Source organism: Janthinobacterium sp. KBS0711 (assembly GCF_000988085.1).
Classification (GTDB): Bacteria; Pseudomonadota; Gammaproteobacteria; order Burkholderiales; family Burkholderiaceae_D; genus Janthinobacterium; species Janthinobacterium lividum_E.
Genome location: NZ_LBCO01000024.1, coordinates 907,042 through 1,021,095, shown reverse-complemented (window position 1 = coordinate 1,021,095; position 114,054 = coordinate 907,042). Strand labels below are relative to the sequence as shown.

Genomic DNA, 114,054 nt, shown 5'->3' with positions numbered 1-114,054 from the left:
CCGAGCCTGCACCTGCTGCCGAACCTACCAAATAAGCTGTTGTAAGAGAATAAAATGACTGAACTGAAAATTGCCATCGCTGGCGCCAGCGGCCGCATGGGCCATATCCTGATCGAAGCGGTCAGCAACGCGCCCGACGCCGTGCTCGCTGGCGCGCTCGACCGCGCAGGCTCGCCGTCCGTCGGCCAGGATGCCGCCGCTTTCCTGGGCAAGCCTGCCGGCGTGCTGATCGAGTCCGACCTGGCCGCCGGCCTGGCCGGCGCCGATTACCTGATCGACTTCACGCGCCCGGAAGGCACTTTGCAGCACCTGGCGTATTGCGCCGAGCACGGCGTCAAGATGATCATCGGCACCACCGGTTTCGATGACGCGGGCAAGGCAGCCATTGCCGCCGCTGCCGAAAAGACGGCCATCATGTTCGCGCCGAACATGAGCGTGGGTGTGAATGTCACCATGAAGCTGCTGGAACTGGCCGCGAAAAGCCTGTCCGAAGGCTACGATATCGAGATCATCGAAGCCCATCACCGCTTCAAGGTCGATGCGCCATCGGGCACGGCCCTGCAAATGGGTGAAGTGGTGGCCGGTGCCCTGGGCCGCGACTTGAAGGAATGCGCCGTGTACGGCCGCGAAGGCGTGACGGGCGAACGCGACCCGTCGACCATCGGCTTTGCCACCATCCGCGGCGGCGATATCGTCGGCGACCATACGGTGCTGTTTGCCGGCATCGGCGAGCGCATCGAGATCAGCCACAAGTCGAGCAGCCGCGTCACCTACGCCCACGGCGCCCTGCGCGCGGCGCGTTTCCTGGCCGACAAGCCGACCGGCCTGTTCGACATGCAGGATGTGCTGTCGCTGAAGAACTGAGGAAGACCATGGCCACTGCCATCCTGAATGGAAAAGACATCACCGACGAAGCGAGCTTTCACGCGCAATGCGTGCAAGCCTTCGGTTTCCCCGAGTTCTACGGCAACAGCATGGATGCCTGGGTCGATTGCCTCAGCTATTTGCGCGACGACGAAAACATGACGCAGTTCCGTTTGAAACCGAACGAAGTGCTGGAAATCGTCGTGCAGGACGCGGAAAGCATGAAGGCGCAGGTGCCTGATTTACTGGAAGAAATCACCTTCTGTATCGCCGGCATCAATGAGCGCTATGACGATTATGGCGAAAAGCCGGCGTTGAAGCTGGTACTCAAGTAAATAGAATCGTAGGTCGGATTAGGCCCTGCGGGCCGTAATCCGACAACATTGTTGGCTGTCCAAGTCGGATTACGCGCAAGCGCTAATCCGACCAACGTCCAGACGACCAACGTTTACACCACCTTGCGCTCGCGCAAGCCGTCAATTTCCGCACTGTCCAATCCCAGCCACTGCTGCAGCACTTCCTGCGTATGCTGCCCCAGCAATGGCGGCGGCAAGCGGTACTGCACTGGCGAGCTTGAGAGGCGCACGGGATTGGCCACCAGCGCCACCGTGCCCGCCGTCGGATGCGGCATCTCCACTTTCAAGCCACGCGCCACCACTTGCGGGTCGGCAAAGACCTGGTCGATGCGGTTGACGGGACCGCAGGGCACGGCTTGCGCCTCGAACGCGCTGATCCACTCGGCCGTCGTGCGCATGACCGTGGTCTGGCGCATCAAGGGAATCAGGATCGCCCGGTGCGTCACGCGCTGCGGATTGGTGGCGAAGCGTTCATCCTGCGCCCATTCCGGGTGGCCGGCGACGGCGCAGAAGCGCGAAAACTGGCCATCGTTGCCGATGGCCAGAATCATGTCGCCATCGGCCGTGGGAAAGTCTTGATATGGAACAATGTTCGGATGCGCATTGCCCATGCGCTGGGGCACCTTGCCGCCGCACAGGTAGTTGGCGGCCTGGTTGCCCAGCGCCGCCACTTGCACGTCGAGCAAGGCCAGGTCGATATGCTGGCCCAGGCCCGAGCGTTCCCGTTCGGCCAGCGCCGCCTGCACGGCGATGGTGGCGTACAGGCCCGTCAGGATGTCCGTCTGCGCCACGCCTACTTTTTGCGGTCCGGCGCCCGGCTGGCCATCGGGCACGCCAGTGATGCTCATCAAGCCGCCCATGCCCTGGATCAGGAAGTCATAGCCGGCGCGCGCCGCATACGGTCCATCCTGGCCGAAGCCCGTGATGGAGCAGTAGACGAGGCGAGGATTGAGCGCCAGCAAGCTGGCCGCGTCTAAACCATATTGCTTCAATCCATCCAGCTTGAAATTTTCCAGCAGCACGTCCGATTCGGCAGCCAGCTTGCGCACCAGGGCTTGCCCTTCGGGGGCGGCCAGGTCGATGCACAGGGAGCGCTTGTTGCGGTTGGCGCACTGGAAGTAGGCGGCTTCGGCCGTGTCGCGGCCGTCTTCATCCTTCAGATACGGCGGGCCCCAGGAGCGCGTGTCGTCGCCGCGGCCAGGCTGTTCAACCTTGACGACGTCGGCGCCCAGGTCGGCCAGCATTTGCCCGGCCCACGGGCCGGCCAGCACGCGCGACAGGTCCAGCACGCGCAAGCCGGTCAGCGGCGCGGGCCGCAGGGTGGAAGCCAAGGCGTCCATTAGTTGAAGGCGGCGATGCCGGTGATGGCGCGGCCGATGATCAGCGCGTGCACGTCGTGCGTACCTTCATAGGTGTTGACCACTTCCAGGTTGACCAGGTGGCGGATAACGCCGAACTCGTCGGAAATGCCGTTGCCACCCATCATGTCGCGCGCCACGCGGGCAATATCGAGCGCCTTGCCGCAGCTGTTGCGTTTCATGATGGAGGTGATTTCCACGGCCGGCGAACCTTCATCCTTCATGCGGCCCAGGCGCAAGCAGCCTTGCAAGCCCATGGTGATTTCCGTCAACATGTCGGCCAGTTTCTTTTGCACCAGCTGGTTGGCTGCCAATGGGCGGCCGAATTGCTGGCGGTCCATCGTGTACTGGCGTGCCTTCAGGTAGCAGTCTTCGGCCGCGCCCAGCGCGCCCCAGGCGATGCCGTAGCGGGCGCTGTTCAGGCAAGTGAACGGGCCCTTCAAGCCGCGCACGTCCGGGAAGGCGTTTTCTTCCGGGCAGAACACTTCATCCATGACAATTTCACCGGTGATGCTGGTGCGCAAGCCGACCTTGCCGTGGATTTCCGGCGCCGACAGGCCTTTCCAGCCTTTTTCCAGCACGAAGCCGCGGATCGCGCCTTCATCGTCCTTGGCCCAGACGACGAACACATCGGCAATCGGGCTGTTGGTGATCCACATCTTCGCACCGGACAAGCTATAGCCGCCCGGCACTTTACGGGCGCGCGTGACCATGCTGCCAGGGTCGGAACCGTGGTTCGGTTCCGTCAGGCCGAAGCAGCCGATGTATTCGCCCGTCGCCAGTTTCGGCAGGTATTTTTGTTTGGTTTCTTCATTGCCGAAGGCGTTGATCGGCACCATCACCAGCGACGATTGCACGCTCATCATCGAACGGTAGCCCGAATCGACGCGCTCGACTTCGCGCGCGGCCAGGCCGTAGCAGACATAGTTCAGGCCGGCGCCGCCGTATTCTTCGGGAATGGTGGTGCCCAGCAAGCCCAGCTCGCCCATTTCGCGGAAGATGGCCGCATCCGTGCGGCCATGGCGGAACGATTCGAGTACGCGTGGCACCAGGCTGCCCTGGCAATAGTCGCGGGCCGCTTCCAGCACGGCGCGTTCGTCGCCTGTCAGTTGTTCTTCCAGCAGCAGGGGGGAATTCCAGTCGAATACGGTTTTGCTCATCACAGGCCTCGCAGGTGAGCGCCGGTGATCGGCGCAAGATTGAATATGGCTCATGGTAGGTTTTTGCCTAGCCTTGCGCAAACGATTTTTTCGCACCCAGACATGCGTGTTACGCATATCTTGCGGCATACTAGGAGCCTTTCACCGGCCGGATACCCCATGTCACGCAAAATTCCCATGCTGCAAGCCCTGAACTGCTTCGAGGCGGCTGCGCGGCACCAGAGCTACACGCATGCGGCGCGCGAGCTGTCGCTGACGCAAAGCGCCGTGTCGCGCCAGATATCCTCGCTGGAAAGCTTTCTCGGCGTGCAACTGTTCCAGCGCACGCGCCATGGTGTGCTGCTGACCAGCGCCGGCGCCGCGTATGCGCGGCAGATCGCGGCCCGCCTCGACGGCCTGGAACGCGACACGCTCGACACCATGGCTCGCCAGGGTGGTGGCGGGGCCTTGCAGCTGGCTTCGGTCCCCACGTTTGCCACGCGCTGGCTGATGCCGCGGCTGTCGTCGCTGGCGGGCTTGCATCCCGACATCGTCGTGCATATCGATGCGTATACAAAGCCGTTCATGTTTGCCGATACGGAATACGACGGCGCCCTGTACGCGGGCACGCCCGAGCAGCTGGCGCGCTGGCCCGGCACGCGCGCCACCTTGCTCATGCATGAAGAAATCGTGCCCGTCGCCAGTCCGCGCCTGCTGGCCGCGCGCAGCGCCTGGCAGCCGCAGGATTTATTGGAACTGACTTTGTTGCAGCAAAGTACGCGCCCGGGCGCCTGGCGCCAGTGGTTCGACGCCATGCAGGTCGATGGGGAGCTGGCGCGCTACGGCGCCCGCTATGAACTGTTTTCCATGCTGGCCATGGCGGCCGTGCAGGGGCAGGGCGTGGTCTTGCTGCCCCGTATGCTGGTCGAAGCGGAACTGGCGCGGGGCGAGTTGCGCATCGTGTGCGAGCGCCCACTGCGTGGCCAGCGCGCGTATTACCTGATCACGCCCGAAGCGGCGCATGAAAAACTGGCCTTGCAGCAGTTCCGCGTCTGGCTGCAGGGTGAAGCCGCTTAGACGACTTTGCTGGTATCGAAGTGGGGATTGTCGATGAGGCCGATCTGGTTGCCGAACGGGTCGAGCAACTCCACCGTGCGGATGCCGTCGCCCACGTCCGTGATCGGATGGTGCAGGCTGCCGCCCAGCGCAACGATGCGCTCGACTTCCTGCTCGATGCCGTCCACGCCCCAGTACGTCACGCTGCCCTGCGTGCCAGGCTGGCCGTCCGGCAGCAAGCCCAGCTCGAAGCCGCCGATGGCAAAGCCGACGTAGAAGGGCTGGTCGAAATACGGCGCCGTGCCGAATACCTGGCTGTACCAGGCCTTGGCCTTGTCCAGGTCGGGGACGGGATAGGTGACGGTGCGCAAACCCTTGATCATGTGCTACTCCTGATGAATGAAGAGAAGGTCATCATGCCACCGGCGCGCGGCGCGTGATTGGAAAAATGGAAGGTATTCAAGTGCGCCGGCCCGCCAGCCACGCTTCGGGCGAACTGCGGGCGAAATCCTGGAAGTCGTGGATCAAGTGCGACTGGTCGAAATAGCCATATTGCAAGGCCACTTGCGCCCAATCCTGTTGTCCCGCCAGGCTTGTCAGCCCCTGGCTGGCCGCGCGAAAGCGGCAGATGCGGGCAAACAGCTTCGGGCTGATGCCCACTTGCTGGCGAAATTGCAGCGCCAGGTGCTGGCGCGACACGCCCAGCTGCCGCGCCAGGCCATCCACGCGCACCTGGCCCGATGCCGCCTCGATGGCCGCGATGGCATGTTCGGCCGCGCCGGCCTGGCGCCGTGGCGGCGCGGCGCGCAGGCGCAGCAGCAGATATTCTTGCAAAATAGAAACTCGTTGCGTATTGCTCAAGGGCTCGCTCCATAGCGCATCACCGAGGCGCGCCGCCAGCTCGCGGCCCCACAGCTGTTGCAATCCCGTGCGGCCATCGTTGAGTTCGCACAAGGGCAACTGGAAGAAGCGGGCGGCTGCGCCCGGCTTGAAGCGGGCCGCCACCGTCTGCACGAGGCCCTGGCTGACGACGGCAATCGGCGCTGTCATCATGCCGACGGCAAAGCTGGCGTCCTGCTGGTCCTGGCACAGGATGTCGATGCAATTGTCGGGCAAGACCTGGTGCGTGAAGGGCGTGGCGCCCGTCTGCACGCGGCACGTCCAGACGCAGTCCAGCCAGGGCCGCAGGGCGGGGAGGGGCGGATATTCCTGGTAGACGATCATGGCCGGCTTTGATGCAAAGAACAAGATTGTGCATATATTACACAGCATAATTGTGCGCCGGCCAAAATATGCGAGTCCGGGCCGCCAGCGCGCCGCGCTATCGGGCGGCGACAACCAGTATAATGCTCGGTTCATATCCACTATTGGCCGGGCCACGCTGGTCGCACATCATCATGCAAGATAAATATAGTCCCGCCGACGTCGAACAAGCCGCCCAATCGCACTGGAAGGCGATCGACGCCTATAAAGCCGTCGAACACGACCCGCGTTTCCCAAAAGGCAAGTATTTTGCCTGCTCGATGCTGCCTTACCCTTCGGGCAAGCTGCACATGGGTCACGTGCGCAACTATACGATCAATGACGTGATGTACCGCTACCTGCGCATGAACGGCTACAACGTGCTCATGCCGATGGGCTGGGATGCGTTCGGCATGCCGGCGGAAAACGCGGCCATGGCCAACAACGTGCCGCCTGCGCAGTGGACGTATTCGAACATCGCCCACATGAAGCAGCAGATGGAATCGATGGGCCTGGCCATCGACTGGTCGCGCGAAATGACCGCCTGCAAGCCCGAATACTACAAATGGAACCAGTGGATGTTCCTCAAGATGCTGGAAAAAGGCATCATCTACAAAAAGACCGGTACCGTGAACTGGGATCCGATCGACCAGACCGTGCTGGCCAACGAGCAGGTCGTCGATGGCAAGGGCTGGCGTTCTGGCGCGCTGATCGAAAAGCGCGAAATCCCCATGTACTACGCGCGCATCACCGATTACGCGGAAGAGCTGCTGGCCTATGTGGACGACAAGCTGCCGGGCTGGCCCGAGCGCGTGCGCATCATGCAGACCAACTGGATCGGCAAGTCGACGGGCGTGCGTTTCGCCTTCCCGCACACAATCGTGGATGCCGAAGGCGCCCTGATCGGCGACGGCAAGCTGTATGTGTTTACCACGCGTCCTGACACCGTCATGGGCGTGACTTTCTGCGCCGTGGCCGCCGAGCATCCGCTGGCCATCCACGCCGCGCAAAGCAATCCTGCGCTGGCGGCGTTCAACGCCGAATGCAAGCTCGGTTCCGTGATCGAAGCGGACATGGCAACGATGGAGAAGAAGGGCATGCCGACCGGCCTGTTCGTCACCCATCCTTTGACGGGCGCGCAAGTGGAAGTCTGGGTCGGCAACTACGTGCTGATCACCTACGGCGATGGCGCCGTGATGGGCGTGCCGGCGCACGACGAGCGCGATTTCGGCTTTGCCAAGAAATACAATCTGCCGATCAAGCAAGTGATCGAAGTCAAGGGCCAGGAATTTTCGACGGACGCCTGGCAGGAATCGTATGGCAGCAAGGATGGCGTCTGCGTCGCTTCCGGCAAATACGACGGCCTGCATTTCGCTTCCGCCGTCGATGCGGTAGCGGCCGACCTGGCCGAACTGGGCCTGGGCGAAAAGAAAACCACGTTCCGCCTGCGCGACTGGGGCATTTCGCGCCAGCGCTACTGGGGCACGCCGATCCCGATGATCCATTGCGCCGATTGCGGCGTGGTGCCGGTGCCGGAAAAAGATCTGCCGGTGGTGCTGCCGGAAGATTGCGTGCCGGACGGCACGGGCAATCCGCTGAACAAATACGAAGCCTTTTTGCAGTGCGACTGCCCGCAGTGCGGCAAGCCGGCGCGCCGCGAGACGGACACCATGGATACTTTCGTCGATTCGTCGTGGTACTACATGCGCTATACCTCGCCAGGCTCGAACGACGCCATGGTCGACGCGCGCAACGATTACTGGATGCCGATGGACCAGTACATCGGCGGCATCGAACACGCCGTCATGCACTTGCTGTACGCGCGCTTCTGGACCAAGATCATGCGCGACTTCGGCCTGGTCAAGTTCGACGAGCCATTCGTCAACCTGCTGACGCAAGGCATGGTGCTCAATGAAACCTACTTCCGCAAGGACGCGGCGGGCAAGACCACCTGGTTCAACCCGGACGACGTGCGCCTGTCCCTCGATGACAAGGGCCGTCCGCAAAGCGCCGTCCTGGTGGCCGACGGCCAGCCGGTGGAAATCGGCGGCACGGAAAAAATGTCGAAGTCGAAGAACAACGGCATCGACCCGCAAGCGCAGATCGAGCAGTACGGCGCCGACACGGCCCGCCTGTTCACCATGTTCGCCTCGCCGCCGGAACAGACCCTGGAATGGTCGGGCAGCGGCGTCGAAGGCGCGAACCGCTTCCTGCGCCGCGTGTGGAACTTCGGTTACGCGCAGTCGGCCACGATCCAGGCCGCACTGGCTGGCGGTGCCGCGCCGGCCACGGGCGACGCGCAGAAAAACCTGCGCCGCGAATTGCACAAGCTGCTGCAGCAAGCCGATTACGACTTGAAGCGCATCCAGTACAACACCGTCGTGTCGGCCTGCATGAAGATGCTCAACACCCTGGAATCGGCCAAGCTGGACGATAGCGCGCAGTCGAAGGCGCTGATCGCCGAAGGCTTCTCCATCTTCCTGCGCCTGCTGAATCCTGTCGCGCCGCACATCACCCACGTGCTGTGGCAGGAACTCGGTTACGCTGGCGTGCACGGCGACCTGCTCAACGTGGCATGGCCGCAAGTCGACCCGGCCGCATTGGAACAGTCCGAGATCGAGATGATGATCCAGGTGAACGGCAAGCTGCGCGGCTCGATCACGGTGGCCAAGGATGCGGACAAGGCCAGCATCGAAGCGGCCGCGCTGGCGTGCGAAAGTGTGCAGAAGTACGTCGAGACCACGCCGAAGAAGATCATCGTCGTGCCAGGCAAGTTAATCAGCATCGTGGTGTAATCATGACGACTTCCTCTCAAGTATCGCTGTTGGGCCGCCGCGCCGTGCTGGCGTTGGGCCTGACCGTCCTGCTGTCGGCCTGCGGCTTTCACTTGCGCGGTTCGAACGGCAGTTTCATGCTGCCGTTCGCGACGATGTACATCGGCTTGCCCGATTCGTCGCCGCTGGCGATCGGCCTGAAACGCTATATCCGCGCCATTGGCAGCACGGAGGTGGTCAATACCAAGGATGGCGCCGACGCCGTCCTCGAGGTGCTCACCGATCCGGAGAGGAATCGTACCAAGACCATTCTGTCCCTGAACACCAGCGGCCGCGTACAAGAGTACCAACTTGGCTATGCGATCAATTTCCGCGTATTGGACAAGGCCGGTAACCAGTTGCTGGCGCCGACCACCATCAGCCTGGTGCGTCCTATCACCTTCGACGACAGGCAGGTGCTGGCCAAGGAAACCGAGGAAGCGGCGCTGTACCGCGACATGCGCAACGACCTGGTGCAGCAGATCATGCGCCGCCTGGCCGCCATCAAGCCGGTGCTGCCGGCCATGTCGGTGGCGCCAGTGGCGCCCGTGACGCCGGTCGCGCCGGCAGCCCCGCAGCAGTAACGGGGACGCCATGCAATTGCGGATAGACGCGCTCGATGGGCATGTGGCCAAGCCGCTGGCGCAGCTGTATGTGATCACCAGCGACGAACACCTGCTGGCGCTGGAAGCTGCCGACAAGATTCGCCGTGCGGCGCGCGCGCAGGGCTACTCCGAGCGCGACGTGCTGACGGTGGAGCGCAGCTTCAAGTGGGGCGAGCTGCTGGCGGCGAACCAGGAGCTGTCGCTGTTCGGCGATAAAAAACTGATCGAGCTGCGCATCCCCACCGGCAAGCCGGGCAAGGATGGCGGCGCGGCGCTGCAAAGCTACGCCAAAAACCTCAGTCCCGACAATCTCACCCTGATCACTTTGCCCAAGCTGGACTGGGCCACGCAAAAGGCGGCCTGGGTCGCCAGCCTGCAGCAGGCCGCCGTATATATCGACATTCCGAATGTGGAACGGGCGCAGTTGCCGGCATGGATATCACAGCGCCTGGCCGCGCAGGGGCAAAGCGCCGAACGGGCCAGCATCGAATTCATCGCCGAACGGGTGGAAGGCAACTTGCTGGCGGCGCACCAGGAAATCCAGAAACTGGGCTTGCTGCATGCCGCAGGCAAGCTGACGTACGAACAAGTGCAGGACGCGGTGCTGAACGTAGCCCGCTACGATGTCTTCAAGCTGTCCGAAGCCATGCTGGCCGGCGATCCGGCGCGCCTGGTGCGCATGCTCGAAGGCTTGAAAGGCGAGGGCGAGGCGCTGCCGCTGGTCTTGTGGGCCGTCTCCGAGGAAATCCGCACGCTGTTAAAATTGAAGGCCGGCATGGCGCAAGGGCGTCCATTGGGCGCGCTGCTGAAGGAGTACCGCATCTGGGGTCCGCGCGAGCGGATGATGGAACCGGCCCTGCGGCGCATTTCGCTGCCCGTGCTGGAAGCGGCGCTGCAGCAGGCGGCGCAGGTGGACAAGATGATCAAGGGCTTGCGCGCCAAGGGCTACGCGGGCGACGCCTGGGACGCCATGCTGCAGCTGGGCCTGAAGATCGCCCGAGGTTAACTTTTATGGATACGAGCATGGACATCACAGAATATATGCAGGACGTGGGCACGCGCGCGCGCGCCGCTTCGCGCGCCATGGCGCGTGCCGACAGCGCCACGCGCAACCGCGCCTTGAGCCTGATCGCCGCCGCCATCGTGCGCGATGCCGATCTGCTGCGCGCCGCCAACCAGCGCGACCTCGATGCGGCCGCTGCCGCCGGCCTGGCGCCGGCCATGCTCGACCGCCTGACCCTGTCCGATGCGGCGATTGCCACCATGGTCGAAGGCTTGACGCAGATCGTCTCGCTGGCCGATCCGATCGGTGAAATCTCGAACATGAAGTTCCGCCCGACGGGCATCCAGGTGGGCCAGATGCGCGTGCCGCTGGGCGTCATTGGCATCATCTATGAAGCGCGTCCGAACGTGACGGTGGACGCGGCCGGCCTGTGCATCAAGAGCGGCAACGCGACGATTCTGCGCGGCGGCTCGGAAGCGATACACTGCAACCGCGCGCTGGCCAAGCTGGTGGCCGAGGGCTTGCAGGGAGCAGGCTTGCCGGCCGATGCCGTGCAAGTGATCGACACCACCGACCGCGCCGCCGTCGGCGCCCTGATCACCATGCCGCAATACGTGGACGTCATCGTGCCGCGCGGCGGCAAGGGCCTGATCGCGCGCCTGATGGAAGAGGCCACCGTGCCGATGATCAAGCACCTCGACGGCATCTGCCACGTCTATATCGACGCCAAGGCCGATATCAGGAAGGCGATCGATATCGGCTTCAATGCGAAGTGCCACCGCTACGGCACCTGCAACACCATGGAAACCCTGCTGGTGTCGCGCGCCATCGCCGCCACCGTGCTGCCGCAGCTGGCCGAACTGTACCTGACCAAGCAGGTGGAACTGCGCGCCGATCCGGAAAGCCATGCGATCCTGGCCGCCGCCGCGTATCCGCACCTGGTGCCCGCCACCGAAGAAGACTGGTCCACCGAATACCTGGCGGCCATTCTGTCGGTGAAGGTGGTCGACGGCATCGACGAAGCGATGGATCACATCAACCAGTATTCATCGAAGCACACGGAATCGATCATCACGGAAGACTACAGCGATGCGCTGCGCTTCCTGCGCGAAGTCGATTCCGCCTCGGTGATGGTGAACGCGTCGACGCGTTTCGCCGACGGCTTCGAATATGGCCTGGGCGCCGAGATCGGCATCTCGAACGACAAGCTGCACGCGCGCGGCCCGGTGGGACTGGAAGGCCTGACCTCGCTCAAGTACGTGGTATTCGGCCACGGCGAAGTCCGCAAGTAGTCTTTTCGCGGGCGGCCCACAAGGCGGCCCGCGCTTTGTTTTTCTCCACCTCCGACACTGGGAACCCCATGCTCTTTCTCTGGACCAAAGCCTTCCACATCATCTTCGTCATGTCCTGGTTCGCCGGCCTGTTTTATTTGCCGCGCATCTTCGTGAACCTGGCGATGGAGACGGAAACGGTGGCCACCGAGCGCCTGCTGCTGATGGCGCGCAAGCTGTACCGCTTCATGTCGCTGCTGGCGCTGCCGGCCATGGTGCTGGGGCTGGCGCTGATGTGGATGCTGTACGGCGGGGGCGAAGGCCGCATGAAGATGCCTGGCTGGATGCATGCCAAGTTGACGTTCGTGGTGCTGCTGCTCGGCTATCACCACGCCTGCGGCTCCATCCTGCGCAAGTTTGAAAAAGGTCTCAACAAGCGCAGCCACACCTGGTTCCGCTGGTTTAATGAAGTGCCGGTGGTGATGCTGCTGGCCGTCGTCGTGCTGGTCGTGGTCAAGCCTTTCTAAGGGAGTCGAGATGAGTGCAAGCCAGAGCAAAGTCGTGCAGTATTTCTTCGCGCCTCACTCGCCATGGACCTACCTCGGTCACGCGCGCCTGATGGCCATCGCCGCAAAGACGGGCGCACAGATCGACGTGCGTCCCTTCGACCTGGGCAAGGTCTTCAGCGTCTCGGGCGGCTTGCCACTGGCCAAGCGCGCACCGCAGCGCCAGGCGTACCGCCTGGCCGAACTGGCGCGCTGGTCGGCCTTTCTGCAAGTGCCATTGACCTTGCAGCCGAAGTTCTTCCCCGTGTCGCCGGAAGCGTCGGCCAAGCTGATCATCGCCACGCGCCTGGCGCACGGCGTGGAAGCATCGCTGAACCTGGCGCACGCCATCATGCGTGGCCTGTGGGCCGAAGAGCGCAACATCGGCGACGAAGAGACGCTGGTGCAGATCGCCGTTGATGCCGGTTTCGATGGCCGCCAGTTGCTGAAAACGTCGGAAACGGCCAGCGTGCAGGCGGAATACGACGCCAATACGGAAGCGGCCACCGCCGCCAATATCTTCGGCTCGCCGTGGTACATCGTCGATGGCGAAGGCTACTGGGGCCAGGACCGTCTCGATTTCGTCGAGCGCGCGCTGTTAGTAAAGTAATTAGATGTAGGTCGGATTAGCGCCCCGCGCGTGATCCGACAAGCTCAGTCGGCAGCGCACGTCGGCTTACACCTTGGCGGGCTAAGCCGACCTACGGGACAGGCGCGGTTTTGTCTCATGGTATGAGGATGTAGCTCGGATTAGCGGGGCAAGGCCGCGCGTAATCGATAAGCTCAGCCAGCAGCACATGTCGGCTGGCGAGGTGGCAAATTAAAAGCAGTGTTAACAAAGTGGTTTTTTTAATGCAGTAAAAGTAACGATACCCGCAGGCACCGTCGCGAGCGGATCGCCGCTTGTCCGAGAAGCGCAGCCGTACGAAGGTACGGCGAGCATCGCCGGGCGAGCGCCGTACCGCGCAGCAGGTGCCTGCGGGTGTTCACTACAACGGATAAAAGGTACACCATGGCTTCATATTTTTGCCCATGCCCGCGCGGCATGGAAGCGGCGCTGGCCGAGGAACTGGGCGAGATCGCCCAGGATAGTGCGACCATGAAGGTCCACAACCAGGTGCCGGGCGGCGTACACTGCTCGGGCGACCTGCTCGATTCCTACCGCATCAACCTGCATTCGCGCATCGCTTCGCGCGTGCTGATGCGCATGGCCCATTCCGGCTACAAGACGGAAAACGATATTTATGACCTGACCCTGGCGCAATCCTGGGAAGACTGGTTCGGCGTGCACCACACGATCCGCGTCGACGTCACGGCAGTCAAGTCGCCGTTGCGCAGCCTGGAATTCACGACATTGAAAATCAAGGATGCGATCTGCGACCGCTTCCGCGACCAGTTCAACGAGCGTCCATCGGTCAACACCAAGACGCCGGACATGCGCATCGTCGGCTTCCTCGACGCGCACACGTTCACCGTCTACCTCGACACCTCGGGCGAAGCCCTGTTCAAGCGCGGCTGGCGCGAAGAGACGGGCGACGCGCCGCTGCGCGAAAACCTGGCCGCCGGCCTGCTGCGCGTGTCGGGCTGGAAGCCCGGCATGGTGCTGTTCGACCCGATGTGCGGTTCCGGCACCATCCTGGCCGAAGCGGCGCAGATGCTGCAGGGGATTCCACCGGGCGCGTCGCGCCAGTTTGCGTTTGAAAACTTCCACGATTTCGATCCGGCGCCGTGGAATGCCATGAAAAATGCCATCAAGGTCAATCCGCTGCCGGCCGAACCGACGATTTTCGGCAGCGACATCTCGGGCGACATGGTGGCCATGACGCGCCATAACCTGCGTTGCGCCGGCGTGCGCTTCGACGTGCCGCTGAAACAGATCGAGGCGCAGGAAGTCAAGCCGCCAAGCGACGTGCCGGGCATCATGCTGACCAATCCGCCGTACGGCGAACGTATCGGCGTGCGCGGCGACAGCACCATCCCGGAAGACGAGCTGTCGACGTCCTTCTACTCGGCCATGGGCACGACCCTGAAGCAGCGTTTCGCCGGCTGGACCGTGTTCCTGTTCACGGCCGACCTGGGCTTGCCCAAGCTGCTGCGCCTGAAAGAAGCGCGCAAGACGCCATTCTTCAACGGCGCGCTGGAATGCCGTCTGTTCCGCTTCGATATGGTCGCAGGCTATAACCGCCGCGAAGAAGCCAAGCCCAAGCCACAGCAGTAAGCGTTCACCGTAAGTAATACACCCGCAGTAACCCCGCGCGCGGACCAATGCAGGTCCGCGCGCCACTTTGGATCCGCCATGTTTCCCACTCCTCCGGCCGACGTGCCGCCCGACCCGGTTACTCCCGTTCCGCCTCCCACGCCGAGCCACATGGCGCCGCTGAGCCGCGGTGCGCTGGCGATGATGCTGGCCGGGCTGTCGATGCTGGGCCCTTTGTCGATCGACACGTATCTGCCCGCGTTTGGCGCGATCCAGGGTTCGCTGCAGGCCTCGCCGCTGGAAGTGCAGCAGTCGCTGACGTTCTACATGCTGGCCTTTGCCGGCATGGTGCTGTGGCATGGCGCGATTTCGGATACTTTCGGCCGGCGCAATGTCATCCTCGTGTCCCTGCTGATGTTTGCCATCGGCTCGCTCGGTTGCGCTTCGGCGCACACGGTGCACTATCTGTGGTTCTTCCGCATCATGCAGGGCGTCTCGGCCGGCGCCGGCGTGGTGATCAGCCGCGCCATCATCCGCGACCTGTATGCCGATGCGGCGGCGGCGCGGCTGCTGTCGCTGGTGACGATGATCTTTTCCATCGCTCCGGCCGTGGCGCCGATTCTCGGCGGCTGGATCGTCATCTGGTTCGACTGGCGCTCGATCTTCCTGTTCCTTGCCTTTTACACGGTGGTGTTGCTGGCGTTCTGCTACTGGCGCCTGCCCGAAACCCTGCCTTTGGCCAAGCGCCAGCCGTTCAATCCCCGTTTCCTCGCGTCGAGCTATGGCCAGATCCTGCGTTCGCCCCTGTTCCACATCAAGGCGGGCATCGTCGCCCTCAATTTTGCGGGCCTGTTCCTGTTCATCACGGCCGCGCCGGAAATGCTGCCCAAGCAGCTGGGCCTGGGGCCATCGCAATTCGCCTGGCTGTTCATTCCCTGCGTGAGCGGCATCTTCATGGGCGCCGCGGCGGCCAACCGCATCGCGGGCAAGGTCACGTTCGCGCGCCAGATCGGCATCGGCTTCGCCTTCCTGCTGTGCGCCGCCAGCGTCAATGTCGTGTATCACCTGTTCCTGCCGCCATCGTTGCCCTGGTCGGTGCTGCCCCTGTTCTTCTACACCTTCGGCATGTCGCTGGTGGGGCCGGGCGCGACCCTGCTGGCGCTCGACCTGTTCCCGCATATCCGCGGCACGGTGGCCTCGTGCCAGTCGTTTGCCAGCACCCTGCTGGGCGCCGTGGTGGCCGGCGTGATCTCGCCGCTGCTGTCCGGTTCCGTGCTGTGGCTGGCCTCGGGCCAGCTGGCGTTTACGGGCCTGGCGCTGGCCCTGTGGCTGATATCGCGGCGCTTCCGCCACCGTTTGCTGGGTTCCTTCAAGGCATAAGTTTCCACTGTAGAACGCTGGATTTATTTCAACTTAATTTTCTATATTGCAAGTAATATCCGGCGCTTATGATAAGATGACTGCTTTCCCGGCATCCTCTCAGGCAACACATTTTTTGCTCAAAGGAGTGGAGGATTCCTCTGAACGTGGCCGCGCTTCGCTGCTGAGCGCTCATCCTTTTCGAACCGGCAATGCCTGATACGATGCATCAATCTGATCAAGATATTCGCAATCGCCTGCTGATTGCCCGCCTGCCGGCCATGCCGCAGATCCTCCTCAAGCTGATCGCCCACCTGCAGGCGGACGACGCCGGCATGCCGGAGCTGGCCGCCCTGATCGCCAAGGATGCGGGCATGACCAGCAAGATACTCGGCGTGGCCAACAGCTCGGCTTACCATCGCCAGAGCAAGGTGGTCAGCCTGGAGCAATCGCTCGTCTCGCTGGGCACGGACATGATCAAGACCCTGGTTATCAGCGAATCCGTGTTCCAGACCTTCAACAGCTTCCCCCATTCCGGCAGCACGGATTTGCGCGCCTTCTGGAAAAGTTCGCTGTCGGCCGCCGTCATGGCGCGCGCGCTGGCCAAGGCCATGGGCTATCCGCACGCCGAGGAAGCGTATCTGGCAGGCTTGCTGCACAACGTGGGCCGCCTGGCCTTGCTGGCCACGGCGCCGAAGGAATACGCCTTCAATTTCACGGCGCGCGACGATGCCGCCCTGTGCGCGGTGGAGCAGCGCACCTTGCAGATCACGCATGCCGAAGCGGGCGCCTGGCTGATCGAGCGCTGGCACCTCGATTCCTTCCTGGCCGACAGCGTGCTGTATCACCATGAACCGCTGGCGCGCCTGGAAGCGAGCCATCCCCTGATCCGCATCGTGCGCCTGGCGCACCTGCTGTGCTGCCATGCCGGCGATGCGGACGAGGCCGAGTCCATCACGCAGGCGGCAAGCCTGTGCGCGCTGGACGTCAAGACACTGGAAGACCTGGCCGGCAGCGTCGCGCGCCAGGTGGAGCAGGCCGCGCAGCACCTGGGCATCGACCTGGCCGGCGCGGACGATATCGCCACGCCGCCCGCGTATGCGCCGCCCGCCCCCGATCCGGTGCAGCAGCGCCTGTCCGACGAAGTGCGCAATATGGTGCTGGTGTCCGAAGTGGGGCAGACCTTCGCCCGCCAGCAGGGCGAGAGCAGCCTGCTTGAAGCCATCACGCGCTCGGCGCGCATCCTTTTCGATTTCGACACCGCCGTCATCCTGCTGCAAAACGCCACCGGCCATGCGCTGGTCGGCGTGGCGGCGGGCGAACATCAGCAGCGCCTGGCCGGCTTCTCGATCCCGCTGGCCAAGGGCGGACCCCTGGCCGCCTCGGCGCTCGAGTCCCAGCTGGCCTTTTTAAAGCGCGACATGCCGGCGCTGGGCATCGTCGAGGAGCAGCTGTTCCGCATTCTCGGCACGGACAGCCTGGTGTGCGTGCCTTTGGCGTCGGGCCAGCGCAGCCTCGGCGTGCTCATTGGCGGCGTGGCGGCGTGGCAGATTCCCGCTTGCCAGAAGCGCGAAGGTTTCCTGCGCGCGTATGCCAACCAGGCCGCCACGGCGCTGGAAACGGCCATCAGCGCGCGCGGCCTGGCGCGGCGCCAGCTCGATCACGTGACCGAGGAATACCGCGCCGCGTCGCGCCGCGTCGTGCATGAAGTGAACAATCCGCTGTCCATCATCAAGAACTACCTGAGCGTGCTCGATCACAAGCTGGAGAAGCAGGAGCCGGTGTCGGGCGAAATGGCGATCCTGAATGAGGAAATCGACAGGGTCGGCCAGCTGATCGGCGGCCTGGCCGATCTGCAGCCGGCAGCGGCCAATGGCGTGACCGACTGCGCGCGCGTCGTCGACGACGTGCTGCGCCTGTTCCGCGCCACCGATTTCCTGCCGCCGAAGATCGAGGTGGTCACGCGCATGCAGGATGCGCCATGCGAGGTGGAGGCCGATGCCGACATGCTCAAGCAAATCCTGCTCAACCTGCTGAAGAACGCCGTCGAAGCCTTGCCCGATGGCGGGCGCATCGAAGTGGCGAACCGTGGCCACGTCAACCGCGACCGCCGCCTGTACCTGGAGCTGTGCGTCAGCGACAATGGCGCGGGCCTGGCGCCGGAAGTGCTGGCCAATCTGTTTTCCCCTGTGCGCAGCAGCAAGGAAGGCGCGCATCACGGCCTGGGCCTGTCTATCGTGCATGACCTGGTCACGCGCCTGCATGGCGTGATCGGCTGCCGCAGCAGCAAGTCCGGCACCTCGTTTGAAATTTTATTGCCCATTCCTTTGCCGACGAGCGCTGCAGCCGCGCTGCCCGCACCCGGCAATACCGCCTTGTCCTCGTAACGTCCATGAACTCCTCCGCCATTCCGTTTGACCTGGAAAACAGCCCGCGCATCCTGCTGGTCGACGACGAGCCCCGTCTGCTCGCCTCCCTCCACGAACTGCTGAAGGACCGCGGCTACCAGCTGCATACGGCCACCTGCGGCAGCGAGGCGCTGGCGCAGTTGTCGAAACTGCGCTTCGACCTGATCCTGCTCGACTTGCGCCTGCCCGACATGAGCGGCCATGAAATCATGGACCACATCAACCGGCGCGGCATCGAGGGCGACGTGATCGTCATGAGCGGCGACGTCGGCATCGAGGCGGCCATCGGCGCCTTGAAGCGTGGCGCCTACGATTATCTGCGCAAGCCCTACAGCCGGGAAGAACTGCTCAAGACGGTGGAGAACGCGCTGCAAAAGCGCAAGCTGGCGCTGGAGAACGAGCGCATCGCGCTGCAGCTGGAAAACTCGGAAAAGATGTACCGCTACCTGGTTGACAGCTCGCCCGACATCATCTATACCCTGAATCACGAAGGCCGCATCACCTTCATCAACGACAGGGTGCACCAGTTGCTGGGCTTTAGCCGCGAAGAGCTGATCGGCAGCCATTATTCCATCCTCGTGCACGATGAAGACCAGGAGCGGGCGCGCTATGCCTTCAATGAGCGCCGCCTCGACGAGCGCGCCTCGCGCAATGTGGAACTGCGCCTGAAGTGCCATAGCGGCACTGGCAGCGACCGCACCTTCAACAACACCTTGATGACGATCCCGCTCAATTCGATCGGCATGCACAGCCACGATCACGAAGCGAAAAAGCAGGAGTACTTCGGCACCTACGGCGTGGCGCGCGACATCACCGACCGCAAGCGCGCCGAGGAAGTCATCTCTTACCAGGCTTACCACGACATCCTGACGGACCTGCCGAACCGCATGCTGTTCAAGGACCGCCTGGGACTGGCCGTGATCCAGGCGCGGCGCAAGCTGACGGAACTGGCCGTGATGTTCATCGACCTCGATCGCTTCAAGCTGGTCAACGATACCCTGGGCCACGTGAAGGGCGACGAGTTGCTGCAGCAGGTGGCGCTGCGCCTGAAGGATTGTTTGCGCCGCGGCGATACGTTGGCGCGCCAGGGCGGCGACGAATTCACCATCGTGCTGCCGGAATTGCGCGACCGCCAGGATGCGCGCCTGATCGCCGACAAGTTCCTCGAATGCCTGCACCAGCCCTTCGACCTCGATGGCAACCAGGTGCATATCTCGGCCTCGATCGGCATCGCCATCTATCCGGGCGACGGCGAGACCATCGACGAGCTGCTGCGCCACGCCGACATCGCCATGTACCAGGTCAAGGCGCTGGGCAAGAATGGCCACAGTTTTTATCACGAGTCCATGCTCGACGTGTCGCACCAGAAGATCGCGCTCGAGCAAAGCTTGCGCAAGGCGCTGGAACTGAACCAGCTGGAGATGTATTACCAGCCGCAGGTGGACGTGATGACGGGCCGCATCGTCGGCGCCGAAGGCCTGATGCGCTGGAACCACCCGCAGCGGGGCTTGCTGACGGCCGGTGAATTCCTGCCGTTTGCCGAGGAAAACGGCTTGATGCTGCCGATCTCGGACTGGATGCTGGGCGCCCTGTGCCGCGACCTGGTGCAGTGGAACGCGGCCGGCGGCGAAGCCGTGCGCCTGTCACTCAATTTGTCGCCGCAATACCTGGACCGTGGCGACTTTTTCGAGAAGATGCGCGGCGCGCTGACGCGCTACGGCATCGCGCCGGAAAAGATCGAAGTGGAGATCACGGAAAACATCTGCATCCGCAATCCGCAGTATGCGATCGAGCAGTTGAACAAGCTGTGCCAGCTGGGCGTGTCGGTCGCCATCGACGATTTCGGCACAGGCTATTCCTCGCTCTCGTACCTGCACCGCTTCCCCATCCACACGATCAAGATCGACCAGTCGTTTGTGAAGGAAATCCACGACGAGCACGGGCACTATCCCGTCATCCTGGCCATCATCTCGATCGCGCGCGGCCTGGGCCTGCACCTGATCGCCGAAGGCGTGGAGACGGAAGGGCAAGCGCGCTATCTGCAGGACAAGGGTTGCACCACGATGCAAGGCTATCTGTACCATCGGCCCATTTCGCTGGGCAGCTTTATTGGCGTGCTGCAGGAGCAGAACCGTCTGATCGCCAATGCCGCCCCCGCGCCGTCCCAGACGCTGGCCATCGAGGCTTGACCGTGTCGCTTGCCGATCCCCGCTACACAGCTGATTACCTGCGCCTGAAAGGACTGGCCGAGAAGGGCAATGCGAACGCCCAGCACAGCCTGGGCTTCATGTATTTCAATGGCCAGGGCATCGAGCAAAGCTATGCGCTGGCGCTGCACTGGTACGGCCTGGCTGCCGCGCAGGGGCTCGAGCACGCGCAATACAACCTGGGCGTGATGTGCCAGAAGGGCCAGGGCGTGCCACAGGATTTTGCGCAGGCGGCGCATTGGTACCAGCAGGCGGCCGAGCAAGGCTACGCGGCGGCGCAGTACAACCTGGGCTGGCTGTATGCCAAGGGCCAGGGACTCGCGCAAGATAGCGGGCAAGCCATGCTGTGGTTCAGCCGCGCGGCCGAACAGGGCGACGCGGGCGCGCAGAATAATCTGGGCATGATGTATGACAATGGCAAGGGCGTGCCGCAGGATTTCGTGCAAGCCATCGCCTGGTACCGCAAGGCCGCCGAACAGGGCTATGCGCGAGCGCAGTTCAACCTGGGCCTGCGCTACGACAATGGCCAGGGCGTGCGCCAGGACCGCCAGCAGGCGACGGCCTGGATGCGCAAGGCGGCCGAGCAAGGCTATGCGCCGGCCCAGTTCAACCTGGCGCTGCGCTATGAAAATGGCGACGTGCTGCCGCAGGACAGCCGGCAGGCGATCGCCTGGTACCGGCGCGCGGCCGAGCAGGGGCACGCTAGCTCGCAGTTCAACCTGGGCCTAATCTACGACAATGGCCAGGGCGTGCCCTGCGATAAGCAGGCGGCCCTCGAGTGGTACGTGAAGGCGGCTGGCCAGGGGCACGCGGCGGCCCAGCACAACCTGGGCCTGCACCATGAACACGCCGCGCACGATTACACGCAGGCGCAGGCGTTCTACCGCCAGGCGGCGGGGCAGGGCTTTCCCGCCGCGCAGTATCAGCTGGGACTGTTGCATGAGCATGGACAGGGCATGCCCGCCGATGCACAGGAAGCCATCTTCTGGTACCGCAAGGCGGCCGACCAGGGGCACGTGCGGGCGCAGTTCGACCTGGGCCTGCGTTACGAACATGGCCAGGGCGTGCCGCAGGATCTGTCGCTTGCGCTGGAATGGTACCGCCGCGCCGCGGATCAGGATTACGCGCCGGCGCAATACATGCAGGGTGTCTTGCACGACCGCGACGATGGCCCGGCGCCCGACAGCCAGCAGGCCTGCGCCTGTTACTGCCGCGCCGCCGCGCAGGGGCACAGCCTGGCCCAGTTTGCCCTGGGCCTGCGGCATGACAATGGCCAGGACGTGCCGCAGGACTATGCCGCCGCCTGGGACTGGTACGCGCTGGCCGCGCGCCAGGGCCATGCGCGGGCGCAGATGAACCTGGGCTTGATGGCGGCCAGCGGCCAGGGCAGCCCGCTCGATTTGCAGCAGGCGTATATCTGGCTGTCGATGGCCGTGGCGGCAGGCGTGGCCGGCGCTGAAAAATCCTTGCGCCAGACGGAGGCGCGCATGCGCGAGACGGATCTGGCGCGGGTGCGTGAACAGCTGGCGGCAATAGCAGGCTGAGCCTATCCCGGTATTCATCCACTGGCATAGGCTTGCCCGCATTAGCGTGCGCGAATACAACAGCAGGTGCTGTATAGTCCCCTTCCTCCGCCATCTGCGGCCCCCTTGTTTTTCCCAGGCGCAAAAAAATGCTGCGGTATTGGCAGTTTTGATGTGCTAAGGTTCCAGCAGAAGGTGGTCTGTCTATTCTTTAGAAAAGGAAAACCATGCGCCTGAACCCTTTCCCTGGCCGTCCGTCCGCCATCCTGTGTGCGCTGGCGTTGCTGTCGTTTGGCGCCGCCGCCGGTCCCCTGGATGCTCTCAGCAACCAGGATGCCAGCAATGGCTTGAAAGCGGCGCTGGAAGCCGGTTCCGCTGCCGCCGTATCGAAATTGGGTGTCGAGAATGGTTTCCTGAACAACGACAAGGTCAAGATCAAGCTGCCCGGCATCCTGGAGCAAGCCAAGCCCTTGCTGAAAATGACGGGCCGCGGCCAGCAGCTGGACGATCTGGTGGTGTCGATGAACCGTGCCGCCGAGTCGGCCGTACCCATGGCCAAGCCCTTGCTGCTCGACGCGGTCAAGTCGATGAGCGTGAGCGATGCGAAAAATATCCTGTCCGGTGGCGACACATCGGTGACGGACTTCTTCCGCCAGAAAACATCCGCGCCCCTGGCCGTCAAATTCCTGCCCATCGTGAAATCCGTCACTGACCGTTCCGGCCTGGCCAGCAAATACAACAGCACCATGAGCCAGATCGGCAAGACGGGACTCGTGCCGCAGCAGCAATCGACGGTGGAAGGCTACGTCACGGACCGTGCGCTTGACGGCCTGTACCTGATGATCGGCGAGGAAGAAAAAGCCATCCGCAGCAATCCGCTTGGGTATGGGAGCAAGATTATCGGCAAGGTATTTGGCAGTTTGAAGTAAGTTGAAATATGGAAAAGACATGGTTTTCCCATCTAGCGCCTATGCTGGATAGGCTACTGTGGTGTTAGGGAAACAAGTTAAGCATTTGCTACAAGAAAACAGTGTTAAAATTCTGCGACATACATTCCTGAGGCATGATTAAGCAACGATCAATTGCCCGGGAGTGCCCAGTTTTAGTGGCGAACTGATGCGCGGCATTGCAAGATGCCCGTCGGTTGGCCTTTTTTCGTTTTATTCACGTTTCCCCAAGCTCATTGATTTTCTGAACACATTGTCAGGAATTCCAGGTGCAGGATATTTTAGGTAGCCGGATTTGTTAAGCGTACTCAGAAAATCAATTAAATATACCTGGTGTGGCTGTCTGGTGCTTGGCGCGCCTTCGGCGATTGCCGCCACGCCGAATCATGGTGGTCAATCCGGCTATATCAATATGCCCAGCGCAGTGGTGGAAACGGACGGCACCTTCAGCGTCGGCTATAGCTACGACAGCCCGTATGGCCAGTTATGGGCCACGGCGAATATTCTGCCTTTCCTGCAAATGACGGGGCGCTACGTGTCGATTACCGGCATACCCGGATTTAGTGGCGTGCCGGGAGAGTATGGCAGCGAATATGGTCGATACAAAGATAAAGTGGTCGACAGCAAATTGCGTCTTTGGTCGGAAACGGCCTGGATTCCTTCGGTGGCTGTAGGTATGACCGATCTTTTTGGTACCGAACTGTTCAAAGGACAGTATCTCGTGGCGACCAAGACCTTCGGCGCCAATAAAAATATTGAAGCGAGCCTGGGTTACGCCCATCGGCGTCCGGACGGCGTATTTGCTGGCGCGCGCTGGACGCCGGCCAGTTTGCCACGCTGGTCTGTGGTGGCCGAGTACGATACCACCAACTATCAGCGTGATTTTGCCGCAGATCGTACTCAGGCAGGAAAGCGCCGCAAGGGCGCGTCTGTCGGTCTGGAATATCGCTGGGGCTGGCTTGCCCTGCAGGCGGCCCGCAATCGTGAGCAGTTCAGTGTCAATGCCTTTATCAGCATCCCGTTTGGCGAACGCGAGTTCATACCTAAAGTCTACGAACCCGCGTATTTTGTGGACGACAAGAATCCTCCACCCTTGCCAACCAAGGAAGAGTGGCATCGCGATGCTGGCTATGGTGCCGATCTGGTGAAAGCACTCGTGAAACAGGACTATAAGAATGTTCGCGTTGGGCAGGAAGGAAATACCCTCAGTCTGAGTTTGACGAATAGCCGAATCTCAAATATGGGACGCGCTGTTGGCCGGGCGACGCGCACGGCGCTGGCTTTCATGCCGAAAGATGTAACGACCATTCGCATTACCTATACCAAGCTGGATCAGCCGATCGCCACGTATGAGTTTTTTGATCTGCCCAAGCTGAACGACTATTTGACTGGCAAGATTGATCGTAAGGCATTCCTTGAGGGGGTCTTGCTGCGTTATCCGGAAAAGCGCGACGTCATTCGTGATGAGCAGCAAGGCTGGTTGCAGGAGTTCCTGGATCAGCCAGCGTCAGCCAAAGCCGGTGCCGTCCCTGTGCCAGCCCAGCCTGTTGTCGCTACGGTAATGCCCGCCAATGCAGCCATGACAGCGGTGCCTGCCGACACCGTGGTTGCGGAACCTGTTCCTGCCGTGGTGAAAGCTGCCAATGCCGTCAAGAGCGACGGTAAGCTGGCGGTAGGCGTGGGTGTCGATGGCGATGTGATCCAGGTGAAATCGGTGGATCGTGAAGCCAACCGTTTCAAGGTTGCTCCGAAAGTCGGTTTCTTCTTCAATGATCCTAGCGGTGCCTTCCGCTATTCGATTTCCGCCGTCGCCAATTATGATCGCCGACTCGGTGACGGGCTGTACCTGAATGGTGCTGCCAGCCTGCAATTGCTGGAAACAGTCTCGGGTGTAAAGCAACCGTCCAACAGCAGCTTGCCGCATGTGCGCAGCGATGTGGCCGAATACCTGCGCGGCGGCCGTTTCTCTCTCAGCCGCATCCTGCTGAATAAGTATGATAATCCGGCCGAGCGCGTATATACGCGCATGTCGGCCGGGCTGTACGAGGATATGTTCCGGGGTGTGGGCGGTCAGGTGCTCTATTTGCCGAAGGACAGTCGCTGGGCGGCCGATTTGGCCGTTGATGCCTTGCAACAGCGCGGTTTCAAAGGACTGCTGGATTCACGCGACTATAAAACGGTCACGGCGATTGGTTCCCTGCATTATCGCTTGCCGCATGATATTACGGTGACAGCCCGCGCTGGCCGCTTCCTGGCAAAGGACACGGGAGTTCGCATGGAATTCAAGCGCCGCTTTCAGTCCGGCATCGAAGTGGGCGCCTGGTATACCCATACGAATGGCAACGATATCACCACCCCGGGTACGCCTGCCAAACCGTATCAGGACCGTGGTGTCTTTTTGTCCGTCCCGCTCAACAGTATGTTGCCGATGGACACGCAATCGACAGCCGGATTCGCGATTTCGCCATGGACGCGCGATGTGGGCCAAATGGTGGGCTCCCCTGGCGACCTGTACGATATGTTGGAACGTCCCCGTGCCGACATGCACAGCTATGATGGCCTGGGCAATTTTGCCGAGCGTCCTGACGAGCGGAACTTACCCGCCGTGAATCCACCGGACCGGCCGTTTGTCAGTCCATGGCCGGCAATGCGGGCGCGGCTGGAGCAATCCTCGTCTGCCTTGCCAGAGCCGGCCGAATGGGTCAAGGCTACCGCTCTTATCGGTGGTGTCGTGGTGGCTTCGGCACTGAGCGACAAGCCGGTTGATCGCTTCGTCAAGAAACATCAGGATTCCGCCTCGTTCCGGAATTGGGACAAATTGGGCAAGGCCATGCCTTTCGCTCTGGTGGGGGCCGCCGGTGCCGCTTTTGCACTGGGGGATGACCGCATGCAGAATACGGGCCTGATTTCCTTGCAATCGGTCGCGGCGGCAACTGGCTTGGCTGTGGCAGGCAAATATGCATTCGGGCGTGCTCGTCCTGAGGAAGATCGCGGTCCATGGTCCAGTGTTGGAGACGGCAAATCTCGATCGGACGCATCTTTCCCTTCTGGTCATTCGGCGATTGTTTTCGCTGCGGTAACTCCATTTGCCAAAGAATACGACGCGCCATGGTTATACAGCGTTGCGGCAGTTGGCTCGGCAGGCAGAGTGTTTGGCCGTAAGCACTGGGTTTCCGATACGGTTGCTGGCGGTATTCTCGGTTATGCGATGGGGAGCTGGCTCTGGCACGCTCAGCGTGATCAGAGTAAATCGGGCCTGTCGATCAATCCGGGGCCGAAGGAAATTAGCGTGACTTGGCAGACCAAATACTAAGCACCCATGCAGCGCCGTTTATTTCTCAAACATCATTTATTCAGATAAAGATACACATGAAAAAGCAATTTCTTACCCCTCAGTCTTATGTGAAGCAACTGATTGTTTCGGCTTGCCTGCTGGGAATGAGTACCTCCTTTGCTGGAGCACAGGAGGTTGCAACGCCAGGCAGCGATGGCAATCAAGCCTTGGCCACGGGCGATGCGATGCGACAGCCAGCTTCCGAGACAAGACTCGGCTTGCCATCCATCCGCAATAGTCGCAATGGCGAGCAACGTCAGGCACCGACGCCACCCACCAGCCGTCCGGCCAAGCGGGTCGCTGCGGAAGTTGGCGCGTTCGAGTCCTATGCGGAAGGGGTAACGGGACAAAAGTTGTCTGTGTTTGGCAAGGATCTGTTTAGTGACGTGCCATCGACGTTTGCGCCATTCGATAGCGTACAGGTCAATCAGGAATATGTGATCGGCACAGGCGACGAATTGCAGATCCGCGGCTGGGGGATGGTCGACATCGATGTCAATGCAACGGTGGACCGCGGTGGTGCTGTCTATATCCCGCGAGTGGGGTCAGTCAAGGTTTCCGGCGTCAAATACAAGGATTTGCAAGGCTATCTGAAAAAGGCTGTCGGCAAGCTTTTCACAAATTTCGACCTGACGGCCAGTATCGCTCAGACGCGCGCGGTGCAAGTGTATGTGGTGGGTCATGCCGTTCGTCCAGGTACCTATACCTTGAGCGCGATGAGTACCCTGCTGAATGCCTTGTTTACCTCGGGTGGTCCGGACAGCACCGGTAGCATGCGTAATATCCAACTGAAGCGCGGTTCGCAAACGGTCAGCACCTTTGACTTATACGATATCGTGGCCAAGGGGGATAAGACTCGTGACGTAACCTTGCAAGATGGCGATGTCATCTATATTCCGGAAGTAGGACCATTGGTCGCGCTTACTGGTAATGTGAAGCAAGCGGGTATCTTTGAATTGAAGGGCAAGTCCAACCTGTCCGAAGTCCTTTCATGGGCCGGTGGCTTTGATTCAGCCGCGGAAACCAAGCAAGTCGTCGTTGAGAAGAATGTCGATAATCAGTACACCGCAGTGGCGGATTTGATCGCGGATAAAACGCTGAACAATGCGCAACTGGCCAATGTTGTCGTCAATCCCACCGATATCTTGCGTGTATTCTCTCCAGGCGCGGTACCCGTTGAGGCACAGGTTCAGAGTGAATACGTGCGGATCGCTGGTGAGGCCAGAAAAAGCGGTATTTTCCTGCTGAAAAAAGGTGAAACTCTGCGCGAATTCATCGTGCGCGTGGGCGGCGCCAATGAGAATGGCTATCTGTATGCACTGCAATTAAACCGAGAATCGGTACGCCGCAATCAGCAAGCGAAACTCAATGAAGTGGCAGACCGCTTCGAGCGTGATATGGAGTCGAACGCGACCCAGAAAATGGCGGCGACGACAGATAAGGAAAATGCGGCGAAAACGGCCGCCGAAGTGGAACAGCAGCGTCGTATCGTGCAGCGGATGCGTTCGGTCAAGGCGGAAGGACGTATTGTTCTCGATCTGCCCGGTCTGGAGACGGAAGTGAAAAATCTGCCCGACGTTCCCCTGCAGAATGGCGATAGCATCTATATTCCGCGCCGCCCAGGTACGGTCGATGTACTGGGTTCTGTATTTCAACAAAACGCCTTTGTTTATCGTCCTCAGCGTACGGCCGCAGACTATCTGGAGCAGGCCGGTGGTTTGACTGCCAATGCGGATAAATCGGAAATGTACGTGATCCGTGCGGACGGAACGGCACGCAGTGGACGTAATAGCGGATTGTTCGGTAGTGTCGGCAGTACCGCAATCAACCCTGGCGATGCGATTGTGATACCGGAAAAAATTGACCGTAATTCCTTTGTACAGAATCTGAAAGAATGGACGGCGATCTTCTATCAATTCGGCCTGGGTGCTGCAGGACTGAAGGTGCTGAAGGATTAATGGTTTATTCACGGCCATCCTGCTCCGATCATCGCCCGTTGTGGGCGGTCGAACACGTTGCGGAGATGCCCGTCGTGCACAGCCATGCATCGCGAGAGTCAATGCATGGCGAGAAAAATATTCAGCTTATTTTTAAGAATTTCTTTCAATAGAAAAAAGAAAACAATGTCCATCCCTACTGCCACAAAAGATATCGACGACGGTGTGAATATTCAAGAATATATCTCTATAGTAATGCGTCGAAAGAAAATGATATTGGGTGTGTTCAGCGTCGTTGCGATCGCTGCGCTGGCAACCAGTCTGTTGTTACCCCCGACTTATTCTTCGAAAGCCACATTACTTCCACCACAACAGCAAAGTTCGAGTGTGTCTGCACTGATGGGGCAACTCGGTGGCTTGGCCGGGGCTGCCGGCAGTCTGGCTGGCCTGAAAAATCCCAACGACCTGTATGTCGGGATGCTGCAAAGCCGTACCGTCGCAGATAACATCATCGCGCGGTATAAGCTGGAAGAGCGTTACAAACAAGATTCAATGCAGGACACAAGAAAAGCGTTTGAGAAGAAACGCCGGATCACCAGTGGTAAAGATGGCATGATTTCGATTGAAGTGGATGACAAGGATCCCAAGGTTGCCGCTGACATTGCTAACGCACATGTTGATGAGTTAATGGTGTTGACCAAGACGTTTGCCATTACCGAAGCATCTCAACGGAGATTGTTTTTCGAGAAGCAGCTTAAATTGGCAAAAGAGGAATTGGCCAATGCGGAGTTGGCCTTGCGCAAGACGCAGGAAAATACCGGCATGCTGCAATTAAGTGGACAGGTGCAGGGTATTATCGCCAGCATGGCCCAACTGAAAGGCGTCATTGCCTCGAAAGAAGTTGAGGCGGCCTCCATGCGGACTTTTGCTACAGGCCAGAATCCGGCGCTGGTGCGTGTCAACGAGGAGTTGAGATCCCTGAGAGGCCAGCTTGAGAAATTACAGGCTAAGCAGGATGGGAAGGACGGCGGCTTGCTTACTTCGACGGGCAACATTCCGGAAGTGGGCTTGGAATATGTACGTAAATTAAGAGACGTTAAGTATTACGAAACAGTATTCGAATTGCTGGCGAAACAATTTGAAATGGCCAAAATTGACGAAGCCAAGGATACCTCGACCATTCAGCAACTGGATAAAGCCATTCCAGCGGATAAGAATTCTGGACCAAAACGTTTGATGATTGCTTTGGCAGGGCTTGCTGGAGGACTGTTATTGGGAATCATGATGGCGATTTTCTATGAAAAGTATCTCCCACGCAGAAATGTTTCTGTTGTAAGCAAGTAAACAAGTTCAACGACTAAAAGTAGATATATGACATATCTACTTTTTTCAATTGATATTCCCCCTTCTGTACCGCTAAAACCTGTTCGAGTCATATGGCGGAGAGATATGGTTTTAATTTTAATGAATGTACCGATGTGGCCAACCAGTGAGCCTGATATCAATGCTTGACCATACCAAAACCAATGGCGAGACTGCCATTAATTTTAAAAATATCAACCTATATCGGTTTATTCTTCTGATTTTCCCATTTTTGTTGATTTTGCAAAATCCGGGATTGAAGGATTACTTTGAAATAGAATCTGGTCCAAAGATCTATCACTATTTTTTGCCGTTTTTTATCGGGGCCTTCTTGTTAAGGTCCAGAGGCAAGAAAATGGGTTTAGTGTACCTGCTGACTTTCTTTGCTGTGATAAGCACCATCACTTCAGGGCAACTGCGTATGCAATTCCTGTCCTTTCTGCTTTTCGTATTTACCTGCATCGCTGCAAGTGGCGTTTCAGATGAAAATGATGAATGGTTTAGAAAGGGCTGTTTAATTGCCATCGGCGCGATATTTCTAAATATACTGCTGCATATTCCAGAAATCATCAGTTCTGGAGCTCAGAATGCGGAAGAGCGGGCGATTTATCCCACGTTGATGGCTGCAGGCGTCAACATTGAATTGTCGACGCTGGTTTTGCTTTTAATATATGCGATGCCGAAATCGATCGGGCTCATATCGATAGCAACGTTACTGTTGTATTATGTTTTCAAGACGAGAACGATAGTTATTATTTGGCTGATTTACATGGCATTTGTCTACCGGGATATCCTGAAGGCAGCGTTGATACGTCATGGAAGGTTGCTGGTATTTGCCGCTGTCGTTATCTCCATTGGTGGCCTGATCACTCTTATCGAAATGGAGATCATTTCGGTCGAACGACTTGTACAAATTGGCAGAGATCCGGGTTCCATCGGCCGCTTGATGTTGTACGAGGTTGCATTTACTTCATCAGAATGTTTTTCGACAGGTTGCGGAATTGGTAGCGCCCAGGAAATTATTCAGAATACCCGTGTGGCGGATTTTTTTGAAGATAATTTTCATAATGTCTATCTTCAAATTCTGGTCGAAATGGGAGTTTTGGGATTGTTTTCTTATGTCTTGTTAATGATCAATGCAATCAAGTCGGCCAAGAAAAAACATGATATTGGCCTGTATGTTTGTTTGCTGTCCATTGCGATGGTCAATTTTATTCAATTTACCGGTTTCGAAATTTTAACTGCCTATTTTATTGGAAGGGCATTACGTGATTCACCAAGCGCCATTAATTTCAATAATAGTCTGCATGAACAGTGACAACCCATTCATGGATGCTGCATTTGATTCCTTATCTGCGGCCTGTAAAGATATTCCTGTAGAGAAGATCCTTGTCACTAATGGTGGATATATTCCGCGACAAAGTATTGCGGACAATTTTGATAAGGTTATACATGCGGCATTGGGCGGCCTTGGGTATGCCCGTAATAGAGGTGTCGAGTCGGCAAGTGCTGAATTCATCACCTTCTTTGATTCTGATGACATTCTTGAGCGTTCGTATGTGCAGCGACTAATGGCTGAGATCTCCACCGGCATACTGCGCAAAGAAGTCTACGCCTATAGCGGCACCAAAAATATAGATGCCGAGGGTAATCCATTGCAGCCCAGTATGTCGGCACGCCTGTCCAAACAGCCGAACGCTGCACTCTGGTATAAGCATCCATATACGGGTGCAACGCTGGTAATACCGCGTGATAAATTCATTCAGGTCGGAGGCTATAAGTGGGGGGGGTATGCGGAAGACTACGAGCTAAGTATTCGCCTCAGAAGCACCTTTGGCGCTCCTGCTTTTTTTCAGGATAATTACTATATTTATCGCCTGCATGGTAATGCGATGAGTTCTGGAAAGAAAAATAAAATTCTCGGTGTGCTCGCCATTCAATCTTATGCATTCATTTCTGGCAAAGGCGCCGCATATGCTGTCGGCATGTTTGTCAGTACGATACGTTTCATGCTTTGCAAATTGCGACTGGCATAATTTTTTTAAGAATCACGTCGACTAAAAAGGCATTGCCATATTGATTATGGCAGTGCTCTTGGTGTATTTGGCAGTTCCGTCGCCGAAATCATCGAATGTCCGTTTCTACATCATCGCATATTTCAGATATACGACGTAGCAGAAATTTTCCGTTGATCCAGCGGGAAATTTCAGAAACTAGTTCTCCTGTGTCAAAATACATTGCCGATCGGCTATATTTTTGTTTTTTAGAAATTTTAACCGTGTGATAGGTCTTCCAGACCCTGCCGGTTTGTACAGTTGCCTTGGTTGATAAAATTTAAGTGTTTATGAATAGAACAGAAATTTTGCATGTTTCAGATTGTCTCGATGGAGGCGTTCCTGCTGTCATTGACACGTTGTTGAGCCGCGATGGATCGCAGGCGCTATTTTTGGGGGAGTTGCGTGCCGATTTGAATCAGCGCCATTTGTGCACCTGCATCCCTGATTATGAGAGAACATTTCATCCAATTAAATTTTTCAAGTTTCTTCTCGTATTAAGGGCCAGGATCAAGGAATTTGATCCCAAAATCATCCATTTGCATTCGTCATATGCAGGTCTGCTGGGCGTACTGGCGGCGCTCGGGCTCAAACTGCCGGTGATTTATTCTCCGCATGCTTCGCCGATGATGATGCCAGCTCCTGGCATGAAGTTGCGTATCATTCGACGACTGGAAAAAATCACCTCTATGCTTGCCCGTTGCGTGATTGCTTGCTCCAAAGATGAAGCGGCATATTTTGGCGGAAAAACTCGCGTGATCACTATTCCCAACGGAGTGCCGGATCGGGTTATCCGCGTCTTTGAGGAGCTGCTGCAAAAAAATGCTGGATTCACATACGACATCATTGGTATAGGACGCGACAGCGAACAGAAAGATCTGGAGCAGTTCTCCAATATCGCTGAACTTGTATTGCAACAACTACCCAATGCAAGGATCGCCTGGCTTGGTGCAGCAGGACGTGCAGGGCTGAGTGATAAAGTTACCTGGCTGGGATATGTGAGCGAACATGAAGTCGAGCAGGTATTGTCCCAAAGCCAGATATTTTTAGCGACCTCGCAATATGAGGGCTTTAGTGTCGCCTCCATCAAGGCGGGTATCGCCGGCTGCCAGCTGGTGTTGCGCAACACACCCGGTACACGAGCCTTGATACTCGATGGCACTCCTGGCGTACTGTTCCACCTGCCGGAAGAGTGCGCGGCCCGCATCGTGCCTCTGATCCGCGACGGCTTGCCTATCACAGCGCGTGTACATCAAGGCAGATTGACGGCACAAAATTATTCTCAGGACCTCCAGATTCGCAGAACTGAAATTCTTTATAAAGAGTTTCTGTAATGTATCCGTTAATATTTCGCGTTGTTGGTATCCTCAGACCGATACTATTACTGATTTCCATTCGATGGCTTAGCATGCCGGATGCTATCACGTATGTGATGGTATTGAGCCGTTATGTCATTTGTGTGGAAGTCTATAATGTCCTTTTTCCAACCGATGGGTTGTACAAAAAGGAGCAGAATTTTCAAGACGCCATAAAAGTCTCCGCCTCGCGATTACAGTTTTCATTGCCGGTGGCGGCGCTCACGATTCTGGTTTTATGCTTGATGAAGGCAGGTGTTGTTCAGTCAATTTTTATCGCGTTATCCGCCCTTCTTTCTGCCACGTTGATTCCATTTTATAGCCATTTCTTCCCGCGTCTAAAATTTTCTCAGTTGGCAAAAATTGAAATTTCGTTTCATCTGGCTGCGTTGGCGTCGGTATTTTTATGGCTTGCGACGAATAGTATTTTGTTTGTCCTGATTTTTTCCCTGCTTGAAATCCCATGCAAGGCACTGTGCATATTTTTCCTTCAGAAAATTGGTGTCGCGACGACTTTGCGCAGTATGAAGGAAGAAAACCGGACAAGCCATGCCGGTCGCAACTTCTTTAATGGCATAAAATTCGGCTACCCTATTACTTTTTCAAATTACTTCTTTAGATTGCCATTTGCTTTTCCATTTCCTTCCGGAGCAATCGACCCTATTTTTGTTCTTGCATCCCAATTGTCAAGCGCTGCTTATAATGTAATTCTGGTGATTCATTCAGACCGCCTGACGAAATTGATAAAATATGCGGCACTTTTCAGCACGGCGCTCGGTGTATTTCTTGTGCCATTAGTCGCGTATGGTTCTCCCAATATACCACTGCAGCTTTTTGTTGTCCTTTGCTTTACGCTGCCGTACTCTTTTTGGCTATCCTGTCTATCCGGTCTGAAAGGCTTGCTTAATAGCAGGGGATATAGATTGTTTCTGATATTGGGACTGAATAGCATTATGCTGCTGGCTGCTTTTGTTAAGATCGAGCTTATCTGGGCGGCATTCATATTTCCATTTTTCTACTTTATGTCATTGATTTGGGCAAAAAAAAATGCAAGAAGCTGATTACATGATTGTAGGTGCCGGACCTGCTGCATTTGCCGCCCTATGCGGGTTGAGCAAAGAGAAGACGGCATCCGTTATTCAGGTGTCAGGAGCGCTGCTCAGTAAACTTGGATCAGGCTCCTGGCTGGATGGAGGATTTGGATCCCCCAGCATTGCCGCAGAACTGGGTTTGCCGCAAGTTAGAGCATTTGGGGCCGGTGGTACGACCAAATTGTGGCATGGGGGACTTTTTGTGCCAAATCGTCACGATGAAATGCTTTGCCCGGAAGATGGCATTGAAAATGCCACGGATCTCTTACCGCATCTGGATCGTGTATTGACCGCGGCTTCGGGCCACTCCAATCAACTGTTCAGGGCCCTCTCTCATGTTGTCAAGGTCAGTGAGTCTAACCGCGACGTGCCGGAAAGTCCGTTGCGCCAGATTTATGTGCCAAGAAGCCGTTATGAGCTGACTGCTGATGATTTTTACGCGGTGGGCAAGCATTTCAAGCGTTATCAATTAGCGCCATATGCGGTGGTCGATATCCGGGAGATAAATGGCCGCCTTGAGGTCTTATGTGCAGGAGAGGCCGGTTTCAAAGTGTTCCACGTTGGCCGCCTGATACTAGCTGCCGGGGTATTAGGGTCAGGAATTCTGCTCAGGAAGTTGTTGAAACTGCCATCGCTGGCTTTCTCTGATCATTACCACGTATTTGCAGGGGTTGTGCCCTCCAAGCGGGTTGCCAATTTGTCCAATGAAGCCGTGAAATCGGATGGTGGAAAATATCATACGAGCATGAAATTTTCCGTAAAAATTAGCGATAGCAAAATGGCAGATGTCCTCTTCTCGTTCCGACGCGTCAGTAATCCGGATTTTCCCCGTTCAGGACGACGATTCGGAAAATTCATCGGCGTTAATGCTTTATCGCGTACAGATAAGCTTCTTCTCTTGGCAAAAAATCCGATGACAGGACTCGAAATGGTGGCGTACCTATGGGGTATTGAATTGCCACTTGAGCATAGTTTAGTGCATGCCACCGTATCATTGCGTTCACATGAAGGACGCATCTTGCCGGATAGAGTTGCCTTGAATACTCCGAGAGCCGATATCGTACGGGCGATCGAGCAAGCCTGGAGTGGTATGTGCAGCATCTTGGGCATGGATAGCGCTGTCCACGCTCCATTCGATCAGGCACAAATTAGCGATTCGGTCATTTCTGGCGCTCAGTTCGTGGGAACCGGATCGAATTTGAAGGACGATGAGCATGGGATACTCGACAAAATAATTATTGCAGACTGTTCCAGGTTTTCTTTTACCAGTGTGTATAACCAAGGGATTGTTTCTCTTGCCGCAGGTTATGCCGCGGTTGCTCGAAAATTATAAGGAAAGTCTATGAGTATCGAAGAACTTAAGATTGTTGGAGCCAATTCCAGGCTCGCATCCCTGGTCGCTTTAAATGCCCCAGGAGGCCATTTTACGTTGCGCCCCACCGGTAGCGGGAAGTTACCCGAGGTATTGGACGGAATGATAGTGATATTTTCTGATCCGCCTTCGATAGAGAATACTCGTTCTGCATTTATCGACTTGCTCTCGCGCATACCTCCGAACTCGAATACCAGAATTGTTCTGATTTCTTCCATTTCTGCGGCATTCCCGGAGTCGACAATTTTCCCCAGCCAAGGACCATATACTCAAAGGAAACGCCTCGCTGAACAGATTTTGCAGAGCCGGACGGATATTTTATCGGTAATTATTCGCTTGGGGAATATTCGTGAGTTTGGCGGATGGCATGATATTTTCAAAAATAGTAAGGCCGTTATTTTGCCTGCAGAGTGCAAAAAAATTGCGATAGGAAATGTTGATGAACTCCGGCAAAAAATAGTCGAGGGTGCTTCATCAAAATATAATAAAACGCTAGAGTGTTATGCACTGCAGGATATTGAGGATTATTTTCCTCGTGTGATACGCGTTCCCGGCCTGCTAGCACTGTATAAGAACAAGATGTCGCGGATTGCCTTGAAAATCATATCCAAGGTGCTCAGTAAGTTTTCAATATACTTGCCGAGTGCGGATGATTTGAATTGTTTTTTAATGGATAGAAAATAAATATGTGGTTTCCTGGACTTCATGTAATCCGAGGCATCGCGGCTTTGATGGTGGTGATTCTGCACGCCTACTGGACCTGGCCACTGGCGTTTAATCCTATTGTGCGCAATTTGTACCTGTGTGTCGATTTATTTTTCATCCTGTCAGGTTTTGTAATTTGCCTGCGATATGAGTCGTTTCTGAATAATATTTCCGATTTTTCCAGTTTTATCAAGAAGCGTTTTTTTCGGCTAGCCAAGGTATATTATTTATCTGGCGCAGTATGGTTAATTGCATTTTGTGTTTTTTATGCAGCCAAGAAGGATCCGATATCGCTGCATGACATCTCGCTATCATCGTTTCGCTATGTGTTTGCTCTGGATTTCTTGTACGAGGATGGTATATTTAAGGCAAATCCCATCGCTTGGAGCATCATGGTCGAAGTGTGGACATATTTCATATTCGCACTGTCGTTCCTTGCTGTGAAGAACCGTTACCTTCGAATTTTGATGGCAATGGCTATCTCTGGCGCCGCACTTATTACTTTCGAATCAAGTAACTCCTCGTTTAATGTGGTCTCGGGCATGGGAGCATTGGTGCGCTGTATTGCCGGCTTCTACACGGGAGTACTGATCTGCCTGGTACATCTGGCATATAAAGAAAAGGGCCTTGTCTGGCTGGCGGGATTCTTCGCACTGATGTTCGGTACAATGTTTTTCTTGCAATTTCAGACAGATATCAAAGTATTCCTGTTATTTTGCTTGATAATTGTATTTTTGGTCAGATTTAATTCATATATCACCGCTCCGCAGCGGGGTATGATGTTTCTTGGTGACATATCATATTCACTTTATCTGTGGCACTTTATTTTCTCGGTAATCTTTGCGAAGATACTGCATGCTGTTGTCGGGGCAAGTCAATTCATTCAACATGATGGCGAAAGCTTCCTTTCATTGCCCACATTCGCCGGCAGCATAGGTCTGCTTGCCTATATGGCAATCGCAATTCTCATTGCTAATCTTTCATATGAGAAACTGGAAAAGAAATAGCGGCAAGTTAAAGTTTACGCTGCCGGAATATCTCACTGCACGACTGCTGAAAAATGACCACCCTTCGTCATGGAGCGGCAGTTGGGCTGTTTCCCATGGCATGATTGTCGACGCAAAACGCTACATGATGGCGTGTCGTCGGTAGCTGTACTGAGTGCGGCATACTGCGCGTGGAGATACCGCGACCATAAGGGGGCTCTTCAAAGCGTGTCGATATGTTCGGGGATGGAAAGCGGGGCACGGGAAGCCGTCCCCTTGGATACAATGTGATGCGGTTGAACGTTGTACATCCACGTGCCGGGATTGGCTGCTCTTCGTCGAGTAGCTCGTGCAAGCCCCGTGTGCCCGGTTTGTGCCGGGGCTTTTGTAGAAGCTGGCCCGCGCTATCTGTATCCAGACAGCGTGGTGCTATATCAGTAATGCGGCACACTCTGGGAGCCAGTCTGGCCGGCTCCGTCAGTTACTGAGACCGATGATGCATCGGTTTAATACGCGCCATCTTTCTTGAAGATGACCTTAACCGTTTTCAGCAAGATTACGATGTCATTGAATAAAGACCAGTTCTTGACATACCATGCATCGAGATAAACGCGCGTATCGTAGCTGACATCGTTTCTGCCGCTGACTTGCCATAATCCTGTCACACCTGGTTTTGCTTCCAGATAGTAGTCGACCTGGTTGCCATAGCGTTCCAACTCGGCATCAACTACGGGGCGAGGACCAACCAAGCTCATTTCGCCTTTGAGCACATTCCACAATTGAGGCAATTCATCCAAGCTGGTTTTTCGCAGGAAATGACCGATTGGCGTGATGCGCGGGTCATTTTTTAGCTTGAAATCGCGATCCCATTCGGCGCGTGCTTCCGGATCGCGCTCCAGCAATTCTTTCAGCAGTACATCGGCATTCACTGCCATCGTGCGGAATTTGTAGCAAAGGAAATGCTTGCCATTTTGGCCGACGCGTTTGTGACCATAGAAAACGGGACGACCCGATGCCAGTACTTTCGCGGCTATCCAAAGCAAAATGGGGGAACCGATAATTATTACAGCGATTGATGCTGTCAGGTCAAAGCAGCGCTTAATAAATTGCAAGCCTGGCCGTGCCAAGTTATTGCGCATTGTCAACAACAAGACTTCATGTGTGAAGAAATGATTGACTTCCATGCCGTACAGGGGAAGCCCACGTACAGCAGGTACCACTTGCATGTTTTCTACGCGGCGGCTGATTTGTTGAATCATGCCCTGATAGGCATCAATACCACCCTGCTCGAGGGCAACGACGGCGTGCGGATCTCCCAGCATTTTGATCGTCTGTTCCGGATCTTCTCCCAATGCAATGCACGGTACGGCTTGGCGATTGCGATTGAGATAGCCATGTTCAAAACATTCCTGCCCCTGGGGAATCAGGAAAGCTATCAGACGATAACCCATCAGTGCTTCTTCATCGAAGGCACGGGCGGTCTGTAAGGCATTCTCGCCCCAGCCAATGATGACCATGGGACGTATCCATCCACCCACTTTCATCAGCAGATACTTGACGATTCCGCGCAGCAGCAAAACGCAGCAGGGCACGATCAACCAGGTAGCGAGAAGGGCTGCGCGCGAAGATTCACGTTTGCCCAGGAACACCAGTGCTGCATCGATCAAACCCATGACCATGACAACTTTCAGGACTTCCTTGATTTCGTTAGAATATGGCCGGCGTTTGACATGATGTCCCTTCAATTTGAAGATGCTCAAGGTAATCAGCGAGAGCAGGCAGTAACTGAGCAATCGTGATGTATCCAAGCCCCAATTATTGAGTCCGGAAGCGTCAAGTGTCCACAGGCTGGCAAACCAGAATGCGGCTAACAGTGCAAGTGCATCAGAAATAGTGAGAAAATACTTTTCCGCCTTGCTACCACAGTACCACTTTACCTCTTGTAGAAAAATTCCTTCGATAACTTTCATGATTACTTGCTAAACCTTATAAACTTCAGTGTGAACTGCTAAAAAAGAGATTTAAATTTCCTATTGCGCAGGATTGTCGGACCAAACCAAGTCCTCATAATTCTAGATAGAACGATTTCGTGTAAATTTTTTAACTTATTGGTAAATTAATTTAATAACCAAAAACATGGAAATGTATTAGGTTGTCAATGTAGTCTATCAAAATGGCGCTCGATCTCAAACCTTGTATCTTTTACGGCCATATTTCATGGCAGCGGAACAGGTCGTGTGGTAGCTGTCATTGTTTTATAAATTGTAATTAAGTTAAAAATTGTTTCCTTGCGGGAATTTTATTGAAAACAATTTTCAATCAATGCATCATGATTCAGTTGTCTCTTTATAATTTTCTTTATTGCTAATTCTTCTCAATTCGGTAGATTGTCTATTTTAATTTGTTCAGAGCATCTTTTCGCTTAATTCGAAAGATTTTCTACCAAAAAAGCAACAAATACGCATGTTGCACCGAAACTGAGGATGAGTACAGATCCCGCGGCGCAATCTTTGGCAACCTTTATGCTGGGATGCAACGTTGGATGCAGGTGATCGATCAGGTGCTCTAGTGCAGTGTTGAATAGTTCTGCCGCTAGTACCATGCCACAATTGAGTAGCAGCAGTGCCCACCACATCATGGCTGGTTTGCTCCATATCAGGATGATTAGCACTACCAGAGAGGCAATGCATTGCAGGCGAAAACTCGACTCCATACGAAATGCTGTGGCAATGCCTTGCAAGGCAAATCCCATACGTTTAAGAAAGGGCTGGTTCTTCATTGAACTTGGGCGGCTACCATGCTGGGCTGGAAGAGGTGTGAGGTGGTTTATGGCTGATGCCGCTAAGCCGGGCACGCAGTATCGGATGATGGAAGAGGGGGCTAGCCCACATTTTCAAATCCGTCAAATCCGCTCAAAAAAATAAAAGCCCGTTTCCAATGAGATAAGAAAGGGCTTTTATTGTGAAAGTTACACCATCGTTGGACAGTGTCATCTTTCGACGCGGCAGACCTGTCCTTGACTTGATGAACAAGTCAGGATTGAGCCTACGTATCGCTGCCTACGCAGCCAGGATATTAATGATGGGTAGCGGTTGCGTGATGCGTGGTGGTCGAATCCGAGCTTGCTGCACCGGCCACAACGGCAACTGCTGCGCCGATTGCGATCATTGTGCTGACGCTCAGGCCGGCAACGGTGGTGCCGGCAGCGGCGCCAGCTGCTGGTGCAGCTGCTACTGGTGCAGGAGCTGGTGCGGATTGAGCCATTGCTTGTGCGGAAGCGAAGCACAGGATTGCCGAGGCGATCAGAATTTTTTTCATGGGATATCCTTTTGAGTTGAACAGGGGGAAAAACATTAAGTCTTGCAAAACTGGTACGCGATTGTAGCAATATTTCCGGTATTAGTCTTTGCACACAAGAAATTTGCATGAAAATCGACAGTAATATGATTCTATGTTAAAGCATTTTTTGGATTTTATTCTTGTTGTGTTGTTCTAAGTTAACAGATTCTTTGTTTGGAATGGCTTTGCGTGCGATTTCCAGCATGCGGCGGCAGGTTCTTGCCGCCGCCGATTGACGGGTGAGCGTTTGCCAAGTGCTTGCCATCCCGCGTAAAATGCAGGCTTCGCGGGTGTAGCTCAATGGTAGAGCAGAAGCTTCCCAAGCTTACGACGAGGGTTCGATTCCCTTCACCCGCTCCATTTTTCGCTGGCGCCTGGCTTGGTGCGGCGCGGCTACTTATTTCTCCATTCCCATGTCTTCTGATACCCCAGCAAACGGCCCGGCGCGGCCGATGATGTACGATCCGACCGAACACCGCATCCGCAGTTTCGTGACCCGCGCGGGACGGTTGTCTGTCGCGCAGGCGCGCGCGCTTGAGACCTTGGGGCCGCAGTTCCTGTTGCCTTTCGCCAAGGAGTCCATGGACTTCGAGCAGGTGTTTGGACGCAAGGCCCCAGTGATCCTGGAAATCGGTTTTGGCATGGGGGCGACGACGGCGCATATCGCCCAAGCCATGCCGGAGAAGGATTTCATCGGCGTCGAAGTACATACGCCCGGTGTGGGCAGCCTGTTGAAGCTGATCGGCGAAGAGTCGCTGACGAATCTGCGCCTGCTGCAGCACGATGCAGTGGAAGTTCTCACGCACATGATTCCAGCCAATTCGCTGGCCGGTATCCACGTTTTCTTCCCCGATCCATGGCACAAGGCGCGCCACAACAAGCGCCGCCTGATTCAGTCGCCGTTCGTCAAGCAATTGACCGATCGCCTGGCGCCGGGCGGCTATCTGCATTGCGCCACTGATTGGGAAGATTACGCGGTACAAATGCTGGAAGTGCTGGGCGCCGAGCCGCAGCTGCGCAATAGCGCCGACGGTTATGCGCCGCAGCCGGCCTACCGTCCCCTGACCAAATTTGAAAACCGCGGCTTGAAGCTGGGCCATGGCGTGTGGGATCTTGTGTTCATTAAGAAATAAGCGTTCTACTGGGCCGGCGGCTCCACTTGCATCGATTGCACACAAGAGTAGCCTGCCACTATGTTGTTGTGGTGCCGTCCTGACTGCCATTTGACTCGTGTTCAAGCGTGTGCTCGCCTGGCAATGAGGGGCTAATTCGGGTAATCTTATATTTTTTGCATTGATTGATTATATGAACAAGAAAATACTCGTGACCGGCGCATCCGGTTTCATCGGTTCGCATACCTGTGTCGAATTGCTCGCTGCCGGCTTTGATGTCGTCGCGGTGGATAATTTGTGCAATAGCGCGCGCGAAGCGATGGTGCGCGTGGAGCGCATCTCCGGCAAAAGCGTGCCTTTCTACGAGGCTGACGTACGCGATCGCACGGCCATGGCCGCCGTCCTGCGCGAGCACGCCATCGATGCGGTGATCCATTTCGCGGGCTTGAAAGCCGTGGGCGAATCCGTGGCCCAGCCGCTGATGTACATGGACAACAATGTGACAGGCACCGTGGCCTTGCTGGAAGTGCTGGCGGCGGCGAACGTGAAGCATTTTGTCTTCAGCTCGTCTGCAACCGTGTATGGCGATCCGGAAGCCTTGCCGATCCTGGAAACGTCGCGCCTGTCCGTGACCAATCCATACGGCCGTTCGAAGCTGATGGTCGAGCAGATCCTGGCCGATCTCGTGCATGCCGATCCTCAATGGCAAGTGGGCGTGTTACGCTACTTTAATCCGGTCGGTGCGCATGCCAGCGGCCTGATCGGCGAAGATCCCGCCGGCATCCCGAACAACTTGATGCCTTTCATCGCCCAGGTGGCCGTGGGCCGCCGCGAACGCCTGGCCGTGTTCGGTAACGACTACGACACGCCGGATGGTACGGGCGTGCGCGATTACATCCACGTGGTCGACCTGGCACTGGGTCACGTGGCCGCGCTGAACCGCCTGTTCTCCACCGATGGCGGCTTTACCGTCAATCTGGGCACGGGCCACGGTTACAGCGTGCTCGATACCGTGCGCGCCTTCGAGGCCGCCAGCGGCCGCAAGGTTCCCTACGACATCGTGCCGCGCCGCCCCGGCGACATCGCCAGCTGCTACGCCTCGGCCGACAAGGCAAAGGAGTTGCTGGGCTGGCAAGCGCAAAAAAACATCGACGACATGTGCCGCGACCACTGGCGCTGGCAGAACCAGAATCCGCAAGGCTACGCGGCCTGAGGCTAGAGGCGGTTTCGCGACTTCGGTTGCCGGTGTTGAGGCAAAAGGAATAGCAATGATCGCGGCATTTTCAGTCCAGCATTGAGTCTTGACACAGCAGTAAGGCGTCTTGCCACTGCGGCAAGCCGCAGAACGTGTCGAGCAGGCGTTGTGACGACAGCCGCGAATTGGCGGGACGTTGTGCCGGCATGGGGTAGTCTCGTGCCAGTATCGCCCGCAAACGGGGCTTTTTCGTAATCGACGGGTGTGCCATGATCGCGTCGGCAAGGCCAAACCAAGTGGTTTGGCCTTGCGCCGTCAGATGATACAGCCCCGAGTGTTCATGCCACCATCTTTGCGGATCTGCCGCAGCCAAGTACTGGGACAGGATGTGAGCAGTGGTATCGGCGACCGTGCGGCTCCAGGTCGGCGCGCCATATTGGTCCGATACGATGGCCAGTTCCTCGCGCTCCTGTGCCAAGCGGCGCATGGTCAACAGGAAGTTTTTGCCATGCGTGCTGTAGACCCAGCTGGTGCGCAGGATCAGGTAAGGAATACCTGCTGCCTGGATCGCTGTTTCGCCGGCTAATTTGCTGCTGCCATAAACGTTGATCGGGCACGGCAGGTCGGTTTCCTCGTATGGCTCTTTTTTTGACCCATCGAATACATAGTCGGTGCTGTAATGTATGAGCGCCGCTCCCAGCTTGCCAGCTTCCTCTGCCATCACGGCCGGGGCTTCGCCATTGATGCGCAGCGCAATTGCCGGCTCACTTTCGGCCTGGTCTACGGCAGTGTATGCGGCCGGGTTGACGATCAGGGTCGGCTTGACGCGGCGAATCACATCGCGCACCTGGTCCAGATCGGCCAGATCCATTTGCTTGCGGTCCAGCGCGAAGATTTCCCCCAAACCTTGCAAACTACGTTCAAGTTCATAGCCGATCTGGCCGGTTTTTCCGGAAATTAAGATGCGGTTCATGCTATGTTCTCATTGAAAGATGACAACAGATACAGTCTTGCAGGCTGCATTCAAATAAAGACATCGGCGTTGGCCAGCAATGACCCAAGTCTGTCTTTGTTCGACAGCATAGGTTCGCCATCTAGCGGCCAGTCAATGCCGATCTGAGGATCGCTCCAAAGGATGCTGCGTTCAAATTCGGGAGCCCAGTAGCCCGTCGTCTTGTATTGGAATTCGGCGCTGTCGCTGGTAACCAGATAGCCGTGGGCAAAGCCTTCTGGTATCCATACCTGACGCTTGTTGGCAGCCGATAACTCGACACCGACCCACTGACCGAAGGTGGGTGAACTTTTGCGTAAATCGACACTGACATCGAATACCGTCCCCGCAGTGCAATGTACCAGCTTGCCTTGCGATTGCTGGATCTGGTAATGCAAGCCGCGGAGGACGCCTTTGCCGGATTTGGAGTGGTTATCCTGGACAAAGGTACGGTGAATGCCGGTCAGCTCCGTAAAGCGTTTCTGGTTGTAACTTTCATAGAAAAATCCACGCTCATCACCGAACACTGTGGGTTCGATAATCAGCACTTCCGGTATGTTGGTGGCCAAGATTTTCATGGTGGTGTTTTACTTAAAGAGGGAAAATGACACGTTAGAATACGGTGTCGTCGAGCAAGCGCAGCAGGTATTGTCCATAGGTATTCTTCTTCAAGGGCTGCGCCAGGTTTTCCAGCTTTGCCGCATCGATATAACCTTTGCGATAGGCGATTTCTTCCGGGCATGCCACTTTCAAGCCTTGGCGCTTTTCGATGGTCGAGATAAATTGCCCTGCTTCCAGCAAGGAATCATGCGTGCCGGTATCGAGCCAGGCCATGCCGCGGCACATTATTTCAACATTCAATTGATTGCGTTCAAGGTAAATACGATTGACGTCGGTAATCTCGAGCTCGCCACGCGCGGAGGGCGCGATTCCAGCGGCGATATCGCACACTTGATTATCGTAGAAATACAAGCCGGTTACGGCATAGTTTGATTTTGGGCTGAGAGGCTTTTCCTCGATGCTGACGGCGCGCCTTTGGGCATCGAACTCGACCACGCCGTAGCGCTCCGGCGATTGCACATGGTAGGCAAACACGGTCGAGCCGTTGGTGCGCGTCGAAGCAAGGTGTAATTGTGCTTCAAAGTTATTGCCGTAATAGATGTTATCTCCGAGAATTAGCGCTGACGGGGCGTCACCGAGAAATGCGCGGCCGATGATGAATGCCTGCGCCAAGCCATCCGGCGTAGCTTGCACGGCATAGCTCAATTCGATGCCCCATTGGCTGCCATCACCCAGTAACTCCACAAAACGTGGCGTATCTTGAGGGGTAGAAATGATCAGGATGTCGCGTATGCCCGCCAGCATCAGAGTGGTCAGTGGATAGTAAATCATCGGCTTGTCATATACCGGCAGCAACTGCTTCGATATCGACATGGTCACAGGGTACAGGCGGGTACCTGAGCCACCGGCGAGGATGATGCCTTTGCGTTCAAGCGGGGAGGTCATGCTATTATTTCCTTGGGACATTGCGTTCCACGTAGTTTTTTTGTAGCCAAGTCAGGTAGTCGCCAGACTGGATATCGCGTACCCAGGTCTGATTGTCGAGATACCAACGGACGGTCTTGCGGATGCCGGTGTCGAATGTTTCGGTTGGTTTCCAGCCCAGCTCGCGTTCGATCTTGTGTGCATCGATGGCGTAGCGGCGATCATGGCCGGGGCGATCCGGCACATAGATGATTTGTTCGCGATAGCTGCCGATGGCCTTGGGATCGAGGGCGTCAAGGATATCGCACAAGGTATGCACGACTTCCAGATTGGTCATTTCATTCCATCCTCCGACGTTATATACCTCACCTGGCTTGCCCGCCGCCAGCACGCGACGGATGGCCGAGCAGTGGTCGCCTACATACAGCCAATCGCGTACTTGCAGGCCATCACCATAAATAGGCAGGGCTTTGCCGGCACGGGCATTGCTGATGATCAGGGGAATCAGTTTTTCCGGAAAGTGGAAGGGACCATAATTGTTTGAACAATTCGTGGTCAGCACGGGCATGGCATAGGTATGAAAATAGGCTCGTACCAGATGGTCTGATGCAGCTTTTGACGCCGAATATGGACTATTTGGCGCGTAGGGCGTCGTTTCGGTAAAGGGCGGATCCTGCGGCTGCAAGCTACCGTATACCTCATCAGTTGAGATATGCAGGAAACGGAAGTCCTCTTTGGCATCGCCCGTGAGACCCGACCAATAGGCGCGTGCGGCTTCCAGCAGGCTGAAGGTGCCGTTGACGTTAGTCGAAATGAATTCGCCAGGGTTATGGATCGAGCGATCAACATGACTTTCAGCGGCAAAGTGCACGATGGCGCGTGGCTGATGCTCTGCCAGCAAGCATGTTAAGTGAGCTGTATCAAGGATATCGCCGCGCACAAAGAGATGCCGCGGATCGTGTTCAAGGCTGGCCAGATTGCTGAGATTGCCAGCGTAAGTCAGTTTGTCAAAGTTGACGATGAACTCATCGTTGAGCGCCAGCCAGTCGTTTACAAAATTGGAACCGATGAAGCCGGCTCCACCGGTCACTAAAATCATATTGCTATCCTATTTGTTGCATTCTTGATCAACCCAGTTATGGCTCCTGATGGAACTCTGTAGTTATATGGCGAATTTTCAGATATCTCATTATTATTCTTTTTTTTTCATTTTGGCTAGCGTTACTTATGCGGCTTTGTTGACCCGTATCGTTAGTCTAACGGCAGGCTCAAATTTCAAGGGCGGCATTAGATTGATTCGTAATATCGAGCCTGTGTGAAAGTGGCGTGAGGTGCTGAGTATAAACGACTGGTGGCGTGCGCAGGGGCAGCCTTGCTTTGACTGATGGTCGCCGCACGGTATCGTATGGATGAGGAAAAAATGGGAAACTGGCGAGATGCATGACGTCAGCGTAAAGCTTGCCTTGCGCAGCTCACAGCGAGAATGAGAGTGCCCCAGGACCACGGGCGAAAGGCGCCGATGGTTTATTGTGCTGGAATCAGCCGATGGTGCCTGCAACAGGGCATTGTTGAGCAACAATGCACGGATATGGGGGCGGTTATGTCTGGGAAAAGCCTAGGGCGCAACAAGCACGCCCTGGGCTTTTTCTCAGGCGACCATAGCCATTATGGGTAGAGACCGCGTACTTCGCGAGCCTGCAGCACGCGCGTGCACGCCAGGATGAAGGTGGCGGTACGCATCGACACTTTCTTCTCTTGCGACACTTGCCATACCGAATCGAACGCTTCGCGCATGATGCGGGTCAGGCGGCTGTTGATTTCTTCTTCCGTCCAGAAGAAGCTCGAGAAGTTCTGCGCCCACTCGAAGTAGCTGACGGTCACGCCGCCGGCGTTGGCCAGCACGTCCGGCACGATCAATACGCCGCGGTCGGTCAGGATGTCGTCCGCTGCCGGCAGGGTCGGGCCATTGGCGCCTTCCAGGATGATCTTGGCGCGGATGACTTGTGCGCGTTCGGCCGTGATCTGCTGTTCCAGCGCGGCCGGGATCAGGATGTCGCAATCGATGCCCCAGAAATCTTCGCGCGGCACGAATGCCTCGGCGCCCGGGAAGCCTTCGACGCTGCCCACTTCGGCCACGTGTGCCAGCAATTGCGGGATGTTCAAGCCGCCGGAATGGACGACGGTGGTCTTGTGGTCTTGTACCGCGACCACTTTCGAGCCGGCTTCAGCGAACATGCGTGCAGCGACGCCGCCCACGTTACCGAAACCTTGCACGATGACTTTCGCGCCTTCGAGCGACATGCCGACCTTGGCGGCCGCATCGCAACCGACGACGAACACGCCGCGGCCCGTCGCGTCGCGACGACCCAGGCTGCCGCCCAGCGAGATTGGCTTGCCGGTCACCACGCCGGTCGACATATTGCCGCCGATCATGGCGTAGCTGTCCATCATCCACGCCATGACTTGCTCATTCGTGTTGACGTCCGGCGCCGGGATATCCTTGTTCGGTCCGATGATCATGCTGATCTCGCTCGTGTAGCGGCGGGTCAGGCGTTGCAGTTCGTTGCGCGACAGGGTCTTCGGATCGACACGGATACCGCCTTTGGCGCCGCCGTATGGCACGTTGACCGCTGCATTCTTGACCGTCATCCAGGCCGACAGGGCCATCACTTCCGACAACGTCACGTCCTGGTGGAAGCGCACGCCGCCCTTGCCCGGGCCGCGCGACAGATTGTGCTGCACGCGGTAGCCTTCGTAGTGGGCAATGGTGCCGTCATCGCGCTCGATAGGCACGTCGACCGTCAGGATGCGCTTTGGACGCTTCAGCGTTTCCACCCAGCGCGACAGGTTGCCCAGGTATGGCGTAACGCGGTCGATCTGCTCGAGGTAGACGCCCCATGGGCCCAGGTCTTCAGGATTGAGGTAGGAAGGAAGTGCGTGCTTGCTGGTCATGCTTGATAAGCTCCTGACAATACGAATACGTTAGAGGCACAGCCGAGATGCAGCTGCGCGCAGCGGAACCGCATCGTAGGCGATAGCCTCATGCCCCGGCCAATGCTTTGTGCGCATCCGGTTATGCATTTATTGCATAGTTAGGAGATCAGGAGGGAGTTGCAGTGACGGTTGCGCGCCGGCGTTTTTTCCCGCTGCGCGCGGCGCTTTCCTGCGACTGCACCAGGTATTGCCACAGGCTTTCGACGATCTGTTTGCCTGGCCGCAGGCTGGACGGGCGCTCGCGATATAAACGGATTTCCAGCTCGATTTCCCAGCCTGGCGCGCCGCCGTCGGCACGCGCCAGGTGCTTGTACTTGACGTCGCGCATGACGGCCGATTCGGGCAGGAAGGCGATGCCGCGCCCTTCCAGCGCCATCATTTTGAGGCCTTCTGCCATGTCCGTTTCGTAGCAGGTTTCCAGGAACAGGGGCGCTTTGGCGTCGGCCAGCAGCAATTCCACCATGCGTCCCAGATAGGCGTTGCTGGTGTAGGAAAGGAAGGGCAGCGGCTCCTTGGCGCTGCCGGGCAGGACGAAGTCCGGCACCTTGTCCTGGCCGCAGCGCGCATACGCGCGCAGGGTTTCGCGGCCCATCACCAGCATGTCGTAGCGGCCCGGATCGAGCTGCACCGGCTGGCGCGGGTGGTGATAGCACAGCAGCAGGTCGCAGCCGCCGTCGACCAGCTGCAGCACGGCGTCGTGCACGTTCAGGGCCATCAGGCGGCTGTTGATCGGCGCAAAACCTTCTTCCAGCGCCGTCAGCCATTTCGGCATGAAGGTCAGCGACAGGGTATGCGGCACGGCGAAATCGACGCTCGTTTGCGTGGCCGCCCGCTTGCCGCGCAACAGCGCGCGCACGCCGTTGATCTGTCCCAGCATTTCCAGCGCCTGCTCGTAGAACACGGCGCCGGCCGGCGTCAATCGCGTGGGGTAGGAGGTGCGGTCGACCAGGTCGATGCCAAGCCAGTTTTCCAGCGACTGGATGCGCCGCGAAAAGGCCGGCTGGGTGACGTGGCGCAGGGCCGCGGAACGGCTGAAATTATGCGTTTCAGCGAGCGAGATGAAGTCTTCCAGCCATTTGGTTTCCATCGCGGGACCGTTCTCTTGTCAAGGGCAAACGCAAGGTGCAGTGCTCAGGGCGTATCAGCCGATGCCGCCGGCTGGTACAGGGCGGCGGGCAGGCCGAAGAAGGACGGCGGGCCCAGGGTCGTGCCATCGAGCGAGCCGCCCGCGTTCAAGGCCTTGTTGATGGCCGACAGCAGGGAGCTGCGGTCGGCCAGATTTTGTATCAGCGCGCGCGGGCCGTTGTGGAAGGTGTGCTGGGCGATATCGGCGGCGACGACAAAGATCGGCTCGCGGCGCAGGGGGAACTCCACCCATTCGCCGTCCTCGTCCTGCGCGCAGAACGTGTCGGGCAAGGTCATGTTTTCGGCGCCGGGAAGGTGCGACGCCAGCACCAGGCCGAACGCTTCCGGCACCACGTCGGCCAGGCGGCGCACGGTGAGGTCGTCCTGCACCAGGGCACGGACTTGCGCTTCCACCGCGTCGTCGGCATCGGGCTGGGCGCCGAGGATTTTCACGGCCTGATAAATCAGGTCGGACGAGAGTGCTTCCATCAAATCATCTCCAGAATCATGGCGACGATTTCGTCGCCGTACGAGGCCAGTTTTTTCTCGCCCACGCCGCTCACGCCGCGCATCTGCTCGAGCGACGTAGGCTTGGCTTTGGCGATTTCGCGCAGGGTGGCGTCGACGAAAATCACGTAGGCGGGCACATTGTGCGTGCGCGCCGTCTCCACGCGCCACCAGCGCAGCTTGTCGAAGATCGCCTGTTCGCTGGTGGACAAATCCGTCTCGACATAGCCTTTCGCCACGCTGGTGCTGCGCTTGCTGGTTTTCACCGGTTTCTGGTACTGGCGCAGCTGCACCTTCTGGCCGCCCTTGAGCACGGGACGCGAGGCGTCCGTCAGTTTCAGCGAACTGTATTGTTCATGGTCGACCGAGACGAGGCCCAGCGCGATGGCCTGGCGCAGGATCGATTTCCATTCCGCTTCGCCCAGGTCCGAGCCGATGCCAAACACCGACAAGGAATCGTGGTGCCAGGTCTTGATGCGTTCCGATTCCACGCCGCGCAGCACGTCGATCACGTGGCCGCCGGCGAAGCGCTGGTCGACGCGGTAGATGGCCGACAGCAGTTTTTGCACGGGCACCGTGCCGTCGAACGACACGGGCGGCACCAGACAGGTGTCGCAATTGCCGCACGGCGAAGCCGGTTCGCCGAAGTATTCGAGCAAGCGCATGCGGCGGCAGCTGAGCGTTTCGCACAGGCCCAGCATGGCGTCGAGTTTGACGCCCAGCACGCGCTTGAAGGTGTCGTCCGCTTCCGATTCGTCGATCATGCGCCGTTGCAGCACCACGTCCTGCAAGCCGTACGCCATCCAGGCGTTGGCGGCCATGCCGTCGCGGCCCGCGCGCCCCGTTTCCTGGTAATAGCCCTCGATGCTTTTCGGCAGATCCAGATGCGCCACGAAGCGCACGTCGGGTTTGTCGATGCCCATGCCGAAGGCGATTGTGGCCACCATGACGATGTTTTCTTCGCGCAGGAAACGCGCCTGGTTGGCGCTGCGCTTGGCGTACTCCATGCCGGCGTGATAGGGCAGGGCGCGGATGCCGCTCTGGTTCAGAAATTCCGCCGTCTCTTCGACCTTTTTGCGTGACAGGCAGTAGACGATGCCGCAGTCCCCCGCGTGTTCCGTGTTGATGAAGTCGAGCAGCTGCTTGCGGCCATTCGCCTTTTCCACAATCTGATAGCGGATGTTCGGGCGGTCGAACGACGAGACGAACTGGCGCGCGTCTTCCAGCTGCAAACGCAGGGCGATTTCGGCGCGCGTCTGCGGGTCGGCCGTGGCCGTGAGCGCGATGCGCGGCACGTCCGGGAACTGCTCGTGCAGCACCGATAGCTTGATGTATTCGGGACGGAAGTCGTGGCCCCACTGAGCCACGCAATGCGCCTCGTCGATGGCGAACAGGGAGATCTTCGAGGCCTGGAACAGGTCCAGGCAACGCTGCGTCATCAGGCGCTCGGGCGCCACGTAGACGACATCGATGCCGCCCGTGCGCACCAGGCGCTCGATGCGGCTCGCTTCTTCGTAGGTTTGCGTGGAATTGAGGAAGGCGGCGCGCACGCCGACTTCGGCCAAAGCGTCCACCTGGTCCTGCATCAGCGCGATCAGCGGCGAGACGACGACGCCGACACCGTCGCGCAGCAGCGCGGGAATCTGATAGCACAGCGACTTGCCGCCGCCCGTGGGCATCAGCACCAGCGCGTCGCCGCCATGGCTGACGTGGTCGACGATGTCGGCTTGCTGGCCGCGGAAGGCCGGGTAGCCGAAAACGGTTTGCAGCAGGTGCAGCGCGCGCTGGTTAAGATCTTGATTCATAGTGCCTTATTCTGCCCAAACAACCCAGCCGTAGTGGGCGCTGGCCAACACCAGCAAGCCGAACACAATGCGGTACCAGGCAAAAAACGTGAAGTCGTGCGAGCTGATATAGCGCAGCAGCCAGCGCACGCACAGGAAGGCGGAGATGAAGGCGGACACGGTACCCAGGCCGAACAGCGGCACGTCGGTGGCGGACAGGATGTCGCGCGCCTTGTACAGAGAATAGGCGGTGGCCGCCAGCAGGGTCGGGATGGCCAGGAAGAACGAGAATTCGGTGGCCGTCTTGCGCGACAGGCCCAACAGCATGCCGCCGATGATGGTCGAGCCGGAACGGCTGGTGCCGGGGATCAGCGCGAACGCCTGCGCGCAGCCCACTTTCAGGGCGTCGAATGGCGTCATTTCATCGACCGAGTTGACGCGTACGGTGACGGGATTGGTGCGCGCGCGGCGCTCCACCAGCAAAATCACGATGCCGCCGATGATGAAGGCCATGGCCACTGGCACGGGCTTGAACAGCGCATGCTTGATCATCTTGCCAATCGCCAGGCCGATGATGGCCAGCGGCAGGAAGGCGATGGCCACGTTGAGCACGAACTTGCGCGACTTCGCTTCGCTGCCGAAGGTGGTCAGCACGCTGCCGATGCGCTGGCGGTATTCCCAGCACACGGCCAGGATGGCGCCGGCCTGGATGGCGATCTCGAAGACATCCATGACTTCTTTCGAGACATCCTTGGTAAAGTCGAGCAGGCTGCCGGCCAGGATCAGATGTCCCGTGGACGAAATCGGCAAGAATTCGGTAAAACCTTCGACCAGCCCCATGATGATGGCTTTTAACGCAAGAATGAGATCCATAGATGTATAAAAGAGTATAGGTACGGGTATAAGTACGGGTATAAGTGACAGGATGGGGTGAGCGTGCTGCGCCCGCAAAGTGCGCGGGGTCGAAGCTTACCATGCCGGAGGCCCGTCGAGCCGATTTGGGCGCTGGCGGACAGCGGTTTTTTGCCGCTGCCAGCCAGGCAAGGGGAGGGGTCAGGAAGCCTGTTTTGCCGGCGCCACCAGGCGCGCGCTGGCCGCCACCAGCAGCAGGGCGGCGCCCAGCATGGCGAAGGCGATATTCAGGCTGGTGGCGTGCGCCACGAAGCCGATCACGGCCGGACCGGCCAGGATGCCCGCATAGCCGATGGTGGTGATGGCCGCAACCGCCAGGCTGGCCGGCATGGCATGTTGCTGGCCCGCCGCCGTAAACAGGATGGGCACGATGTTCGCCGCGCCCAGGCCGATCAGCACGAACCCAAGCATGGCCAGGCTGGCATGCGGCGCCAGCACGGCCAGGAAGAAGCCTGCCGCCGCGCACAGGCCGCCAAAAGTAAGCACCCGCTTGCCGCCAAAGCGGCTGACCACCTTGTCACCCGTCAAGCGTCCCACCGTCATGGCGATGGCGAAGGCGGCGTAACCGAGGCCGCCCCTGGCTTCTTCCACGCCGCGCGTGGTGGTGAGGAACAGGGCGCTCCAGTCGAGGATGGCGCCTTCGGCCAGGAAGACGATAAAGCACAGCAAGCCGATGAAGATGACGGCGCCATGCGGCATGACGAACAGCGGCGTCTTTTCGCCGGAAGCGGACGCCGTCGGCAGCAGATGGCCTTGCGCCGCGCCCAGCACGCCGCACAGCAGCAACATCACCACCACGCAGGACCAGGCCGGCGTCAGTCCCAGCCACAGCAGCAGGGCCATGCAGGCCGCGCCGGCAAAGCCGCCCACGCTGAACAGGGCATGAAAGCCCGACATCATGGCGCCGCCGTTGGCCTTTTCGATGATCACGGCCTGGATATTGATGGCCACGTCGAACGTGCCCATGGCCGCGCCGAACACCAGCAGCACCAGTCCCAGCTGCAGCGGCGTGGCGGCCAGTGCCAGGCCGGGTAGCACGGCGGTCAGCAGCAGGCCGGCTCCGACGATGACCTTGCGGCAGCCGAAGCGTGCCGTGAGCATGCCCGTAAACGGCATCGCGCACAGCGAACCGGCGCCCAGGCACAGCAGCAAAATGCCGAGGGTCGCTTCATCGAGGCCCAGGCGCGACTTGGCGTAGGGAACCAGCGGGGCCCAGGCGGCCATGCCGAGGCCGGCGGCGAAAAAGACCAGGCGCGTGGCGCGTTGTTGCAGGGTGCCGGTGAGATGCATTGGGGGCTTTTCAAGAGTCGGGTGGATAAAATCAGGCGTGGGCGCGCAACACTTGCACGCCCAGCCGTTCAAAGGCGGCCACATGGACCGCATCGGCATCGGCTTCCAGCACCAGGTGCTGCAGCAAGCCCGTGGCCAGCACGCCGAAGGGCGCGGCCGTGCCCAGCTTGTCGCTGGTGACGGCCACGACGACCGCCTTGCTGGCGCCGGCGATGCTGCGTTTGAACTCGGCCTCGTCGTAGTTGAACGCCGTCACGCCCGCGTCGGCATCGGCGCCGCAAGCACCGAGGAAACACAGGTCGGGATGCATGCGTTCGACAGTGCGCAGGGCCTGCGGCCCCAGGCTGGCACCGGCACGGCGGTCGACCCTGCCGCCAGCCATGATCAGTTCGATTTCCGGGCGTTCCATCAGCGCCATGGCGATCGATGGCGCGTTGGTGATGACAGTGAGCGCCAACTGTGGCAAGGCGCTGGCGATGGCCAGGTTGGTCGAGCCCGCATCAAGAAACAGCACCTGCCCTGCGCGCACGAGGGACACGGCCGCCTGCGCCAGGCGCGCCTTGCGCTCGGGCGCTTCCTGCTTGCGCTGCGTCAAGGTCCCGCCGTCGGGCGCCAGCGGCAGTGCGCCGCCATACACGCGCTGGCATAAACCGGCTGCCGCCATCTCGCGCAGGTCGCGGCGTATCGTATCTTCGGAAACGTCGAGCTGGCGCGCCAGGTCCAGCGCCAGCACGCGGCCATCGGCCTGCAATTGTTGCTGGATCAGCGCATGGCGTTGTTTGAGGAGCAGGGTGGCGGACATGTTGAACTTATAAACGTGCAGGAATGTGCATGAATATACGCAAACGTGCAAATGTGGTCAATCGTTATTTGTCAGCCGCCACCACGCCCTTCAGGGCGCCGTCATCCGTTCCAGCTCGTCCAGCCAGCGGATGGCGTGTTCCCGGCTGTCGCCGCACATGTCCTCGGATGGCTGCAAGCCGCCGCAAAACCCGGGCCGCTCCGGCTGGCCGAAGATCTTGCAACGGTTGTCGTCAGCCAGCTGCACGCAGCGCACGCCCGCAGGTTTTCCATCCGGCATGCCGGGAATCGGGCTGGTGATGGACGGTGCGGTGCAGCAGGCGCCGCACGAGGGACGGCATGCCAGGGTGGCGGATGGTGACATGGGATTTCAGGCGGGCGGGTGAGGAGCCGACAGTATAGCAAGCCTGCTCCCTTGCGTTGCCAGCGCCCGCTTAGCGCACGATGCTGACGCGCTTGCCCGACAGGGTGCGGCGGGCCGGATCGCCATGCACGGTGATGCGGCCGGAACCGCTGGCGCGGGCGTTGACTTCGTTCTGGACGGTGACATCGACGTCGCCGGAACCGTTGCTCGCCAGATAGGCAACGTCGCTGCGCAGGGCGGCCAGGTTGATATCGCCCGAGCCATTCACGTTGGCGTCGAGGCGTTGCACGGCGCCGCTGGCGCTGATGCTGCCCGAGCCGTTGACGGCCACGTTGATGCGTTCGCCGCGCACGTTGCCCAGCTGGATGTTGCCGGAACCGTTCTGCACCGCGTCCGTGTTGCCGCTGGCGAGGGCCGCCGCGTTGATGCTGCCGGAACCATTGTTGGCCACGTCGAAGCGTCCCACCGTGCCCGACAGTTCGCTTTTCATCGAACCGCGTTGTTCCAGGGTGAAATCTTCGCCATTGAAACCGCTGGCCACCAGGCGGCCCGAGCCGGAAATGTTGATCTTCTTCAATTGCGGCGTCGTATAGATGACGTGGATGCCATTGCTGCTGCGAATGTTCGTATCGCTCCAGATGCGCAGGGTATCGCCGCTCACTTCGCTATGGATGCGCGGCTGCAGATTGCTGTCCGCTTCGATCACCAGCGATGTCGCCGGCCCGACGCGCACGTCGATCTTGATGTCGATGCGTTTCATGCTGTCGATGTCGAGCACATTGATGTGACTGACCTGGCGCACGTCGCGGCTCACTTGCTCGTTGCCCTGGATGGCATTGCTGTTTGAATCCGCGTAGCGCACTTCGCCATCGTTGGGGTTGATGACGATGGCGCAACCGCCAAGGGCAACGGCACAGCACAGGGCCAGCAAGGTACGCATGGTGTTTCCTTTATGATTGTTTTAGTTTGGGAAAAGAAAAAGCCGGCTGCCGCGCCGCGGCTGCCGTGCTGTCGATGGCAAGGTAGCAAATCCGACACGCTTGCTGAGTGGAAATGCGATGAACTGCGCAAAATGGGGGCTGAAACGTATTCTGGTCCACCCGGCGCCGAAGGCCCGGCGCCGGCACGGAGGGTACAATGCCTGTGTTCGGCGTGCCGGGCGGTGCCCCGCGCTTGACCTTGGCGGTAGACAGGACTACTATTAATGACTCAAAAGTAAGTTACTTGGAAACATACATGCAAGCCCCGATTGATACCAAGCCCCGCTGGGAGCGGCGCAAGGATGCCCGCCCGCAGGAATTGCTCGCCGCCGCCCTCGACCTGTTTGTCGAACGGGGCTTCGCATCGACGCGCCTGGAGGATGTGGCCAAGCGGGCTGGCGTGTCGAAAGGCACCTTGTACCTGTACTTCGAGAATAAACAGGAGCTGTTCAAGGCAGTGGTGCGCGACAATATCGTGCAATCGATCGGCGAGGCGGAAGACAGCATGGCCGCGTCGGACAGCAGCAGTGCCGAGTTGTTGCGCAAGGTGATGATGCAGTGGTGGGAAGAATTCGGCGCCACCAAGCTGGCCGGTTTGACCAAGCTGATGCTGGCCGAAGCAAACAATTTCCCGGAACTGGCGCAGTTTTACAACGAAGAAGTCGTCACGCGCGGCAATGGACTGATCGTCAGTCTGCTGGAACGGGGCATGCAGCGCGGCGAATTCCGCCAAGTCGATCCCGTGCTGGTCAGCACCATCCTCAGCGCGCCCGTCACCATGCTCATGATGTGGACGCATTCCTTCCTGCCGTGCGAAGTCAAGAATATCGATCCGATCGCCTACATGGATGCGTTTATCGACATGAGTTTGCGCAGCCTGCAGGCGGAGACGCCCGGGAAAAGCTGACCCGCCGTGCTCGCTACTACCGTTCAGTTGCCCCTTTTCCAAGGTTCGCCCCCCCAAATCTGCAGATCGTCGCAAATTTCCTCCATTCCCCGCCTTTATGGTTAACATGTGCTTTCAGCCAGTTCAACGATAAAATGGCGGATTATTACTTCACTTACCGAGTCCAAAGATGAATATCGAACAAGCCCGCTTCAATATGATCGAACAGCAAATCCGTCCGTGGGACGTACTGGATATCGACGTGCTGGAGCTGTTGAACGTGGTCAAGCGTGAAGATTTCGTGCCGGCTGCCTATAAAAACCTGGCCTTCGTCGATACCGAAATTCCACTGGGCGGCGGCGAATGCATGTTGACGCCGAAGCTGGAAGCGCGCATTTTGCAAGACGTAGCCGTCAAGAAGCATGAAAATGTGCTGGAAATCGGTACCGGCAGCGGCTACATGGCCGCGTTGCTGGCGCACAAGGCGCGCCATGTGACGAGCGTGGAAATCGTTCCCCAATTGAAAACCCTGGCTGAGCAGAACCTGGCCGCCAACGGCGTGACGAACGTCACCGTGGAACTGGGCGACGGCGCCCAAGGCTGGAGCAAGGGTGCGCCGTACGACGTGATCGTGGTGTCCGGCGCCTTGGCCGTGCTGCCGGAAGCGCTGTTGCAACAAGTGAAAGTCGGCGGCCGCATCCTGGCCATCATCGGCGAAGCGCCGATCATGTCGGCGCACCTGATCACGCGCAGCTCGGACAAGGCTTACGACACGCGCAAGCTGTTTGAAACCAATGTCACGCCGCTGCAAGCTGTTGCACCGTCGCATTTCCAGTTCTGAGGCGACCGATTCGATGGAGCATTTGAGTGCACCGCAGCTGGCCGCCTGGCTGGCTGACCCTTCCCGACCGCGTCCGTTCCTGCTGGACGTGCGGGAACAGTGGGAGTTCGACCTGTGCCACCTCGACGGTGCCACCCTGATGCAGATGAACTCGATTCCTGCGCGCATCGATGACCTCGATGAAGACGCCGAGATCGTCTGCATCTGCCATCACGGCATGCGCAGCATGCAAGTGGCGGCCTTCCTGGAGCGCAATGGTTTTGGCAAGATCAGTAATTTGACGGGCGGCGTGCATGCCTGGGCGCTGCAAGTCGACAGCGCAATGCCTAAATACTAAGAGCCTATCCCAGTAGATGAATACATCTCCTGCTGGCGCCCCTCAGAAGCGGGGACTGCGTTGATCGTCGTTGCGTGGCTCTCCACGCGTCCTCCTCACGCCTTGTCCGCGCTCCTGATGAACTGCCAACAGAAGACGCTCCCTACTGGGATAGGTTCTAAGTTATTTTTTCAGTAGATGCACCCAGGCATGTTTTCCTGCATGCCTGCGGAGGCCTGTACCCCGCTCATCCGGCGGGCGCAAGGCAAGCGGTAGCAGATTTTTGATTCCATCAACTTTTGACGACTCCAACGGAGAAATGCAATGCGGAAACCCCTTATCGCCGTGCTGATGACCAGCGCCTTTGTCTCGATGACATGCTCGCTGCAAGCGCAGGCGGCCGATCTCATCCAAGTGTACCAGCAGGCGCTGGCCAATGACGCGCAGTATGCCAGCGCGCGCGCGGCCCTGTCGGCCGGGATGGAGCGGGTTCCGCAGGGGCTGGCAGGCTTGCTGCCGCAAGTGTCGGCTTCGGGCAGCAATACGCGCGGCAATCAGGAGCAGATCGCCCAGAACAATGGCGGCAACAAGATCACCTCGCCGTCCGTGAATGTGCGCACGAACAGCTATAACTTGACCCTGGCGCAACCGCTGTTCCGCTGGGACCGTTGGGAAACCTATCAGCAAAGCAAGCTGGCGCAAGCGATTGCCGAAGCGCAATTTGCGCAAGTCCAGCAAGACCTGATCACGCGCGTGGCGCAGGCGTATTTCGACGTGCTGAGCGCGCAGGACAACCTGGGCGCCACGCAGGCGCAAAAAGTGGCCACGACGGAGCAGCTGGCATCGGCCAAGCGCAACTTCGAAGTGGGCACGCAAACGATTACCGACACGCACGAAGCGCAAGCGGCGTACGATTTGGTGGTGGCGCAGGAATTTGCCGCCATCAATGACCTGGCCAACAAGCGCAGCGCCCTGCAAACCATCATCGGCGAGGCGCCAACGTCGTTGGCGCCGATGCGCACGGGCGTGGTCATCAGCGCGCCGGAACCGGCCGCCGTCGAACCATGGGTGAGCTCGGCGGAAGAGCAGAATTTCGGCGTCGTCACGGCCCAGTTCAACGTGGAATCGGCCAAGCGCGACATCGGCCGCAACCGCGCTGGCCACTATCCGACCTTGGATCTGATCGCCAACACGGGCCATAGCTACACCTCGGGTGGCGGCAATGGCAGCGGCAATAACAACAACGCCATCGGCGTGCAGTGGAGCATCCCGATCTTCAGCGGCTTTGCCGTCACCAGCAAGGTGCGCGAATCGATCGCGCTGGAAAACAAGGCCCGCAACGACCTGGAATCGGCACGCCGCGCGGCATCGCAAGGCGCGCGCCAGGCTTTCCTGGGCGTCAACAGCGGCCTGGCGCAAGTGAAGGCGCTGGAAGCGGCGGAAGTGTCGAGCAAGTCGGCCCTGGAGTCGAACCAGCTCGGTTATCAAGTGGGCGTGCGCATCAATATCGACGTCTTGAATGCACAGAAACAACTGTTCTCGACGCAAAAAGACCTGTCGAAAGCCCGCTACGACACCATCATGAACGGCTTGCGCCTGAAGGCGGCCGCCGGCACGTTGAAGGAAACGGATTTGATGCCCGTGAACGCCTTGCTCGATAAATAATCTTTTTCTGTAGATTCAAATGAAAACCAGCACCGGCGACGGCGCTGGTTTTTTTTCGTCCTGATCTGTTTTCACGCGGCGCGGCTGTTGGCTACTTGCGTGAGGATCACACCAGCGACCACCAGCCCCGCACCGGCCCAATGCAGCGGAGAAATATGCTTGACGGCAAAGCCCAGCAAACCGTAGCGGTCGATGGCCAGCGCGGCCAGCATCTGTCCGCCGATGACGGCCGCCATGAAGGGGCCGGAACCGATGCGCGGCGCCAGCATCAGCGCGGCTGTAATGTAAAACACACCGGCCGCGCCGCCCAGCCAGGACCAGCCCGGTCCCCGCATGGCGAGACTGACATCGGGCGCCGGCACCCGCCAGACCAGCATCACCAGCGACGCGAGCACGGCGCTGACGGCCAGCGAGGCGAGCGTGGCCCACAGCGGGTGGCCCAGGTTGCGGCCCAGCGCGGCATTCGCGCCGGCCTGGAACGGGACGACGGCGCCGGCCAGCATGGCCAGCGGGGCAAATACGGTAATCCATCCATGCATGTGCGACTCCATCACGTTGAGTTGATGGAGTCATCGTATTATGCTGTCATCATTAAATCCAATTCGTAGTTTGTCATTAAAATATGCGCCAAATGAATAATCTGCGGGCCGTTGATTTGAACTTGCTGGTGATCCTGGAAGCGCTGCTCAGCGAGCGCCACTTGTCGCGCGCGGCCGAGCGCTTGCACATGAGCCAGCCTGCCGTCAGCCATGCGCTGGCCCGCTTGCGCCATCTGCTCGGCGACCCGCTGCTGCTGCGTGGCAAGGGCGGCTTTCAGCCCACGGCGCGCGCTTTGGAGTTGGCGCGGCCGCTGGCCGAAGCCCTGCAAAGCGTGCGCTCCGTACTGGGCGGCGCCGTCTTCGAGGCGGCCACGGCGCAGCGCGTGTTTCGCCTGGCCATGTCGGATTACGGCGCGGCCTTGATCCTGCCCGCTTTGCTACGCCGTTTGCGCGTGGAAGCGCCCGGCATCGACCTGGCCGTCAGCTATGCCAGCCGACAGGCCGTGATCGCTGGCGTGCAGGATGGCGAGATCGACCTGGCGCTGGGCGTGTTCCCGCAACTGCCCGAGCACTTACATCGAGAAACCCTGTTCGAGGAAACATTCGTGTGCGCGCTCGATCCGGCCAGCCTGGCGGACGGCGCAACATGGAATCTGGACACCTATCTGGCGCGCCCGCACGTGCTGGTGGCGTCCAGCGAGGGCGGCATGGCGGCCGAAGTCGATGCGGCCCTGGCCCAGCTGGGCCAGGCGCGCCGCATCGCCGTGCGTGTGCCGTACTGGACGGTCGCACCGGAGGTCGTGAGGGGGACGGACTTGATCCTGACGGTGGCGCGGCGCGCCTTGCAGGGAAGCGTGGCGCAGGGGCTGGCGCTGTATGCCGCGCCATTTGCCATCGCGCCGTTTTCGTTTGAAACGATACGGCACCGCCGCACGGACGGCGATGCGGGCATCGCCTGGCTGCGCGCGGCCATTGCACAGGCCGCCGAGCCAGACTGAGTCACTACAAGCCGCCGCCCTGGCCGTCGAACTTGCGTTCGATCAATTCGATCTTGTAGCCGTCCGGATCGGTGATGAAGGCGATGACCGTGTTGCCGCCTTTGACGGGACCCGGTTCGCGCGTGACGTTGCCGCCATTTGCCCGTGCCGCGTCGCAAGCGGCGACGATGTCGTCGGCCGAGATGGCGATGTGGCCATACGCCGTGCCCAGCTCGTAACTGGTGGTGCCATAGTTATACGTCAGTTCCAGTTCCGCGTGGTCGGGATTCGATCCATAGCCGACGAAGGCCAGGGTGTACTGGTATTCCGGATTGTCGCTGGTGCGCAGCAATTTCATGCCCAGGACCTTGGTGTAAAAATCGATGGAGTGCTGCAGGTCGCCGACCCGTAACATGGTGTGCAAAATACGCATCGTAAATCCTTGATGGTGATAGGGGAATGGCAGGATTTTATGCGTTTTACGGCTTTCTTGCCGAGACCGCCCCTGCCGCCCGGTGATGGAACAGCAGCGGACGGCGTGCCTGCATTACTCCAGATGGGCGTCCAGGGTGATTTCCGTGGCCAGCAACTTCGATACGGGGCAACCGAGCTTGGCGCGCAGGGCCGCGTCCTGGAACGCTTCGTCGGTGGCGCCGGGAATGGTGGCCACCAGGGTCAGGTGCACGGCCGTGATGGCATAGCTGCCATCGATTTTTTCCAGGCTGACGTCGGCCGTGGTTTTCAGGGCCGTGGCGCGCAGGCCCGCCTCGCCCAGCTGGCCGGACAGGGCCATGGTGAAGCAAGCCGCATGGGCCGCGCCGATCAGTTCTTCCGGATTGCTGCCGGGACCGTCTTCGAAGCGCGTATTGAAGCCATAGGCCACATTGTCGAGCGCGCCGCTTTGGGTGGAAATAAACCCTTTGCCCTCTTTAAGGCCGCCACTCCAGACGGCTGATCCTGTTTTTTTCATGATGTACTCCTTGCGTGGTTCGAGCGTCCATCATGCGCGTGCCACTCTTGCCCTTCCGTTCGTTGCGTCACACAGGGGAGCATGCGTGTGCGGGGCATCGCCACTCACGGCGCCGGCGTCACGCGCCAGATGACATTGCCCACGTCGTCCGCCACCAGCAACGCGCCCGCCTTGTCGATGGCCACGCCGACGGGGCGCCCCTGCGCCTTGCCATTGCTGTCGAGGAAGCCGGCGATGACGTCCTGCGGCGGCCCGCTGGGCACGCCGTTCGCGAAGGGCACGAAGATGACTTTGTAGCCGCTGAAAGGTTTGCGGTTCCACGAGCCGTGCTGGCCGATGAAGGCGCCGCCCCGGTAGCGTTCGGGCAGCAAGGTGCCGTCATAAAATGCCAGGCCCATCGAGGCCGTATGTGCGCCCACCGCGTAGTCGGGCGCGATGGCGGTGGCCACCAGTTCCGGGCGCGGCGGCTTGACCCGCGCATCGACGTGCTGGCCGAAATAACTGTAGGGCCAGCCATAGAAGGCGCCGTCCTTGACGGACGTCATGTAGTCGGGCACCAGGTCGTTGCCCAGCTCGTCGCGTTCATTGACGGCCGTCCACAGTGCCCCGCTGTGTGGCTGCCAGGCCAGGCCGACAGGGTTGCGCAGACCCGTCGCATACACGCGTGCCTTGCCCGTCGCGCGCGTGATTTGCCAGATGGCGGCGCGGCCGTCTTCGGCCGACAGGCCGTTCTCGCCCACATTGCTGTTCGAGCCGACAGTAACATAGAGAAATTTTCCATCGGCACTGGCGATGACGTTCTTGGTCCAGTGGTGATTGATGGGGCCGCCTGGCAAATCCACCACCTTGACACCCGGCGCCGTGATGCTCGTCTGGCCTTCCTTGTAGGGAAAACGCATCAAGGCGTCGGCATTGGCGACATACAACTCGTTACCGACCAGGGCCATGCCAAATGGCGAATTCAATCCTTGCAGGAACACGCTGCGCGTCTGCGCCACGCCGTTTGCATCGACGCCGCGCAGCAAGGTGATGCGGTTGGCGCTGGGCGTGGCGGCACCCGCCTTTTTCATTTGCATCTGCATGATGGCGCCCTTGATGCCTTTGTTATCCTCGGGCTTCGGCGGGGCGTTCGTTTCCGCCACCAGCACGTCGCCATTCGGCAGCACGTACAGCCAGCGCGGATGGTCGAGGTCGCGCGCATACGGACGGATGGCCAGGCCGGGCGCGACCACGGGGCGCTGTGCGGCCGTCCAGCGCTGCACGGGCGCCACGTTGACGGTGGGAATCAACTGCTTGTCCGGCGCGGGCAGCACGGGTTGCGGGCCGAAGCCGACGGGCATGGCGGGTGCCTGGGCGTGGGCGGTAGTGGCGCCGCAGGCAGCGGCCAGCAGGAATGAACAGACGTAACGGTGCATGGCGTACTCCGAAAAAGTAGCGGTGCCTGACAGTTCGATTCAGCGCGCTTTCTTTGGTTCCAGCTGCGGGTCGGGACGGGCCTGTTTCGGTTCGGTGGGCTTGACCTTTTCCACGCCGGGCTGGGCGCGGCGGTCCGTGTCGACCAGGCCCTGTTCCAGGTCGCTGGCCGCCTGTTGCATGATCTTGCGCGGACGCACGTTTTGCGCATCGGGCGATTCATCGCGCTCGTGCGGCAGACGGTCGATGCCGTCATTCTTGACCTTTTCATCGGTATTGATCTTGCGTTCGCTATGCTGGGTAACCATATGGCCTCCTGACAGTAAAAGTAACGTGAAATCAGTGTCCTGCCGCGGCAGGCCATCTGCAAGCGGATTTGTCCATGCAGGGAGCGCTGGCGCACGCATGGACGATTCTTTTTCTGCGCTACACTGCGTGCAACACCAAGAACGCCCCTTGCGGGCACACGGCAGCCGCACTATACTGTGGATATATACAGTATCATGCGATGCCGGCGTGCGACGCGACAGCCTGGGGCGGCTTGCCACCGAATTCACTACCGAGACTCTTATGCCCGTCGATACACACGCCGAACAGCGCGCCGAACAGCCAGCCGCGACCTTGCCAGCCCCGGGCGAACGCTTCAACCTGGGCGCCAAGACCATCGCCCTGGTCGTGCGCCAGAATACGGATGGCATTGCCGAGCCCGTGAAAAGCATCGTCGATTTCCTGCAAGTGCTGGGCCACACGGTGGTCTTCGAAGCAGAGACGGCCGCGCACCTGAACCTGGCGTTTCCCGGCGTGCGCGCCATGTCTCCGGCCGAGATCGGCGCCGCCGCCGATTGCGCCATCGTCATGGGCGGCGACGGCACCATGCTGGGTATTGCACGCCAACTGGCGCCATTCGACGTCCCCTTGATCGGCATCAATCAAGGACGTCTGGGTTTCATGACCGATATCCCGCTCGAGCGCATGCTGCCCGTGCTGGCGCAAATTCTCGGCGGCCGCTTCAAGGCCGAGCGCCGCACCTTGCTCGAAGGCAGCGTGTTGCGCGACGGCGAGTCGATCCACGTGGGCATGGCCGTCAACGATGTCGTCGTCTCGCGCGGCGCCGGCGCCGGCATGGCGGAATTGCGCGTCGAGGTCGATGGCCACTTCATGTACAACCAGCGTTCCGATGGCTTGATCATTTCCACGCCGACGGGCTCGACTGCGTACTCGCTGTCGGCCGGCGGCCCATTGCTGCACCCAACCCTGGGCGGCATCGTGCTCGTGCCGATCGCCCCGCATGCGCTGTCGAACCGCCCCATCGTCCTGCCCGACTCCAGCCAGATCGTCGTGGAAATCGTGCGCGGGCGCGATATCAGCGTCAATTTCGACATGCAGACCTTTGCCAGCCTGGTGCAGCAAGACCGCATCCTCATCCGCCGTTCGCCGCACACGATTACCTTCCTGCATCCGGAAGGGTGGAGTTACTACAACACCCTGCGTGAAAAATTGCACTGGAATGAGTACCCGTCGGGCGAGGGCAAGCTCAGCTAACTTTTTCTCCACCTCAACCCGCGGTGCGCCGCCCAACCACAGAAGCCATGCTCCATACACTGTCCATTCGCGATTTTGTCATTGTCGATACCATTGAACTGGAATTTTCCGCCGGCTTCAGCGTGCTGACGGGCGAGACGGGCGCCGGCAAATCCATTCTCATCGATGCGCTGACCCTGGCGCTGGGCGGGCGCGGCGACGCCAGCGTGGTGCGCGAAGGCGCGGCCAAGGCCGACATCACGGCCGATTTCTCCGTCAGCGACGTGGCGCAAGCCTGGCTGGTGGCGCATGAATTCGCCAACGACGATGGCGGCGCCCTGCTGCGCCGCGTGATCGACAATGCGGGCCGCTCGAAAGCGTACATCAACGGCATCCCCGCCACGGCCGCGCAGTTGCGCGAGTTCGGTGACATGCTGGTCGACATCCACGGCCAGCACGCGCACCAGTCCTTGCTGAAAAGCGAAGCGCAGCGCGCCTTGCTCGACGGCCAGGCGACGGCGCGCGAAGCGGGTGCGGAACAGGATGCGCGGCAAGTGGCGGCCCTGCACAAGCGCTGGCGCGCCCTCGTGCGCCAGCGCGAGGAATTCGAAACGAATGCGGCCAACGTGCTGTACGAGCGTGAACGCCTGGAATGGCAGGTGGGCGAACTGGAAAAACTGGCCGCCAAGCCCGGCGAGTGGACGGAGATTACGAACGAGCACAGCCGTCTGTCGCACGCGGCCAGCCTGCTGGAAGGGGCGCAGGAAGCCTTGTCGCTCATTTCCGAGTCGGAAGACCATCCTATCGTGTCGCAACTGTCGGCCCTGAACCAGAAGCTGGGCAAGCTCGTGTCCGTCGATGCGGAATTGCAGCCGATCGTCGACCTGATCGAATCGTCGCGCATCCAGTTGCAGGAATCCGTGTACGCGCTGAACAATTACCTGGACCGGGTGGAACTGGACCCGGAGCGCCTGCACCAGCTCGACGCGCGCATGGAAGCCATGCACAGCACGGCTCGCAAATTCCGCGTTACGCCCGAAGAATTACCGGAGGAACACGCGAAGCTGTCGGAAAAGCTGCAGCATCTGGCCGACGCTTCCGACATCGAAGGCTTGCTGCGCCAGGAAGCGAAGATCGAGGCCGAATACCGTAGCGTGGCCGAGCGCCTGTCCGCCACGCGCCGCGCCGCCGCCCTGGAACTGGGGCAAGCCGTCACGCGCGCGATGCAGGAACTGAGCATGACGGGCGGCAGCTTTGAAATCGCCCTGCACCCGTGCGAGCCGGCTGCCCACGGCCTTGAACAAGTGGAATTTCTCGTCGCCGGCCACGCGGGCACGGCGCCCCGTTCCCTGGCGAAAGTCGCTTCCGGCGGCGAACTGGCGCGCATCGCGCTGGCCATTTCCGTCATCACCTCGCACGCCACCACCACGCCGACCCTGATCTTCGACGAGGTCGACAGCGGCATCGGCGGCGCCGTCGCGGAAGTCGTCGGGCGCTTGTTGAAACGCCTGGGGCAGGGACGGCAAGTGCTGTGCGTGACCCACTTGCCGCAAGTGGCCAGCCAGGCCAATCAGCATTTTCAGGTGGCAAAAAGCACCCTGGACAATGGCAAGACGGCCTCGCGCATCGACATGCTCGACGCCAAGGCCAGGGTGGAAGAAGTGGCGCGCATGCTGGGCGGCCTGGAAATCACGGCCACCACGCGCAAGCATGCGCGTGAACTGCTCGCGATTTGAACGCGGCTTAAATCCGGGGGCAGCCCCCCGGATGCGTTAGCGCTGAGTTTGACGTTAGCGGCATTGAGGGTCTGACCCCAGCACTTCGCTATTAACTCAATGCAACTATAATAACTGGCTAATCCATCCAACGCCTTCGAAGAGCCTTCATGTCATTTCAAACAGAACCGCCGTACACGCATGGCAGCATCGACCGCAGCGCCGTGGTGCTTGTCAATCTGGGCACGCCCGATGTGCCGACGTCGTCAGCTGTGCGGCGTTACCTGAAGCAATTTTTGTCGGATCCGCGCGTGGTGGAAATTCCCCGCATTGTCTGGTGGTTCATCCTGAACCTGATCATCTTGCCGTTCCGCTCCGGCCAGTCGGCCAAGAAATACGCATCGATCTGGACGCGCGAAGGTTCGCCCCTGAAAGTGCATACGCAAAAGCAGGCCAAGTTGCTGGCCGGCGCCCTGGCCGAGCGGGGCCATGACGGCGTGACGGTGGCCATGGCCATGCGCTACGGTTCGCCTTCCTTGCCTGACGTGCTGGCCCAGCTGAAAAGCGAGGGCTGCGAGCGCATCGCCATCCTGCCGGCCTATCCCCAATACTCGGGCACGACGACGGGATCCATCTACGATGCCGTGTTTGCTCATTACGTCACCGTGCGGAACGTACCGGAATTGCGTTTTATCAAGCAATATCACGAGCATGATACGTATATCGACGCCTTGCGCGATTCGGTGCTGAATCATTGGGAAGCGCATGGCCGTCCGGAAAAACTGGTGATGAGTTTTCACGGCGTGCCCAAGCGTACCTTGCTGCTGGGCGACCCATACCACTGCCAATGCCTGAAAACGGCGCGCCTGCTGGCGGAAAAGTTAAAATTAACTAAAGAGCAATACGTGGTGACCTTCCAGTCGCGCTTTGGCAAGGCCGAATGGCTGCAGCCGTACACGGCGCCCACGCTGGTGGCGCTGGCCCAGCAGGGCGTCAAGCGCGTCGATCTGCTGTGCCCGGGTTTTACCAGCGATTGCCTGGAAACCCTGGAAGAGATCGCCATGGAAGCGAAGCATGATTTTGAAACGGCCGGCGGCCAGCAGTTTCATTACATCGCTTGCCTGAACGAAACGCCAGCCTGGATTGCGGGCATGGCGGAAATTGCGGAACAGCACATGATTGGCTGGCCGACGATGAAGACGGCGGCGCAGCGCGAAGCGGACAAGAGAGCGGGCGAGCAGGCGCGCACGGCGGCGTTGGCCTTGGGCGCGACGAACTGACATTACTGAGTTTTTTGCCATCTTGAAGCCGCGCCTGCGCGGCTTTGTCATGTCTGGCGTGGCCAAGTGACTTTCCAAATAGCAACACCGCCAGTGGCGATGGCCGTGGCGGGGCTGGTAGAATGCCCGCTTTGCCGTGGGAAGCCTGGAAAATCAAGGGTGGGCGCGCACGGATGAATGCCCGAAATGGGAAGCGCTTTGTAATAGGCTGTAACATGGACCGATGTAATTCTGGTTTTGCCACGCATACCCCTTGAAACAATAGGATATAGCCCCATCTGCCCGTTAGTGTTGTAAAGATAGTTAGACTAACTCATTTAAGTCATTGATTGTAGGAGCTTTTCAGATGCAAGATCAGGAAAACCAAGCTGTACCTAATCCGCAAGCGGACGCCGCGGCGACTGCCCCATCGACTCCCGCAGAGCCTACTTTGGAAGAGCAGCTGGCGAGTACCGAAGCGCGTCTTGCAGAGATGCACGATGCCTTCATGCGCGCCAAGGCCGATGGCGAAAATATCCGCCGCCGCGCGCAGGAAGATGTTGCTAAAGCGCATAAATTCGCAGTCGAGAGCTTTGCCGAAGCCATGGTGCCGGTCAAAGACAGCCTGGAAACGGCGCTGACGGTGGAAGCACCGACCATCGAATCGCTGAAAGAAGGCGTCGAAATGACCTTGAAGCAACTGAACGCCGCGTTCGAGCGCAACCGCCTGGTGGAAGTGTTGCCAGTGCAGGGCGAGAAGCTCGATCCAATGAAACACCAGGCTGTTGCCGTGGTGCCAGCGGACCAGGAAGCCAATACCATCGTGTCAGTCCTGCAAAAGGGCTATATGATTGCGGACCGCCTGCTGCGTCCAGCCATTGTAACGACCGCGCAAGCAAAATAATCAGAGGGCGGCATCAAGCAAGCCTTGAAACCATGCCGCTTTGCCACATATAAGAACCATCTGAAATCTAGCAAATAAAAGGAAATAAATCATGGGTAGAATTATCGGTATCGATCTGGGAACCACGAATTCCTGCGTTTCCATCATGGAAAACGGTCAACCAAAGGTAATCGAAAACGCTGAAGGCGCACGCACGACGCCGTCGATTATTGCTTATCAAGAAGATGGCGAAATTCTCGTCGGCGCGCCAGCGAAACGCCAGGCCGTGACCAATCCGAAAAACACGCTGTACGCAGTCAAGCGTCTGATCGGTCGCAAGTTCGACGAAAAAGAAGTCCAAAAAGACATCGCGCTGATGCCGTACCAGATCATGAAAGCCGACAACGGCGATGCATGGATCGGCGTACGCGACAAAAAACTGGCTCCGCCGCAAATTTCGGCTGAAGTGCTGCGCAAGATGAAGAAAACGGCAGAAGACTACCTCGGTGAAGAAGTCACCGAAGCCGTCATCACCGTGCCTGCGTACTTCAACGACTCGCAGCGTCAAGCCACCAAGGATGCAGGCCGTATCGCTGGCCTGGACGTCAAGCGCATCATCAACGAGCCAACCGCGGCAGCGCTGGCGTTCGGCCTGGACAAGACCGAAAAAGGCGACCGTAAAATCGCCGTGTATGACCTGGGTGGCGGTACGTTCGACGTGTCGATCATCGAAATCGCGGATGTTGATGGCGAGAAACAATTTGAAGTGCTGTCGACCAACGGCGACACCTTCCTGGGCGGCGAAGACTTCGACCAGCGCGTCATCGATTACATCATCGACGAGTTCAAGAAGATCAACGGCATCGACCTGAAAAAAGATCCGATCGCCCTGCAGCGCATCAAGGCTTCGGCCGAGCGCGCGAAGATCGAATTGTCGTCGTCGCAGCAAACCGAGATCAACGAGCCGTACATCGCCATGGCGAACGGCGCGCCGGTCCACTTGAACCTGAAGATGACCCGCGCCAAGCTGGAGTCGCTGGTGGAAGAGCTGATCACGGCCACGATGGAACCATGCCGCATCGCTATCAAAGATGCAGGCGTGAAAGTGTCGGACATCGATGACATCATCCTGGTCGGCGGTATGACGCGTATGCCGAAGGTGCAGGAAAAAGTGAAGGAATTCTTCGGCAAGGATCCACGCAAGGACGTGAACCCGGACGAAGCCGTCGCCGTGGGCGCAGCGATCCAAGGTTCGGTCCTGTCGGGCGAACGCAAGGACTTGTTGTTGCTGGACGTTACTCCTCTGTCCCTGGGTATTGAAACCCTGGGCGGCGTGATGACCAAGATGATCCACAAAAACACGACGATTCCGACCAAGTTCAGCCAAGTGTTCTCGACGGCCGACGACAACCAGCCTGCGGTGACCATCAAGGTCTTCCAGGGTGAGCGCGAAATCGCCGCCGGCAACAAGGGTCTGGGCGAATTCAATCTGGAAGGCATCCCGCCAGCATCGCGCGGCACGCCACAGATCGAAGTGACCTTCGACATCGACGCCAACGGCATCTTGCATGTCGGCGCGAAAGACAAGGCCACCGGCAAGGAAAACAAGATCACGATCAAGGCCAATTCCGGCTTGACCGAGGCTGAAATCCAGAAGATGGTCAAGGATGCCGAGCTGAACGCGGAAGAAGACAAGAAGGTCAAAGAATTGGCCGAGTCGCGCAACCAGGCCGATGCTCTGGTACACTCGACCCGGAAATCCTTGACCGAATACGGCGACAAGCTGGATGCGGGCGAGAAAGAGAAGATCGAAGCGGCCATCACCGACCTGGAAGCAAGCATCAAGGCGGGCGACAAGGCTGAGATCGACGCCAAGGTGGAAGCACTGTCGAGCGCATCGCAGAAACTGGGCGAAAAAATGTATGCCGACATGCAAGCGCAGCAAGCTGCCGGCGGCGCGGAAGGTGCACAGCAAGCTGCTGGCGCATCGGACGCAGGCGCCAAGCAAGACGACGTTGTTGACGCTGACTTCAAAGAAGTCAAAGACAGCAAGTAATTGTCTTGCGCTCCCATGAACTGGGGGCAGCCGGGCTGAACGCTACATCGCGGGATTAGCCGCGAAGACCGGCCGAGCCGAGTCGTTGCCCAGTGCAGCACTCGACTCGGCTTTTTCGTGTAATTTTTACATCAGTAGATAGACTGCAAGGTGCCGACAACATGGCAAAGCGTGATTTTTACGAGACACTCGGTGTCGCAAAAAATGCTTCGGAAGAAGAGATCAAAAAGTCTTACCGTAAACTGGCGATGAAATACCATCCGGACCGCAATCCGGATAGCAAGGAATCGGAAGAAAAGTTTAAGGAAGTCAAAGAAGCCTACGAGATGCTGACCAATCCGGAAAAGCGCGACGCGTATGACCGTTATGGTCACGCTGGCGTGGACCCGAACATGGGCGGCGGTGGCGGCTTCGGCGGCGGCGCTGGCGGCTTTGCCGACAGCTTCGGCGATATCTTCGGCGACATCTTTGGCGGTGGTGGTGGACGCAGCCGCAATGCGGGGCCACAGGTGTACCGTGGCGCCGACTTGCGCTACAACCTGGAAATTACACTGGAGCAAGCCGCTCACGGCTTCGACACGACCATCCGCGTGCCGAGCTGGGACAAGTGCGACACTTGCCACGGCAGCGGCGCCAAGCCGGGCACGTCGCCCACCACGTGCGGTACCTGCGGTGGCCACGGCCAGGTGCGCATGCAGCAAGGTTTCTTCAGCATCCAGCAAACCTGCCCGAAATGCCATGGCAGCGGCAAGGTCATCACCGACCCGTGCACGCCGTGCGGCGGCGCCGGTCGCATCAAGCGCAACAAGACCCTGGAAGTGAAAATTCCAGTCGGTATCGACAACGGCATGCGTATCCGTTCGTCCGGCAACGGCGAACCAGGCACGAATGGCGGCCCGTCGGGCGACCTGTATGTGGAAATCCACATCAAGCCGCATGCCGTGTTCCAGCGCGAAGGCGACGACCTGCATTGCGAAATGCCGATCTCGTTCACCAAGGCGGCTTTGGGCGGCGAAATCGAAGTGCCTACCTTGAACGGCAAAGTATCGTTCACGATCCCGGAAGGCACCCAGTCGGGCAAGACCTTCCGCCTCAAAGGCAAGGGCATCAAGGGCGTGCGCTCCGGTTACGCGGGCGATTTGTTCTGCCACGTGGCCATTGAAACGCCGGTGAAACTGACGGAAAAACAGAAAGACCTGCTGCGCGACTTTGAAAAGTCGACGACCGAGGGCGGTGCCAAGCACAGTCCGCAAAGCAAGACCTGGAAAGACAAGGTCAAGGATTTTTTTGAATAAGCACACGTAATACCATGCGCCGGGATGCTTCAACATCCCGGCGTTTTTTTCATCACGACTGAGCAATGTGTGCGCATCGCCGGCCTATGGGCGCGATCTGCCGCCAATTCAGTCGTACGTACACAATGGGAGCGATATGACCGAACAGAAAAATGGCCCGGCCCTGGCGGAACTGCTGCAGCGTAACCGCCGCTGGGCCGACTCGATGGTGGCGAAAGACCCGAACTTCTTCAAGAACCTGGAAGCGCAAACGTCGCCTGAATACCTGTGGATCGGCTGCTCCGACAGCCGCGTGCCCGCCAACGAATTGCTGGGCATGGCGCCTGGCGACGTGTTTGTGCACCGTAATATTGCCAACGTGGTCGTGCATTCCGACCTCAATTGCCTGTCCGTCCTGCAATTTGCCGTGGACGTGCTGAAAGTCAAACATATCATCATCGTCGGCCATTACGGCTGCAAGGGCGTGCATGCGGCCATGACGGGCACGCGCATCGGCCTGGTCGACAACTGGCTGCGCCACGTGCAGGACGTGGGCCAGAAGCACGAGCGCTACCTGGGCGACGTGCTGACGAGCCGCCAGCGCGGCGACCGCCTGTGCGAACTGAACGTCGTTGAACAAGTCTTGAACGTGTGCCAGACCACCGTCGTGCAAGATGCGTGGGAACGGGGCCAGGAACTCAGCGTCCATGGCTGGGTCTATGGCTTGAAAGATGGCTTGCTGAACGATCTGGAAGTGACCGTCACGGCTGGCCACGAACTGGCGCCGCGCATGGCGACGCGCCTGGCGCGCTACGAAGCGATCGCGTAATCGATGCTGGCGCCGTGCCTACGGCGCCGCATTATCCAGGCGGCCCAGGTAATCGGCCGCCTCCCGCACGCCTTCCCGCGCCGCCTGGCGCAGCCAGTTTCTGGCCTGGGGAATGTCCTGCGGCGTGCCCCGGCCTTCGGCCAGCGCCACGCCATAGTGGTAGCGCGCCAGCCGCGCATAGGCCGCGTCATCGTTCGTATGCGCGCCGCGCCGCATCAGCGCCGTCGCCTGTTGCAAGTCCTTGGGCACGCCGATGCCCGTTTCATACAACTGGGCCAGCCAAATCATCGAATACACGTCGTTCCAGCGCCGGATGCAATCTTCAAAGATGGCGACGGCGGCCGCATGGTCGCCCGTCTTGTCGGCCGCATAGCCGTACAAACACTTGATGCGCTTGTCGCTGTGCACATAGGCTTTGTAGCTGAGATCACTTTCACCCTCGCTATCCTGCGCGTGGACGAAAGCAGGGAACAGCAAGGCGAGCAGCAGGGCGTAGGTGGGCATGGCTTTCCTGATCAACGATTGAAGCTTGGTAGATAAGCAAGTTGCGTGCTAGCTCCATTCCCGGGCAAAGCCGGCGCTGCTGTGCCATTGCGTGACAGTGCCTGTTGCAGCGTGGCGCAACGCGCCGCGCATATCCATATAGTAAATGCTTCGTTTGCAAGCAAGGCTGGCCGGCATACAGTGGACTTCCCCAGACTTTTGGCGAACTCCCATGTCGGCCGTCCTGAAACCCGTGCAGTCCACCAGCCCGTTCCAGATCGAAACTTTCGATGCGCCGCTGGGCGCGCAAGTGCTGGGGCTGGACCTGGCGCAAGCGCTGTCGCAGGGCGATTTCCAGCGCCTGCACCATGCCCACCTCGACCATCATGTGCTGGTGTTCCGCGACCAGCGCATCACGCCGCAGCAGCAAGTCGATTTCAGCCGCCGCTTCGGTCCGCTGCAAATCCACGTGCTGCGCCAGTTCCAGTTGCCCACACAGCCGGAAGTGCTGATCATCTCGAATATCGTCGAAAACGGCCAGCCCATCGGCCTCGGTGACGCCGGCCATTTCTGGCATTCCGACCTGTCCTACAAGGAAGTGCCCAGCCTCGGCTCCATGCTGCATGCGCAAGAGTTGCCGGACGAGGGCGGCGATACCGTGTTCGCGAACATGCACCTGGCCTGGGAAAGCTTGCCGGCCGCGCTGCGCCACGCCGTGCGCGGCGCCCGTGCCGAGCACAGCTATCTGAGCCAGTATGAGGAATTGCGCCGCCGCAACCCATGGCGGCCCGCCCTGACGCAGGCGCAGATCGATGAAGTCAAACCCGTCACCCATCCCGTCGTACGTGTGCATCCGGAAACGGGACGCCGCGCCCTGTTCGTCAGCGAACATTTCACCACGCGCATCGTCGGCTTGCCCGACGATGAAAGCCGCGCCCTGCTCGATGAACTGTTTGCCCACAGCGTACGTCCCGAGCACCTGTATATGCACCGCTGGCAACCGCATGACCTGGTGTTTTGGGACAACCGTTCCCTGATGCATCTGGCCACCGGTTGCCCGCCCGACCAGCGCCGCAAGCTCTACCGCACCACCATCGAAGGCGATGCGCCGTACTGATTTTTTCCTGTAAGCCTGACCCAAGGAGTGTCCATGTTGCCGATCTTGACCTTTTCCCGCCGCCTGCTCGCCGCCATTGCCGTGCTGTGCATGGCCATGCCCATGGCCCGGGCCGAAGGACAGATCCGCATCGCGGGCCAGCACGGCATCACTTTTCTTTTGCTCAATATCGCACAGGAACAAAAGCTGATCGAAAAGCATGGCAAGCAGCAGGGCGTTGATGTGAAAGTCGAGTGGATTACCCTGTCCGGCGGCCCGGCTATCAACGATGCTTTGTTATCGGGCAACATCGATATCGCCGGGGCTGGACTGGGACCGCTGCTGACCATCTGGGACCGCACGAAAGGCCGGCAGAACGTGCGCGGCGTGGCTTCGCTCGGTAACTTCCCCTATTACCTGGTCAGCAATAATCCTAAGGTGAAAACCCTGGCGGACTTGACGGACAAGGACCGCATCGCCTTGCCGGCCGTCTCCGTTTCCGTGCAGGCGCGCATTTTGCAAATGGCCGTGGCGAAACAGTGGGGCGACAAGGAATTTGCCCGCCTCGACAAGATCACGCAAACCCTGCCGCACCCGGATGCGGCTGCCGCCATCATCGCCGGCGGCACGGAGCTCAGCGGCCACTTCGGCAATTCGCCGTTCCAGGAACAGGAACTGGCGCAAAACCCGAACGCCCACATCATCCTGAACTCGTATGACGTGCAGGGCGGGCCCAGCTCGTCGACCTTGCTGTATGCGACAGAAAAATACCGCAAGGACAACCCGAAAACCTATCGCGCCTTCATCGCCGCCTTGGCGGAAGCGGCGCAGTATGCGAGCAGCAACCCGCAAGGCGCGGCCGACATCTACATCAAGGTAAATAAAAGCAAGGTGGACCGCAATCTGCTGCTGAAAATCTTTGCCAACCCGCAAGTGCAATTCAAGATCGCGCCGCAAAACACCTATGGCCTGGCGCAATTCCTGCACCGCGTAAGCGCCATCCGCAACTTGCCCGGCAGCTGGCGCGATTATTTCTTTGACGACCCTGCCATCGCGCAAGGAGGCTGACATGAACGCACCCGCTTTCCACCTGGTCCGTCCTCCGGTTGCTTTGCAGCCCTTGCTCAGCGTTCAGCATGTCAGCCTGGAATACCGCACCGAGCAGCGCACCGTGCGCGCCACGCATGACGTCAGTTTCGACGTGTTCCGGGGCGACCGTTTCGTGCTGCTGGGGCCATCGGGCTGCGGCAAGTCGTCATTGTTGAAAGCCGTGGCCGGCTTCATCGCGCCGCGCGCGGGCAGCATCGCCATGCAGGGCCAGCCCATTCATAAACCGGGACCGGACCGTGTCGTCGTGTTCCAGGAATTCGACCAGTTGCCGCCGTGGAAGACGGTGTTGGAAAACGTCATGTTTCCCCTGCTGGCCAGCAAGCGCCTGGACAAGCAGGCGGCCCGCGAGCGCGCCCATCACTGGATCGCCAAGGTGGGCCTGGCCGGCTTTGAAGATGCCCATCCGCACACCTTGTCGGGCGGCATGAAGCAGCGGGTGGCCATCGCCCGCGCCTTGGCCATGCAGCCGGAAGTGCTGCTGATGGACGAGCCGTTCGCCGCCCTCGATGCCTTGACGCGGCGCAAGATGCAGGAAGAGCTGAGCCGCCTGTGGGAAGAGCTGCGCTTTACCCTCGTGTTCGTCACGCATTCGATCGAGGAAGCGCTGGTCGTGGGTAACCGCATCCTGCTGCTGTCGCCCCATCCGGGCCGGGTGCGCGCTGAATTGAACAGCCATCAGTTCGGCTTGCATAGCGCGGGCAGTGCGGAATTCCAGGCCGCCAGCAGTCGCATTCACGGCTTGCTGTTCGATGAGGAAGTCGCTCCCGTCCCGCAAGCAGTGACCGCGCAGCGGGAGGCCGTATGAGCGCGCTGCTGGAGCCGCCTATCCGCCAGGAATTCGTCTACGCGGCGGCGTCGCCGGCCGGCGTCACGGTCGAGCAGCCGCTGTCGCGCTGGCAGCGTGTGAGTCAGCATGCGCTGTGGCGCAAGGCTTTCATTTTGCTCAGCCTGGCCCTGCTGTGGGAAGGCGCGGCGCGCTGGACGCAGAACGATTTATTGCTGCCCAGTTTTCTGCAGACGGCGCAGGCGTTTATCGGCGGCATCGCCAGCGGTGAATTGCTCACGCGCACGGCTGCCTCCCTCGTCGTCTTGCTGCAAGGCTATGCGGTGGGCGTGCTGGCCGCCTTCGTGCTGACCTTGCTGGCCGTGTCCAGCCGCATCGGGCGCGACGTGCTGGAAACTTTGACGGCCATGCTCAATCCCTTGCCGGCGATTGCCCTGCTGCCGCTGGCCCTGCTGTGGTTCGGCCTGGGACGCGCCAGCCTGATCTTCGTCATCGTCCATTCCGTGATGTGGCCGCTGGCCCTGAATACGTATGCGGGTTTTCAGGGCGTGCCCGAGACCCTGCGCATGGCAGGCCGCAATTACGGGCTGAACGGCTTGCGCCTGGTGCTGCACATCCTCGTGCCGGGCGCTCTGCCGTCCATCGTCTCGGGCTTGAAGATAGGCTGGGCGTTTGCCTGGCGCACCCTGATCGCGGCCGAGCTGGTGTTCGGCACGACGTCGGGGCAGGGCGGCCTGGGCTGGTACATCTTCCAGAACCGCAACGAGCTGTACACGGACAAGGTGTTTGCCGGCCTGGCGGCCGTCATCGTGATTGGTTTGCTGGTGGAAAATATCGGTTTCCGCACTCTGGAACGCGTGACTCTGAAGCGCTGGGGCATGCAACGATAGCTATTTCAGCATGCTGCGCGCCGCCGCGATGATTTGCCGCGACAACTGCTCCATGCGCGGCGACTGCACCTTCCACGTATGCCAGTACAGGGCCACGTCGGCCGGGGTCTTGGGCGTGAGCATTTCCACCAGCTCGCCGTCCGTGTTTGCTTTCAATAACAGCTCGGGCACCATGCCATAGCCGAGGCCATAGCGGATGGCGTTGAAGTGCGAGGTGGCGCCCGGCACGTAATGACAGGGGTAGGCCCCTTCGGGCAGCCCCAGCGCTTCTTGCAGGAACGACGATTGCAAGGTGTCCTTGCGCGTGTAGGCGACGACGGGCGCCGTGCGCGCCGCCTTGCGCGTCAGGCCGTGCGCGAACCACTGCTGGCGGAACGCGGGCGTGGCCACCAGCCAGTAGCGCATCACGCCCAGCGGCTCGGCCGTGCAGCCGCGCATGGGTTTTGCTTCCGTGCTGATGCAGCCGATCGCCATGCCCGTTTCCAGCAAAGTGTACGTGTGGTCCTGGTCTTCCACGGTCAGGTCCAGCAGCACGCGCTCGCGTATCAGCACCTCGGACAGGGCGGGGAAGAACCACGTGCCCATCGAATCCGCATTCAGCGCCAGCACCAGGGTCAGCGGGGCATCCTGCTGCACCGCCAGTTCCGCCTGCAAGTCCGCTTCCAGCAGCTTGGCCCGTTTCAGATACTGCATCAGCCGCTGGCCCATGCGCGTGGCGCGCGCGGGGCGGCTGCGCACGATCAGGGCATTGCCCAGCTGGCTTTCCAGCGCCCGCACCCGCTGGGAAATGGCGGGTGACGTCAGGTGCAGCCGCAGCGCCGCCTGTTCGAAGCTGCCCGTTTCGACGACGGCGCGGAACGCTTCCGTGTGCTTGGGATTGAGATCCATGGTCGCTGCCTTACATAAGAAAAATTTATCAATACTAAATAATACTTACTTTTCATAAGGATGGATGTGTTGCAGTGCACAATGCCTCTTTGATGGAGTGCCACGCGCCAGCGCGCGGCCTCCTGGCAGCAAGGAATACCACCATGGAAGCACAAGCGAACGACAGCAGCACCCGCAAGCCCCAGTCGAAGCTGGCGCGCAATCTGAAATTCGGCCTGGGATTGACCCTGGGCCTGGGCATGGCCGCCGCGCTGGCGGGCGGCTGGTGGCTGCGCCAGGCGTGGCAGGATTTACCTGCCGTCGAACACCTGGCCCAGTACAAGCCTGCGCTGCCGCTGCGTATTTTCTCGAGCGAAGGCGAGCTGCTGGCCGAATACGGCGAAGAGCGCCGCGAATTTTTGCCGCTGAAGGATATTCCGCTGCGCATGCGCCAGGCCTTGCTGGCCATCGAGGATGCGCGTTTCTACGAGCATGGCGCCGTCGACTTCTATGGCTTGACGCGCGCCACCTTGGCTAACGTCGTCACGGGCCACCATGCGCAGGGCGCCAGCACCATCACCATGCAGGTGGCGCGCGACTTTTTCCTGTCGCGCGAAAAGACCGTGCAGCGCAAGCTGACGGAGATGCTGCTCGCCTACAAGCTGGAACAGCATTACGGCAAGGACAAGCTGCTGGAACTGTATATGAACCAGATTTATCTGGGCGAGCGTTCCTACGGCTTTTCCGCCGCCTCGAACATTTATTTCGACAAGCCGCTGGCGGACGTCAGCATCGCCGAAGCGGCCATGCTGGCCGGCTTGCCGAAAGCCCCATCGGCCTACAACCCCGTCGCCAATCCACAGCGCGCCACCGTGCGCCAGCACTACATCCTGCAGCGCATGCGCGAACTGGGCTACATCACGCCGGCCGAATACACGGCCGCCGTGGCGGAAAAACTGGCCCTGAACAAGGACCGCAACAGCTCCGTGCATGCGGCTGCGTATGCGGTCGAGGAAGCGCGCCAGCTGATCCTGCAAAGCTATCCCGAAGGCGCCTACAGCATGGGCCTGGACGTGACGACGACCATCCGCATGGCGCCGCAACGGGCGGCCGACAAGTCGCTGCGCGATGGCTTATTGAATGCGCAGGCGAGGCGCGGCTACCGTGGCCCGGAAGCGCGCCTGGCCGCTTCCGAAGACAGCGTGGCGCGCCAACTGGCCCCTTATCCGGACAGCGGAGAACTGCGCGCCGCCCTCGTGCGCAAGGTAGAGACCACGGGCAAGCGCCAGGTGACGGCGCAGCTGCGCAATGGCGACGAGATCGTGCTGACGGCATCGGAAGCGCGCCTGGGCGGCAAGCTGCAGTGGGATGGCAAGCGCGCCATCGTCGCGGGCAGCGTGATTCGCGTGATGCACGACGCGGCAAAGAAGGGTTGGCTGGTGAGCCAGCTTCCCGAGATGGAAGGCGCGCTCATTTCCGTCGAGGCGCACAGCGGCGAAATCGTCGCCATGGCGGGCGGCTTCGATTTCTACCGCAACCATTACAACCACGCGATGCAGGCCTACCGCCAGCCCGGTTCCAGCTTCAAGCCCTTCGTGTATTCGGCGGCGCTGGAAAAGGGATATTTCCCCGGCACGGCCGTCGATGACACGCAGCGCTTGCTGCTGCCGCAGGAAACGGGCGCGCGGCCCTGGCGTCCACGCAATTACGGCAACAACTATGAAGGCTTCATCAGCGTGCGGCGTGGTCTCGTCCGTTCGAAAAATCTCGTGGCCGTCAGCCTGATGCAGGCGGCCGGTCCCGGCTATGTGCAGCACTACGCCACGCGCTTCGGCTTCGAGGGCGCGCGCAATCCCGTGTCCCTGCCGCTGGCGCTGGGCGCGGGCGCCGTCACGCCGCTGCAGCTGGCGCAATCGTATGCCGTGTTCGCCAATGGGGGCATGCAGATGCCGCCAAAGCTGATCAAGGAAGTGCGCAGCCGCAGCGGCGAAGTGCTGTTCAGCGATGCGGCGCCACGCGCCAAGGGCGAGCCGGCGCCGGGCACGCAAGTGATTTCCACGCGCAATGCCTACGTCATGGACAGCATGCTGCGCGACGTCGTCAAGAGCGGTACGGGCCGCGGCGCGCTGGCGCTCGGACGCGGCGACGCGGCCGGCAAGACGGGCACGTCGAATAACGCGTACGACGCCTGGTTCGCCGGCTACTCGTCCGGCCTCGTCTCCGTCGTCTGGCTCGGCTATGACCAGCCGAAAAGCCTGGGCAACGCCACGGGCGGCACCCTGGCGCTGCCCGTCTGGCGCGACTACATGCAGGTGGCCGTGCAGGGCCGCCGCGAACAGGTATTGGCCGAACCGCCTGGCCTGGCCCTGCTCGACGGCGATTACGTGTATGCCGAATATCTGGCCGGCGACTGCCTGAAGGATAACTTTGCCTTTATCCACAGCAGCGTCGGTTGCAGCAGCGGCAGCCTGGGGGCGGATACGCGCATGGCGCGCGGTGAAGCTGGCGCTGGCGGCTCCAGCACGGGCACTAATGAAGCGCGCACCCTGAGCGAAGCGCGCGAACGCGAACAAATTCTCAAATCATTTTCGGAAGAGTAAGACCATGCTGTTATATACGATTTACCTGGTGGCGATCGTCGCCGAAGCGATGTCCGGCGCCATCATGGGCATGCGGCGCGGCATGGACTTGTTCGGCATCTGCATGATCGGCACCGTCACGGCGCTCGGCGGCGGCACCGTGCGCGACGTGCTGCTGGGGCATTATCCGCTGGGCTGGATCGCGCATCCCGAATACCTGCTGTTTACCATCGGCGCGGCCATTGTGACGGCCTTTGTCGCCCGCTATCTGCACCATCTGCGCGCCATTTTTTTGCTGGTCGACGGACTGGGCCTGGTGGCGTTTTGCGTGATCGGCTGCGACATCGCCATGTCGGCCAAGATGCATCCTGCCATCGTCGTGCTGGCGGGGATGATCACGGGCGTCTTCGGCGGCTTGCTGCGCGATATCCTGTGCAACCAGATTCCCCTCGTGCTGCAGCGCGAAGTGTATGCCACCGTGGCCCTGTTCACGGGCAGCCTGTATGTCGGCCTGCTGTACTTCAAGGTCGACAGCTCCGTGGCGCAGCTGGCGTCCATCGGCGCCGGTTTCCTGTTCCGCTTCCTGGCCCTGCACTTCGAATGGCGGCTGCCGAATTTCAATGGCGACCGCATACGGGGTTTTGAGTAAGGCAGCAGCCGCGTGAATATTTTCACGCGCGCTTAACCCCTTTTTCTGCGCTGCCGCGTTTCATGGTTGACACCCCAGCCAACCGGAGAAGAAGCGATGTCCAGCGCCCTCAAGATCACATTGATACTGTCCCTGCTGCTGTCGGCAGGCAGCCACGCCGCCGGCACGGTGCCGCGCAAGACCCTGGCGCCATTCGCCAGCGAGCAAGCCTTGAGCAGCTACCTGCAGCAGCTGCAGGCGCGCCAGGAGGCGTTGCTGCTGAAGCAGCAGAAACTGCAGCGCGCCACGGCGCAGTATTCGGCACAGTCCATGGCGGCTCCTCCCGCTCCTCCGGCACCGATGGCGGCCAAGACTGCCCCCGCGCCATCGGCAGAAGCTGCGGAATCCGTCACCAATGTGCAGACGGCGGGTGTGGACGAAGGCGGTATCGTCAAGCTGCATGGCAAGCACCTGGTGATGCTCCGGCGCGGCAAGCTGTTCACGGTGGCGGTGGGCGGCAATGCCTTGCAGCCCGTGTCGTCGCTCGACGCGTTCGCGCCCGGCAGCGACCCGTCCGGCAGCTGGTATGACGAAATGCTGATCGATGGCGACACGGTGGTGGTGATCGGCTACAGCTACAACCGTGGCGGCACGGAGATCGGCCTGTTCGATGTCAACGGGGACGGCAAGCTGGCCTACCGTTCCACGTATCACTTGCGCTCCAACGATTATTACTCGTCGCGCAATTATGCAAGCCGGCTGGTCGGCGGCAAACTGGTGTTCTATTCGCCCCTGTCGCTGAACTTGCGCCGGGGCGACCCGTTCGGCGGCTTCCCCGCGTTGCGGCGCTGGCGTCCTGACGCCGTGCCGTCCGATTTCAAGCGCATCGCCCCGGCCACGCGCATCTACCGTACCGATGAAGAACCCGAAACGGGCTTTGGCCTGACCCTGCACACGGTCACCGTGTGCGACCTGGCGCAGCGCGACATGCGCTGCGAAGCGACGGCCGTGATGGGACCGCAGGGCCGCGTGTTTTATGTGTCGGGCGAATCCGTTTTCGTGTGGACGACGCGGCGCGGCAGCGACTCGGGCGTGTTCCGCATTCCCCTCGATGGCAGCGCGCCCAGCGCCCTGAAGGTGGCCGGTGCGCCCGTCGACCAGTTCTCGTTCCTGGAAAGTGGCGATGGTCACCTGAACGTTCTGCTGCGCGCCGAAGGCCAGGGCGACGCCATGTGGGATGGCGCGCGCGGGCGCGGCGACATGGCCTTGCTGCGCGTGCCTTTGGCGTCGTTTTCCGATGGCCGCGACAGCGCGCCCGCCAGCAGCTACAAGGCGCTGCCCGGTGGCGGCGGCTACGGCTTGCAGAACCGCTACGTGGGTGCGTATCTGTTGTACGGCAATCCTGGCAATCCGGGACGCCGCAAGGCGGACCAGGCCTGGCCGCGCCAGCCCCTGTATGCCGTGCGCTGGGCCGATGCGGGCATCGTGCAAGCCTTGTCCCTGCCGCATGGCGTGGAGCGCATCGAGGCGCTTGGCGATGACGCCGTGGTGATCGGCGCGCAGGGCAGGGATCTGCACTTCAGCAGCCTCCGCCTGGGGGCGCAGGCTGCGATCGCCACGCGCTACATCCGCGCCGATGCGGCGCAGGGCGAGTCGCGCAGCCACGGCTTTTTCTACAAGCCGCAAACGGCCAGCGAGGGCGTGATCGGCTTGCCCATCCTGGGTGCGGACGAGCGCCCTGGCCTCAACAAGTCATCCGCCTCCGTGCTCTACTTGCGCAACAGCGGTTTGACATTGACGGAACTTGGGGCGCTGGCCGCGCGGCCGGGCCAGGCGCCGGATGACGGCTGCCGCGCGTCCTGCGTGGACTGGTATGGCAATGCGCGGCCATTGTTCCTGCAGGGCCGGGTCTTCGCCTTGCTCGGCTATGAATTGGTGGAAGGGGCGCTCTGGGATGGACAGATACGCGAAGTGCGCCGCATCAGCTATGCACCCATTGTGCCCACCGTACGCTGACGGCATAGTGAAATTGCCGCTGCCGCGTAGTTCGGCTACACTGCTCCGCATGCCCGACACCCTGATGACCGCGACGGATGAAGACCTGATGCTGCGCTACGGCGCCGGCGACCTGCCGTCGTTTCGCGAACTGTACCGGCGCCACAGCCAGGGCCTGTACCGCTTCGTGGCCTGGCGTTCACCGCGCCGCGCGTGGGTGGACGAGATCGTGCAGGATGCGTGGGCCAGCCTGCATGCGGCGCGTGCCGGCTATCAGCCGCAGGCGGCGTTCCGCACCTATCTGTACCAGATCGCGCGCAACCGCCTGATCGACCTGCTGCGCCAGCGGGAAGGACAGGAAATCGACGCTGCGGGCGAACTGGCGGACGAGGGCGCATCGCCGCCGCAATCGCTGGAGCAGAAACAGCAGCACGCGCTGCTGCATGCGGCCATCGCCGCGCTGCCGGTGGAGCAGAAGGAAGCGCTGGTACTGCAGCAGTTCAGCGGCATGAGCATCCTCGAGATCGCCGTGGTGACAGGGGCGGAAGCGGAAACCGTCAAGAGCCGGCTGCGCTACGCCATGCAGAAATTGCGCGCGGGCTTGGACAGCGCCGCTGGCGCGGGAGGACAGGCATGAATACGCACGATCAAAATAACGACGAACCGAATGACGAGGAATTGAACGCGCTGCTGGCCGGCTTGCCGCAGCCCGCGCCTTCCAGCGCGCTCGATGCGGCCATCCTGGCGGACGCGGAAAAAGCTTTGCAAAAACCGGCAGCCGCGAACGACAGCGCCGACGGCGTGCTGCGCACCTTGCCGGCCAAGAAATCACCGGACTACCTGCAGCGCTGGCGCGTTCCGCTGGGACTGGCCGCGGCCGTGCTGCTGACGGTGAACTTGATCGGCGTGGACTGGTTTGGTTCGAAGCCGGCGCAATTTCCCGTGGTGGGGGAACCCGTCACGCAGGAGGTGGTGCCGGCAGCGGCGCCAGTGCCGCAGGCCGCCGAATCGACCGCACCTGCGCCCGCACCGCGCGCCATGGCCAAAATGGCAGCCAAGCCAGCGCCGCCGGCGCCAGCCCCGTTTCCCACGCCGCAGACGGTAGCAGTGGCCCCACCGGCGCCGCCAGCACCGCCGCCCCCACCAGCGCCTGCCCCGGCAATGAGCGAGGCGATGGAACAGCAAGCGGCCATGCAGGCCGAGTCCAGCATGCAGCGCCAGGCGCCCGTGCAGCGCGCACTGGCCATGCCCGCGCCCGTCGCAGCCCGCTCCGCGCCGATGCCGCCGCCCGCAAAGCTCGACGCTTCCGTGTGGCTGGTAAAGATTGACGCCCTCTTGAAGGCGGGCGAAGGCGCGCTGGCCCACGAGGAGTGGACGGCGTTCCGGCAGGCGTATCCCGACTATCCGGTAGCCGAGGAGCTGCGGCAGCGGCTGGAAAAAAAGTAGCGCGTCAGACGATTCCCTTCCTGCGCTCCCACACGGCGCTGCCGACGAAAATGGCCGCGCATACCCACATCACGGCCGGCAGGGCGTTCACGCCCACCGATTGCATCAGGACGCCCGTCAGCAGGGGGCCGCCGCCGCTGGTCACGCCCCAGGTGGCGTTGACGATGGCGCTGGCACTGGTCAGCGACAGTCCTGTAAACCGTTCGCCGCAGGCCACCAGCGCCAGCATGTAGATGCCGCCCGCCGCCGCGCCCAGCAACAGCAGCAAGGTCCACCACAGCCATGGCGTGCCGACGGCAAACGGCAGCAGCGGCAGCAGCAGGCAGACGGCCACGCCGCAACCCGCGTGGACTTTGGCGCGGCCGTAGCGGTCGGCCATCCATCCCAGCGCGAATTGCAGGCCCGTGTCGCCCACCAGCACCACGGTGGCCGACAGCAGGGCCAGGTCCGTGCCAATGCCGTGCTCCATCGCGTACAGGGGCAGCAAGCTCAATGCCAGGGTATCGAACAGGGCGAAGAAGGCGGCGCCCAGCACGATCATCGGCATGCGCGGCAGGATCAATGTCCACTTCACGCCATGTTCTTCGGGCTCCCTTTCCGGGCCGCTGTTCGAGATCAGCATCAAGCCCGGCACGGCCAGCAAAAACAGCAGGCCGCAGGCGGCGAAACTCCAGTTGATCTTGTCGTTGAACAGCGCCACGAGGGCAGGACCGATCAGCTGGAAAAACGTAAAGCTGGTGGTGTACATGGCCACCACGCGTCCGCGCGAATTATCGGGCGCCAGGCGGTTCACCCACGCTTCGCCGATGGTAAACAGCACGCCCATGGCGCCGCCGAACAGGAAGCGCAGCACGCTCCACGCCAGCAGGTGGTCGGTACACTGCATGGCGATCGTCGCCAGCGAGGCCACCCACACGGCGCCCAACATGGTGGCGCGCGCGCCGAAACGCCCCACCCAGCGCGAGACGAATGGCGAGGCGGCCAGGATGCCGAGGGCGCTGACGGCCGTGATCATGCCGATGATGTCCGTGCCCACGCCGCGCTGGTGCAAGGTCAAGGCGGTAAGCGGCATGGTGGCGCCCAGGCCCAGGCCAACCACGCCGATGCTGACGACGAGGGCGAAGAAGTCGCGCCACGGCATGGTCTTCATGGCTGCCCCCGCAGGGTGGAAAAGGTGCTTGAAAAGGCTGAAAAACGGTGTGGATGCATGGGAAAGTAAGGGACTTTGCCTGCGGCGCTGGTGTTTGACGCCGGACGGGCATATGATGATTTTATCAAGAGCAATATTGCAAAGCCGTAGTGTAGGCGATGTGCGCCGCCGCTGGCCACGTCCATCTGTGTGGCCGCTGCCTGCGGCTCTGCTGTACAGTGAAGCGAGCGGCAGCGCTGTCATGGCGCTGTCATTGGATCGTCACGTCAGCGAGGAAGCTTTATGCGCCGTCCCATCGTTCTCGTTCCCGCCTGCCAGCGCCAGCTTGGCAGCCACGCCTGGCACATGGCGCAGGACAAATACCTGTACGCCGTGGTGCGCGGCGCCGGCTGCATGCCGCTGCTGCTGCCCGCCCTGGGCGCGGATGCGGACCTGGAAGCGGCGCTGCAGATCGCCGATGGCGTCATGCTGACCGGTTCCGCTTCGAACGTCGACGCGCGCCTGTATGGCGAAGACATCCTGCATCCCGACCTGCCGCAAGACTCCGCGCGCGACGCCACCACCTTGCCCCTGATCCGCGCCGCGCTGGCGCGCCAGCTGCCCTTGCTGGCCATTTGCCGCGGCTTCCAGGAAGTCAACGTGGCCCTGGGCGGCAGCCTGCACCAGGCCGTGCATGCCGTGACTGGCATGATGGATCACCGTGAAAACGTTCTTGATTCCCTGGAGCGCCAGTACTGGCCCGCGCACCGCATCAAGCTGATGCCCGACGGCCTGCTGTCACGGCTCTTGGGCGGCGAGAGCGAGATGATGGTCAATTCCCTGCATGGCCAGGGAGTGGCGCGGCTGGCCGATGGCTTGCTGGTGGAAGCGCTGGCCGACGACGGCCTGGTGGAAGCGTATAGCGTGGCCAGTGCCGCCGGCTTTACCCTGGCTGTGCAATGGCACCCCGAGTGGCAAGTGGAAGACAACCCGCAGTCGATGCGCCTGTTCGGCGCTTTCGGCCAGGCATGCCGCGATTACCAGGAACAGCAGCACCGAAAGAAAGAATGACAGGCGCGCCGCACGCGTAGCACGCGGCGTTTGATCAAGACCAGCGAGAGGGAAACATGGCAATACGCGAAAATTTCACCTATACGGACATGGATTTGTGGCTCAATGAAAAGCGCGTCACGGAAATCGAATGCCTGGTCCCCGACTTGACGGGCGTGGCGCGCGGGAAGATCCTGCCGCGCGGGAAATTCACCCAGGAGCGCGGCATGCGCATCCCGGAAGCGGTACTGGGCATGACGGTGACGGGCAATTACCCGGTCGACGATGGCGGCTACGACCGCGCCATTTCCAGCACCGACCGCGACATGATTTTGAAGGCCGATCCCACCACCATCACCATGGTGCCGTGGGCCACGGACCCCACCGCGCAAGTCATCCACGACTGCTATTTTGCCGACGGCGCGCTGGTCGATTTCGCCCCACGCTCCGTGCTGCGGCGCGTGCTGAAACTGTATGCGGACAAGGGCTGGAAACCTGTCGTGGCGCCCGAGCTGGAGTTCTACCTGACGGCGAAAAACACGGACCCGGACTTGCCATTGAAACCGCCCATCGGGCGCAGCGGCCGGGCCGAGACGAGCCGCCAGGTGTACAGCATCGATGCCGTCAACGAGTTCGATCCCCTGTTCGAGGATATCTACGATTACTGCGAACTGATGAACCTTGACGTCGACACCCTGATCCACGAAATCGGCGCGGGGCAGATGGAAATCAACTTCCTGCACGGCGATCCTCTGGGCCTGGCAGACAAGGTCTTCTTCTTCAAGCGCACCCTGCGCGAAGCGGCCCTGAAACACGATATGTATGCCACCTTCATGGCCAAGCCCATGGCGGGCGAGCCGGGGTCCGCCATGCACGTGCATCAGAGCGTCGTCGACGCGAAGACGGGCCTGAATATCTTCAGCAATGAGGACGGCTCGGCCGCGCCCATTTTCAAGCATTACATCGCGGGCTTGCAGCGCTACATGCCGTCGGCCATGGCTATCGTCGCGCCCTATGTGAATTCCTACCGCCGCATCGTGCGCCACACGGCCGCGCCGATCAACATCCAGTGGGGCCTGGACAACCGCACGGTGGGCTTCCGCGTGCCCGAGTCGGGCGTGCAGGACCGGCGCGTCGAAAACCGCATCATCGGCGCCGATGCCAATCCCTACCTGGCCCTGGCCGTTACCCTGGCCTGCGGCTACCTTGGCATGACGGAGCAGCTGGAAGCGACGCCGATGATGGTGGGTAGCGCCTATGACATGAAGTTCGAACTGCCGCAAGGCTTGCCCGAGGCCCTGCAACTGCTGCGCGCGGAAGACAAGCTGCGCACGGTGCTGGGCGAGCGCTTCATCGACGTGTATGCGGCCATCAAGGACCTGGAACACCAGGAGTTCATGACCGTCATCAGCCCGTGGGAGCGCGAGCATCTTCTGCTCCACGTTTAAGAAAGGATATCAATGAGCACATCCAATAATCCGCTGGCGCCAAGCGCCGCCCTGGTTGCCTCCGTGGCGCAGAAAAACGCGGCGCCGCAGGTGTACGATACAAACGCCATCCAGCAGATGGACTCGGCCCACTACCTGCATCCATTCACCGATTTCCAGGACCTGGCAAGCAAGGGCGCCAGGGTGATGGTGCGCGGCGACGGCGTCTACCTGTGGGATAGCCAGGGCAAGAAAATCGTCGATGGCATGTCGGGCCTGTGGTGCGTGAACGTGGGCTATGGCCGTACGTCGATTTCGCAAGCTGTGTACCGGCAGATGGAGACGCTGCCGTTCTATAACAGTTTCTTTGGCACGACCAACGTGCCGGCCGCGCAGCTGGCCGCGAAGCTGGCGCAGATATCGCCGCCGCAGTTCCAGCACGTCTTCTTCACCAGTTCCGGTTCCGAAGGCAACGACACGAATTTGCGCATGGTGCGCCGCTACTGGGACATCCTCGGCTACAAGGAGCGCCACACCATCATCAGCCGCCACAACGCCTATCACGGCAGCACGGTGGCGGGAGCGTCCCTGGGCGGCATGGACGGCATGCATGCGCAGGGCGGCATGCCGATACCGGGCATCGCGCATATCGGCCAGCCCAATTATCTGGAGTCGGGCCACGGCTTGACACCGGAAGCGTTCGGCCTGAAGGCGGCCGGCTGGCTGGAAGACAAAATCCTGGAAATCGGCGCCGACAAGGTGGCCGCCTTCATCGGCGAACCGGTGCAGGGCGCGGGCGGCGTCATCATTCCGCCCTCGACGTATTGGCCCGAAATCCAGCGCATCTGCGACAAGTACGGCATCTTGCTCATCGCCGATGAAGTCATCTGCGGCTTCGGCCGCCTGGGGCGCTGGTTCGGCTCCGAACTGTTCGGCATCAAGCCCGACCTGATCACGTTCGCCAAGGGCGTCACCTCGGGCTATGTGCCGCTGGGCGGCGTGCTGGTGGGGGACCGCGTCGCTAAAGTCTTGATTGAACAAGGCGGCGAGTTCACGCACGGCTTCACGTATTCGGGCCACCCCGTGGCTTGCGCGGCGGCGCTGGAAAACATCCGCATCATCGAGGAAGAGCAACTGGTGGCGAAGGTGGCCGAGGATACGGGACCGTACCTGCAGCAGTGCTTCGTCAGCCTGGGCGAACACCCGCTGGTCGGCTATGCGGATAGCTGTGGCCTGGTCGCGGGCCTGAACCTGGTGCGCAAGAAGGGCGCCACCGTGCACGAGAACGAGCTGTTCGACGAAGGCCAGGGCGTGGGCATGATCTGCCGCGGCCACATGTTCGACAACGGCGTCATCATGCGCGCCGTGGGCGAACGCATGATCGTCGCTCCGCCGCTGGTCATGACGCGCGCGCAGATCGATGAAATGGTGGGCCTGATACGGGTGTGTCTGGACAAGACGTATGCGGACGTGAAAGCGAAGGGCTGGGTGTAGCTCTGAGCTGGCTTAAATACTGGGGTCAGACCCGCCGGGTCTGACCCCAGCCTTTGCCGTTGGGTTTTCACCCAAATAAGCAGCATCTATGCATTTTTTGGACCAGAATGGCGGCAGTTCCGCTAAACTTCCACCCTGGCCGCTCTTTGTAGCGGCCAGTTTTTCATTTTGACACCCTCTTACCCAGAAGCCACCCACACATGACGATAGCAACACCAGCCGCGTCGGCCAGCGACGCCCCAGCGCCTTTCTTGCTGATTGATCAACTGGTCAAGGAATTCGATGGCGTGCGCGCCGTCAATGATATTTCCGTGACGATCAACAAGGGCGAGATCTTCGCCTTGCTGGGCAGTTCAGGTTGCGGCAAGTCGACCCTGCTGCGCATGCTGGCCGGTTTCGAGACGCCGACGTCAGGGCGCATCGCCCTGGCGGGCAACAGCATCGTCGATGTGCCGCCGCACCAGCGTCCCATCAACATGATGTTCCAGTCGTACGCGCTGTTCCCCCATTTATCGGTGTGGGACAACATCGCCTTCGGCCTGCGCCGCGACGGCTTGCCGAAAGCGGAAGTGGCGGCGCGCGTCGAGCAGATGCTGGCGCTGGTGCAGCTGGGCCAATACGCGAAGCGCAAGCCGCACCAGTTGTCGGGCGGGCAGCAGCAGCGCGTGGCGCTGGCGCGCAGCCTGGCCAAGCGGCCGCAATTGCTGCTGCTCGACGAGCCGCTCGGCGCGCTCGACAAGAAACTGCGCGAGCGCACGCAGATGGAACTGGTGAACATCATCGAGCAAGTGGGCGTCACCTGCGTGATGGTCACGCACGACCAGGACGAGGCCATGAGCATGGCCACGCGCATCGCCGTCATGAGCGAAGGGCGCATCCTGCAAGTGGGCGCGCCCGGCGAAATCTATGAAACGCCGAACTGCCGTTTCGTGGCCGATTTCATTGGCAGCGTCAACCTGTTCGACGGCCGCATCACGCAGGACGAACCCGATCACGTGGTCATCGCCACGCCCGATGGCGAGCACTATGTTTCGCACGGCATCACGGGCAATCTGGGCATGGATGTCTCGGTGGCCGTGCGCCCCGAGAAAATCGGCATCCAGATCGCGCCACCCGCTTTGGAAGAGCGCGCGTCACCAAAGGAACACGGCTACAACTGCGCCCAGGGCGTGATCGTCGCCATGGCGTATTTTGGCAATGAAACCAGCTACCACGTGCGCCTCGACAGCGGCACGGTGGTGAAAGTGTCGCGCACCAACGCGGCCCGCCACGACGCCGCGCGCCTCGAGCGCGAACAGCGCGTGTGGGTATGGTGGGATGGCGCCGACATCGTCGTGCTGACCAGCTGAGGCCATCATGACGTCCTTCCTGCAATCGCTGCGCAAGTTCGTCACCCTGCGTTGGGTGACTGGGCGCAACGCCGTCATCGCCGTGCCCTCGCTGTTCCTGGCGGCCGCCTTCCTCGTGCCCTTCCTGATCGTGCTGCGTATCAGCCTGTCCGATATGGACACGGCGGGCAGTCCGTTCGACGGCTTGCTGTCTTACGTCGACGGCATCGTCGTGCTGAAAGTGAAAATCGCCAACTACCTGTTCATCGCCGCCGATGAACTGTATCTGCTCACCTACCTCAGTTCCATCAAGTACGCGGCCATCACCACGGCCATCTGTCTGTTCATCGGCTACCCGTTCGCCTACTTCATGGCGCGCGCCAAACCGTCGATCCGCCCCGTGCTGATGATGCTGGTGATGCTGCCGTTCTGGACCTCGTTCCTGCTGCGCGTGTATGCGTGGAAGGGCATCCTGGCCAACCACGGCCTGCTCAACGATTTGCTGATCGCGCTCGGTGTCATTCAAGAACCGCTGCACATGATGAATACCTCGTTTTCGCTGGTGGTCGGCATGGTGTACGCGTATCTGCCGTTCATGATTTTGCCCCTGTACGCAAACCTGGTCAAAATGGACATGCGCTACCTGGAAGCGGCGGCCGACCTGGGCGCCACGCCCTTGCAGGCGTTCTGGCGCATCACCGTGCCCCTGTCGAAGTCGGGCATTATCGCCGGCGCCATGCTGGTCTTCATTCCGTCCGTGGGCGAATACGTGATTCCCGAGCTGCTGGGCGGCCCGGAAACCCTGATGATCGGCCGCGTGCTGTGGGATGAATATTTCACGAATAACGACTGGGCCATGGCTTCGTCGGTGACGGTGCTGGTGGTCTTGCTGATCCTCGTGCCGATGGCGATTTTTAACAAATACAAGACGGAGCAGGACGCGGAGGAGCGCACATGAACGGACGTACTTTCCTGCAGCGCTGGTTCGGCCGCGGCTGGCTCTCGCTCGGCTATCTGTTCCTCTACCTGCCCATCATCGTACTGATCGTCTTTTCCTTCAACAGCTCGCGCCAGGACATGGTGTGGAGCGGTTTTTCGCTGCGCTGGTACAGCGAGTTGATGAGCGATACGGAGATCATCTCGGGCTTCGGCTTGTCGCTGAAGATCGCTTTCATGTCGGCCACGTCGTCCGTCATCCTCGGCACGTTTGCCGCCTTTGCCTTGACCAGCTACCAGCGCTTCCGTGGCCGCACCTTGTTCTCGTCCATGGTCAGCGCACCGCTGGTGATGCCGGAAGTGATCATCGGCCTGTCCCTGCTGCTGATGCTCGTGTCCATGCAAAAGGTCTTCGGTTTTCCCGAACGGGGCGTGCTGACCATCTGGCTCGGCCACACCCTGCTGGGAATGGCGTATGCGGCCGTCGTGGTGCAGTCGCGCCTGCAGGAGATGAGCAAATCCCTGGCCGAAGCGGCCATGGACCTGGGCTGCCGTGCGCACCAGGTGTTCTTCCTCGTGACCCTGCCGAACATCACGCAAGCGCTGGCGTCGGCCTGGCTGTTGACGTTTACCCTGTCGCTCGACGACGTGGTGTTGTCGGCCTTTTTGTCCGGCCCCGGTTCGACGACGATGCCGCTGGTGATCTTCTCGCGCGCGCGCCTGGGGCTCGACCCGCGCGTCAATGCGATTGCCGCGTTGACCATCCTCGTCGTGACGACGGCTGTCATCGTGTACGCCGTGATGCTGGCGCGCGCGGACCGCAGACGGCGCAAGCAACTGTCCGCGGCGTATTTGGAAGACTAGAGTAAGCTGGCGTTTTCACCTTGCAGGAGACGACCATGACGGAAAACACCAGCTGGCATGCGCGGGCCGCAGCGCTCGCGATCGACGGACGCGCCTTCATCAATGGCGAGCGTGCCTGGGCCACATCCGGCCAGACTTTCGACAATCTGTCGCCCATCGATGGGCGCTTGCTGGGGCAGGTGGCCCGCTGCGATGGCGCGGACGTGGATGCGGCCGTGCAGGCCGCCCGCGCCGCCTTTGACGACCGCCGCTGGGCAGGAAAATCGCCGGCGCAGCGCAAGCGCGTGCTGATCAAGTTCGCCGACCTGGTGCAGAAATACGGTCCCGAGCTGGCCCTGCTGGAAACCTTGGATATGGGCAAACCGATCAAGTACAGCCAGAGCGTGGACGTGGGCGCCACGGCCAATTGCCTGCGCTGGTATGGCGAGGCGATCGACAAGGTTTACGATGAAATAGCCCCGACTCCCGCCAACAGCCTGGCCCTGATCACGCGCGAACCGGTAGGCGTCGTCGCCGCCATCGTGCCGTGGAACTATCCGATGATCATGGCCGCCTGGAAGATCGCGCCCGCCCTCGCGGCCGGCAACAGCGTGATATTGAAACCGTCCGAAAAATCGCCGCTGACGGCGCTGCGCCTGGCCGACATCGCGCTGGAAGCGGGCGTGCCGGCGGGCGTCTTCAACGTGCTGCCCGGTTACGGCAACGAGGCCGGCGCCGCGCTGGCGCTGCACATGGACGTCGATTGCATCGGCTTTACGGGTTCCACGCGCACGGGGAAATTGATCGTGCAGATGGCGGGCCAGTCGAACCTGAAACGGGCGTGGACGGAGCTGGGCGGCAAGTCCGCCAACATCGTGTGCGCCGATTGCCCGGACCTGGACAAGGCCGTGGCGGCCGCCGTCGGTTCCATCTTCTTCAACCAGGGCGAAAGCTGCAACGCGCCTTCGCGCCTGTTCGTGGAAGAATCGATCAAGGATGAATTTATCGCCAAGGCGCAGGCCATGCTGCCCCGCTTCCAGCCGGGCGACCCGCTCGACGAAGCCACCGTCATGGGCGCCATCGTCGACGCCACGCAGATGAAGACCGTGATGGGTTACATCGCTTCCGGCAAGCAGGAGGGTGCACAGCTGCTGGGCGGCGGCGAAGCCGTGCGCGCGGAAACGGGCGGTTATTACGTGCAGCCGACCATCTTTGGCGTGGATACGAGCATGACGATCGCGCGCGAAGAGATCTTCGGCCCCGTCCTGTCCGTGCTGGGCTTTACGGATCTCTCCGAGGCTGTGAAGCAGGCCAACGCCACGCCGTACGGCTTGCAGGCGGCCGTGTGGACGTCGGACATCACCAAAGCCATCCAGACGGCGCGCGCCCTGCGTGCGGGCACCGTGCACGTCAACCAGTATGACGGCGACGACATCACCGTGCCGTTCGGCGGCTACAAGCAGTCGGGCAACGGGCGCGACAAGTCATTGCACGCGCTGGACAAGTACACGGAATTGAAGACGACCTGGATACAGGTGGGATAATTTTAAAAATAGAACTTAAAAGAACTAATTTATGGTATTAATGGCTTAAAATAGTCCTTTTAGGAGCCATTAAAGTTTTCATAGCGATGTATCTTTTAAAAATTTGGATCGTATAAGTGCTAATTTAAGGATAAACTGAACACAATTAGCTACTATAAGATCCAATTGGAGCCGTCATGCACTGCCATTTTCAAATTTTTCATGATGATGCGTGGCACGATTGCGCATCGCTGACTTTGCTTGATCCTGCAGGCGGCAATCCACGCACCGGTACCCTGTTCGAGTATGACCTCGATTATGCCTTCTTCAAGCTTGAGAGTGGACCTGTCTCGCTGCGGTTCCCCGTCACCGCAGAAATGCAGAAGCTGGCGCAATGGCCAGCTTTTATCTTTGACCTGATTCCGCAGGGAAGCGGCCGGACATATCTGCTTGGGCAGCTTCAACTGGCCGATGGTCCGGCTGCCGATTTTCCGCTTGCGTGTGCCGGTGCATTCAATCCAGTCGGGCGCGTGCGCATCGCCGAGGCCGTGCAGTACTACGCACACCATATGAATCGCCACGACAAGGGCAAGCCGCAGACCGGCTTTTCACTGGACGAGATTATAGGTCGCGGCGATGCCTTCAATGAGCGCATGCTGATGCATAGCATGTTGGCCGCTGGCAGTCTGGGGGTACAAGGAGCGGCACCGAAATATCTGCTGACCACCGACCATGCTGGTCTCTGGCATGCCGATGGCGCTCTGGCGGACAAGTATGCGGCTGCACATTTCATCGTCAAGCGTCCGCGCGGAAAGACCGCCAGCGACGCCAAGGTATTGAGAAATGAAGCCGCATACATGACTGTGGCACGCGCGGTGGGCTTGCGCACCGAAGGCCAACTGCGCTACCAGGACGATACCTTGTTTATTCCCCGTTTTGACCGCCGCATCCGCGATGGAAAAGTGTTGCGACTGCATCAGGAAAGCGCCGCTTCGCTGGCAGGTATCGTTGGCTTTGAAGCCACGCCCAGCCAGTTTGTATTATTGCAGGCGCTGCGCGCCGTCGTCAGTGACAAGACTGCGGAAACCATTGAATTTCTCAAACGCGATATCTTGAACCTAGCCATGCGCAATACCGATAATCACGCACGCAATACGGCGGTACAGCAAGTGGGTGCCGAGGTGCGCCTCACGCCGCTGTTCGATTTTGCACCGATGTATCTGGACCCGGATGGCATACCACGCGCGGCGCGCTGGTATCACCCGGATACTCAAAATGAGCTGCATGACTGGACGACGATACTGGCTACGATCGGCATGACGGACGTTGAGCGCCAGCAGGTTCGCCTCGCGCTATACGGATTTGCCCAGCAACTGACTGCGCTGGAACAGCATATGCAGGAGGCAGGCGTGGATGATGACATCATTGCTTTCCTTCGGCCACATATAGCCGGGCAGATCGAACAGCTCAAGGCCTTGGGAGAGCACTGACATGGCGCGTACCAAAAAGACCGTTGACAAGGAGGAGCTGCGGCAGCGCAGGGCGGTGCTTTACGAAGCCATTGAAGCAGGCGCCGTCACGCTACAGTATGCCGTTAAGGAAATGCGCGCCATCTCGCGCATGACGCAGGCAGAGTTTGCGACGCACCGGGGCGTGAGCACGAAGGTCATCAAGGAAATCGAGAGCGGCAAGGGCAATCCAACCATCCAGACGCTGAACCGCATCGGACAGTTCTTTGGACTGGAGGTGGCGTTTGTACGGACAGAAACGCTGCGCGAAAAAAAAATCGCCCCGGCAAGTACCGGCGCGATATCGCCTCAATAGGCTAAGTAATCCTCAGGAAATTATTGTGAAATCATGACGAACATAGCCGGATGCTATGCAAGGCGTCCGCCGCGACGCAGTGCGAGCACTGCGAGCGGTGGGCAACGCCGCAGAGTGCCGGTTATGGAAGTCAGAAATCACAATAATTTATGGGGGTTACTTGGATCAGAAGCAGTGTTCCAGCGCCGGGAAGCTACCATCCTTGACGGCTTTCACGTAGCCGGTGACGGCGTCGTCGATGCTGGCCGCACCTTCCATGAAGTTGCGCACGAAGCGTGCCTTGCGGCCTGGGAATACGCCCAGCATGTCGTGCATGACGAGGACCTGGCCCGAGCAGTCGGGACCTGCGCCGATGCCGATCGTCGGTATCGTTAGCATGTCGGTCACTTCCTTGCCCAGCTGCGTCGGCATCGCTTCCATCAGCACGATGGCGGCGCCCGCGTTTTGCAGCACCAGTGCGTCGTTCTTCAGTTCCGCCGCGCTTTCCGTGCTCTTGCCCTGTACTTTATAGCCGCCCAGCTGGTGCACGGATTGTGGCGTCAGGCCGATGTGGGCGCAGATGGGGATGCCGCGCTCGGTGAGGAAACGCACGGTCTCGGCCAGCCAGGCGCCGCCTTCGATCTTGACCATGTGCGCGCCAGCCTGCATCAGGATGACGGCGTTGGCGTACGCTGTCTCGGGCGTGCCGTACGCGCCGAACGGCAAGTCGGACATGATCATGGCCGACTTGCTGCCGCGCGCGACGGACGCCGTGTGGTAGGCCAGTTCGGCCACGGTGACGGGCAAAGTGGAATTGTGGCCGTTGCAGACCATGCCGAGCGAATCGCCGATCAGCAGGATCTCCACGCCGCAGCGGTCCATCAGGGACGCGAAGCTGGCGTCATAGCAGGTCAGCATGGTGATCTTTTCGCCGGCGGCGCGCAGCGTGGCCAGCGTGTGGATGGTCACGGCCTTGTTGGCGACAGGCTTGGATGGCGCCGGCGCCGGTGTGGCGGCCTTGTCTTTTGCGGCCAGATCTGTTCCTTGCAAATAAGCGGACATAGGTATTCTCTAGAGTGAAAGGGGGTGATGCGATTGCGACGCCGCTAGTGTAGTACTTTATGCGGCGTGCTGCAGGGGCGGGATTGTAGTGTATGTCCGGTGCCGTGGCTCAGAGCTGGCTGATGGCCTGGTCGGCCACCGTGGCCAGGTAGTCCTGCGCCGGCCCGAGCCCGGGCACGACGATGGCGGGCGCCAGGGCCAGCAGCGGCACCAGCACGAAGGCGCGCTCGGTGAGGCGTGGATGCGGCACCGTCAGGGTGGCGCTGGCGATCTGCTCATCGCCGTACAGCAGCAAGTCCAGGTCCAGGGTGCGCGGCGCGTTGCGGTAAGGCCGCTCGCGCCCGTGCGCCGCCTCGATGGCGTGCAGCGCCAGCAGCAGTTCCTCTGCCGGCAGGGTGGTCGTGATGCGCGCCACGGCGTTGATGTAGTCGTCACCGCTCGAATCGATGGGCGCCGTGCGGTAGGTGGCCGAGGCGTCGACCAGTGATGCGCCGGGCAGGCGCGCCAGGCGCGCGATCGCGTCGTGCACGTTCGCGCGCGCGTCGCCCAGATTCGCTCCGATGCCGATGTAAGCGGTTATCAGCATTATTCGCCGCTGGTGCTGCCGGTGGTCGAGCCGCCGCCCGTGCTGGTCTTGCTGCGCGTGCTGCGGCGTGGCGGGCGCTTCTTCTTGACGGCGCCCGGCGCGGCATTGGCGCTGACGAGCAGCGCTTCGCGCGTTTCCTCGTCGCCTTCATAAAAGGCTGTCCACCATTCGCCGATGTCCATGTCGATCTCGCCCGAGGCGCAGCGCAGCAGCAGGAAGTCGTAGCCGGCGCGGAAGCGCAGGTGTTCGAGCAGCTTGTACGGCGCCTTGCCGACCCGGCGCTCGAAGCGCGGCTGCATCGACCAGATGTCGCGCATGTCGGAACCGATCTTGCGCTGCAAGGCCAGTTTTTCCGTTTGCGAATCGAGCACGTCGTCGGCCGCCAGGTGCAGCGCGGGGATGGTCGACTCGCCGGCGGCGCGGTAGGCCGTCCATTTTTCCAGCACCTGGTGCCACAGCAGCGAGGCGAACAAAAAGCCTGGCGAGACGGTCTTGCCGGCGGCGATGCGCTGGTCCGTCGCGTCCAGCGCCAGAGTGACGAATTTCGCGCCCAGCGGCTGCTCCAGCACCACGTCGAGCAGCGGCAGCAGGCCGTGATGCAAGCCTTCCTTGCGCAGCTGCTGCAGGCAAGCCAGCGCGTGGCCGCTCATCAGGAGTTTCAGCATTTCGTCGAACACGCGCGGCGCGGGCACGTTGTTGATCAGCGGCGCCATGACGGGAATCGGCGCGGCCGTGTGCGGCTCGATGGTGAATTTCAGCTTGGCGGCGAAGCGCACCACGCGCAGCATGCGCACGGGATCTTCGCGGTAGCGTTCTTCCGGCTTGCCGATCATGCGCAAGGTCTTGGCGCGGATGTCTTCCACGCCGCCGTGGTAATCGAGCACTTCCTGCGTGGCCGGGTTGTAGTACATGGCGTTGATGGTGAAGTCGCGGCGCAGCGCGTCTTCGTGCTGCAAGCCGAAGGTGTTGTCGCGCAGGACGCGGCCATGTTCATCCTTGGGCGCGGAATCGGCGCCGGCGCCGCGGAAGGTCGTCACTTCCAGCAAATCCTGGCCGAACATCACGTGCACGATCTGGAAGCGCTTGCCGATGATGAAGGCGCGGCGGAACAAACGCTTGACCTGTTCCGGCGTGGCGTTGGTGGCGATGTCGAAGTCTTTCGGTTTCACGCCCAGCAGCAGGTCGCGCACGGCGCCGCCGACGACAAAGGCCTCGAAGCCCGCTTCCTGCAGGCTGCTGGTAACGCGGATGGCATTCGACGACACCAGTTTCGGGTCGATTCCGTGTTGCGCAGGACCGAGCACGATGGGTGCCGTGGTGTCGCGCGCTGCCTCTTTTTTAACGCCGAGGATCTTGCGGATGAATTTTTTAATCATTGAATAAGTGAAGTGATGGCCAGCCGTGGAGGGATGCGTGTGCGCTCAAAGCGGTGTTGGGGTTGGTCGCGACCGGGTGGGTCACGACCGACAGCAGGGGAATGTCGTTGTGCGAATCGCTGTAAAAATAGCTGCGCTCGAACTGCCCCAGTTCCTTGCCCATCTTTTCCAGCCAGGCGTGGGTGTGGGTCAGCTTGCCCGCGCCCAGGGTCGGCGTGCCGACCAGCTTGCCCGTGACGTTGCCTGCGTCGTCATATTCGGGCATGGCCGCCAGCAGGTGCTCGACGCCCAGCGCGTCGGCGATGGGTTTGGTGATGAAATGGTTGGTGGCCGTGACGATGGCCAGCAGGTCGCCCGCGTCCTGGTGCTGTTTCAGCAGGGCCACGACTTCCGGGCGGATGACCGGCATGACCACTTCGGCCATGAATTGCCGGTGCAGCGCCTCCAGGCGCTCGCGCGGAAATTGCGCCAGCGTGCCGAGCGAGAATTCCAGGTATTCCACCGGATCGAGCGTGCCGGCCTGGTATTGCGCGAAAAATTCGTCGTTGCGGCGGGTGAATTCGGCGGCGTCCACGGCACCGATGCGTACCAGGAACTCGCCCCACTCGTGATCCGAGTCGATGGGCAGCAGGGTGTGGTCGAGGTCAAACAGGGCCAGATTCATCATTCTTTCGCTTCCGCCTGCAGCAACTCGCGCAACAATGGCAAGGTGATCGGGCGTTGGGTTTCAAGGGAGTAGAGGTCGAGAGAGTCCAGCATCGTCGACAGCGAACGCATGTCGCGCCGGAAATGGGACAGCAGATAGGGTAACACGCCGGGCGACAAGGTCAAGCCGCGGGTGGTGGCCGCCTGGGTCAGGGCGGCGATTTTTTCTTCGTCGGTCAAGCCGTGGATCTGGTAGATCAGGCCCCAGCCCATGCGCGTGCGCAAGTCTTCGCGCACGGGCAGCACGGCGGGCGGCACGGCGCCGCTGCACACCATGAACGCCTTGTTGGCGCGGATTTCATTGAACAGGGCAAAGGCGTCGATCTGCGCCAGCGGCGACAGCTTTTCGCAGTCGTCGAGCAGGTACAGGTCGACGTCGGGCGAATACACGAATTCGGACTCGATCGAGAAGGGCGAAATGTAGCGCGCGCGCTCGGTGCTGGCCAGGGCCTTGAGCAGGTGGCTCTTGCCGGCGGCCAGTTCGCCCCACAGGTAGGCAAAATGTTCGCGCGACGTGCGCGCGGCGAACTGGCGCATCAGCTGCGCCACTTCGGCATTCTGTCCCACCTCGAAGGTATCGAGGCTGTGCGCCTGGTCTGTGCCTAAATCGAGCACCAGTTGTTTCATGGCGTACGCCTTGTCCTGTTTTTCATTACTGCATGTGCATCGTGGTATTGCTAGGTTGATATGATATCCGCTTTTACTAGGTATTATAGAAGCTGCTGGAGAGGTAGTGGCGTCTTAGATGCTTAAAAGCGACCATCAGCACGGCAGAAGCGGGTAAAGCAAGCAAAACGCCGACGAAACCGAACAATTGTCCGAAAGCCAATAAGGCGAAGATCACGGCCAGTGGATTTAAACCGATGCGCTCGCCCACCAGGCGCGGCGTGAGGAAAAAGCCTTCGATGACCTGGCCGCAGCCGTAGATGACGGCCACGGCGATGACGCCGCTCCAGTCGGCAAACTGCAGCAGGGCGGCGATCAGCGCCAGCATCAGGCCCAGGCCGAAGCCCAGGTAGGGGATGAACACCAGCAAGCCCGTGATGATGCCCACAGGCAATGCCACTTCAAAACCGGCAATGGCCAGCGCCACCGAGTAATACGTGGCCAGCACCAGCATGACGAGCAACTGGCCGCGCAGGTATTGCGCCAGCAGGGTATCGACTTCCTGCGCCATGCCCACCGTGCGGCCGACCCAGCGGCGCGGCACGGCGGCGGCGATGCGCGCCAGCATCGGATGCCAGTCCAGCAACAAATAAAACAGCACCACGGGAATCAGCACGACGGTGGCCAGCCAGCCCAGCACGGCCGTGCCGCCGATGCGGGCCGAGGCCAGTACCGTGCTCCAGATTTCATCGCCGCTGGTAGCCATCTGCTGGCTCAGCATGCGCTTGATGCCAGTGCCGTCCAGGCGCACGCGGATGCCCAGGTCGCGCAGTTTCGGCGCCAGGAAATCGTTCGCCTTGTTCAGGAATTGCGGGATTTGCGCCTGCAGCAGCGGGATTTCCTTCTGCAACACGGGCACGACGATGAGTACCAGCGCCGTAATGGCGAGGAAAAACAACACTACGACGACGAGCACGGCCAGTGGACGGGGCACGTAAAAGCGCTTGTAGTGCAGGCGCTGCAAGCGGTCCACGCCGGGATTGAGCACGTAGGCGAGGATGGCGGCGGCCAGGAAGGGCGTCAGGATGGGACCGAGGCTGACGAGCAGCAGCAAAAATGCCAGCCAGACCGCGATCCAAAATGCTGTTTGCTTCTGTTCGGCGGTGATGGCGAATGGCATGTAGTTTGTGCTGTTGCGTTAAAAAAAGGCAGTTAATTACGAAATGGCGGGGCAGTTTGATAAAATAGCGTCTTGATCGACCGAATTCACCCGCTGGCGCCCTGCCGCACGATGTTGAAAAACATGCTTGCGCGCGCGTGCCGGCGGGTATCCGCCTTCTATTTTACCGCCTCCGCTGCCACCACACCATGAACCAGACTTCTAATGTTTCCCTTTCCTACCGTGACGCTGGCGTCGATATCGACGCAGGCGACGCTTTAGTCGAAGCAATCAAGCCGTTTGCCAAGCGCACCCTGCGCGAAGGCGTGATGGGCGGCCTGGGCGGTTTTGGCGCCATGTTTGAAATCAGCAAGAAGTACAAGGAACCGGTGCTGGTCTCCGGCACCGACGGCGTCGGCACCAAATTGCGCCTGGCATTCGAACTGAACCGCCATGACACGGTCGGCATCGATCTGGTCGCCATGAGCGTCAACGACATCCTGGTGCAAGGCGCCGAGCCGCTGTTCTTCCTCGACTACTTCGCTTGCGGCAAGCTGGACGTGGCGATTGCCACCGACGTCATCAAGGGCATCGCCCAGGGTTGCGAACAAGCCGGTTGCGCGCTGATCGGCGGCGAAACGGCGGAAATGCCGAGCATGTACCCGGCCGGCGAATACGACCTGGCGGGTTTTGCCGTCGGCGCCGTGGAAAAATCGAAAATCATCGACGGCACCAAGATCGCCCCGGGCGACGTGGTGCTGGGCCTGGCCTCGTCGGGCGTGCATTCGAACGGTTACTCGCTGGTGCGCAAGATCATCGAAGTGGCGAAACCGGACCTGGAAGGCGACTTCCACGGCCGTAAACTGGCCGACGTGCTGATGCAGCCGACGCGCATCTACGTCAAGCCGCTGCTGGCACTGATGGATGCCATGGAAGTCAAGGGCATGGTGCACATCACCGGTGGCGGCCTGGTGGAAAACATCCCGCGCGTGCTGCAGCCTGGCCTGGTGGCCGAACTGGACTCGAAGGCATGGACCATGCCGCCGCTGTTCACGTGGCTGCAACAGCACGGCGGCGTGGCTGACGCCGAAATGCACCGCGTCTTCAACTGCGGCATCGGCATGACCGTCATCGTCTCGCAAGAGAACGCCGATGCCGCCATCGCCCAGCTGCAGGCGGCCGGTGAAACCGTCTCGCGCATCGGCACCATCCGCGCGCGTAACGGCGACGAGCACCAGACTATCGTCATCTAAGTTGTAGCTTGAATGGAAAAGGCAGGCACTCGCGAGAGGCCTGCTTTTTTTACACCCGGATGTCTTACCTTGCGTGCGCCGTCTTCATGCGTCCATCCGGCTGCGAGCCGCCTTTTCCGATCATGGCCACGCTGACGGCCGAGACGAGGGAGGCGAACAGGATGTAGCCGACGATGTGCCACGGCTCGCCATTGCCCGTCTTGAGCAGGTAGGTGGCGATGATGGGCGTCAGGCCGCTGGCGAAGATGCCGGAGAACTGGTACACGAAGGAGATGCCCGTGTAGCGCACCTTGGCGTCGAACAGGTCGCAGAACAGGGCCGCTTCCGGGCCGTACACGGCCGAATACAGGACGCCCAGCGGGATGATCACGGAACACCACAGCAGCAAGGGATTGCCGGCGTGGTTGAGCATGATCCAGAAGGCGGGAATGGCCGACACGCCCGTGATCAGCGAACCCCAGAAAAACACCTTGCTGCGGCCGATGCGGTCCGACAGGCGGCCGAAGAACGGGATGCAGAAGCACATCACGACGGCCGACGCCATCACGCCCATCAGCGCTTCCGTGCGGTCGATCTTGATGGTGTTGGTCAGATAGGTGATGGAAAACACGCCGAAGATATTGAAGAACACGCCGTCGATATAGCGCGCGCCCATGCCCTTCAAGACGTTGCCCGGATAACGTTTCAGCAGGTCGAAGAACGGGATCTGCGTCTCCGCGTTCTTCTCCTTGACGGCCTGGAACTCCGGCGTTTCCATCACGTTCAAACGTATCCACATGCCGATGAAGACGAGGGCGGCCGACAGGATGAACGCGACGCGCCAGCCCCAGGACAGAAATTGCGCGTCCGTCAGCGTGTACGACAGGATGGCCACCACGCCGGAAGCGAGGCACAGGCCGATGGCCAGGCCGATCTGCGGCAGGCTGGCGTAGAAGCCGCGCTCCTTTGGCGGTGCATACTCATACGCCATCAACACGGCGCCGCCCCATTCGCCACCGAGGCCGATACCTTGCAGCACGCGCAGGAACAGCAGCAGGCCCGGTGCCCAGTAGCCGATATGGTCATACGTCGGCAGCACGCCGATCAGGAAGGTGGAGACGCCCATGATCATCAGGGTCATCACCAGCATGCTCTTGCGGCCGATCTTGTCGCCGAAGTGGCCGAAGATCACGCCGCCGATGGGGCGCGACAGAAAGCCCACGGCGAAGGTGCCATAGGCCAGCATGGTCGAGACGAGCGGATCGCCGCCCGGGAAATACAGCTTGCTGAATACGATGCCGGCAACGACGCCGTATAAAAAGAAGTCATACCATTCGATGGTGGCGCCGATCACGCTGGCCATCACGACTTTCCGCAGCTCTTTGGCCTTTTTCGGATGGTTCGTATTGTTATCCATAATATCTAGTCTCCAATCGATATCGATTATGTGTTTTTTTCTGATGCTTGGCTTGTCGCCGAGTCATTTGAGGCGGGGCCGTCTGCCCGCCGCTGGCATCCTCCTTTGAGAACGAAATGGGGGCGAGTCAGGCTGCCTTGGGCAGGCGCACGGCGTCCGCCAGGATCATGTCGGCCGCTTTTTCGGCGATCATGATGGTGGGCGCGTTCGTATTGCCCGAGACGATTTCCGGCATGATCGATGCGTCGACCACGCGCAGGTTCTGCATGCCACGCACGCGCAGGCGCTCGTCGACGACGGCCATGGCGTCATGCCCCATCTTGCAGGTGCCGCTGGGGTGGTAGATCGACTGGCTGAAGCGCCGCGCCGCGTCCAGCAGTTCCTCATCGCTCTGGAACTGCGGGCCGGGCACGAACTCGGCAATGATGTGCGGCGCCAGCGACGGCGCGGCGGCGATCCTGCGCGCCACGCGCAGGGCGGCGATCGCCGTTTGCTGGTCGCGCGGGTCGGACAGGTAGTTCGGGTAGATGCCCGGATACGCAAATGGATCGGCGGACTTGATCGACACGTGGCCGCGGCTGTGCGGGCGTAGCTGGCACACGGACGACGTGAAGGCGGAAAACGGATGCGCGCCTTCGCCTGGCTTGTCGGCGCTCAGCGGCTGCATGTGGAACTGGATGTCGGGCCGTTCCACGTCGGGCGAGGAGCGGGTAAACACCGTCACCTGGCTGGCCGCCAGGGTCAAGGGTCCCGAGCGGGAAAACACATATTGCATGCCCACCCACAGCTTGCCCCACAGGCTGTTGACTTCATCGTTCAGGGTTTTCAGCCGCGTCTTGAAGACGAGGCGGATTTGCAGATGGTCTTGCAGGTTCTGTCCCACGCCGGGCAAGTCGTGCACCAGCGGCACGCCCACTTCATCGAGCAGGGCGCGCGGGCCCACGCCCGAACATTGCAGGATTTGCGGCGAGCCGATGGCGCCCGCGCAGAGTATCACTTCGCCGCTGGCGCGCGCCTGGCGCAGCTGGCCATCTTGCCGGAATTCGATGCCGACGGCGCGCTTGCCCTCGAACAGCACGCGCGTGATTTGCGCGCGCACTTCCACGCGCAGGTTGGCGCGCTTGCGGGCGGGTCGCAAAAAGGCTTTCGCCGTGCTGCAGCGCAAGCCCTTGCTGGCTGTCTGCTGGAAGTAGCCGACGCCTTCCTGCGTGGCGCCGTTGTAATCGGCGTTGAAGGGGATGCCGCTTTCCGTGGCGCCCGCAATGAAATGTTCGGCGATGGGACGGCGCAGGCGCAGGTCCGACACTTTCAATGGACCGCCCACGCCGTGGTAATCGCTGGCGCCGCGTTCCTGGTCTTCCGATTTCTTGAAGTAGGGCAGTACTTCGGCGTAGCTCCAGCCGGCATTGCCCAGCTCGGCCCAGCGGTCGTAGTCTTCCTTCTGGCCCCGCACATACAGCAAGCCGTTGAGAGAGCTGGAGCCGCCCAGCACCTTGCCACGCGGCCATTGCAACTGGCGCCCGGCAATGCCGGCGTCCGCTTCCGTGCGGTAGCACCAGTCCAGCTTGGGGTCGTGCATGGTCTTGAAATAGCCGACCGGCACGTGTATCCAGGGATTGTTGTCCTTGCCGCCCGCTTCCAGCAGCAGCACTTGGTTGGCGCTGTCGTGCGACAGGCGGTTGGCCAGCACGCAGCCGGCGGAACCGGCGCCGACAACGATGTAATCGTAGTGTGTTTGCAACATTGCTCTTGTCTCCTGCGTTGCGGTATCGCGCCGCCTCGGCGGGCGTTTTTTGCGATACACTGGTCTTTATTGGTTATTTTTGGAACGTCTGGTTCCATTTATAAAAGACGTGCAGCACCGGGACAAGCGGAAACAGCCGCATACGCGAGAGGTGAAACAGAACATGCATGATGCGTTTCAAAAACGGCCGGGCGAGGCCGAAGAAGGTGGTCAAGTGGAGACCGGCACGACCGCAAGCCATGGCGACGAGGCGCGGGGCTTGCGCGTGCTGCGTTTGATCGAGCACCTGGCCAGCGCCAGCCAGCCCCTGACCCTGTCGCAGCTGGCCGCGCGCATGCAGGTGCCCAAGGCCAGCATGATGCGTTTGCTCGATACCCTGGAGCAGCATGGCTATGTGCTGCGCACGCCCGTGGGGCGCGGCTATGTGCCCGGTGCCGCCTCGACCAACCTGGCGCTGGCGACCCTGCGCAACAATGCCCTGATTCGCGTGAGCCGCAGCATCCTGGGCAGCCTGGTGGCCATCACGGGCGAGACGTGCAATCTGGCCATTCCTGAGGGCAATGCCATCGTCTACGTGGACAGGGTGGAAACGCAGGAACCGCTGCGCCTGCACCTGGTGCTGGGTACCCGCGCGCCCATGCATTGCACGGCCAGCGGAAAACTGTTTCTTGCGCACATGAGTTTGCTGGAGCGGTGCGAGCTGCTGGCCATGCTGACCCTGCAGGCGCGCACACCGAAAAGCATCACGGATCCCGTGCTGCTCGAGCGCGAGATCGTGCGTATCGCCCGCCTGGGCATCGGTATCGACGACGAGGAATTCGTGCACGGCATGGTGGCCGTGGCCGTGCCCATCTGCGCGGCCGACGGGCGCATCGTGGCGGCCGTCGCCTGCCACGCGCCCGTGGCGCGCAAATCCGTGGAGCAGCTGATGCAGCACGTGCCGCAGCTCAAGGAGGCGGCCGTCAAGCTGCGGCCGCTATTGCTGGCGGAAAACAGCTAAGGTTTCAAGACCTTCGCCACTTTCGCGGCGCGCAGGCGGAAGGCGTCCGGCATGCTTGAACCCAGCAGCGGGCGCAGATACAGCCTGAACGCATCGGTGACATCCGTGCCGCTGGCGCTGATGAACTCGTCTTCCATGGTGCGCGTCTTGCCCGCGACCTCGGTGAGCGGCAGCAATTCATAATCGACGGAATAAAAGCCCGTGCGCTTGATGGCGACTGAGCCGTCGCGGTCGCCCCACATGGCGAATTGCACGGCTTTTTCGCCCACTTCGCGGGCTTCGCGCTGGTCCACGTCGGAAACGCAGCCGATGAAGGAGCGCTGCAGATAGCCGAAGGTATCGCCGCGCACGCGCTTGATGCCGAGCTTGGCCTTGATTTCGTCGCACAGCAGGTCGGCCAGCGCGCCCGTGCCGGACAATTGCACGTTGCCGTGCGCATCGCGTTCGACTTCTTTCGCCAGCAGGCTGGCGATCGGCTCGCCCGAGGCGTCGTGGATGCCTTCCGAGACGGCGATCACGCAGCGGCCGTATTTTTCATAGGTGGCCTTCACGTCGGCAAGGAATTTCTCCAGCACGAAGACGCGCTCGGGCAGGTAGATCAGGTGCGGGCCATCGTCGGGGAACTTCTTGCCCAGCGCCGAGGCGGCCGTCAAGAAGCCCGCGTGGCGGCCCATCACGACGCCCACATAGACGCCGGGCAAGGCGGCGTTGTCGAGGTTGGCGCCGGCGAACGCTTGCGCGACGAAACGCGCGGCCGACGGAAAGCCGGGCGTGTGGTCGCTGCCCACCAGGTCGTTGTCGATGGTTTTCGGGATGTGGATGCAACGCAGCGGATAGCCGGCCTTGTGCGCTTCCTCGCTGACGATGCGCACCGTGTCGGACGAGTCGTTGCCGCCGATGTAAAAGAAATGTTCGATCTCGTGCGCGCGCAGCACTTCGAAGATTTGCTGGCAGTAGGCGATGTCGGGCTTGTCGCGCGTGGAGCCGAGGGCCGATGATGGCGTGGCGGCCACCAGTTCCAGGTTATGGCTGGTTTCCTGTGTCAGATCAACGAATTCTTCATTGACGATGCCGCGCACGCCATGCAGCGCGCCATACACGCGCGTGACATGTTGAAAGCGCCGCGATTCGAGCACCACGCCCACCAGCGACTGGTTAATGACGGCGGTCGGGCCGCCTCCCTGGGCAACAAGAATTTTTCCAGACGGCATGGGATTTCCTCGCAAGTGGAACGGCCCTCCAGCCTACTCCTTTTTTGCCGGGGCGCTGTCTTTTCCGATAGTTCTGTCGAGGAATTTTTCCACGCGGCCCCAGAAGTCGATGCGGTTCTTCGGCAATGTCCAGCCATGGCCTTCCTCGTCGTAGACCACCCATTCGACATCGCGGTTGTGCTGCTTGACGGCCGCGTAAAACTGCTTGCCGTGGTACAGCGGCACCCGCTGGTCGGCGGCGCCGTACGCCAGCAGCAGGGGCTGGGTGATGCGCGCCGCCTGGGCGATGGGCGAGGTGGCCTGGAACTGGGCCGCGTCGGCCGTCCGGTCGCCAATCAGTTCGGGCATGCCGTACTGTTTCCAATCGTCGCCGAGGTCGGACTTGAAGCTCCAGTGGCCGCTATACATCAGGTTGATGTCGGTCACGCCCACCCAGTCGACGGCGCAGCGGAACAGCTCGGGATCGTTGACCAGGCCCATCAAAGCGGCATAACCGCCATAGCTGGCGCCGGCGATGCAGATGCGGCGCGGATCGGCGATGCCTTCACCGATGGCCCAGCGCGCGCCATCGGCGAGATCGTCCTGCATCTTCAAGCCCCATTGCTTCCAGCCGGCGCGAAAATGCTTGGCGCCAAAGCCTGTGCTGCCTCGAAATTCCGGCTGCAATACGGCATAGCCACGCGAGGCAAGAAATTGCACTTCGGCATTCCATTGCCAGGAGCTGCCGCGCACATACGGGCCGCCATGCACGAGCACAACCAGCGGCAGCTGCTTGCCGGAACTCGTGGCGGGCACGGTGAGCCAGGCGGGAATGGACAGGCCATCGCGCGCCTTGTAGCGCACCAGCTGCTGCTCGCTCATCTGCGCCGGCTGAATGAGCGGCTGCGCCTCGCCGATGATGCTCAGCTTGCCCGTGTCGCTATTGAACAGCGAGAATTTGCCCGGCTGCCGGTCGGAATACGAAGTCACCAGCATGAAGGGCGTGGCGGGGCGTGCTGCCAGCGAGACCAGGTTGATGGTCGCTGGCAGCAGGGAGTCGATGCGCGCCTGGGTCGTCGTCATGGCGGGATCGAACCAGCGCGTGGCGCGCGCATCGCTCAGGTGGCGCACGCCCAGCAGCTTGCCTTGCCCGACGATCAGATTGCCGCTGAAGTCATAGCCGTCGAGCGAGATGAGGGGCGTGGCTGTGATGCGCCTGCTGGCCAGGTCGTAGGCATGCACGGACAGCGTGTCGCTGCCCATGCGGGCGCTCACGTACAGGGTGCCGTCCGGACCGAAGGAGAGCGGGGTGAAGGCATCGGGGCCGCCGAGGTAGGCGTCGAATTGCGCCAGCGTGCGCCAGGCGCCGCCGTCCGGCTCCCGGTACATGACGCTTTCGATATTGCGTTCCCGCGTCACGGCCAGGCGCGGTTCGCCATGCTGGTCGAGCAGCCAGCGGCGCACCTTGCCCGGCGGCTTGACGGTCGTGCTGCGGCCCGTGAGCGTATCGAGCTGCCGCAAGCCCTCGTAGTCGACTTCGCCCGTCGAGGCGTACACGGTGCTGCGCACATACACGGCCGGGGAATCCTGCGCACCGCGCTGGCCCGTCAGGTAGGTATGCCAGGGCAGCAGTTTATAGATCGAGGTGGAGGCATCGGGCATGGCGCTGCGGGCGGCCAGCTGGCGAAAATTGCCGCCGTCGCGGTCGACGGCAAACAGGCCCGGCCCGAAACGCATGTCGCCGGGCGCCGTCTGGCGGTCGCGCGTGTTCAGGATCAGGCGTTCGTTGTTGACCCATTCGACGTTGCCCACGTCGACATCGCTGAATTGCGCCACGACCTTGATGCTGTTATCGAGCAGGTTGACGATGGCCAGCCGTTCGCGATTGTTCGCGCCGCTCACTTTCACGGCCAGGTGGCGCGCATCGGGCGACAGCTGGGGGCCGCTGAATTCGGGATTGGTGAAGAAGGCCGACAGCGGTGGCGGCGCGACGGCGGTGTGCGCTTGTGTGGGGATGGCAAACAGGCTGGCGCAGGCGGCCAGGATAAGTAGCAGACGCAAGAAAACCTTGGGCATGGTGTGTTGTAACCTGGAAGAAAAATTGAGATGGACGCTCACTCCGGCGCCCGGATATGTTCGACGAGCCCCATGCTGCGGCGTCCCGGCGCCGGCGTCAGCCAGCTGACCAGAATAGCGGCGGCCAGGCCGGCCGGCACGCCGAAGATGCCGGCGGAAATCGGTGCAATATGAAACCATTGGCCACTGGCATTGCCACCAAGCATGGTGCTTGTATGCAGCATGTAGTACAGGCACACGCCAAAGCCCGTCAGCATGCCGGCCAGCGCGCCCTGGTAATTGGCGCGTTGCCAGAACACGCCCAGCACCAGCGGCGGGAACAGGGTCGAGGCGGCCAGGGAAAAGGCCACGCCCACCAGCGACAAAATATCGGCCGGCTTTTGCGAGGCCGCATAGGCGGCGATGAAAGCCACGGCCAGCAGCAGCAATTTTGAAATTGTCACGCGCTTTTGCGTCGAGGCGCTGGGATCGACCACCTTGTAATAGATGTCGTGCGACAGGGCGTTCGAGATCGCCAGCAGCAAGCCATCGGCTGTCGACAGGGCGGCGGCGAGGCCGCCGGCCGCCACCAGGCCGGAAATCACGTAGGGCAGGCCGGCGATCTCGGGCGTGGCCAGAACGAGCACGTCGGCGTCGATGGAAATTTCCGCCAGTTGCACGATGCCGTCGCGGTTGACGTCGACGATGCTGATCAGGGGACTGAGCTTGTCCACATTGGCCCAGTACGACACCCAGGTGGGCAGATTCGCGTATTGGGTGCCCACGAGCGCCGAGTAAATATCGTACTTGACCAGCACGGCCAGCGCGGGAATCGTGAGATAGATCAACAGGATGAAGAACAGGGTCCAGAACACGGACACGCGCGTGTCGTGCACGGAGGGCGTGGTGTACGATCGCATGAGGATGTGCGGCAGGGCGGCCGTGCCCAGCATCATGCAAAACACGAGGGCCAGGAAATTGTTGCGCTTGATGTCGGATTGCTCCCGGTCGGCGGCGGGAAACGGCTGCGCGTGCGGAATGATCGGCTCGGCGCGTTTCTGGTTCTGCGCCTGCGCCGCTTGCCACAGCACGCGTGCTTCGTCCGGACTTTTCGGATACGCGATCAGGTAGCGCTCCGCGTTGCGGATGTCGAACAGCGAGGTATTGCGTTGGCGCAAACTGTCGAGCTGGCGCTGGGCCGCCAGGCGGCCTTGCTCCCAGGAGCCGGGCAAGCCGTCGATGCGCGCCTGGTAGCTTTGCGCGCGCTGGCGGAAGATGGTGCGCACTTCGTTTTCTTTCGGGTCCGTTTCCAGCACGTGTTCGCGCGCGCTCAGCTGCGTCAGCACCTTGCCGTAGGCGATCTGCGGCACGGGATTGTCCGCATGCTTGACCGACAGCCACATGGCGGGAATCAAAAAGGCGACGAGGATGATGATGTATTGCGCCACCTGCGTCCAGGTGATGGCGCGCATGCCGCCCAGGAAGGAGCAGACGAGGATGCTGGCCAGGCCCAGGAAGATGCCGACGGAAAAATCCACGCCCGTGAAGCGCGAGGCGATCAGGCCGACGGCGTAGATCTGCGCCACCACATACGTAAACGACACGATGATGGTGGCGGCCACGGCCACCACGCGCACGCTGGCGCCTCGTTTGTCGGTGCCGCTGCCGTAGCGGGCGGCGAGGAAATCGGGAATCGTGTACTGGCTGAACTTGCGCAGGTAGGGCGCGATCAATAGCGCCACCAGGCAATAGCCGCCCGTCCAGCCCATGATGAAGGCCAGGCCGTCGAAACCGTTCAGGTACAGGCCGCCGGCCAGGCTGATGAAGCTGGCGGCCGAGATCCAGTCGGCGGCCGTGGCCATGCCGTTGAACATGGCCGGCACCCTGCGCCCCGCCACATAGTATTCGGTGACGTTCGACGTGCGACTGATGACGCCGATGGTGGCGTACAGGGTGATGGTGACGAGCATGAACAGGTAGCCGATCCACGCGCGCGGCATGCCCTCCTGTTCCAGCACGGACAGGGCCAGCAGGAAGGCGGCGAAACCGGCCGTAAACAGCAGGTAGTAGCGGCTCAGCCGGGCAAAGAAGGTGCGGTGGCCGCTCATGCGTGCTCCTCGGCATGGAAGTCCCGGTCGAGGCGCCGCATGCGCCACGCATAGAAGGCGATGATGGCCAGGTACACGAGCGAGGCGCCCTGAGCCGCCATATAGAAGGGCAGCGGCCAGCCGAACAGGTTCAGGTGCAGCAGCTCGCGCGCATAGAACACGGTCAGGAAGCCCGTCAGCAGCCAGACCAGCAGCAGGATGGCCGTCAGGCGCCGCGTCTTGCGCCAGTGGATGTCGCGGCGCGCCTGCAATTCGGGGCTGGGCGCGTGCGACGGCCGCGCCGGGGCAACGGGTGGGCTCGGCTTATCCATACGTGATGTCATCCTCTTCTGGCGCGTCCGGCAACAGCAGGGCGATGCTCAGGCGCAGCAGGGTGCCCGGCAGCTTTGGCGACTGCGCGCGCGGATTGTTGAAAATATCGACTTCGGCGCCATGCTGCTGGGCAATTTCGCGCACGATGGCCAGGCCCAGGCCGCTACCGTCGACATTGCTGCCGAGAATGCGGTAAAAGCGTTCGAACACGTGCGCCCGCTCGGCCGGCGCAATGCCGGGGCCCGTATCTTCCACTTCCAGGATGGCCAGCTCCAGGGTGCTGCGCACGCGCACCGTGACGCTGCCGCCCGACGGCGTGTAGCGCAGGGCGTTGTCGATCAGGTTGCTCAGCAGCTCGCGCAGCATCATGGCATTGCCGGAAATCATGATCGAATACGCGGGCTGCTCGAAGCCCAGGTCGATATGCTGGGCAAACGAAGCTTGCACCCAGTCCTGCACCACGCCGCGCGCCAGTTCGCTCAGTTCGATCGGCTCGAACGCCGTGCCCGCCTGCGGCTGGTTTTCCGCGCGCGCCAGGGCCAGCAGCTGGTTGACCAGGCGCGTGGCCGCTTCCGAACTTTTCGCCAGCTGCAGCAGCGAGCGGTGGATCTCGTCGTGGTCGGTCTGGCGCAAGGCCAGCTCCGATTGCATGCGCATGCCGGCCAGCGGCGTCTTCATCTGGTGCGCGGCATCGGCGATGAAGCGTTTCTGCATGTCGATCGACAGCGACAGCCGCGCCAGCATCTCGTTGAGCGAACCGACCAGCGGCGTGATTTCCTCGGGTACCTGGCCCGATTCGATGGGCGATAAATCGTCGGGCGGGCGGGCGCGTATGCGTTCCTGCAATTGCGCCAGCGGCGACAGGCCGCGCGCCAGGGCAAACCAGACCAGGGCCAGGATCACAGGCAGGATGATGAACTGCGGCAAAATCACGCCCTTGATGATTTCATTGGCCAGCTGGGCGCGTTTTTCCAGTGTC

102 protein-coding genes and 1 tRNA gene (2 of these 103 cut by a window edge) are annotated in these 114,054 nt (G+C 60.3%); 61 read left to right on the top strand and 42 right to left on the bottom strand.

Annotation, left to right across the window (positions count from 1 at the left end; translation table 11 throughout):
- The 3 genes in view from VM94_RS17210 to VM94_RS17200 are tightly spaced (at most 19 nt apart) and all read left to right on the top strand, a layout consistent with a single transcriptional unit that may run on beyond the window.
- Positions 1-35, top strand: the 3' end of a protein-coding gene (locus VM94_RS17210; protein ID WP_235432943.1) for an outer membrane protein assembly factor BamE. It extends 601 nt beyond the left edge of the window; 35 of the gene's 636 nt are visible here — the last part of the coding sequence; its start codon lies off the left edge, out of view; its stop codon occupies positions 33-35.
- Positions 36-54: 19 nt separating this feature from the next.
- Positions 55-864 (top strand): 4-hydroxy-tetrahydrodipicolinate reductase, encoded by an 810-nt coding sequence (gene dapB, locus VM94_RS17205; protein ID WP_046684475.1) that lies wholly within the window; start codon positions 55-57, stop codon positions 862-864.
- An 8-nt stretch (positions 865-872) separates the two neighbouring features.
- Positions 873-1,199 (top strand): barstar family protein, encoded by a 327-nt coding sequence (locus tag VM94_RS17200; RefSeq protein WP_046684474.1) that lies wholly within the window; start codon positions 873-875, stop codon positions 1,197-1,199.
- Positions 1,200-1,312: 113 nt separating this feature from the next.
- Here the strand turns inward: VM94_RS17200 and VM94_RS17195 are convergent, their stop codons facing one another.
- The gene (locus VM94_RS17195; RefSeq protein WP_046684473.1) at positions 1,313-2,560 is read right to left on the bottom strand and encodes a CaiB/BaiF CoA transferase family protein; all 1,248 of its coding nucleotides are present in this window, start codon (positions 2,558-2,560) and stop codon (positions 1,313-1,315) included.
- Positions 2,560-3,738 carry an acyl-CoA dehydrogenase gene (locus VM94_RS17190; protein ID WP_034745726.1) on the bottom strand — a complete coding sequence of 393 codons (1,179 nt, stop codon included), beginning with the start codon at positions 3,736-3,738 and terminating at the stop codon, positions 2,560-2,562. Before VM94_RS17190 ends, VM94_RS17195 begins: the two co-directional genes overlap by 1 nt.
- A 159-nt stretch (positions 3,739-3,897) precedes the next feature.
- On the opposite strand from VM94_RS17190, the gene VM94_RS17185 reads away from it, so the two are divergent.
- Entirely contained in the window at positions 3,898-4,794 is an 897-nt protein-coding gene (locus VM94_RS17185; protein WP_046684472.1) for a LysR substrate-binding domain-containing protein, read from the top strand.
- On the opposite strand, the gene VM94_RS17180 is transcribed toward VM94_RS17185, so the two are convergent.
- On the bottom strand, positions 4,791-5,156 hold the full coding sequence (locus VM94_RS17180; protein WP_046684471.1) for a VOC family protein: 366 nt from the start codon (positions 5,154-5,156) through the stop codon (positions 4,791-4,793). The two genes, VM94_RS17185 and VM94_RS17180, sit on opposite strands and share 4 nt — an antisense overlap.
- 76 nt (positions 5,157-5,232) lie before the next feature.
- On the bottom strand, positions 5,233-6,021 hold the full coding sequence (locus VM94_RS17175) for a helix-turn-helix domain-containing protein (RefSeq protein ID WP_235432930.1): 789 nt from the start codon (positions 6,019-6,021) through the stop codon (positions 5,233-5,235).
- Positions 6,022-6,170: 149 nt separating this feature from the next.
- Between VM94_RS17175 and leuS the strand changes: the two genes are divergently transcribed.
- The 22 genes from leuS to VM94_RS17060 all read left to right on the top strand — a co-directional run bounded on the left by leuS (position 6,171) and on the right by VM94_RS17060 (position 37,110).
- Positions 6,171-8,810: a leucine--tRNA ligase gene (gene leuS / locus VM94_RS17170; RefSeq protein ID WP_046684664.1), complete on the top strand. Its 2,640-nt coding sequence runs from the start codon at positions 6,171-6,173 to the stop codon at positions 8,808-8,810.
- 2 nt (positions 8,811-8,812) lie between these two features.
- Complete coding sequence (locus tag VM94_RS17165; protein ID WP_046684470.1) at positions 8,813-9,412, top strand: LPS-assembly lipoprotein LptE; 600 nt, start codon at positions 8,813-8,815, stop codon at positions 9,410-9,412.
- Between the two features lie 10 nt (positions 9,413-9,422).
- Positions 9,423-10,439 (top strand): DNA polymerase III subunit delta, encoded by a 1,017-nt coding sequence (gene holA / locus VM94_RS17160; protein WP_046684469.1) that lies wholly within the window; start codon positions 9,423-9,425, stop codon positions 10,437-10,439.
- Between the two features lie 17 nt (positions 10,440-10,456).
- The gene (locus tag VM94_RS17155; protein ID WP_046684468.1) at positions 10,457-11,728 is read left to right on the top strand and encodes a glutamate-5-semialdehyde dehydrogenase; all 1,272 of its coding nucleotides are present in this window, start codon (positions 10,457-10,459) and stop codon (positions 11,726-11,728) included.
- Between the two features lie 68 nt (positions 11,729-11,796).
- Positions 11,797-12,234, top strand: coding sequence for a CopD family protein (locus tag VM94_RS17150; protein WP_034745744.1), 438 nt, complete (start codon positions 11,797-11,799; stop codon positions 12,232-12,234).
- Positions 12,235-12,244: 10 nt separating this feature from the next.
- Complete coding sequence (locus VM94_RS17145) at positions 12,245-12,862, top strand: 2-hydroxychromene-2-carboxylate isomerase (protein WP_046684467.1); 618 nt, start codon at positions 12,245-12,247, stop codon at positions 12,860-12,862.
- Positions 12,863-13,264: 402 nt separating this feature from the next.
- Positions 13,265-14,470 carry a THUMP domain-containing class I SAM-dependent RNA methyltransferase gene (locus VM94_RS17140; RefSeq protein WP_374106838.1) on the top strand — a complete coding sequence of 402 codons (1,206 nt, stop codon included), beginning with the start codon at positions 13,265-13,267 and terminating at the stop codon, positions 14,468-14,470.
- A 78-nt stretch (positions 14,471-14,548) separates the two neighbouring features.
- A complete protein-coding gene (locus VM94_RS17135; RefSeq protein WP_198511227.1) occupies positions 14,549-15,829 on the top strand; it encodes a multidrug effflux MFS transporter in 1,281 nt (426 codons plus the stop codon).
- A gap of 203 nt (positions 15,830-16,032) precedes the next feature.
- Complete coding sequence (locus VM94_RS17130; protein WP_046684465.1) at positions 16,033-18,195, top strand: HDOD domain-containing protein; 2,163 nt, start codon at positions 16,033-16,035, stop codon at positions 18,193-18,195.
- Positions 18,196-18,200: 5 nt separating this feature from the next.
- A complete protein-coding gene (locus VM94_RS17125) occupies positions 18,201-20,405 on the top strand; it encodes an EAL domain-containing response regulator (protein WP_046684464.1) in 2,205 nt (734 codons plus the stop codon).
- A 2-nt stretch (positions 20,406-20,407) separates the two neighbouring features.
- Positions 20,408-21,967: an SEL1-like repeat protein gene (locus tag VM94_RS17120; protein ID WP_138828970.1), complete on the top strand. Its 1,560-nt coding sequence runs from the start codon at positions 20,408-20,410 to the stop codon at positions 21,965-21,967.
- A 206-nt stretch (positions 21,968-22,173) separates the two neighbouring features.
- Entirely contained in the window at positions 22,174-22,875 is a 702-nt protein-coding gene (locus tag VM94_RS17115) for a DUF4197 domain-containing protein (protein WP_046684462.1), read from the top strand.
- 313 nt (positions 22,876-23,188) lie between these two features.
- Positions 23,189-26,206 carry a YjbH domain-containing protein gene (locus VM94_RS17110; protein WP_235432929.1) on the top strand — a complete coding sequence of 1,006 codons (3,018 nt, stop codon included), beginning with the start codon at positions 23,189-23,191 and terminating at the stop codon, positions 26,204-26,206.
- Positions 26,207-26,262: 56 nt separating this feature from the next.
- Positions 26,263-28,185, top strand: coding sequence for an SLBB domain-containing protein (locus VM94_RS17105; RefSeq protein WP_082127753.1), 1,923 nt, complete (start codon positions 26,263-26,265; stop codon positions 28,183-28,185).
- Positions 28,186-28,350: 165 nt separating this feature from the next.
- On the top strand, positions 28,351-29,508 hold the full coding sequence (locus VM94_RS17100; RefSeq protein WP_046684460.1) for a GumC family protein: 1,158 nt from the start codon (positions 28,351-28,353) through the stop codon (positions 29,506-29,508).
- 160 nt (positions 29,509-29,668) lie between these two features.
- Positions 29,669-30,844 carry an O-antigen ligase family protein gene (locus VM94_RS17095; protein ID WP_138828971.1) on the top strand — a complete coding sequence of 392 codons (1,176 nt, stop codon included), beginning with the start codon at positions 29,669-29,671 and terminating at the stop codon, positions 30,842-30,844.
- Positions 30,834-31,562, top strand: a complete 729-nt coding sequence (locus VM94_RS17090; protein ID WP_082127751.1) for a glycosyltransferase — start codon at positions 30,834-30,836, stop codon at positions 31,560-31,562. Before VM94_RS17095 ends, VM94_RS17090 begins: the two co-directional genes overlap by 11 nt.
- Positions 31,563-31,870: 308 nt before the next feature.
- Positions 31,871-32,914, top strand: coding sequence for a glycosyltransferase (locus VM94_RS17085; RefSeq protein ID WP_082127750.1), 1,044 nt, complete (start codon positions 31,871-31,873; stop codon positions 32,912-32,914).
- A gap of 74 nt (positions 32,915-32,988) precedes the next feature.
- Positions 32,989-33,996, top strand: coding sequence for a hypothetical protein (locus VM94_RS17080; protein ID WP_138828972.1), 1,008 nt, complete (start codon positions 32,989-32,991; stop codon positions 33,994-33,996).
- Complete coding sequence (locus tag VM94_RS28280) at positions 33,983-35,359, top strand: hypothetical protein (protein WP_138828973.1); 1,377 nt, start codon at positions 33,983-33,985, stop codon at positions 35,357-35,359. The genes VM94_RS17080 and VM94_RS28280 overlap by 14 nt, the downstream gene beginning before the upstream one ends.
- A gap of 9 nt (positions 35,360-35,368) precedes the next feature.
- On the top strand, positions 35,369-36,082 hold the full coding sequence (locus VM94_RS28275; RefSeq protein WP_058051351.1) for a hypothetical protein: 714 nt from the start codon (positions 35,369-35,371) through the stop codon (positions 36,080-36,082).
- A 2-nt stretch (positions 36,083-36,084) separates the two neighbouring features.
- Positions 36,085-37,110 carry an acyltransferase family protein gene (locus tag VM94_RS17060; RefSeq protein ID WP_046684452.1) on the top strand — a complete coding sequence of 342 codons (1,026 nt, stop codon included), beginning with the start codon at positions 36,085-36,087 and terminating at the stop codon, positions 37,108-37,110.
- 485 nt (positions 37,111-37,595) lie between these two features.
- Here the strand turns inward: VM94_RS17060 and wbaP are convergent, their stop codons facing one another.
- The 4 genes from wbaP to VM94_RS28265 all read right to left on the bottom strand — a co-directional run bounded on the left by wbaP (position 37,596) and on the right by VM94_RS28265 (position 40,729).
- Positions 37,596-39,059: an undecaprenyl-phosphate galactose phosphotransferase WbaP gene (gene wbaP / locus VM94_RS27840; protein WP_046684451.1), complete on the bottom strand. Its 1,464-nt coding sequence runs from the start codon at positions 39,057-39,059 to the stop codon at positions 37,596-37,598.
- A 452-nt stretch (positions 39,060-39,511) separates the two neighbouring features.
- Positions 39,512-39,868: a diacylglycerol kinase gene (locus VM94_RS17050; protein ID WP_046684450.1), complete on the bottom strand. Its 357-nt coding sequence runs from the start codon at positions 39,866-39,868 to the stop codon at positions 39,512-39,514.
- Between the two features lie 296 nt (positions 39,869-40,164).
- A complete protein-coding gene (locus VM94_RS28270; protein ID WP_138828974.1) occupies positions 40,165-40,407 on the bottom strand; it encodes a hypothetical protein in 243 nt (80 codons plus the stop codon).
- Positions 40,408-40,543: 136 nt separating this feature from the next.
- Entirely contained in the window at positions 40,544-40,729 is a 186-nt protein-coding gene (locus VM94_RS28265) for a hypothetical protein (protein WP_138828975.1), read from the bottom strand.
- Between VM94_RS28265 and VM94_RS17045 the strand changes: the two genes are divergently transcribed.
- From VM94_RS17045 to galE, 3 genes are all read left to right on the top strand, one after another.
- A tRNA-Gly gene (locus VM94_RS17045) sits at positions 40,715-40,788 on the top strand. The genes VM94_RS28265 and VM94_RS17045 overlap by 15 nt on opposite strands.
- 92 nt (positions 40,789-40,880) lie before the next feature.
- Positions 40,881-41,561 (top strand): tRNA (guanosine(46)-N7)-methyltransferase TrmB, encoded by a 681-nt coding sequence (trmB, locus tag VM94_RS17040; protein ID WP_046684449.1) that lies wholly within the window; start codon positions 40,881-40,883, stop codon positions 41,559-41,561.
- A gap of 172 nt (positions 41,562-41,733) precedes the next feature.
- Positions 41,734-42,753 carry a UDP-glucose 4-epimerase GalE gene (galE, locus tag VM94_RS17035; protein WP_046684448.1) on the top strand — a complete coding sequence of 340 codons (1,020 nt, stop codon included), beginning with the start codon at positions 41,734-41,736 and terminating at the stop codon, positions 42,751-42,753.
- 70 nt (positions 42,754-42,823) lie between these two features.
- Here galE and rfbD read toward each other — a convergent pair whose 3' ends face one another.
- From rfbD to VM94_RS16970, 13 genes are all read right to left on the bottom strand, one after another.
- On the bottom strand, positions 42,824-43,708 hold the full coding sequence (gene rfbD / locus VM94_RS17030) for a dTDP-4-dehydrorhamnose reductase (protein WP_046684447.1): 885 nt from the start codon (positions 43,706-43,708) through the stop codon (positions 42,824-42,826).
- A gap of 50 nt (positions 43,709-43,758) precedes the next feature.
- Entirely contained in the window at positions 43,759-44,304 is a 546-nt protein-coding gene (rfbC, locus tag VM94_RS17025) for a dTDP-4-dehydrorhamnose 3,5-epimerase (RefSeq protein ID WP_046684446.1), read from the bottom strand.
- A gap of 34 nt (positions 44,305-44,338) precedes the next feature.
- Complete coding sequence (gene rfbA / locus VM94_RS17020; protein WP_046684445.1) at positions 44,339-45,232, bottom strand: glucose-1-phosphate thymidylyltransferase RfbA; 894 nt, start codon at positions 45,230-45,232, stop codon at positions 44,339-44,341.
- A gap of 4 nt (positions 45,233-45,236) precedes the next feature.
- Complete coding sequence (rfbB, locus tag VM94_RS17015; protein WP_046684444.1) at positions 45,237-46,310, bottom strand: dTDP-glucose 4,6-dehydratase; 1,074 nt, start codon at positions 46,308-46,310, stop codon at positions 45,237-45,239.
- Between the two features lie 566 nt (positions 46,311-46,876).
- Entirely contained in the window at positions 46,877-48,163 is a 1,287-nt protein-coding gene (locus VM94_RS17010; protein ID WP_034745922.1) for a Glu/Leu/Phe/Val family dehydrogenase, read from the bottom strand.
- Between the two features lie 148 nt (positions 48,164-48,311).
- Entirely contained in the window at positions 48,312-49,292 is a 981-nt protein-coding gene (locus VM94_RS17005; RefSeq protein WP_046684443.1) for a LysR family transcriptional regulator, read from the bottom strand.
- A gap of 44 nt (positions 49,293-49,336) precedes the next feature.
- Complete coding sequence (locus VM94_RS17000; RefSeq protein ID WP_046684442.1) at positions 49,337-49,819, bottom strand: hypothetical protein; 483 nt, start codon at positions 49,817-49,819, stop codon at positions 49,337-49,339.
- Positions 49,819-51,642 carry a DNA helicase RecQ gene (gene recQ, locus VM94_RS16995; protein ID WP_046684441.1) on the bottom strand — a complete coding sequence of 608 codons (1,824 nt, stop codon included), beginning with the start codon at positions 51,640-51,642 and terminating at the stop codon, positions 49,819-49,821. Before recQ ends, VM94_RS17000 begins: the two co-directional genes overlap by 1 nt.
- 6 nt (positions 51,643-51,648) lie before the next feature.
- Positions 51,649-52,494: an undecaprenyl-diphosphate phosphatase gene (locus tag VM94_RS16990; protein ID WP_046684440.1), complete on the bottom strand. Its 846-nt coding sequence runs from the start codon at positions 52,492-52,494 to the stop codon at positions 51,649-51,651.
- A gap of 180 nt (positions 52,495-52,674) precedes the next feature.
- Complete coding sequence (locus tag VM94_RS16985; RefSeq protein WP_046684439.1) at positions 52,675-53,823, bottom strand: MFS transporter; 1,149 nt, start codon at positions 53,821-53,823, stop codon at positions 52,675-52,677.
- A 31-nt stretch (positions 53,824-53,854) separates the two neighbouring features.
- Complete coding sequence (locus VM94_RS16980; protein ID WP_046684438.1) at positions 53,855-54,625, bottom strand: DeoR/GlpR family DNA-binding transcription regulator; 771 nt, start codon at positions 54,623-54,625, stop codon at positions 53,855-53,857.
- A gap of 90 nt (positions 54,626-54,715) precedes the next feature.
- A complete protein-coding gene (locus VM94_RS16975) occupies positions 54,716-54,988 on the bottom strand; it encodes a YkgJ family cysteine cluster protein (protein WP_046684437.1) in 273 nt (90 codons plus the stop codon).
- A gap of 70 nt (positions 54,989-55,058) precedes the next feature.
- A complete protein-coding gene (locus VM94_RS16970; protein ID WP_046684436.1) occupies positions 55,059-55,928 on the bottom strand; it encodes a head GIN domain-containing protein in 870 nt (289 codons plus the stop codon).
- A gap of 296 nt (positions 55,929-56,224) precedes the next feature.
- Here VM94_RS16970 and VM94_RS16965 point away from each other — a divergent pair, with 296 nt between their 5' ends.
- The 4 genes from VM94_RS16965 to VM94_RS16950 all read left to right on the top strand — a co-directional run bounded on the left by VM94_RS16965 (position 56,225) and on the right by VM94_RS16950 (position 59,676).
- Positions 56,225-56,875: a TetR/AcrR family transcriptional regulator gene (locus tag VM94_RS16965; protein WP_046684435.1), complete on the top strand. Its 651-nt coding sequence runs from the start codon at positions 56,225-56,227 to the stop codon at positions 56,873-56,875.
- Between the two features lie 169 nt (positions 56,876-57,044).
- The gene (locus VM94_RS16960; protein ID WP_046684434.1) at positions 57,045-57,695 is read left to right on the top strand and encodes a protein-L-isoaspartate O-methyltransferase family protein; all 651 of its coding nucleotides are present in this window, start codon (positions 57,045-57,047) and stop codon (positions 57,693-57,695) included.
- Between the two features lie 13 nt (positions 57,696-57,708).
- Positions 57,709-58,032: a rhodanese-like domain-containing protein gene (locus tag VM94_RS16955; protein WP_034788759.1), complete on the top strand. Its 324-nt coding sequence runs from the start codon at positions 57,709-57,711 to the stop codon at positions 58,030-58,032.
- Positions 58,033-58,335: 303 nt separating this feature from the next.
- A complete protein-coding gene (locus tag VM94_RS16950) occupies positions 58,336-59,676 on the top strand; it encodes a TolC family outer membrane protein (RefSeq protein ID WP_046684433.1) in 1,341 nt (446 codons plus the stop codon).
- Positions 59,677-59,747: 71 nt separating this feature from the next.
- On the opposite strand, the gene VM94_RS16945 is transcribed toward VM94_RS16950, so the two are convergent.
- A complete protein-coding gene (locus VM94_RS16945; RefSeq protein ID WP_046684432.1) occupies positions 59,748-60,215 on the bottom strand; it encodes a DMT family transporter in 468 nt (155 codons plus the stop codon).
- A 92-nt stretch (positions 60,216-60,307) separates the two neighbouring features.
- On the opposite strand from VM94_RS16945, the gene VM94_RS16940 reads away from it, so the two are divergent.
- On the top strand, positions 60,308-61,213 hold the full coding sequence (locus VM94_RS16940) for a LysR substrate-binding domain-containing protein (protein WP_046684662.1): 906 nt from the start codon (positions 60,308-60,310) through the stop codon (positions 61,211-61,213).
- Between the two features lie 4 nt (positions 61,214-61,217).
- On the opposite strand, the gene gloA is transcribed toward VM94_RS16940, so the two are convergent.
- From gloA to VM94_RS16920, 4 genes are all read right to left on the bottom strand, one after another.
- The gene (gloA, locus tag VM94_RS16935; protein ID WP_046684431.1) at positions 61,218-61,625 is read right to left on the bottom strand and encodes a lactoylglutathione lyase; all 408 of its coding nucleotides are present in this window, start codon (positions 61,623-61,625) and stop codon (positions 61,218-61,220) included.
- 114 nt (positions 61,626-61,739) lie between these two features.
- The gene (locus VM94_RS16930) at positions 61,740-62,162 is read right to left on the bottom strand and encodes an OsmC family protein (protein ID WP_046684430.1); all 423 of its coding nucleotides are present in this window, start codon (positions 62,160-62,162) and stop codon (positions 61,740-61,742) included.
- Positions 62,163-62,266: 104 nt separating this feature from the next.
- Positions 62,267-63,577: a PQQ-dependent sugar dehydrogenase gene (locus VM94_RS16925; RefSeq protein WP_046684429.1), complete on the bottom strand. Its 1,311-nt coding sequence runs from the start codon at positions 63,575-63,577 to the stop codon at positions 62,267-62,269.
- Positions 63,578-63,616: 39 nt separating this feature from the next.
- Entirely contained in the window at positions 63,617-63,883 is a 267-nt protein-coding gene (locus VM94_RS16920) for a hypothetical protein (RefSeq protein ID WP_046684428.1), read from the bottom strand.
- 262 nt (positions 63,884-64,145) lie between these two features.
- On the opposite strand from VM94_RS16920, the gene VM94_RS16915 reads away from it, so the two are divergent.
- From VM94_RS16915 to can, 7 genes are all read left to right on the top strand, one after another.
- Positions 64,146-65,117 (top strand): NAD kinase, encoded by a 972-nt coding sequence (locus VM94_RS16915; protein WP_225242741.1) that lies wholly within the window; start codon positions 64,146-64,148, stop codon positions 65,115-65,117.
- A gap of 47 nt (positions 65,118-65,164) precedes the next feature.
- Positions 65,165-66,832 carry a DNA repair protein RecN gene (gene recN, locus VM94_RS16910; protein WP_046684427.1) on the top strand — a complete coding sequence of 556 codons (1,668 nt, stop codon included), beginning with the start codon at positions 65,165-65,167 and terminating at the stop codon, positions 66,830-66,832.
- Between the two features lie 149 nt (positions 66,833-66,981).
- Complete coding sequence (gene hemH / locus VM94_RS16905) at positions 66,982-68,091, top strand: ferrochelatase (protein ID WP_046684426.1); 1,110 nt, start codon at positions 66,982-66,984, stop codon at positions 68,089-68,091.
- 346 nt (positions 68,092-68,437) lie between these two features.
- Positions 68,438-68,974 carry a nucleotide exchange factor GrpE gene (gene grpE, locus VM94_RS16900; protein ID WP_034745977.1) on the top strand — a complete coding sequence of 179 codons (537 nt, stop codon included), beginning with the start codon at positions 68,438-68,440 and terminating at the stop codon, positions 68,972-68,974.
- A gap of 91 nt (positions 68,975-69,065) precedes the next feature.
- Positions 69,066-71,009: a molecular chaperone DnaK gene (gene dnaK, locus VM94_RS16895; RefSeq protein ID WP_034745982.1), complete on the top strand. Its 1,944-nt coding sequence runs from the start codon at positions 69,066-69,068 to the stop codon at positions 71,007-71,009.
- A gap of 161 nt (positions 71,010-71,170) precedes the next feature.
- On the top strand, positions 71,171-72,304 hold the full coding sequence (dnaJ, locus tag VM94_RS16890; RefSeq protein WP_034745985.1) for a molecular chaperone DnaJ: 1,134 nt from the start codon (positions 71,171-71,173) through the stop codon (positions 72,302-72,304).
- A gap of 136 nt (positions 72,305-72,440) precedes the next feature.
- The gene (can, locus tag VM94_RS16885) at positions 72,441-73,112 is read left to right on the top strand and encodes a carbonate dehydratase (protein WP_034788731.1); all 672 of its coding nucleotides are present in this window, start codon (positions 72,441-72,443) and stop codon (positions 73,110-73,112) included.
- 18 nt (positions 73,113-73,130) lie between these two features.
- Here can and VM94_RS16880 read toward each other — a convergent pair whose 3' ends face one another.
- Positions 73,131-73,616 carry a tetratricopeptide repeat protein gene (locus VM94_RS16880; RefSeq protein ID WP_082127749.1) on the bottom strand — a complete coding sequence of 162 codons (486 nt, stop codon included), beginning with the start codon at positions 73,614-73,616 and terminating at the stop codon, positions 73,131-73,133.
- A 211-nt stretch (positions 73,617-73,827) separates the two neighbouring features.
- Here VM94_RS16880 and VM94_RS16875 point away from each other — a divergent pair, with 211 nt between their 5' ends.
- Genes VM94_RS16875 through VM94_RS16860 form a run of 4 tightly spaced genes read left to right on the top strand, consistent with a single transcriptional unit; the run spans position 73,828 to position 77,475 of the window.
- Positions 73,828-74,712 (top strand): TauD/TfdA dioxygenase family protein, encoded by an 885-nt coding sequence (locus VM94_RS16875; protein ID WP_046684425.1) that lies wholly within the window; start codon positions 73,828-73,830, stop codon positions 74,710-74,712.
- Positions 74,713-74,745: 33 nt separating this feature from the next.
- Positions 74,746-75,759: an ABC transporter substrate-binding protein gene (locus tag VM94_RS16870; RefSeq protein ID WP_046684424.1), complete on the top strand. Its 1,014-nt coding sequence runs from the start codon at positions 74,746-74,748 to the stop codon at positions 75,757-75,759.
- A 1-nt stretch (position 75,760) separates the two neighbouring features.
- On the top strand, positions 75,761-76,606 hold the full coding sequence (locus VM94_RS16865; RefSeq protein WP_046684423.1) for an ABC transporter ATP-binding protein: 846 nt from the start codon (positions 75,761-75,763) through the stop codon (positions 76,604-76,606).
- Positions 76,603-77,475, top strand: coding sequence for an ABC transporter permease (locus VM94_RS16860; protein WP_046684422.1), 873 nt, complete (start codon positions 76,603-76,605; stop codon positions 77,473-77,475). The genes VM94_RS16865 and VM94_RS16860 overlap by 4 nt, the downstream gene beginning before the upstream one ends.
- On the opposite strand, the gene VM94_RS16855 is transcribed toward VM94_RS16860, so the two are convergent.
- A complete protein-coding gene (locus VM94_RS16855; protein ID WP_046684421.1) occupies positions 77,476-78,363 on the bottom strand; it encodes an HTH-type transcriptional regulator ArgP in 888 nt (295 codons plus the stop codon). It lies immediately after the preceding gene.
- A gap of 143 nt (positions 78,364-78,506) precedes the next feature.
- Between VM94_RS16855 and VM94_RS16850 the strand changes: the two genes are divergently transcribed.
- The 5 genes from VM94_RS16850 (at position 78,507) to VM94_RS28550 (ending at position 84,990) form a co-directional block, all read left to right on the top strand.
- Positions 78,507-80,942 (top strand): penicillin-binding protein 1A, encoded by a 2,436-nt coding sequence (locus VM94_RS16850; protein WP_046684420.1) that lies wholly within the window; start codon positions 78,507-78,509, stop codon positions 80,940-80,942.
- Between the two features lie 4 nt (positions 80,943-80,946).
- Complete coding sequence (locus VM94_RS16845) at positions 80,947-81,570, top strand: trimeric intracellular cation channel family protein (protein ID WP_034746006.1); 624 nt, start codon at positions 80,947-80,949, stop codon at positions 81,568-81,570.
- Positions 81,571-81,666: 96 nt separating this feature from the next.
- Positions 81,667-83,565, top strand: a complete 1,899-nt coding sequence (locus VM94_RS16840; RefSeq protein WP_046684419.1) for a beta-propeller domain-containing protein — start codon at positions 81,667-81,669, stop codon at positions 83,563-83,565.
- Positions 83,566-83,629: 64 nt separating this feature from the next.
- On the top strand, positions 83,630-84,181 hold the full coding sequence (locus VM94_RS16835; RefSeq protein ID WP_235432928.1) for a sigma-70 family RNA polymerase sigma factor: 552 nt from the start codon (positions 83,630-83,632) through the stop codon (positions 84,179-84,181).
- Positions 84,178-84,990: a hypothetical protein gene (locus tag VM94_RS28550; protein ID WP_052755793.1), complete on the top strand. Its 813-nt coding sequence runs from the start codon at positions 84,178-84,180 to the stop codon at positions 84,988-84,990. Before VM94_RS16835 ends, VM94_RS28550 begins: the two co-directional genes overlap by 4 nt.
- A gap of 4 nt (positions 84,991-84,994) precedes the next feature.
- Here the strand turns inward: VM94_RS28550 and VM94_RS16820 are convergent, their stop codons facing one another.
- On the bottom strand, positions 84,995-86,140 hold the full coding sequence (locus VM94_RS16820) for an MFS transporter (protein WP_046684415.1): 1,146 nt from the start codon (positions 86,138-86,140) through the stop codon (positions 84,995-84,997).
- Positions 86,141-86,422: 282 nt separating this feature from the next.
- Here VM94_RS16820 and VM94_RS16815 point away from each other — a divergent pair, with 282 nt between their 5' ends.
- The 9 genes from VM94_RS16815 to VM94_RS16775 all read left to right on the top strand — a co-directional run bounded on the left by VM94_RS16815 (position 86,423) and on the right by VM94_RS16775 (position 96,544).
- Entirely contained in the window at positions 86,423-87,190 is a 768-nt protein-coding gene (locus VM94_RS16815; RefSeq protein WP_046684414.1) for a gamma-glutamyl-gamma-aminobutyrate hydrolase family protein, read from the top strand.
- A 56-nt stretch (positions 87,191-87,246) separates the two neighbouring features.
- Entirely contained in the window at positions 87,247-88,617 is a 1,371-nt protein-coding gene (locus VM94_RS16810; RefSeq protein WP_035822563.1) for a glutamine synthetase family protein, read from the top strand.
- 12 nt (positions 88,618-88,629) lie between these two features.
- The gene (locus VM94_RS16805) at positions 88,630-90,090 is read left to right on the top strand and encodes an aspartate aminotransferase family protein (protein ID WP_046684413.1); all 1,461 of its coding nucleotides are present in this window, start codon (positions 88,630-88,632) and stop codon (positions 90,088-90,090) included.
- A gap of 200 nt (positions 90,091-90,290) precedes the next feature.
- Positions 90,291-91,439 carry an ABC transporter ATP-binding protein gene (locus tag VM94_RS16800; RefSeq protein WP_046684412.1) on the top strand — a complete coding sequence of 383 codons (1,149 nt, stop codon included), beginning with the start codon at positions 90,291-90,293 and terminating at the stop codon, positions 91,437-91,439.
- Between the two features lie 7 nt (positions 91,440-91,446).
- Complete coding sequence (locus VM94_RS16795) at positions 91,447-92,376, top strand: ABC transporter permease subunit (RefSeq protein WP_046684411.1); 930 nt, start codon at positions 91,447-91,449, stop codon at positions 92,374-92,376.
- Complete coding sequence (locus tag VM94_RS16790; protein WP_046684410.1) at positions 92,373-93,218, top strand: ABC transporter permease; 846 nt, start codon at positions 92,373-92,375, stop codon at positions 93,216-93,218. Before VM94_RS16795 ends, VM94_RS16790 begins: the two co-directional genes overlap by 4 nt.
- Positions 93,219-93,253: 35 nt before the next feature.
- Complete coding sequence (locus VM94_RS16785; protein WP_046684409.1) at positions 93,254-94,741, top strand: aldehyde dehydrogenase; 1,488 nt, start codon at positions 93,254-93,256, stop codon at positions 94,739-94,741.
- A 176-nt stretch (positions 94,742-94,917) separates the two neighbouring features.
- On the top strand, positions 94,918-96,210 hold the full coding sequence (locus VM94_RS16780) for a type II toxin-antitoxin system HipA family toxin (protein ID WP_046684408.1): 1,293 nt from the start codon (positions 94,918-94,920) through the stop codon (positions 96,208-96,210).
- Between the two features lies 1 nt (position 96,211).
- Positions 96,212-96,544 carry a helix-turn-helix transcriptional regulator gene (locus tag VM94_RS16775; RefSeq protein WP_046684407.1) on the top strand — a complete coding sequence of 111 codons (333 nt, stop codon included), beginning with the start codon at positions 96,212-96,214 and terminating at the stop codon, positions 96,542-96,544.
- A gap of 165 nt (positions 96,545-96,709) precedes the next feature.
- Here the strand turns inward: VM94_RS16775 and panB are convergent, their stop codons facing one another.
- The 6 genes from panB to VM94_RS16745 all read right to left on the bottom strand — a co-directional run bounded on the left by panB (position 96,710) and on the right by VM94_RS16745 (position 102,038).
- Positions 96,710-97,585: a 3-methyl-2-oxobutanoate hydroxymethyltransferase gene (gene panB / locus VM94_RS16770; RefSeq protein WP_185982133.1), complete on the bottom strand. Its 876-nt coding sequence runs from the start codon at positions 97,583-97,585 to the stop codon at positions 96,710-96,712.
- A 109-nt stretch (positions 97,586-97,694) separates the two neighbouring features.
- Positions 97,695-98,171 (bottom strand): 2-amino-4-hydroxy-6-hydroxymethyldihydropteridine diphosphokinase, encoded by a 477-nt coding sequence (gene folK, locus VM94_RS16765; protein ID WP_046684406.1) that lies wholly within the window; start codon positions 98,169-98,171, stop codon positions 97,695-97,697.
- The gene (pcnB, locus tag VM94_RS16760; protein WP_034746042.1) at positions 98,171-99,547 is read right to left on the bottom strand and encodes a polynucleotide adenylyltransferase PcnB; all 1,377 of its coding nucleotides are present in this window, start codon (positions 99,545-99,547) and stop codon (positions 98,171-98,173) included. The genes folK and pcnB overlap by 1 nt, the downstream gene beginning before the upstream one ends.
- On the bottom strand, positions 99,540-100,211 hold the full coding sequence (locus VM94_RS16755) for an HAD family hydrolase (RefSeq protein ID WP_034747702.1): 672 nt from the start codon (positions 100,209-100,211) through the stop codon (positions 99,540-99,542). The genes pcnB and VM94_RS16755 overlap by 8 nt, the downstream gene beginning before the upstream one ends.
- Positions 100,211-100,879: a DnaA regulatory inactivator Hda gene (hda, locus tag VM94_RS16750; protein ID WP_046684405.1), complete on the bottom strand. Its 669-nt coding sequence runs from the start codon at positions 100,877-100,879 to the stop codon at positions 100,211-100,213. The genes VM94_RS16755 and hda overlap by 1 nt, the downstream gene beginning before the upstream one ends.
- A gap of 76 nt (positions 100,880-100,955) precedes the next feature.
- The gene (locus VM94_RS16745; RefSeq protein WP_046684404.1) at positions 100,956-102,038 is read right to left on the bottom strand and encodes an AI-2E family transporter; all 1,083 of its coding nucleotides are present in this window, start codon (positions 102,036-102,038) and stop codon (positions 100,956-100,958) included.
- A 188-nt stretch (positions 102,039-102,226) separates the two neighbouring features.
- Here VM94_RS16745 and purM point away from each other — a divergent pair, with 188 nt between their 5' ends.
- The gene (purM, locus tag VM94_RS16740; protein ID WP_034746051.1) at positions 102,227-103,270 is read left to right on the top strand and encodes a phosphoribosylformylglycinamidine cyclo-ligase; all 1,044 of its coding nucleotides are present in this window, start codon (positions 102,227-102,229) and stop codon (positions 103,268-103,270) included.
- A 64-nt stretch (positions 103,271-103,334) separates the two neighbouring features.
- On the opposite strand, the gene VM94_RS16735 is transcribed toward purM, so the two are convergent.
- Together VM94_RS16735 and VM94_RS16730 are read right to left on the bottom strand one after the other, a co-directional pair.
- Positions 103,335-104,666, bottom strand: coding sequence for an MFS transporter (locus VM94_RS16735; protein ID WP_046684403.1), 1,332 nt, complete (start codon positions 104,664-104,666; stop codon positions 103,335-103,337).
- Positions 104,667-104,793: 127 nt separating this feature from the next.
- Positions 104,794-106,410: a GMC family oxidoreductase gene (locus VM94_RS16730; RefSeq protein ID WP_046684402.1), complete on the bottom strand. Its 1,617-nt coding sequence runs from the start codon at positions 106,408-106,410 to the stop codon at positions 104,794-104,796.
- 163 nt (positions 106,411-106,573) lie between these two features.
- On the opposite strand from VM94_RS16730, the gene VM94_RS16725 reads away from it, so the two are divergent.
- Positions 106,574-107,410, top strand: coding sequence for an IclR family transcriptional regulator (locus VM94_RS16725; protein WP_082127748.1), 837 nt, complete (start codon positions 106,574-106,576; stop codon positions 107,408-107,410).
- Here VM94_RS16725 and VM94_RS16720 read toward each other — a convergent pair.
- The 5 genes in view from VM94_RS16720 to VM94_RS16700 are tightly spaced (at most 38 nt apart) and all read right to left on the bottom strand, a layout consistent with a single transcriptional unit that may run on beyond the window.
- Positions 107,407-108,621: a 6-phosphofructokinase gene (locus VM94_RS16720; protein WP_046684401.1), complete on the bottom strand. Its 1,215-nt coding sequence runs from the start codon at positions 108,619-108,621 to the stop codon at positions 107,407-107,409. The genes VM94_RS16725 and VM94_RS16720 overlap by 4 nt on opposite strands.
- A gap of 33 nt (positions 108,622-108,654) precedes the next feature.
- On the bottom strand, positions 108,655-110,676 hold the full coding sequence (locus VM94_RS16715; RefSeq protein WP_046684400.1) for an alpha/beta hydrolase family protein: 2,022 nt from the start codon (positions 110,674-110,676) through the stop codon (positions 108,655-108,657).
- Between the two features lie 38 nt (positions 110,677-110,714).
- Complete coding sequence (locus VM94_RS16710) at positions 110,715-112,763, bottom strand: sodium:solute symporter family protein (protein WP_046684399.1); 2,049 nt, start codon at positions 112,761-112,763, stop codon at positions 110,715-110,717.
- A complete protein-coding gene (locus VM94_RS16705; protein WP_046684398.1) occupies positions 112,760-113,074 on the bottom strand; it encodes a DUF4212 domain-containing protein in 315 nt (104 codons plus the stop codon). The genes VM94_RS16710 and VM94_RS16705 overlap by 4 nt, the downstream gene beginning before the upstream one ends.
- Positions 113,067-114,054: the 3' portion of a sensor histidine kinase gene (locus tag VM94_RS16700; protein WP_046684397.1), read on the bottom strand. 560 nt of this gene lie beyond the right edge of the window; only the last 988 of its 1,548 coding nucleotides appear in the window; its start codon lies beyond the right edge, outside the window — the gene reads right to left on this strand; its stop codon occupies positions 113,067-113,069. Before VM94_RS16700 ends, VM94_RS16705 begins: the two co-directional genes overlap by 8 nt.

What these genes read in the sequence shown, in the direction of transcription:
- dapB (WP_046684475.1), top strand. Translation starts at nt 55, where the DNA reads ATGACTGAACTGAAAATTGCCATCGCTGGCGCCAGCGGCCGCATGGGC.
- VM94_RS17200 (WP_046684474.1), top strand. Translation starts at nt 873, where the DNA reads ATGGCCACTGCCATCCTGAATGGAAAAGACATCACCGACGAAGCGAGC.
- VM94_RS17195 (WP_046684473.1), bottom strand. Translation starts at nt 2,560, where the DNA reads ATGGACGCCTTGGCTTCCACCCTGCGGCCCGCGCCGCTGACCGGCTTG.
- VM94_RS17190 (WP_034745726.1), bottom strand. Translation starts at nt 3,738, where the DNA reads ATGAGCAAAACCGTATTCGACTGGAATTCCCCCCTGCTGCTGGAAGAA.
- VM94_RS17185 (WP_046684472.1), top strand. Translation starts at nt 3,898, where the DNA reads ATGTCACGCAAAATTCCCATGCTGCAAGCCCTGAACTGCTTCGAGGCG.
- VM94_RS17180 (WP_046684471.1), bottom strand. Translation starts at nt 5,156, where the DNA reads ATGATCAAGGGTTTGCGCACCGTCACCTATCCCGTCCCCGACCTGGAC.
- leuS (WP_046684664.1), top strand. Translation starts at nt 6,171, where the DNA reads ATGCAAGATAAATATAGTCCCGCCGACGTCGAACAAGCCGCCCAATCG.
- VM94_RS17165 (WP_046684470.1), top strand. Translation starts at nt 8,813, where the DNA reads ATGACGACTTCCTCTCAAGTATCGCTGTTGGGCCGCCGCGCCGTGCTG.
- holA (WP_046684469.1), top strand. Translation starts at nt 9,423, where the DNA reads ATGCAATTGCGGATAGACGCGCTCGATGGGCATGTGGCCAAGCCGCTG.
- VM94_RS17155 (WP_046684468.1), top strand. Translation starts at nt 10,457, where the DNA reads ATGGACATCACAGAATATATGCAGGACGTGGGCACGCGCGCGCGCGCC.
- VM94_RS17150 (WP_034745744.1), top strand. Translation starts at nt 11,797, where the DNA reads ATGCTCTTTCTCTGGACCAAAGCCTTCCACATCATCTTCGTCATGTCC.
- VM94_RS17145 (WP_046684467.1), top strand. Translation starts at nt 12,245, where the DNA reads ATGAGTGCAAGCCAGAGCAAAGTCGTGCAGTATTTCTTCGCGCCTCAC.
- VM94_RS17140 (WP_374106838.1), top strand. Translation starts at nt 13,265, where the DNA reads ATGGCTTCATATTTTTGCCCATGCCCGCGCGGCATGGAAGCGGCGCTG.
- VM94_RS17135 (WP_198511227.1), top strand. Translation starts at nt 14,549, where the DNA reads ATGTTTCCCACTCCTCCGGCCGACGTGCCGCCCGACCCGGTTACTCCC.
- VM94_RS17130 (WP_046684465.1), top strand. Translation starts at nt 16,033, where the DNA reads ATGCATCAATCTGATCAAGATATTCGCAATCGCCTGCTGATTGCCCGC.
- VM94_RS17125 (WP_046684464.1), top strand. Translation starts at nt 18,201, where the DNA reads ATGAACTCCTCCGCCATTCCGTTTGACCTGGAAAACAGCCCGCGCATC.
- VM94_RS17115 (WP_046684462.1), top strand. Translation starts at nt 22,174, where the DNA reads ATGCGCCTGAACCCTTTCCCTGGCCGTCCGTCCGCCATCCTGTGTGCG.
- VM94_RS17105 (WP_082127753.1), top strand. Translation starts at nt 26,263, where the DNA reads ATGAAAAAGCAATTTCTTACCCCTCAGTCTTATGTGAAGCAACTGATT.
- VM94_RS17100 (WP_046684460.1), top strand. Translation starts at nt 28,351, where the DNA reads ATGTCCATCCCTACTGCCACAAAAGATATCGACGACGGTGTGAATATT.
- VM94_RS17095 (WP_138828971.1), top strand. Translation starts at nt 29,669, where the DNA reads ATGCTTGACCATACCAAAACCAATGGCGAGACTGCCATTAATTTTAAA.
- VM94_RS17090 (WP_082127751.1), top strand. Translation starts at nt 30,834, where the DNA reads ATGAACAGTGACAACCCATTCATGGATGCTGCATTTGATTCCTTATCT.
- VM94_RS17085 (WP_082127750.1), top strand. Translation starts at nt 31,871, where the DNA reads ATGAATAGAACAGAAATTTTGCATGTTTCAGATTGTCTCGATGGAGGC.
- VM94_RS17080 (WP_138828972.1), top strand. Translation starts at nt 32,989, where the DNA reads ATGCCGGATGCTATCACGTATGTGATGGTATTGAGCCGTTATGTCATT.
- VM94_RS28280 (WP_138828973.1), top strand. Translation starts at nt 33,983, where the DNA reads ATGCAAGAAGCTGATTACATGATTGTAGGTGCCGGACCTGCTGCATTT.
- VM94_RS28275 (WP_058051351.1), top strand. Translation starts at nt 35,369, where the DNA reads ATGAGTATCGAAGAACTTAAGATTGTTGGAGCCAATTCCAGGCTCGCA.
- VM94_RS17060 (WP_046684452.1), top strand. Translation starts at nt 36,085, where the DNA reads ATGTGGTTTCCTGGACTTCATGTAATCCGAGGCATCGCGGCTTTGATG.
- wbaP (WP_046684451.1), bottom strand. Translation starts at nt 39,059, where the DNA reads ATGAAAGTTATCGAAGGAATTTTTCTACAAGAGGTAAAGTGGTACTGT.
- VM94_RS17050 (WP_046684450.1), bottom strand. Translation starts at nt 39,868, where the DNA reads ATGAAGAACCAGCCCTTTCTTAAACGTATGGGATTTGCCTTGCAAGGC.
- VM94_RS28270 (WP_138828974.1), bottom strand. Translation starts at nt 40,407, where the DNA reads ATGAAAAAAATTCTGATCGCCTCGGCAATCCTGTGCTTCGCTTCCGCA.
- trmB (WP_046684449.1), top strand. Translation starts at nt 40,881, where the DNA reads ATGATGTACGATCCGACCGAACACCGCATCCGCAGTTTCGTGACCCGC.
- galE (WP_046684448.1), top strand. Translation starts at nt 41,734, where the DNA reads ATGAACAAGAAAATACTCGTGACCGGCGCATCCGGTTTCATCGGTTCG.
- rfbD (WP_046684447.1), bottom strand. Translation starts at nt 43,708, where the DNA reads ATGAACCGCATCTTAATTTCCGGAAAAACCGGCCAGATCGGCTATGAA.
- rfbC (WP_046684446.1), bottom strand. Translation starts at nt 44,304, where the DNA reads ATGAAAATCTTGGCCACCAACATACCGGAAGTGCTGATTATCGAACCC.
- rfbA (WP_046684445.1), bottom strand. Translation starts at nt 45,232, where the DNA reads ATGACCTCCCCGCTTGAACGCAAAGGCATCATCCTCGCCGGTGGCTCA.
- rfbB (WP_046684444.1), bottom strand. Translation starts at nt 46,310, where the DNA reads ATGATTTTAGTGACCGGTGGAGCCGGCTTCATCGGTTCCAATTTTGTA.
- VM94_RS17010 (WP_034745922.1), bottom strand. Translation starts at nt 48,163, where the DNA reads ATGACCAGCAAGCACGCACTTCCTTCCTACCTCAATCCTGAAGACCTG.
- VM94_RS17005 (WP_046684443.1), bottom strand. Translation starts at nt 49,292, where the DNA reads ATGGAAACCAAATGGCTGGAAGACTTCATCTCGCTCGCTGAAACGCAT.
- VM94_RS17000 (WP_046684442.1), bottom strand. Translation starts at nt 49,819, where the DNA reads ATGGAAGCACTCTCGTCCGACCTGATTTATCAGGCCGTGAAAATCCTC.
- recQ (WP_046684441.1), bottom strand. Translation starts at nt 51,642, where the DNA reads ATGAATCAAGATCTTAACCAGCGCGCGCTGCACCTGCTGCAAACCGTT.
- VM94_RS16990 (WP_046684440.1), bottom strand. Translation starts at nt 52,494, where the DNA reads ATGGATCTCATTCTTGCGTTAAAAGCCATCATCATGGGGCTGGTCGAA.
- VM94_RS16985 (WP_046684439.1), bottom strand. Translation starts at nt 53,823, where the DNA reads ATGCATCTCACCGGCACCCTGCAACAACGCGCCACGCGCCTGGTCTTT.
- VM94_RS16980 (WP_046684438.1), bottom strand. Translation starts at nt 54,625, where the DNA reads ATGTCCGCCACCCTGCTCCTCAAACAACGCCATGCGCTGATCCAGCAA.
- VM94_RS16975 (WP_046684437.1), bottom strand. Translation starts at nt 54,988, where the DNA reads ATGTCACCATCCGCCACCCTGGCATGCCGTCCCTCGTGCGGCGCCTGC.
- VM94_RS16970 (WP_046684436.1), bottom strand. Translation starts at nt 55,928, where the DNA reads ATGCGTACCTTGCTGGCCCTGTGCTGTGCCGTTGCCCTTGGCGGTTGC.
- VM94_RS16965 (WP_046684435.1), top strand. Translation starts at nt 56,225, where the DNA reads ATGCAAGCCCCGATTGATACCAAGCCCCGCTGGGAGCGGCGCAAGGAT.
- VM94_RS16960 (WP_046684434.1), top strand. Translation starts at nt 57,045, where the DNA reads ATGAATATCGAACAAGCCCGCTTCAATATGATCGAACAGCAAATCCGT.
- VM94_RS16955 (WP_034788759.1), top strand. Translation starts at nt 57,709, where the DNA reads ATGGAGCATTTGAGTGCACCGCAGCTGGCCGCCTGGCTGGCTGACCCT.
- VM94_RS16950 (WP_046684433.1), top strand. Translation starts at nt 58,336, where the DNA reads ATGCGGAAACCCCTTATCGCCGTGCTGATGACCAGCGCCTTTGTCTCG.
- VM94_RS16945 (WP_046684432.1), bottom strand. Translation starts at nt 60,215, where the DNA reads ATGCATGGATGGATTACCGTATTTGCCCCGCTGGCCATGCTGGCCGGC.
- VM94_RS16940 (WP_046684662.1), top strand. Translation starts at nt 60,308, where the DNA reads ATGAATAATCTGCGGGCCGTTGATTTGAACTTGCTGGTGATCCTGGAA.
- gloA (WP_046684431.1), bottom strand. Translation starts at nt 61,625, where the DNA reads ATGCGTATTTTGCACACCATGTTACGGGTCGGCGACCTGCAGCACTCC.
- VM94_RS16930 (WP_046684430.1), bottom strand. Translation starts at nt 62,162, where the DNA reads ATGAAAAAAACAGGATCAGCCGTCTGGAGTGGCGGCCTTAAAGAGGGC.
- VM94_RS16925 (WP_046684429.1), bottom strand. Translation starts at nt 63,577, where the DNA reads ATGCACCGTTACGTCTGTTCATTCCTGCTGGCCGCTGCCTGCGGCGCC.
- VM94_RS16920 (WP_046684428.1), bottom strand. Translation starts at nt 63,883, where the DNA reads ATGGTTACCCAGCATAGCGAACGCAAGATCAATACCGATGAAAAGGTC.
- VM94_RS16915 (WP_225242741.1), top strand. Translation starts at nt 64,146, where the DNA reads ATGCCCGTCGATACACACGCCGAACAGCGCGCCGAACAGCCAGCCGCG.
- recN (WP_046684427.1), top strand. Translation starts at nt 65,165, where the DNA reads ATGCTCCATACACTGTCCATTCGCGATTTTGTCATTGTCGATACCATT.
- hemH (WP_046684426.1), top strand. Translation starts at nt 66,982, where the DNA reads ATGTCATTTCAAACAGAACCGCCGTACACGCATGGCAGCATCGACCGC.
- grpE (WP_034745977.1), top strand. Translation starts at nt 68,438, where the DNA reads ATGCAAGATCAGGAAAACCAAGCTGTACCTAATCCGCAAGCGGACGCC.
- dnaK (WP_034745982.1), top strand. Translation starts at nt 69,066, where the DNA reads ATGGGTAGAATTATCGGTATCGATCTGGGAACCACGAATTCCTGCGTT.
- dnaJ (WP_034745985.1), top strand. Translation starts at nt 71,171, where the DNA reads ATGGCAAAGCGTGATTTTTACGAGACACTCGGTGTCGCAAAAAATGCT.
- can (WP_034788731.1), top strand. Translation starts at nt 72,441, where the DNA reads ATGACCGAACAGAAAAATGGCCCGGCCCTGGCGGAACTGCTGCAGCGT.
- VM94_RS16880 (WP_082127749.1), bottom strand. Translation starts at nt 73,616, where the DNA reads ATGCCCACCTACGCCCTGCTGCTCGCCTTGCTGTTCCCTGCTTTCGTC.
- VM94_RS16875 (WP_046684425.1), top strand. Translation starts at nt 73,828, where the DNA reads ATGTCGGCCGTCCTGAAACCCGTGCAGTCCACCAGCCCGTTCCAGATC.
- VM94_RS16870 (WP_046684424.1), top strand. Translation starts at nt 74,746, where the DNA reads ATGTTGCCGATCTTGACCTTTTCCCGCCGCCTGCTCGCCGCCATTGCC.
- VM94_RS16865 (WP_046684423.1), top strand. Translation starts at nt 75,761, where the DNA reads ATGAACGCACCCGCTTTCCACCTGGTCCGTCCTCCGGTTGCTTTGCAG.
- VM94_RS16860 (WP_046684422.1), top strand. Translation starts at nt 76,603, where the DNA reads ATGAGCGCGCTGCTGGAGCCGCCTATCCGCCAGGAATTCGTCTACGCG.
- VM94_RS16855 (WP_046684421.1), bottom strand. Translation starts at nt 78,363, where the DNA reads ATGGATCTCAATCCCAAGCACACGGAAGCGTTCCGCGCCGTCGTCGAA.
- VM94_RS16850 (WP_046684420.1), top strand. Translation starts at nt 78,507, where the DNA reads ATGGAAGCACAAGCGAACGACAGCAGCACCCGCAAGCCCCAGTCGAAG.
- VM94_RS16845 (WP_034746006.1), top strand. Translation starts at nt 80,947, where the DNA reads ATGCTGTTATATACGATTTACCTGGTGGCGATCGTCGCCGAAGCGATG.
- VM94_RS16840 (WP_046684419.1), top strand. Translation starts at nt 81,667, where the DNA reads ATGTCCAGCGCCCTCAAGATCACATTGATACTGTCCCTGCTGCTGTCG.
- VM94_RS16835 (WP_235432928.1), top strand. Translation starts at nt 83,630, where the DNA reads ATGACCGCGACGGATGAAGACCTGATGCTGCGCTACGGCGCCGGCGAC.
- VM94_RS28550 (WP_052755793.1), top strand. Translation starts at nt 84,178, where the DNA reads ATGAATACGCACGATCAAAATAACGACGAACCGAATGACGAGGAATTG.
- VM94_RS16820 (WP_046684415.1), bottom strand. Translation starts at nt 86,140, where the DNA reads ATGAAGACCATGCCGTGGCGCGACTTCTTCGCCCTCGTCGTCAGCATC.
- VM94_RS16815 (WP_046684414.1), top strand. Translation starts at nt 86,423, where the DNA reads ATGCGCCGTCCCATCGTTCTCGTTCCCGCCTGCCAGCGCCAGCTTGGC.
- VM94_RS16810 (WP_035822563.1), top strand. Translation starts at nt 87,247, where the DNA reads ATGGCAATACGCGAAAATTTCACCTATACGGACATGGATTTGTGGCTC.
- VM94_RS16805 (WP_046684413.1), top strand. Translation starts at nt 88,630, where the DNA reads ATGAGCACATCCAATAATCCGCTGGCGCCAAGCGCCGCCCTGGTTGCC.
- VM94_RS16800 (WP_046684412.1), top strand. Translation starts at nt 90,291, where the DNA reads ATGACGATAGCAACACCAGCCGCGTCGGCCAGCGACGCCCCAGCGCCT.
- VM94_RS16795 (WP_046684411.1), top strand. Translation starts at nt 91,447, where the DNA reads ATGACGTCCTTCCTGCAATCGCTGCGCAAGTTCGTCACCCTGCGTTGG.
- VM94_RS16790 (WP_046684410.1), top strand. Translation starts at nt 92,373, where the DNA reads ATGAACGGACGTACTTTCCTGCAGCGCTGGTTCGGCCGCGGCTGGCTC.
- VM94_RS16785 (WP_046684409.1), top strand. Translation starts at nt 93,254, where the DNA reads ATGACGGAAAACACCAGCTGGCATGCGCGGGCCGCAGCGCTCGCGATC.
- VM94_RS16780 (WP_046684408.1), top strand. Translation starts at nt 94,918, where the DNA reads ATGCACTGCCATTTTCAAATTTTTCATGATGATGCGTGGCACGATTGC.
- VM94_RS16775 (WP_046684407.1), top strand. Translation starts at nt 96,212, where the DNA reads ATGGCGCGTACCAAAAAGACCGTTGACAAGGAGGAGCTGCGGCAGCGC.
- panB (WP_185982133.1), bottom strand. Translation starts at nt 97,585, where the DNA reads ATGTCCGCTTATTTGCAAGGAACAGATCTGGCCGCAAAAGACAAGGCC.
- folK (WP_046684406.1), bottom strand. Translation starts at nt 98,171, where the DNA reads ATGCTGATAACCGCTTACATCGGCATCGGAGCGAATCTGGGCGACGCG.
- pcnB (WP_034746042.1), bottom strand. Translation starts at nt 99,547, where the DNA reads ATGATTAAAAAATTCATCCGCAAGATCCTCGGCGTTAAAAAAGAGGCA.
- VM94_RS16755 (WP_034747702.1), bottom strand. Translation starts at nt 100,211, where the DNA reads ATGAATCTGGCCCTGTTTGACCTCGACCACACCCTGCTGCCCATCGAC.
- hda (WP_046684405.1), bottom strand. Translation starts at nt 100,879, where the DNA reads ATGAAACAACTGGTGCTCGATTTAGGCACAGACCAGGCGCACAGCCTC.
- VM94_RS16745 (WP_046684404.1), bottom strand. Translation starts at nt 102,038, where the DNA reads ATGCCATTCGCCATCACCGCCGAACAGAAGCAAACAGCATTTTGGATC.
- purM (WP_034746051.1), top strand. Translation starts at nt 102,227, where the DNA reads ATGAACCAGACTTCTAATGTTTCCCTTTCCTACCGTGACGCTGGCGTC.
- VM94_RS16735 (WP_046684403.1), bottom strand. Translation starts at nt 104,666, where the DNA reads ATGGATAACAATACGAACCATCCGAAAAAGGCCAAAGAGCTGCGGAAA.
- VM94_RS16730 (WP_046684402.1), bottom strand. Translation starts at nt 106,410, where the DNA reads ATGTTGCAAACACACTACGATTACATCGTTGTCGGCGCCGGTTCCGCC.
- VM94_RS16725 (WP_082127748.1), top strand. Translation starts at nt 106,574, where the DNA reads ATGCATGATGCGTTTCAAAAACGGCCGGGCGAGGCCGAAGAAGGTGGT.
- VM94_RS16720 (WP_046684401.1), bottom strand. Translation starts at nt 108,621, where the DNA reads ATGCCGTCTGGAAAAATTCTTGTTGCCCAGGGAGGCGGCCCGACCGCC.
- VM94_RS16715 (WP_046684400.1), bottom strand. Translation starts at nt 110,676, where the DNA reads ATGCCCAAGGTTTTCTTGCGTCTGCTACTTATCCTGGCCGCCTGCGCC.
- VM94_RS16710 (WP_046684399.1), bottom strand. Translation starts at nt 112,763, where the DNA reads ATGAGCGGCCACCGCACCTTCTTTGCCCGGCTGAGCCGCTACTACCTG.
- VM94_RS16705 (WP_046684398.1), bottom strand. Translation starts at nt 113,074, where the DNA reads ATGGATAAGCCGAGCCCACCCGTTGCCCCGGCGCGGCCGTCGCACGCG.